Annotated in this window: 96 protein-coding genes, 1 pseudogene and 1 riboswitch (1 of these 98 cut by a window edge); of the genes and pseudogenes, 51 read left to right on the top strand and 46 right to left on the bottom strand. The window is 74.6% G+C overall.

Annotation, left to right across the window (positions count from 1 at the left end; all coding sequences use genetic code 11):
* A protein-coding gene (locus tag SNE206_RS17700; RefSeq protein ID WP_407914405.1) for a glutamine synthetase crosses the window boundary here: on the bottom strand, positions 1-596 show its 5' portion. Its footprint begins 853 nt before the window's first position; only the first 596 of its 1,449 coding nucleotides appear in the window; it begins with the start codon at positions 594-596; the stop codon falls past the left edge of the window.
* A 208-nt stretch (positions 597-804) separates the two neighbouring features.
* On the opposite strand from SNE206_RS17700, the gene SNE206_RS17695 reads away from it, so the two are divergent.
* Both SNE206_RS17695 and SNE206_RS17690 read left to right on the top strand, forming a co-directional pair.
* Positions 805-1,446: a TetR/AcrR family transcriptional regulator gene (locus tag SNE206_RS17695; RefSeq protein WP_407914344.1), complete on the top strand. Its 642-nt coding sequence runs from the start codon at positions 805-807 to the stop codon at positions 1,444-1,446.
* A gap of 41 nt (positions 1,447-1,487) precedes the next feature.
* The gene (locus SNE206_RS17690; RefSeq protein WP_407914343.1) at positions 1,488-2,987 is read left to right on the top strand and encodes an MFS transporter; all 1,500 of its coding nucleotides are present in this window, start codon (positions 1,488-1,490) and stop codon (positions 2,985-2,987) included.
* Between the two features lie 63 nt (positions 2,988-3,050).
* Here the strand turns inward: SNE206_RS17690 and SNE206_RS17685 are convergent, their stop codons facing one another.
* Positions 3,051-3,632, bottom strand: a complete 582-nt coding sequence (locus SNE206_RS17685) for a Uma2 family endonuclease (RefSeq protein WP_407914342.1) — start codon at positions 3,630-3,632, stop codon at positions 3,051-3,053.
* 431 nt (positions 3,633-4,063) lie between these two features.
* Here SNE206_RS17685 and SNE206_RS17680 point away from each other — a divergent pair, with 431 nt between their 5' ends.
* From SNE206_RS17680 to SNE206_RS17640, 9 genes are all read left to right on the top strand, one after another.
* On the top strand, positions 4,064-5,839 hold the full coding sequence (locus SNE206_RS17680) for a 3-hydroxyacyl-CoA dehydrogenase family protein (protein WP_407914341.1): 1,776 nt from the start codon (positions 4,064-4,066) through the stop codon (positions 5,837-5,839).
* Between the two features lie 276 nt (positions 5,840-6,115).
* Entirely contained in the window at positions 6,116-7,024 is a 909-nt protein-coding gene (locus SNE206_RS17675) for a TetR family transcriptional regulator (protein WP_405011105.1), read from the top strand.
* Between the two features lie 370 nt (positions 7,025-7,394).
* Positions 7,395-8,732, top strand: coding sequence for a crotonyl-CoA carboxylase/reductase (gene ccrA, locus SNE206_RS17670; RefSeq protein WP_407914340.1), 1,338 nt, complete (start codon positions 7,395-7,397; stop codon positions 8,730-8,732).
* Positions 8,732-10,750, top strand: a complete 2,019-nt coding sequence (locus tag SNE206_RS17665; protein ID WP_407914339.1) for a protein meaA — start codon at positions 8,732-8,734, stop codon at positions 10,748-10,750. Before ccrA ends, SNE206_RS17665 begins: the two co-directional genes overlap by 1 nt.
* A gap of 22 nt (positions 10,751-10,772) precedes the next feature.
* Positions 10,773-11,735, top strand: a complete 963-nt coding sequence (locus SNE206_RS17660) for an HpcH/HpaI aldolase/citrate lyase family protein (protein WP_407914338.1) — start codon at positions 10,773-10,775, stop codon at positions 11,733-11,735.
* An 89-nt stretch (positions 11,736-11,824) separates the two neighbouring features.
* A complete protein-coding gene (locus SNE206_RS17655) occupies positions 11,825-12,328 on the top strand; it encodes a MaoC family dehydratase (RefSeq protein WP_407914337.1) in 504 nt (167 codons plus the stop codon).
* 138 nt (positions 12,329-12,466) lie between these two features.
* Positions 12,467-13,669 carry an acyl-CoA dehydrogenase family protein gene (locus SNE206_RS17650; RefSeq protein ID WP_407914336.1) on the top strand — a complete coding sequence of 401 codons (1,203 nt, stop codon included), beginning with the start codon at positions 12,467-12,469 and terminating at the stop codon, positions 13,667-13,669.
* Positions 13,670-14,130: 461 nt separating this feature from the next.
* A complete protein-coding gene (locus tag SNE206_RS17645) occupies positions 14,131-14,823 on the top strand; it encodes a phosphatidylserine decarboxylase (protein ID WP_407914335.1) in 693 nt (230 codons plus the stop codon).
* Positions 14,810-15,691, top strand: coding sequence for a CDP-alcohol phosphatidyltransferase family protein (locus SNE206_RS17640; RefSeq protein WP_407914334.1), 882 nt, complete (start codon positions 14,810-14,812; stop codon positions 15,689-15,691). The genes SNE206_RS17645 and SNE206_RS17640 overlap by 14 nt, the downstream gene beginning before the upstream one ends.
* Positions 15,692-15,864: 173 nt before the next feature.
* On the opposite strand, the gene SNE206_RS17635 is transcribed toward SNE206_RS17640, so the two are convergent.
* Both SNE206_RS17635 and SNE206_RS17630 read right to left on the bottom strand, forming a co-directional pair.
* Positions 15,865-17,370: a hypothetical protein gene (locus tag SNE206_RS17635; RefSeq protein ID WP_407914333.1), complete on the bottom strand. Its 1,506-nt coding sequence runs from the start codon at positions 17,368-17,370 to the stop codon at positions 15,865-15,867.
* A 193-nt stretch (positions 17,371-17,563) separates the two neighbouring features.
* Positions 17,564-18,688: an alpha/beta hydrolase gene (locus SNE206_RS17630; protein ID WP_407914332.1), complete on the bottom strand. Its 1,125-nt coding sequence runs from the start codon at positions 18,686-18,688 to the stop codon at positions 17,564-17,566.
* Positions 18,689-19,246: 558 nt separating this feature from the next.
* A riboswitch (cobalamin riboswitch) is annotated at positions 19,247-19,440 on the top strand.
* 83 nt (positions 19,441-19,523) lie between these two features.
* On the opposite strand from SNE206_RS17630, the gene SNE206_RS17625 reads away from it, so the two are divergent.
* From SNE206_RS17625 to SNE206_RS17605, 5 genes are read left to right on the top strand one after another with little or no spacing between them, the layout of a single operon-like run.
* Complete coding sequence (locus SNE206_RS17625) at positions 19,524-20,501, top strand: cobalamin biosynthesis protein (protein ID WP_407914331.1); 978 nt, start codon at positions 19,524-19,526, stop codon at positions 20,499-20,501.
* Entirely contained in the window at positions 20,498-22,018 is a 1,521-nt protein-coding gene (locus SNE206_RS17620) for a cobyric acid synthase (RefSeq protein ID WP_407914330.1), read from the top strand. Before SNE206_RS17625 ends, SNE206_RS17620 begins: the two co-directional genes overlap by 4 nt.
* Before the next feature lie 26 nt (positions 22,019-22,044).
* Positions 22,045-24,135 (top strand): putative cobaltochelatase, encoded by a 2,091-nt coding sequence (locus SNE206_RS17615; RefSeq protein WP_407914329.1) that lies wholly within the window; start codon positions 22,045-22,047, stop codon positions 24,133-24,135.
* Positions 24,135-24,731 carry a cob(I)yrinic acid a,c-diamide adenosyltransferase gene (gene cobO / locus SNE206_RS17610; RefSeq protein ID WP_405011119.1) on the top strand — a complete coding sequence of 199 codons (597 nt, stop codon included), beginning with the start codon at positions 24,135-24,137 and terminating at the stop codon, positions 24,729-24,731. The genes SNE206_RS17615 and cobO overlap by 1 nt, the downstream gene beginning before the upstream one ends.
* A gap of 4 nt (positions 24,732-24,735) precedes the next feature.
* Positions 24,736-26,091, top strand: coding sequence for a cobyrinate a,c-diamide synthase (locus SNE206_RS17605; protein ID WP_407914328.1), 1,356 nt, complete (start codon positions 24,736-24,738; stop codon positions 26,089-26,091).
* Between the two features lie 25 nt (positions 26,092-26,116).
* Here SNE206_RS17605 and SNE206_RS17600 read toward each other — a convergent pair whose 3' ends face one another.
* Complete coding sequence (locus SNE206_RS17600) at positions 26,117-26,581, bottom strand: nitroreductase/quinone reductase family protein (protein WP_407914327.1); 465 nt, start codon at positions 26,579-26,581, stop codon at positions 26,117-26,119.
* A 143-nt stretch (positions 26,582-26,724) separates the two neighbouring features.
* Here SNE206_RS17600 and SNE206_RS17595 point away from each other — a divergent pair, with 143 nt between their 5' ends.
* Complete coding sequence (locus tag SNE206_RS17595; protein ID WP_407914326.1) at positions 26,725-27,426, top strand: TetR/AcrR family transcriptional regulator; 702 nt, start codon at positions 26,725-26,727, stop codon at positions 27,424-27,426.
* 37 nt (positions 27,427-27,463) lie between these two features.
* On the opposite strand, the gene SNE206_RS17590 is transcribed toward SNE206_RS17595, so the two are convergent.
* The 4 genes from SNE206_RS17590 to SNE206_RS17575 all read right to left on the bottom strand — a co-directional run bounded on the left by SNE206_RS17590 (position 27,464) and on the right by SNE206_RS17575 (position 32,314).
* Positions 27,464-28,933, bottom strand: a complete 1,470-nt coding sequence (locus SNE206_RS17590) for a DUF4190 domain-containing protein (RefSeq protein WP_407914325.1) — start codon at positions 28,931-28,933, stop codon at positions 27,464-27,466.
* A 156-nt stretch (positions 28,934-29,089) separates the two neighbouring features.
* On the bottom strand, positions 29,090-30,112 hold the full coding sequence (locus tag SNE206_RS17585; protein ID WP_407914324.1) for a TolB family protein: 1,023 nt from the start codon (positions 30,110-30,112) through the stop codon (positions 29,090-29,092).
* Positions 30,109-31,419, bottom strand: coding sequence for an MFS transporter (locus SNE206_RS17580; RefSeq protein ID WP_407914323.1), 1,311 nt, complete (start codon positions 31,417-31,419; stop codon positions 30,109-30,111). Before SNE206_RS17580 ends, SNE206_RS17585 begins: the two co-directional genes overlap by 4 nt.
* 4 nt (positions 31,420-31,423) lie before the next feature.
* Positions 31,424-32,314, bottom strand: a complete 891-nt coding sequence (locus tag SNE206_RS17575; protein WP_407914322.1) for an alkaline phosphatase family protein — start codon at positions 32,312-32,314, stop codon at positions 31,424-31,426.
* 193 nt (positions 32,315-32,507) lie between these two features.
* On the opposite strand from SNE206_RS17575, the gene cobC reads away from it, so the two are divergent.
* Positions 32,508-33,986, top strand: a complete 1,479-nt coding sequence (gene cobC / locus SNE206_RS17570) for an Rv2231c family pyridoxal phosphate-dependent protein CobC (protein WP_407914321.1) — start codon at positions 32,508-32,510, stop codon at positions 33,984-33,986.
* Positions 33,987-34,024: 38 nt separating this feature from the next.
* Here the strand turns inward: cobC and SNE206_RS17565 are convergent, their stop codons facing one another.
* The 7 genes from SNE206_RS17565 to SNE206_RS17535 form a co-directional block, all read right to left on the bottom strand.
* Complete coding sequence (locus tag SNE206_RS17565) at positions 34,025-34,585, bottom strand: hypothetical protein (protein WP_407914320.1); 561 nt, start codon at positions 34,583-34,585, stop codon at positions 34,025-34,027.
* Between the two features lie 129 nt (positions 34,586-34,714).
* A complete protein-coding gene (locus tag SNE206_RS17560) occupies positions 34,715-35,449 on the bottom strand; it encodes a polyprenol monophosphomannose synthase (protein ID WP_407914319.1) in 735 nt (244 codons plus the stop codon).
* A gap of 128 nt (positions 35,450-35,577) precedes the next feature.
* Positions 35,578-36,729, bottom strand: a complete 1,152-nt coding sequence (locus SNE206_RS17555; RefSeq protein ID WP_407914318.1) for a M48 family metalloprotease — start codon at positions 36,727-36,729, stop codon at positions 35,578-35,580.
* A gap of 93 nt (positions 36,730-36,822) precedes the next feature.
* Entirely contained in the window at positions 36,823-37,845 is a 1,023-nt protein-coding gene (gene glnII / locus SNE206_RS17550; protein ID WP_407914317.1) for a glutamine synthetase, read from the bottom strand.
* A 181-nt stretch (positions 37,846-38,026) separates the two neighbouring features.
* Positions 38,027-38,953, bottom strand: a complete 927-nt coding sequence (locus tag SNE206_RS17545) for an SCO1860 family LAETG-anchored protein (RefSeq protein WP_407914316.1) — start codon at positions 38,951-38,953, stop codon at positions 38,027-38,029.
* 284 nt (positions 38,954-39,237) lie between these two features.
* Complete coding sequence (locus SNE206_RS17540) at positions 39,238-39,915, bottom strand: uracil-DNA glycosylase (protein WP_407914315.1); 678 nt, start codon at positions 39,913-39,915, stop codon at positions 39,238-39,240.
* 35 nt (positions 39,916-39,950) lie between these two features.
* Positions 39,951-41,042: an amidohydrolase family protein gene (locus tag SNE206_RS17535; protein WP_407914314.1), complete on the bottom strand. Its 1,092-nt coding sequence runs from the start codon at positions 41,040-41,042 to the stop codon at positions 39,951-39,953.
* A gap of 106 nt (positions 41,043-41,148) precedes the next feature.
* On the opposite strand from SNE206_RS17535, the gene SNE206_RS17530 reads away from it, so the two are divergent.
* Positions 41,149-42,291 (top strand): pyridoxal-phosphate-dependent aminotransferase family protein, encoded by a 1,143-nt coding sequence (locus SNE206_RS17530; RefSeq protein WP_407914313.1) that lies wholly within the window; start codon positions 41,149-41,151, stop codon positions 42,289-42,291.
* A 132-nt stretch (positions 42,292-42,423) separates the two neighbouring features.
* Here the strand turns inward: SNE206_RS17530 and SNE206_RS17525 are convergent, their stop codons facing one another.
* Positions 42,424-44,001, bottom strand: a complete 1,578-nt coding sequence (locus SNE206_RS17525) for an arabinogalactan endo-beta-1,4-galactanase (RefSeq protein ID WP_407914312.1) — start codon at positions 43,999-44,001, stop codon at positions 42,424-42,426.
* 224 nt (positions 44,002-44,225) lie between these two features.
* Complete coding sequence (locus tag SNE206_RS17520) at positions 44,226-46,280, bottom strand: beta-galactosidase (protein ID WP_407914311.1); 2,055 nt, start codon at positions 46,278-46,280, stop codon at positions 44,226-44,228.
* Between the two features lie 249 nt (positions 46,281-46,529).
* Here SNE206_RS17520 and SNE206_RS17515 point away from each other — a divergent pair, with 249 nt between their 5' ends.
* From SNE206_RS17515 to SNE206_RS17500, 4 genes are all read left to right on the top strand, one after another.
* On the top strand, positions 46,530-47,846 hold the full coding sequence (locus SNE206_RS17515) for an ABC transporter substrate-binding protein (protein WP_407914310.1): 1,317 nt from the start codon (positions 46,530-46,532) through the stop codon (positions 47,844-47,846).
* Between the two features lie 79 nt (positions 47,847-47,925).
* Complete coding sequence (locus SNE206_RS17510; RefSeq protein ID WP_407914309.1) at positions 47,926-48,840, top strand: carbohydrate ABC transporter permease; 915 nt, start codon at positions 47,926-47,928, stop codon at positions 48,838-48,840.
* 1 nt (position 48,841) lies between these two features.
* Complete coding sequence (locus tag SNE206_RS17505) at positions 48,842-49,747, top strand: carbohydrate ABC transporter permease (protein ID WP_405011141.1); 906 nt, start codon at positions 48,842-48,844, stop codon at positions 49,745-49,747.
* Positions 49,748-49,782: 35 nt separating this feature from the next.
* The gene (locus SNE206_RS17500; protein WP_407914308.1) at positions 49,783-50,829 is read left to right on the top strand and encodes a LacI family DNA-binding transcriptional regulator; all 1,047 of its coding nucleotides are present in this window, start codon (positions 49,783-49,785) and stop codon (positions 50,827-50,829) included.
* Between the two features lie 33 nt (positions 50,830-50,862).
* On the opposite strand, the gene SNE206_RS17495 is transcribed toward SNE206_RS17500, so the two are convergent.
* Positions 50,863-52,026, bottom strand: coding sequence for a hypothetical protein (locus SNE206_RS17495; protein ID WP_407914307.1), 1,164 nt, complete (start codon positions 52,024-52,026; stop codon positions 50,863-50,865).
* A gap of 483 nt (positions 52,027-52,509) precedes the next feature.
* Between SNE206_RS17495 and SNE206_RS17490 the strand changes: the two genes are divergently transcribed.
* Positions 52,510-54,102, top strand: a complete 1,593-nt coding sequence (locus SNE206_RS17490; protein ID WP_407914306.1) for a TauD/TfdA family dioxygenase — start codon at positions 52,510-52,512, stop codon at positions 54,100-54,102.
* Between the two features lie 109 nt (positions 54,103-54,211).
* Here the strand turns inward: SNE206_RS17490 and SNE206_RS17485 are convergent, their stop codons facing one another.
* Positions 54,212-54,991 carry a GntR family transcriptional regulator gene (locus SNE206_RS17485; RefSeq protein WP_407914305.1) on the bottom strand — a complete coding sequence of 260 codons (780 nt, stop codon included), beginning with the start codon at positions 54,989-54,991 and terminating at the stop codon, positions 54,212-54,214.
* Between the two features lie 302 nt (positions 54,992-55,293).
* Here SNE206_RS17485 and SNE206_RS17480 point away from each other — a divergent pair, with 302 nt between their 5' ends.
* The 9 genes from SNE206_RS17480 (at position 55,294) to SNE206_RS17440 (ending at position 65,017) form a co-directional block, all read left to right on the top strand.
* A complete protein-coding gene (locus SNE206_RS17480) occupies positions 55,294-56,463 on the top strand; it encodes an ABC transporter substrate-binding protein (RefSeq protein WP_407914304.1) in 1,170 nt (389 codons plus the stop codon).
* A gap of 8 nt (positions 56,464-56,471) precedes the next feature.
* Positions 56,472-57,452, top strand: a complete 981-nt coding sequence (locus tag SNE206_RS17475; protein ID WP_407914303.1) for an ABC transporter permease — start codon at positions 56,472-56,474, stop codon at positions 57,450-57,452.
* Positions 57,440-58,264, top strand: a complete 825-nt coding sequence (locus SNE206_RS17470) for an ABC transporter permease (RefSeq protein WP_407914302.1) — start codon at positions 57,440-57,442, stop codon at positions 58,262-58,264. The genes SNE206_RS17475 and SNE206_RS17470 overlap by 13 nt, the downstream gene beginning before the upstream one ends.
* Before the next feature lie 15 nt (positions 58,265-58,279).
* Positions 58,280-59,341 (top strand): ABC transporter ATP-binding protein, encoded by a 1,062-nt coding sequence (locus SNE206_RS17465; RefSeq protein WP_407914301.1) that lies wholly within the window; start codon positions 58,280-58,282, stop codon positions 59,339-59,341.
* Positions 59,342-59,367: 26 nt separating this feature from the next.
* Complete coding sequence (locus SNE206_RS17460) at positions 59,368-60,093, top strand: HAD family hydrolase (protein ID WP_407914300.1); 726 nt, start codon at positions 59,368-59,370, stop codon at positions 60,091-60,093.
* Entirely contained in the window at positions 60,093-60,413 is a 321-nt protein-coding gene (locus SNE206_RS17455; protein ID WP_407914299.1) for a DMT family transporter, read from the top strand. Before SNE206_RS17460 ends, SNE206_RS17455 begins: the two co-directional genes overlap by 1 nt.
* A gap of 317 nt (positions 60,414-60,730) precedes the next feature.
* A complete protein-coding gene (locus tag SNE206_RS17450) occupies positions 60,731-61,453 on the top strand; it encodes a carbohydrate-binding domain-containing protein (protein ID WP_407914298.1) in 723 nt (240 codons plus the stop codon).
* A 175-nt stretch (positions 61,454-61,628) separates the two neighbouring features.
* Positions 61,629-63,035 carry an endonuclease/exonuclease/phosphatase family protein gene (locus tag SNE206_RS17445; protein WP_407914297.1) on the top strand — a complete coding sequence of 469 codons (1,407 nt, stop codon included), beginning with the start codon at positions 61,629-61,631 and terminating at the stop codon, positions 63,033-63,035.
* 11 nt (positions 63,036-63,046) lie between these two features.
* Entirely contained in the window at positions 63,047-65,017 is a 1,971-nt protein-coding gene (locus SNE206_RS17440; RefSeq protein ID WP_407914296.1) for a phosphocholine-specific phospholipase C, read from the top strand.
* Between the two features lie 34 nt (positions 65,018-65,051).
* On the opposite strand, the gene SNE206_RS17435 is transcribed toward SNE206_RS17440, so the two are convergent.
* Both SNE206_RS17435 and SNE206_RS17430 read right to left on the bottom strand, forming a co-directional pair.
* Complete coding sequence (locus SNE206_RS17435; protein WP_407914295.1) at positions 65,052-66,215, bottom strand: glycoside hydrolase family 3 N-terminal domain-containing protein; 1,164 nt, start codon at positions 66,213-66,215, stop codon at positions 65,052-65,054.
* A gap of 130 nt (positions 66,216-66,345) precedes the next feature.
* Positions 66,346-66,744 (bottom strand): ATP-binding protein, encoded by a 399-nt coding sequence (locus SNE206_RS17430; protein WP_407914294.1) that lies wholly within the window; start codon positions 66,742-66,744, stop codon positions 66,346-66,348.
* Between the two features lie 231 nt (positions 66,745-66,975).
* On the opposite strand from SNE206_RS17430, the gene SNE206_RS17425 reads away from it, so the two are divergent.
* On the top strand, positions 66,976-68,310 hold the full coding sequence (locus SNE206_RS17425; protein WP_407914293.1) for a hypothetical protein: 1,335 nt from the start codon (positions 66,976-66,978) through the stop codon (positions 68,308-68,310).
* Positions 68,311-68,335: 25 nt separating this feature from the next.
* Here SNE206_RS17425 and SNE206_RS17420 read toward each other — a convergent pair whose 3' ends face one another.
* From SNE206_RS17420 to SNE206_RS17405, 4 genes are all read right to left on the bottom strand, one after another.
* On the bottom strand, positions 68,336-69,013 hold the full coding sequence (locus SNE206_RS17420) for a phosphonatase-like hydrolase (protein ID WP_407914292.1): 678 nt from the start codon (positions 69,011-69,013) through the stop codon (positions 68,336-68,338).
* A 33-nt stretch (positions 69,014-69,046) separates the two neighbouring features.
* Complete coding sequence (locus tag SNE206_RS17415; RefSeq protein ID WP_407914291.1) at positions 69,047-70,168, bottom strand: TIGR03364 family FAD-dependent oxidoreductase; 1,122 nt, start codon at positions 70,166-70,168, stop codon at positions 69,047-69,049.
* 96 nt (positions 70,169-70,264) lie between these two features.
* On the bottom strand, positions 70,265-70,945 hold the full coding sequence (locus SNE206_RS17410; protein ID WP_407914290.1) for an ABC transporter ATP-binding protein: 681 nt from the start codon (positions 70,943-70,945) through the stop codon (positions 70,265-70,267).
* Positions 70,942-72,018, bottom strand: coding sequence for an ABC transporter permease (locus SNE206_RS17405; protein WP_407914289.1), 1,077 nt, complete (start codon positions 72,016-72,018; stop codon positions 70,942-70,944). Before SNE206_RS17405 ends, SNE206_RS17410 begins: the two co-directional genes overlap by 4 nt.
* Before the next feature lie 233 nt (positions 72,019-72,251).
* Between SNE206_RS17405 and SNE206_RS17400 the strand changes: the two genes are divergently transcribed.
* Both SNE206_RS17400 and SNE206_RS17395 read left to right on the top strand, forming a co-directional pair.
* Positions 72,252-73,508 (top strand): sensor histidine kinase, encoded by a 1,257-nt coding sequence (locus tag SNE206_RS17400; RefSeq protein WP_407914288.1) that lies wholly within the window; start codon positions 72,252-72,254, stop codon positions 73,506-73,508.
* Positions 73,505-74,137, top strand: a complete 633-nt coding sequence (locus SNE206_RS17395; protein WP_407914287.1) for a response regulator — start codon at positions 73,505-73,507, stop codon at positions 74,135-74,137. The genes SNE206_RS17400 and SNE206_RS17395 overlap by 4 nt, the downstream gene beginning before the upstream one ends.
* Positions 74,138-74,167: 30 nt before the next feature.
* Here the strand turns inward: SNE206_RS17395 and SNE206_RS17390 are convergent, their stop codons facing one another.
* Positions 74,168-74,806, bottom strand: a complete 639-nt coding sequence (locus tag SNE206_RS17390; protein ID WP_407914286.1) for a phosphatase PAP2 family protein — start codon at positions 74,804-74,806, stop codon at positions 74,168-74,170.
* 303 nt (positions 74,807-75,109) lie between these two features.
* On the opposite strand from SNE206_RS17390, the gene SNE206_RS17385 reads away from it, so the two are divergent.
* Positions 75,110-76,480 (top strand): GAF domain-containing protein, encoded by a 1,371-nt coding sequence (locus SNE206_RS17385; RefSeq protein WP_407914285.1) that lies wholly within the window; start codon positions 75,110-75,112, stop codon positions 76,478-76,480.
* Here the strand turns inward: SNE206_RS17385 and SNE206_RS17380 are convergent.
* Entirely contained in the window at positions 76,477-76,971 is a 495-nt protein-coding gene (locus SNE206_RS17380; RefSeq protein ID WP_407914284.1) for an SsgA family sporulation/cell division regulator, read from the bottom strand. The genes SNE206_RS17385 and SNE206_RS17380 overlap by 4 nt on opposite strands.
* A gap of 281 nt (positions 76,972-77,252) precedes the next feature.
* Here SNE206_RS17380 and SNE206_RS17375 point away from each other — a divergent pair, with 281 nt between their 5' ends.
* A complete protein-coding gene (locus tag SNE206_RS17375) occupies positions 77,253-78,230 on the top strand; it encodes a hypothetical protein (RefSeq protein WP_407914283.1) in 978 nt (325 codons plus the stop codon).
* A 36-nt stretch (positions 78,231-78,266) separates the two neighbouring features.
* Here SNE206_RS17375 and pepN read toward each other — a convergent pair whose 3' ends face one another.
* Entirely contained in the window at positions 78,267-80,762 is a 2,496-nt protein-coding gene (gene pepN, locus SNE206_RS17370; protein WP_407914282.1) for an aminopeptidase N, read from the bottom strand.
* Between the two features lie 165 nt (positions 80,763-80,927).
* Here pepN and SNE206_RS17365 point away from each other — a divergent pair, with 165 nt between their 5' ends.
* Complete coding sequence (locus SNE206_RS17365; protein WP_407914404.1) at positions 80,928-82,130, top strand: TerD family protein; 1,203 nt, start codon at positions 80,928-80,930, stop codon at positions 82,128-82,130.
* Positions 82,131-82,252: 122 nt separating this feature from the next.
* Here SNE206_RS17365 and SNE206_RS17360 read toward each other — a convergent pair whose 3' ends face one another.
* Positions 82,253-83,182: a proline dehydrogenase family protein gene (locus SNE206_RS17360; RefSeq protein ID WP_407914281.1), complete on the bottom strand. Its 930-nt coding sequence runs from the start codon at positions 83,180-83,182 to the stop codon at positions 82,253-82,255.
* A 95-nt stretch (positions 83,183-83,277) separates the two neighbouring features.
* Positions 83,278-84,906: an L-glutamate gamma-semialdehyde dehydrogenase gene (pruA, locus tag SNE206_RS17355; RefSeq protein ID WP_407914280.1), complete on the bottom strand. Its 1,629-nt coding sequence runs from the start codon at positions 84,904-84,906 to the stop codon at positions 83,278-83,280.
* Between the two features lie 183 nt (positions 84,907-85,089).
* Here pruA and SNE206_RS17350 point away from each other — a divergent pair, with 183 nt between their 5' ends.
* A complete protein-coding gene (locus tag SNE206_RS17350; protein WP_407914279.1) occupies positions 85,090-86,706 on the top strand; it encodes a PucR family transcriptional regulator in 1,617 nt (538 codons plus the stop codon).
* Positions 86,707-86,740: 34 nt separating this feature from the next.
* On the opposite strand, the gene SNE206_RS17345 is transcribed toward SNE206_RS17350, so the two are convergent.
* Entirely contained in the window at positions 86,741-88,192 is a 1,452-nt protein-coding gene (locus SNE206_RS17345; RefSeq protein WP_407914278.1) for an alkaline phosphatase PhoX, read from the bottom strand.
* 162 nt (positions 88,193-88,354) lie between these two features.
* The gene (locus SNE206_RS17340) at positions 88,355-89,500 is read right to left on the bottom strand and encodes a hypothetical protein (RefSeq protein ID WP_407914277.1); all 1,146 of its coding nucleotides are present in this window, start codon (positions 89,498-89,500) and stop codon (positions 88,355-88,357) included.
* A gap of 242 nt (positions 89,501-89,742) precedes the next feature.
* Here SNE206_RS17340 and SNE206_RS17335 point away from each other — a divergent pair, with 242 nt between their 5' ends.
* Entirely contained in the window at positions 89,743-90,186 is a 444-nt protein-coding gene (locus SNE206_RS17335; RefSeq protein WP_407914276.1) for a VOC family protein, read from the top strand.
* A 22-nt stretch (positions 90,187-90,208) separates the two neighbouring features.
* On the opposite strand, the gene SNE206_RS17330 is transcribed toward SNE206_RS17335, so the two are convergent.
* Positions 90,209-91,858 (bottom strand): hypothetical protein, encoded by a 1,650-nt coding sequence (locus tag SNE206_RS17330; RefSeq protein WP_407914275.1) that lies wholly within the window; start codon positions 91,856-91,858, stop codon positions 90,209-90,211.
* Between the two features lie 365 nt (positions 91,859-92,223).
* Here SNE206_RS17330 and SNE206_RS17325 point away from each other — a divergent pair, with 365 nt between their 5' ends.
* Complete coding sequence (locus tag SNE206_RS17325) at positions 92,224-93,555, top strand: MFS transporter (protein WP_407914274.1); 1,332 nt, start codon at positions 92,224-92,226, stop codon at positions 93,553-93,555.
* Here SNE206_RS17325 and SNE206_RS17320 read toward each other — a convergent pair.
* From SNE206_RS17320 to SNE206_RS17280, 9 genes are all read right to left on the bottom strand, one after another.
* Complete coding sequence (locus tag SNE206_RS17320) at positions 93,456-94,310, bottom strand: DUF4389 domain-containing protein (protein ID WP_407914273.1); 855 nt, start codon at positions 94,308-94,310, stop codon at positions 93,456-93,458. The two genes, SNE206_RS17325 and SNE206_RS17320, sit on opposite strands and share 100 nt — an antisense overlap.
* Before the next feature lie 193 nt (positions 94,311-94,503).
* Entirely contained in the window at positions 94,504-94,905 is a 402-nt protein-coding gene (locus SNE206_RS17315) for a metal-sulfur cluster assembly factor (protein ID WP_407914272.1), read from the bottom strand.
* Between the two features lie 15 nt (positions 94,906-94,920).
* The gene (gene sufU, locus SNE206_RS17310) at positions 94,921-95,373 is read right to left on the bottom strand and encodes a Fe-S cluster assembly sulfur transfer protein SufU (protein ID WP_405011179.1); all 453 of its coding nucleotides are present in this window, start codon (positions 95,371-95,373) and stop codon (positions 94,921-94,923) included.
* 9 nt (positions 95,374-95,382) lie between these two features.
* On the bottom strand, positions 95,383-96,630 hold the full coding sequence (locus SNE206_RS17305) for a cysteine desulfurase (protein ID WP_407914403.1): 1,248 nt from the start codon (positions 96,628-96,630) through the stop codon (positions 95,383-95,385).
* A gap of 20 nt (positions 96,631-96,650) precedes the next feature.
* On the bottom strand, positions 96,651-97,415 hold the full coding sequence (gene sufC / locus SNE206_RS17300) for a Fe-S cluster assembly ATPase SufC (RefSeq protein WP_405011180.1): 765 nt from the start codon (positions 97,413-97,415) through the stop codon (positions 96,651-96,653).
* A gap of 6 nt (positions 97,416-97,421) precedes the next feature.
* A complete protein-coding gene (locus SNE206_RS17295; protein ID WP_407914271.1) occupies positions 97,422-97,739 on the bottom strand; it encodes a bifunctional 3-phenylpropionate/cinnamic acid dioxygenase ferredoxin subunit in 318 nt (105 codons plus the stop codon).
* The gene (gene sufD, locus SNE206_RS17290; RefSeq protein ID WP_407914270.1) at positions 97,736-98,971 is read right to left on the bottom strand and encodes a Fe-S cluster assembly protein SufD; all 1,236 of its coding nucleotides are present in this window, start codon (positions 98,969-98,971) and stop codon (positions 97,736-97,738) included. The genes SNE206_RS17295 and sufD overlap by 4 nt, the downstream gene beginning before the upstream one ends.
* 56 nt (positions 98,972-99,027) lie before the next feature.
* The gene (gene sufB, locus SNE206_RS17285) at positions 99,028-100,440 is read right to left on the bottom strand and encodes a Fe-S cluster assembly protein SufB (RefSeq protein WP_407914269.1); all 1,413 of its coding nucleotides are present in this window, start codon (positions 100,438-100,440) and stop codon (positions 99,028-99,030) included.
* Positions 100,433-101,299 (bottom strand): helix-turn-helix transcriptional regulator, encoded by an 867-nt coding sequence (locus SNE206_RS17280; protein WP_407914268.1) that lies wholly within the window; start codon positions 101,297-101,299, stop codon positions 100,433-100,435. The genes sufB and SNE206_RS17280 overlap by 8 nt, the downstream gene beginning before the upstream one ends.
* Positions 101,300-101,464: 165 nt before the next feature.
* Here SNE206_RS17280 and SNE206_RS17275 point away from each other — a divergent pair, with 165 nt between their 5' ends.
* Positions 101,465-102,385 (top strand): ABC transporter ATP-binding protein, encoded by a 921-nt coding sequence (locus SNE206_RS17275; RefSeq protein WP_407914267.1) that lies wholly within the window; start codon positions 101,465-101,467, stop codon positions 102,383-102,385.
* 41 nt (positions 102,386-102,426) lie between these two features.
* Positions 102,427-103,146, top strand: a complete 720-nt coding sequence (locus SNE206_RS17270) for an ABC transporter permease (protein WP_407914402.1) — start codon at positions 102,427-102,429, stop codon at positions 103,144-103,146.
* 70 nt (positions 103,147-103,216) lie between these two features.
* Here the strand turns inward: SNE206_RS17270 and SNE206_RS17265 are convergent, their stop codons facing one another.
* The gene (locus tag SNE206_RS17265) at positions 103,217-104,497 is read right to left on the bottom strand and encodes a choice-of-anchor A family protein (protein ID WP_407914266.1); all 1,281 of its coding nucleotides are present in this window, start codon (positions 104,495-104,497) and stop codon (positions 103,217-103,219) included.
* Between the two features lie 702 nt (positions 104,498-105,199).
* On the opposite strand from SNE206_RS17265, the gene SNE206_RS17260 reads away from it, so the two are divergent.
* From SNE206_RS17260 to SNE206_RS17245, 4 genes and pseudogenes are all read left to right on the top strand, one after another.
* Entirely contained in the window at positions 105,200-105,673 is a 474-nt protein-coding gene (locus tag SNE206_RS17260) for a hypothetical protein (RefSeq protein WP_407914265.1), read from the top strand.
* A gap of 42 nt (positions 105,674-105,715) precedes the next feature.
* Positions 105,716-106,354, top strand: a pseudogene (locus SNE206_RS17255) (glycosyltransferase); the annotation flags it as partial.
* A gap of 2 nt (positions 106,355-106,356) precedes the next feature.
* Positions 106,357-108,249, top strand: a complete 1,893-nt coding sequence (locus SNE206_RS17250) for an acyltransferase family protein (RefSeq protein WP_407914264.1) — start codon at positions 106,357-106,359, stop codon at positions 108,247-108,249.
* A 64-nt stretch (positions 108,250-108,313) separates the two neighbouring features.
* Positions 108,314-109,291: a COX15/CtaA family protein gene (locus SNE206_RS17245; RefSeq protein WP_407914263.1), complete on the top strand. Its 978-nt coding sequence runs from the start codon at positions 108,314-108,316 to the stop codon at positions 109,289-109,291.
* A gap of 59 nt (positions 109,292-109,350) precedes the next feature.
* On the opposite strand, the gene SNE206_RS17240 is transcribed toward SNE206_RS17245, so the two are convergent.
* Positions 109,351-109,689, bottom strand: a complete 339-nt coding sequence (locus SNE206_RS17240; protein ID WP_407914262.1) for a hypothetical protein — start codon at positions 109,687-109,689, stop codon at positions 109,351-109,353.
* Positions 109,690-109,773: 84 nt separating this feature from the next.
* Between SNE206_RS17240 and SNE206_RS17235 the strand changes: the two genes are divergently transcribed.
* Positions 109,774-110,415: a DUF2461 domain-containing protein gene (locus SNE206_RS17235; RefSeq protein ID WP_407914261.1), complete on the top strand. Its 642-nt coding sequence runs from the start codon at positions 109,774-109,776 to the stop codon at positions 110,413-110,415.
* 46 nt (positions 110,416-110,461) lie between these two features.
* Positions 110,462-112,072, top strand: coding sequence for a phytoene desaturase family protein (locus SNE206_RS17230; protein ID WP_407914260.1), 1,611 nt, complete (start codon positions 110,462-110,464; stop codon positions 112,070-112,072).
* Between the two features lie 96 nt (positions 112,073-112,168).
* On the opposite strand, the gene SNE206_RS17225 is transcribed toward SNE206_RS17230, so the two are convergent.
* Positions 112,169-113,110 (bottom strand): heme o synthase, encoded by a 942-nt coding sequence (locus tag SNE206_RS17225; RefSeq protein WP_407914401.1) that lies wholly within the window; start codon positions 113,108-113,110, stop codon positions 112,169-112,171.
* A 456-nt stretch (positions 113,111-113,566) separates the two neighbouring features.
* Here SNE206_RS17225 and SNE206_RS17220 point away from each other — a divergent pair.
* On the top strand, positions 113,567-113,698 hold a 132-nt coding region (locus SNE206_RS17220; RefSeq protein WP_407914400.1), incomplete at its 3' end, for a hypothetical protein.

The raw sequence follows: 113,698 nt of genomic DNA, 5'->3' as shown, positions 1-113,698 counted from the left end.
GCGCCCGTGTCGTCCGCGGCCTCCCGCGTGGTGTCCTGCTCCTCGACGGTCCATTCGGTCTCGAAGCCGGCCAGGACCTCCAGGCCGCGGGCGGCGAGCGCCTGTTCGGCCCGGCGGGCGAACAGGCGCTGGCAGCCCGGGTGGGGCCCGCCGGCCTGGGTGCGGCGGTCGACGGGGGCCCAGGCCCAGCCCGGCTGGGCGGCGAGCGGCGTCAGCGCGTCCAGGTCGGGGACGAGCCGGAGGTCGCCGACGGGGCCGCCGCCGGGTGCCATCGAGTCGTCGAGGAGGAAGGAGTCGAAGCAGGGGGAGGCGCCGACGCCGTGGCGGACGGCGTGCGGGAGCCGTGCCACCGGCACGGCCTTGGCGCGGGTGATCCCGGCGTTGTCGACCCAGGCGAGGGCGACGGCGTCGATGCCGGCCGCGGTCAGCCCGGCCGCGGCGCGGTGCGCCTGCTCGGCCCGGTCGTCCGCGGCCCGGTCGTCCGCGGTCGGGGCGGCAGTGGTCGGGGCGTCCGCGGCCCGGTCGTCCGCGGTCGGGGCGGCAGTGCTGCGGTCGCCCGGTGCGGTGCTGCCGGCGGTGTCCTGTGCTGGGCCCATGGCGACCATGCTGCCGCCGTCGTGCGCGGCGGGCCGGGGGCGCACCGCGGCGGCCGCCCCCACGGGTGAATTATTCTTTGTCCTTTGCGCCGATTCCCCCTGTGTGACGCAGCTCACGTTCTATCGGGAATCAACGGGGACTCTTTCCCCGTTTAGACCATCGTCCGCACAAACGGGGAGAGACTCCCCGGAATGGGAAGGAGTCCGCATGACCACCGTCAGCAGCCGTCCGGCCGGCCCGCGGCTCCGCGCGGACGCCAGCCGGAACCGTGCGCGCATCATCGGTGCCGCGCGGGAGACGCTCGTCGAGATCGGCGCGGAGGCTCCGCTCGACGAGATCGCCCGCCGGGCCGGCGTCGGCAACGCGACGCTGTACCGTCATTTCGCCGACCGCCGCGACCTGCTGCACCACGTCACGCTGTCCGTCCTGTCACGGGTGCTGGAACACGCCGAGGCCGGGCTCCACGAGCCGGACGCCTTCGAGGCGCTCAGCCGTTTCACGCACACCGCCGCGGACGAGCGGATCGGCGCACTCTGCCCGATGATCGCCGACCACATCGACCATGACGACCCCGAGCTGGAGAGCGCCCGCCTGCGCCTGAAGCAGGCCACCACGGAACTGATCGCGCGCGCCCACGCATCCGGGCAGCTGCGCTCCGACATCGGCGTCGGCGACTACTTCCTCGGTGTCACCCAGCTCACCCGCCCGATCCCGGGCACCGGATGCATCGACCTCGACCAGTTCCTCCACCGGCACCTGCAGGTCTTCCTGGACGGCCTGCGTGCACCGGCACCCTCAGCACTTCCCGGCCGCCCCGTGTCGCTCGACGACCTGAAGCGCGCCGGCTGACCGTCCCCATCGCTCTCCTCGCACCGTTAGTGGGTACCCCCATGTCCGACACCGGCCTCCAGGCCGATCCGCGCCGCTGGAAGGCTCTCGCCTTCATCGGCCTGGCCCAGCTGATGGTCGTGCTCGACGCGACCGTCGTGAACATCGCCCTGCCGTCCGCGCAGCACGACCTCGGGATCTCCGACGGCAACCGCCAGTGGGTGATCACCGCCTACGCACTCGCCTTCGGCGGGCTGCTGCTCTTCGGCGGCCGGATCGCCGACCTGTGGGGCCGCAAGCGCACCTTCACCGTCGGCCTCGTCGGCTTCGCGCTCGCCTCGGCCCTCGGCGGCGCGGCCGTCAACACGCCGATGCTGCTCGGCTCCCGCGCCCTCCAGGGCGTCTTCGGCGCCCTGCTCGCCCCGGCGGCGCTGTCGCTGCTCGCCGTGATGTTCACCGACGCCAAGGAGCGCGCGAAGGCGTTCGGCATCTACGGCGCCATCGCGGGCGGTGGCGGTGCCATCGGCCTGATCCTCGGCGGCCTGCTCACCGAGTACCTGAACTGGCGCTGGACCTTCTACGTCAACATCCCGTTCGCCGCCGTCGCCATCGCCGGCGCGGTCCTGGTGATCACCGAGCCCGCGGGCGGCCGCAACCGCAACCGCCTGGACATCCCGGGCGTGCTGCTCGTCACCTCCGGTCTCGTCTCGCTGGTCTACGCGTTCACCCGCGCCGAGTCGGACGGCTGGGCCTCCGCCACCACGATCGGCTTCTTCGTCGCCGCCGTCGTGCTGCTGAGCGCGTTCGCCGTCGTCGAGAGCAGGGTCGCGGCGCCGCTGCTGCCGCTGCGCGTCATCACCGAGCGCAACCGCGGCGGTGTCTACCTCTCGCTGGGCCTCGCCATCATCGGCATGTTCGGCCTGTTCCTGTTCCTGACCTACTACCTGCAGGTCGTCCTCGGGTACTCCCCGGTGACCAGCGGCCTGGCCTTCCTGCCGATGGTCGCGGGCATGATCACCGGCTCGACCCAGATCGGCGCCCGTCTGATGACCCGGGTCGCCCCGCGGCTGCTCATGGTGCCGGGCTTCCTGACCGCCTCCATCGGCATGCTGATCCTGACCCAGATCGACGTCGGCAGCTCCTACCCGGCGCTGATCCTGCCCGGTCTGATCCTCATGGGCCTCGGCATGGGCACCGCGTTCATGCCCGCCATGAGCCTCTCCACGCACGGCGTCCAGCCGCGCGACGCGGGCGTCGCCTCCGCGATGGTCAACACCTCGCAGCAGGTCGGCGGCGCCATCGGCACCGCGCTGCTCAACACCATCGCGGCCAGCGCCACCACCGCGTACCTCGCCTCGCACGCCAAGGACGGCGCCCCGCAGCAGCTGCTCCAGCTGCAGGGCATGGTGCACGGCTTCTCGACCGCGATCTGGTGGTCGTTCGGCATCCTGGTGCTCGCCGCCGCGGCCGCCGGCATCCTGATCAACACCGGCAGGCCGGACATGTCCGCCTCCGGCGAGGGCGTCGCCAAGGAGGACGCGATCCCGGTCATGGCGCACTGACGCCGCACCGCACGCACGAACGGCCCGCCGGGGATCTCCCGGCGGGCCGTTCCGCGTCCGCGCTCAGCGCACGTACGCCTTGAGGTCCTCGGTGTCGAGGGTGACGCCGACCGGCTCGGGCAGCACCACGGTGTGGCCGTACGACAGGGTGACCGCACTGGTGTACGTACCGTGCTCCGGTTCGCTGAACACCGTCACCGACCGGGCGTCCCGGTCCACCAGCAGGTAGACGGGGATGTACGCGCGGGCGTACGCGGCGGGCTTCTCCACCCGGTCCCGCCGGTCGGCATCCGCGTCGTGGGAGGTCACCTCGACGACCATGAGCACTCCCTGCGGCTCCGCCCACTCGCCCTGGCCGGCGAAGGTGCCCACCGGGGCGAGCGCGCCGTCGGGCCGGGCCCGGCCGCTGCGGCAGCTCTCCACCTTGAGGCCCTGCTCGGGGTAGAGGTTGAGATCCGGTCGCTGCTGCAGGCAGCGCTCCAACAGCCACATGACGATCTCACCGTGGTCGCCGTCGGGCACCGGCTTGACTCCGAGCCTGCCGTTGATCAGTTCGAGCGTGACGTCCTCCCGGGCGGCGGTCATGGCGATGGCCTCGAAGGCGTCACGTTCCATCTGGGGCCGATCCGTCGTCATGACGGTCATGGTCTCCTCCTTCCGGCGGCGCGGCCACGCTACGACGCGCACGACCTTCCCCGGGCCCGAAGCACTCTTCCTACCCGGCAGTAACTCCGCTACAGTGACCGCACGCACCAGCGCCGGGCCTCGGGAGCCGCACCGGCGTGGTCGGCACCGCGGCATGACGCGGTCGCCCGGGTGTGTGGTCACCGGCCCTCCGGGCCGTTCACGGCGCAGCACTCACGCGCCGACCCGCCCTTTCCCTCAGCGCGCCTGAGCACTTCGGCACACCCGCGGCACGACCGGAGCGGACCGGTCCGTGCCGCGCGGAGCCGTACCCGCCCTCCCGCACTCCCGCGCCGCCACACCCTCCTCCAGCGCACCGGCCGACGCTCGCCGCCGAGCGGCACGGCCGCGCCGGAGAGCGGCGCGGGGCCCCATTTCAAGGAGTCTGGACAATGGAGCGTCCCTTCCCCACCGTCGCCGTCGTCGGTCTCGGCACCATGGGTGCCGGCATCGCCGTGGCCATCGCGCAGAGCGGCCGCCGGGTGATCGGCATCGAGGCCGACGCCGACGCCGCCGGCCGGGCCCTCGGCCGGATCGAGGAGGCCACGGCACGTGCGGTGCGGCGCGAGCGGCTGACCGACGCGGAGCGCACCGCCCTGCTCGGCCTGATCTCCGTGGGCGACCGGCTCGACGCCGCCGCCACCGCCGACCTCGTGATCGAGGAGGTGCCCGAACAGCTGGAGCTGAAGCGGGAGATCTTCGCCGAGCTCGACCGGATCTGCCCGCCGGAGACGGTGCTCGCGACCGGTACCACCGCACTGTCGGTGACCCGGATCGCCGCCGCCACCGCCCGCCCGGAGCGCGTGCTGGGCCTGCACTTCTTCAACCCGGTGCACACCATGAAGCTGGTCGAGGTCGTGCGCACCGTGCTGACGTCCCCGCAGGCCGCGGAGGAGGCCGCCGCGTTCGCCCGCGAGCTCGGCAAGGAGCCGGTCGCGGCGGGCGACCGGGCCGGGTTCATCGTCAACGGCCTGCTCTTCGCCTACCTCAACCAGGCCGCCGCGATGCTGGAGTCGCGCTACGCGACCCGCGAGGACATCGACGCGGCGATGCGGCTCGGCTGCGGCCTGCCGATGGGCCCGCTGGCACTGCTCGACCTGATCGGCATCGACACCGCGCGCACCGTGCTGGAGGCGATGTACGAGCAGTCCCGGGACCGCCTGCACGCGCCGGCCCCGATCCTGGGCCAGCTGGTCGCCGCGGGTCTGCTCGGCCGCAAGACCGGCCGCGGCTTCTACGCGTACGACGCGCCCGGCTCGTCGCGGGCCGTCGCGGAGGATTCGGCGGTCGGGGCGGCGCGGGTCGCCGGCCGTCCGGTGGCGAGCGTCGGCGTCTGCGGCTCCGGCACGATGGCGACCGGCATCGTCGAGGTGTTCGCCAAGGCGGGCCTGCCCGTGCTGCTCGCGGCACGCAGCCAGGAGAAGGCCGACCGCGCCAAGGCGCAGCTCGCGAAGTCGCTGGAGCGCTCGGTCTCGCGCGGCCGGCTGGCCGCGGAGCAGCGGGACGCGGCGCTCGCCCTGGTCACGGCGACCGGCAGCTACGCGGACCTCGCCGGGGTCGACCTCGTCGTGGAGGCGGTCGCCGAGGACCTGGCGGTCAAGCGGGAGCTCTTCGCCACCCTCGACAAGATCGTCAAGCCGGGTGCGGTGCTCGCGACCACCACCTCCAGCCTGCCGGTGATCAGCTGCGCGACCGCCACCTCGCGGCCGCACGACGTGATCGGCATGCACTTCTTCAACCCGGCGCCGGCCATGAAGCTCGTCGAGGTCGTCTCGACCGTGCTGACCTCCCCGGACGTCACCTCCACCGTGCTGGACCTGTGCACGAAGGTGAGGAAGCACCCGGTGGAGTGCGGCGACCGGGCCGGCTTCATCGTCAACGCGCTGCTCTTCCCCTACCTGAACGACGCGGTGCGGATGCTGCAGGAGCACTACGCCACCGTCGACGACATCGACACCGCGATGAAGCTCGGCTGCGGCTACCCGATGGGCCCGTTCGAACTGCTGGACGTCGTCGGCCTGGACGTCTCGCTGACCATCGAGAAGGTGCTGCACCAGGAGTTCCGCGAGCCCGGCCTGGCCGCCGCGCCGCTGCTGGAGCACCTGGTCGCGGCCGGCTGCCTGGGCCGCAAGACCGGCCGCGGCTTCCGCGACCACGCCCGGCGCTGACCCCGGGGCCGTCGCCGCGCAGCCCCCGGGCGCGCGGCGGCGGCCGCACCGCACCACACGGACACGACCGGCCGCCGTCGCTGCAAGGAGTCGCAGATGAACACCGAGCCAGGGGGCAGAGCGCCTCGGAGCACCGTCGGACCGGGCGGCGGGCCCGTGTGGAACCCGGCCCGGGCCGCGCCGCGCTGGCCCCGGCCGGCGCCGGTGCCGCCGGTGGCACCGGTCCGGCGGGTGAGGCCGGCCGGGGCGGCGCCGGGGACGTGTAGCGTTCCGGGCATGGATCGGGAAGAGTCGTCCGCGCCGGCCCGGCCGTCGCGCGGACCCGCGGACACCGCGCGCCCCGCCGAGGGCGGGGCAGGCAGCCGGCGCGCAGCGGCCCAGCGCCGGCAGATGCGCCAGGAGCTGGCATCGGCAGCGATGGACCTGTTCGCCAACCAGGGCTACGAAGAGACGACGGTGGATCAGATCGCCGCCGAGGCGGGCGTGGCGCGGCGGACGTTCTTCCGCTACTTCCGCTCCAAGGAAGAGGCGATCTTCCCGGACCACGACGACACCCTGATCCGGGTCGCCGACCTGCTGGCCAGTGCCGAGCAGGACGAGCACCCGCTGGACGTGGTCTGCCGCGGCATCAAGGAGGTGCTGCGGATGTACGCCTCCACGCCGGGCGTCTCGGTGGCGCGCTACCAGCTGATCCGGCAGGTGCCGGCGCTGCGCGAGCGGGAGATCGCGGTCGTGGCGCGGTACGAGCGGCTGTTCACCCGCTACCTGCTGGGCCGGTTCGACGCCTCCGAGCAGATCCCGCCGGGCTGGCAGCACGGCGGGGACGACGACTCGATGCTCGCCGAGGTGTCCGCGGCAGCCGTGGTCGCGGCGCACAACCACGTGCTGCGGCGCTGGCTGCGGGCCGGCGGCCTGGGTGACGTGGAGGCGCAGCTCGACCACTCCTTCGAGGTCATCCGGCGCACCTTCTGGGCGACGCCGCCGAGCGGCGTGCGGCGCCGGGGTGCCGTGGTGGCACCCGGTGCCAGTGGGGAGGGCGGTTCGGCGCTGGAGGCGGCCGCGGTGAGCGCCCTGAGCGCCAGCCCCGGGGGTGAGGTGCTCATCACAGTGGCCCGCACCGACGCCCCGCTCGACCTCGTCCTGGACTCGATCAGGTCCGCCCTCAGCACCCCCCGAACAGCCTGAACCCCACATCACCGCAGGTCACAGCAGTTTCCACGGCCCGTCCCGGATCTCCGGGGCGGGCCGTCGCGCGTGGCGGGCCGGCCGGCGTCGAACAGCGATTTACATCACTCGAACTGGTGACACCCGGTGTCTTTACGCGTGGCACAGGGTGCCATTAACGTGTTACTCACCAGTCGCGGCGCCGCGGCTCCCCACCTCGGCGCGCCGTGTCCGGCGTCCCCAGACCTCGGGGGCCAGCACCATCCGGGCGACACTCCACACCTCGGGCCGTCGCTTCCTTCCACCCACAGACCCTCAGCGAAGCCGGTGTCCGCTCCCGGCTCCCCCAGACGCCCTGTGCCCTCACACAGGTACGCCTTCGGAGGCAGCCATGAACGAAATCCTCGACGCGATCCTCAGCTCCGACAGCACCTCGGCGGACTTCGCCGCGATCCCGCTGCCGGAGTCCTACCGGGCGGTGACGCTCCACAAGGACGAGGAGCAGATGTTCGCGGGCCTCGACAGCCGCGACAAGGACCCCCGCAAGTCGCTCCACCTGGACGAGGTCGCCCTCCCCGAGCTCGGCCCGGGCGAGGCGCTGGTCGCCGTCATGGCGAGCGCCGTGAACTACAACACGGTGTGGAGCTCGATCTACGAGCCGGTCTCCACCTTCGGCTTCCTGGAGCGGTACGGCCGGCTCTCCCCGCTCACCAAGCGCCACGACCTGCCGTACCACGTGCTCGGCTCCGACCTCGCGGGCGTCGTCCTGCGCACCGGCGCCGGCGTCAACGCCTGGAAGCCCGGCGACGAGGTCGTCGCGCACTGCCTCTCGGTCGAGCTGGAGTCCTCGGACGGCCACAACGACACGATGATGGACCCGGAGCAGCGCATCTGGGGCTTCGAGACCAACTTCGGCGGCCTGGCGCAGCTGGCCCTCGTCAAGACCAACCAGCTGATGCCCAAGCCGAAGCACCTCACCTGGGAGGAGGCCGCCTCCCCCGGCCTGGTGAACTCCACCGCCTACCGCCAGCTGGTGTCGCAGAACGGCGCCGGCATGAAGCAGGGCGACAACGTGCTGATCTGGGGCGCCAGCGGCGGCCTCGGCTCGTACGCCACCCAGTACGCGCTGGCCGGCGGCGCCACCCCGATCTGCGTGGTCTCCAACGACCAGAAGGCCGACATCTGCCGGGCGATGGGCGCCGAGGCGATCATCGACCGCAGCGCCGAGGCGTACCGCTTCTGGAAGGACGAGAACACCCAGGACCCGCGCGAGTGGAAGCGCCTGGGCGGCCGGATCCGCGAGCTGACCGGCGGCGAGGACGTCGACATCGTCTTCGAGCACCCGGGCCGCGAGACCTTCGGTGCCTCCGTCTACGTCACCCGCAAGGGCGGCACCATCGTCACCTGCGCCTCCACCTCCGGCTTCATGCACCAGTACGACAACCGCTACCTGTGGATGTCGCTCAAGCGCATCGTCGGTTCGCACTTCGCCAACTACCGCGAGGCGTGGGAGGCCAACCGCCTCGTCGCCAAGGGCAAGATCCACCCCACCCTGTCCAAGGTCTACTCCCTGGAGGAGACCGGCCAGGCCGCCCTCGACGTGCACCACAACAAGCACCAGGGCAAGGTCGGCGTGCTCTGCCTCGCCCCCGAGGAGGGCCTCGGCGTCTCCGACCCCGAGTTCCGCGCCAAGCACCTCGACGCGATCAACCGCTTCCGGAACATCTGATGGCGGACCGCGACCGTCCGTGGCTGATGCGGACCTATGCAGGCCACTCCACCGCGAGCGACTCCAACGCGCTCTACCGGCGGAACCTGGCGAAGGGTCAGACGGGCCTCTCCGTGGCCTTCGACCTGCCCACCCAGACCGGCTACGACTCCGACCACGTCCTCGCCCGCGGCGAGGTCGGCCGGGTCGGCGTGCCGGTGGGCCATGTCGGTGACATGCGCACCCTGTTCGACGGCATCCCGCTCGAACGGACCAACACCTCCATGACGATCAACGCCACCGCGATGTGGCTGCTGGCGCTCTACCAGGTGGTCGCCGAGGAGCAGGGCGCCGACGTCGCCAAGCTCACCGGCACCACCCAGAACGACATCGTCAAGGAGTACCTGTCCCGCGGGACGCACGTCTTCCCGCCGGGACCGTCCGTCCGGCTGATCACCGACATGATCGCCTACACGGTCGCGAACCTCCCCAAGTGGAACCCGATCAACATCTGCAGCTACCACCTGCAGGAGGCGGGGGCCACCCCCGTCCAGGAGATCGCGTACGCGATGTGCACCGCGATCGCCGTCCTCGACGCCGTCCGCGACTCCGGCCAGGTGCCGGCCGAGCGGATGGGCGAGGTCGTCGGCCGCATCTCCTTCTTCGTCAACGCGGGCGTCCGCTTCGTCGAGGAGATGTGCAAGATGCGGGCCTTCTCCCGGCTGTGGGAGAAGGTCACGCGCGAGCGGTACGGCATCGAGGACGCCAAGCAGCGGCGCTTCCGGTACGGCGTGCAGGTCAACTCGCTCGGCCTCACCGAGGCCCAGCCGGAGAACAACGTCCAGCGGATCGTGCTGGAGATGCTCGCCGTCACGCTCTCCAAGGACGCCCGCGCCCGCGCCGTCCAGCTCCCCGCGTGGAACGAGGCCCTCGGCCTGCCCCGCCCGTGGGACCAGCAGTGGTCGCTGCGCATCCAGCAGGTGCTCGCCTACGAGTCGGACCTGCTGGAGTACGGCGACATCTTCAACGGCTCCGAGGTGATCGAGGCCAAGACCGCCGAGCTGCTGGCCGGCGCCGAGGCGGAGATCGCCAAGGTGCTGGGCATGGGCGGGGTCATCCCGGCCGTCGAGTCCGGCTACCTGAAGTCCAACCTGGTCTCCTCGCACGCGGCCCGCCGCGCCCGCATCGAGGCCGGCGAGGACAGGATCGTCGGGGTCAACTGCTTCGACACCACCGAGGAGAGCCCGCTGACGGCCGACCTCGACACGGCCATCATGGTCGTCGACCCGGCCTCCGAGCGGTCCGTGCTCGCCGGCCTGGAGCGCTGGCGCGCCGAACGCGACGAGGCCGCCGCCCAGGCCGCCCTGGAGCGGCTGAAGGCCACCGCGGCCACCACCGACAACCTGGTGCCCGCCACCCTCGCCTGCGCCCGCGCGGGCGTGACCACCGGCGAGTGGTCGTTCGCCCTGCGCGACGTGTTCGGCGAGTACCGCGCACCCACCGGCGTGGGCGGCGCCCCGGTCGCCGTCGCGGCCGAGCCCGGCGGCGAGCTCGCCGCCGTCCGCGAGGCGGTCGCCGCGACGGCCGCGGAGCTCGGCACCGGCAAGCTGCGCCTGCTCGTCGGCAAGCCCGGCCTGGACGGCCACTCCAACGGTGCCGAGCAGATCGCGGTCCGCGCCCGCGACGCCGGCTTCGAGGTGGTCTACCAGGGCATCCGGCTCACCCCGGAGCAGATCGTCTCCGCCGCCGTGGCGGAGGACGTCCACTGCGTGGGGCTGTCGATCCTCTCCGGCGCCCACCCCGAGCTGGTGCCCGACGTGCTGCAGCGCCTGCGGCGTGCAGGGGTGGAGGATGTGCCCGTGATCGTCGGTGGCATCATCCCGGCAGCGGACGCCGAGGTTCTGAAGGCCGCCGGTGTCGCTGCGGTCTTCACACCGAAGGACTTCGGCATCACCACCATCATCGGCCGGATCGTCGACGAGATCCGGCTCGCCAACAGGCTCCAGCCGTGGGCCGCGAGCACCCACGCGAGCAGCTGACCGGGAAGGACGTACCACCCTCATGACCACCACCGACCGCCTCCGGCCCCGCCGTTCCTGCCTGGCCGTACCCGGCAGCAACCCGCGCTTCCTGGAGAAGGCCCAGGGCCTGCCCGCCGACCAGGTCTTCCTCGACCTGGAGGACGCGTGCGCCCCGCTGGTCAAGGAGAGCGCCCGGCACAACATCGTCGACGCGCTGAACAACGGCGACTGGGGCGCCAAGACCAAGGTCGTCCGGGTCAACGACTGGACCACCCACTGGACGTACCGCGACGTCATCACGGTCGTCGAGGGCGCCGGCCCCAACCTCGACTGCATCATGCTGCCGAAGGTGCAGGACGCCGAGCAGGTCAAGGCGCTCGACCTGCTGCTCACCCAGATCGAGAAGACCATGGGCTTCGAGGTCGGCAAGATCGGCATCGAGGCGCAGATCGAGAACGCCAAGGGCCTGATCAACGTCGACGCGATCGCGACCGCCTCGCCCCGGCTGGAGACGATCATCTTCGGCCCGGCCGACTTCATGGCCTCGATCAACATGAAGTCGCTCGTCGTCGGCGAGCAGCCGCCCGGCTACGACGCCGACGCGTACCACTACATCCTGATGCGCATCCTGATGGCCGCCCGCGCCAACGACCTGCAGGCCATCGACGGCCCGTACCTGCAGATCCGCAACGCCGACGGCTACAAGGCCGTGGCCCGCCGCGCCGCCGCGCTGGGCTTCGACGGCAAGTGGGTGCTCCACCCGGACCAGGTCGCCGCCGCGAACGAGATCTTCTCGCCCGCGCAGGAGGACTACGACCACGCCGAGCTGATCCTCGACGCCTACGACTGGTGCACCTCCGAGGCGGGCGGCGCCAAGGGCTCCGCGATGCTCGGCGACGAGATGATCGACGAGGCCAGCCGCAAGATGGCCCTGGTCATCTCGGGCAAGGGCCGCGCGGCGGGCATGGAGCGCACGTCGAAGTTCGAGCCCCCGCAGAGCTGATCCCTCGGGCCCGGCCCGCCCCCGGCGCCCCGACCCGGCGCCGGGGCGACCCGCCGGCCCGCTCGCATCACACACCCGAGGACGACACCATGCAGTTCGGACGCACCTACGAAGAGTTCGAGGTCGGCGCGGTCTACAAGCACTGGCCCGGAAAGACGGTCACCGAGTACGACGACCACCTCTTCTGCCTGCTGACCATGAACCACCACCCGCTCCACATGGACAGCAACTACGCGGAGAGCACGACGGACTTCGGCAAGAACGTCGTCGTCGGCAACTACATCTACTCGCTGCTGCTCGGCATGTCCGTCCCGGACGTGTCCGGGAAGGCGATCGCCAACCTGGAGATCGAGTCGCTGCGCCACGTCGCGCCGACCTTCCACGGCGACACGCTCTACGGCGAGACGACCGTCCTCGACAAGTGGCCGTCGAAGTCCAAGGACGACCGCGGCATCGTGTACGTCGAGACCAAGGGCTACAAGCAGGACGGCACCGTGGTCTGCATCTTCCGCCGCAAGGTGATGGTGCCGACCGTGACGTACACCCAGGCGCGCGGCGGCGAGCAGCCCGGCCGCCCCGAGCCGCGCGCCTGACAGACCCCGGACGGGCAGGCCGCCGTCATCGGCCACCGCCCCACCCGGCCCACGGGGCCCTGCTGCCGCAGCCACGCCGGCAGGGCCCCGTACACCCTCCCCCCACCCTCACGCTCGACCCAGAGACGGAGCCGCACGATGGGACGCCTCGCACAGACCGACGGCCTCACCGAGATCCAGCGGGACATCCTCGCCACCGTGCGGGACTTTGTCGACAAGGAGATCATTCCGGTCGCGACGGAGTTGGAGCACAAGGACGAGTACCCGACCGCCATCGTCGAGGGGATGAAGCAGCTCGGCCTGTTCGGCCTGACCATCCCCGAGGAGTTCGGCGGCCTCGGCGAGTCGCTGCTGACCTACGCCCTGGTGGTCGAGGAGATCGCCCGCGGCTGGATGTCCGTCTCCGGCATCGTCAACACGCACTTCATCGTCGCCCACATGATCAACGCGCACGGCACCCAGGAGCAGAAGGAGTACTTCCTGCCCCGCATGGCCGCCGGCGAGATCCGCGGCGCCTTCTCGATGTCCGAGCCCGGCCTGGGCTCCGACGTCGCGGCCATCTCCACCAAGGGCGTCAAGGACGGCGACTCCTACGTCCTCAACGGCCAGAAGATGTGGCTGACCAACGGCGGCACGTCCACCCTCGTCGCGGTGCTCTGCAAGACCGACGAGGGCGGCAGCACGCCGTACCGCAACATGACCACCTTCCTGATCGAGAAGACGGCCGGCTTCGGTCCGAACCCGACCGTCCCGGGCCTGACCGTGCCCGGCAAGATCGAGAAGATGGGCTACAAGGGCGTCGACACCACCGAGCTGGTGCTGCAGGACGTCCGCGTCCCGGCCGACCGCGTCCTCGGCGGCGTCCCCGGCAAGGGCTTCTACCAGATGATGGACGGCGTCGAGGTGGGCCGCGTCAACGTCGCCGCCCGCGGCTGCGGTGTCGCCCGCCGCGCCTTCGAGCTGGGCATCTCCTACGCCCAGCAGCGCACCACCTTCGGCAAGAAGATCTGCGAGCACCAGGCGATCCAGTTCAAGCTCGCCGAGATGGCCACCAAGGTCGAGGCCGCCCACCAGATGATGGTCATGGCCGCCCGCAAGAAGGACAGCGGCGAGCGCAACGACCTTGAGGCCGGCATGGCGAAGTACCTCGCCTCCGAGTACTGCAAGGAGGTCGTCGAGGACGCGTTCCGCATCCACGGCGGCTACGGCTTCTCCAAGGAGTACGAGATCGAGCGGCTCTACCGCGAGGCCCCGATGCTGCTCATCGGTGAAGGTACTGCGGAGATCCAGAAGATGATCGTCGGACGCCGACTGCTGGAGGAGTACCGGCTGGCCGACTGAGCCCGCCGGTCACCGACTTTCCGCATGGTCGGGCGCGGGCGTGCGGGCCCGCGTACGACCCCCTGCCGTGCCGTCCGGCCTGGTCAGCCGACAGGGGGGCACGGCAGGCCCGGAGGCGGCCGTAGGGCGCGTATCAGCAGGTACGCGCCTTACGGCCGCCTCCGCACACCGGACGCGGGAGCCGCGCACGGGCCGTCCCGCACGGCGCCGGGCGCACCCTCCGCCCACGTGAGACGTGGGTCACCCGCCACGCCGGACCCCTTGGGGAACCACCGGCACTCGGCTACGGTCGTATACACAGCAGGCATGGCTAGGCTCCATGCCCGGCATATCCATGAACAGGCGGCTTGCCCACCTACCGCCTGGTCCCGATAGCATCCACCGGGACAGCGTCCCCTTGTACCCGATCCCCGCGGTGGCCCCCGTCCAGCGGCCATGATCCCCCGCGACTAAGGTCTTCGATGCCCATCAGCCCGTCCCCTCACACCTCCGTCCCGGACGGCGATCCCTTCGCCGCTCCGACGGCCGGTCGGCGTCCGCGCGTGACGATCGCACGCGGCGCGACCCCCTGGTTCGCCCCGACCCTGGCCACCGCCGCCGTGACGACCGCCCTCACCCGGCGTAACGGCAAGTGGGCCCTGGCGGCTGTTCCGGCCTGTGCCCTCGGCGCCGGCATGCTGTGGTTCTTCCGCGACCCGGAGCGTGAGATCGGCACGGGCAGAGTGATCTCCCCGGCGGACGGCGTGGTGCAGTCGATCGACGCCTGGCCGGACGGCCGGACCCGGGTGGCAATCTTCATGAGCCCGCTCAACGTGCACGTCAACCGGGCTCCCCTGCCCGGCACCGTGACGTCCGTGGAGCACGTCGCCGGCGGCTTCGTCCCGGCGTTCAACAAGGACAGCGACCAGAACGAGCGGGTCGTCTGGCACTTCGACACCGAGCTCGGCGACATCGAGATGGTGCAGATCGCGGGTGCCGTCGCACGCCGCATCGTGCCGTACGTCGACGCCGGCACCAAGGTCGAGCAGGGCGAGCGGATCGGTCTGATCCGCTTCGGCTCCCGCGTCGACACCTACCTGCCGGCCGGCGTCGAGGTCGGCGTCGAGGTCGGCCAGAAGACCACAGCCGGGGTGACGCGCCTTGACCGTGACTGATCCTGAGACTCTCGTCGGCCTCGACGACGACGAGGCCGCCGAGTTCCGCCGCCGCCGCTGGGCGCGCGACCGCGAGCTGCGGGCGCCCCGTTCGCCGCAGCACCTGTCGACCGCCGACTTCCTGACCCTGGGGAACGCCGTCTGCGGCTTCCTGGCGATCTACTCGATCACCACCGGGGTCCTGATGCCCCACCTCACCGGTGAGACCACCTCGCCGAACCGCAACAGCGCCGCCACCGCGGTGACGCTGCTGCTGATCGGCGCCATGTGCGACCTCTTCGACGGCCTGGTGGCCCGCAAGCTGCGCTCCTCGGCGCTGGGCGCGGAGCTGGACAACCTGGCCGACCTGATCAGCTTCGGCATCGCCCCGGCGTACTTCGTGGCGGTCTGGGGCATCGTGTCGCCGGACAGCAACCAGCAGCTCTCGGCGTTCATCGCGCTGACCGTCCTGCTGGCGGTGGTCCTGCGGCTCGCCCGGTTCTCGGCCGTCAAGATGCGGCCGGGGATCTTCCAGGGCATGCCCTGCCCGATGGGCGCGATGACGGTGATCGCCATCGTGCTCCTCGACCCGCCGTTCGTGCCGGGCCTGCTGATGATCTTCGGCGTGGCGTACCTGATGGTCAGCCGCATCGAGTACCCGAAGCCGCAGGGCCTGCTGGCCACGGCGACGCTCTGCTGGATCGTCGTCTCCATCGGCTGCCTCGCGGCGTGGGCCACGGGCCTGCCCGGCGGCAACACGCTGATGCACATCGGCGCGGTCGCCCAGATCACGCTCGCCGCGATGGCGCCGCTGCTGGTCATCCGCCGCAAGGTCGGCCAGAAGGTCGGCGACGTCCGCGCCCGCCGCGCGGAGTCGCGCGGCTGCTGACCGGCCCGTAGCACGACGGAAGGGCCCGGATCCGCAAGGATCCGGGCCCTTCCGCGTATCCGCCGCGCTGTGCCCTGCCGGTCTGTGCCGGTCCGGTCTGCGCCGCGCCGGTCCGGTCTGTGCCGTGCCCTGCTGCGCGTGCCCGCCGCCCGGAAGCGCGGCGGGCACGGCGGTCAGCGGCCCGCGCCGCCGTCGTGGACGGCGAACGCGGAGCGGCGCGCGGCCCGGGCCACCGCCGGGTCCGGGTGGACCCCGGAGACCGCGGTGAGCACCGACGCCGCCCGCGGGTGCCCGGACTGCCGGGCCCGGTTGAAGAGCCGTACCGGCTCGCCCGCGGAGGCGCCCTCCACGTGCGGCACGAGCAGTGCGGTGTCGCCGTGGTCGAGCACGGCGGCGGCGGTGTCCACCCACAGCCAGGCGGCGTCCTCCGCGCCCAGCACGTCGGCGGGGGCCACCGGGCCCTCGTCGGAGCGCTCGGCCAGCCAGAGCAGCGCGTAGGGCCGCAGGACGGTCTCCTCGACGGCCGCGCGGACGGCCTGCTCGGCGGTGCCGCCGGCCACCCGGAGGGCTTCGAAGGCGAGACCGCGCACGAGGGCGTCCTCCCCGCGGGCGGCGTCGAGGAGCTCGGCGACCGCGCGGTCCGCGGGGCGGGCGGCGACCCAGGCCCGGTACTCGGCGCGGGCCGGGCCGGGGGTGTAGTCGGCGCAGGCGCTCAGGAGTTCCTGGGCGCTCTGCTCGATGTGGCCGGCGGCGGTCTGCGCGACGGTGCAGATCTCCTCCAGCTTGGCGCGCACCGCCCAGTGGCCGAGCGGGGAGAGCTCGGCGGCCTCGTCACGGCGCTCCAGGGCACCGACGGCGGCCAGACCGTCCAGCATCCAGTCGAGGACCGCGGCGGCGTCGGCGGCGGCCGTGGGGGTGTCGATCTGCGGGTCGCGGCAGGTGCCGCGGACGGCGGACATCGCGGAGGCCGCGTGCGGCACCGGCGAGAGCCCGAGCGCGCCGGGGACGACGCCGTGCCGGCGCTCGTCGAGGCCGCGGCGGAGCAGCTCCAGCAGTTCGCCGTCCGACACCGGGCCGTCGACGAGGTGCAGGAAGGAGAGGAGCTGCGGCGCCTGGTCGACGGCCTGGCCGGCGAGCACGGCGAAGACGCCGCGCATGGCGGCGGGCGGCACGGGCGCGAGGAGGGTCCAGGCGTCGAACAGTGCCGACCAGCCGCGGATCACCGCCTCGTCGTCGTGCTCCCAGGCGTTGAGGCGCCAGCCCGGCCCGGCTCCGGCGTCGCGGAGCTCGACCAGGCCGACGAGCAGGGCTTGCCCCCAGGCCTTGGCGGCGGCGCCGACGGTCATCGCGAGGGCGCGGCCGGCGGCCCTCGCGTCGTCGGGCAGGAGCTCGCCGCGCTTGTCGACCTCGGCGAGCTCGCCGGCCCAGCGGGAGATCCGCACGGCGTCGGCGAGCATGCGGCGGGCCAGCGGGGCCAGCTCTGCGGGTGCGGGGAAGCCCTCGGGCACCGGCACGCGGCCGCGGCCGGGCTTGGGCCCGGGGGTGCGGCGGCGGGCGGGTCCGCCCGGCTGCTCGTTGTCGGCTCGGCGGGCCGCTCCTGGCAGACGGGTCACCGTCGCTCCGGTGCGGATCGCGGGCTGGAGCGGGGCATCACGGTCGCGCGGGTTCCGAGACGTCACGCCGTGCAGTCTTCCCCGCGCAGGGGCCTTCTGTCACATCGAGTTCTACGCGCGCTCGCACGTCCGACCCGCGGACGGGGGATGAGATCGGGCATCCGCCATCAAACCGGGCTCACGATCACGAAATATGACATGAGCACAACCGTCGTGGAGGCCCGGCGGGCGCCTCGGACGGGTGCCTCGGACGGGCGCCTCAGAGCAGCGGCGTCAGCCAGCGCCGCAGCGCCTCCGTGTACGCGTCCGGGTCCGCGTTCCAGAGGGCGGCGTGCGCGCCCTCCGGGACGGGCCGCAGGCTCACCAGGTCGGGCCGCCGGCCGGCGAGCCCGGCGGCGGCCGCCCACGGCGCCACGGCGTCGTCGGGGCTGTGCAGCAGCAGCGCGGGCACGTGGAGGTCGGTGCCGTCCGCGAGCCGGGCGAAGCCCGCCAGATCGACCCGGGTCCGCCCCTCGGCCGCCAGCGCGCCGAGTTCCGCCAGCGGCGCCGGCACGCCCGCCCGGGCGGCCTCGCGGCGCACGGTCGCGTGCCAGTCCAGCACCGGCGAGTCCAGCACCAGGCCCGCCACGGACTCCCGCCAGGCCGACCGGGCCGCCGTGTGCAGCGCCATGGTGGCGCCGAGCGACCAGCCGTACAGCACCACGCGGTCGGCGCCGTGGGCGCGGGCGAAGCGGAGGGCGGCGTCCACGTCCTGCCACTCGGTCTCGCCGAAGTGGCTCAGCCCGTCGGGCGGGGGCGGCGCCCCCTCGTCACCGCGGTGGGTGACGACCAGCGCGGGCAGCCGCAGTGCGTGCAGCAGCGGCAGCACGGGCAGGGCCTGCTGCCGGTCGGCGCCGGGGCCGTGCACCAGCACCACCCACAGCCCCCGCATGCCCGGCAGGTGCCAGGCGGGCAGCGGCCCGAGCTCGCCGTCGACGGCGGTCTCCGTGAAGTCGAGGCCGAGCGCGGACGCCGGATCGCCGGTCACGACGCGGGCGGTCACCCGCACCTCGGCACCGCCGGCGAGCGGGGCCCCGGTCGACAGCAGGCGGCGGGTGACGCTCTGCGGGGCGGTGCCGAGCACCTCGCCGACGACGGCGTGCCCGCCGCCGGGCCACTCCAGGGCGTAGCGGCCGGGCCGCTCCGTCTCGACGCTGCGGGTGAGGGTGACGGAGTCCGGCCCCACGTGGTGGACGCGGACGCCCCCGGCCGACCCGAAGACGCCGCCCGCGGAGCCGGGGCGGACGGACCGTTCGGAGGCGCGACGGCCGGCCAGGAGGACGGCCGCGGCCCCGGCTCCGACGACGGCGGCAGCAACGGCGGTGGCGGTTCCCCAGCTGCGCATGGCATCCCCGGTCTGCTGGCTTCGGACATGGCGCTCCCAGTCCACGCCCGGCAGGCGGCCTCCGGCCACCCGGGCGGGCCGTCCGGGCGGCGGCGCCCCGCGCGGGCCCGGACCGGGATGTCGCCGGGCCGCCCGGCGAGCAGCTCCCGGAAGCGGTCGGCGGGCGCCGGCGGGCGGGCGAGCGGCGGGCGGGCGCCCGCCGCGGGGGCGGCTCCCCGGTCCGCCGCGCCGTCCCGGCCGGGGTGAGCTCGCGGGCCGGCCGGAAGTCGCGCAGCGAGGCGGGGCCCGTGCTCATCAGCCGGACGGGCGGGCACCACAGTGCCCGGGCCGGCGCGACGAACTCCTCCTCGGAGGGCCGCAGCGCGCCGCTCCCCCGGGCGAGGACGTGCGCGGGCAGCAGCCGCACCCCGTGCGCGGCCATGCCGTCGGCGACCTGTTCGGGCGTCAGGCCGCGCCCGGCCCCGTGCGGGGGCCGGAGGATCGTACGGACCGGCGGGGCCCGCGGACGGCGACGGTGTGTGACCAACCCCTCCGCACGCTTGGTTGACTCCCGGTCGGAGCGCGTGGTGATATCGCTGGGCCATACGGAGGCATGCAGAGGAAGCCGGTGCGAATCCGGCGCGGTCCCGCCACTGTCACCGGGGAGCACGCCCGAACACATGGTCACGACGGTCCGCCACAGGGCCGTTGGAAGGCCCGGGGGTGTGTCCGACCCGGAAGCCAGGAGACTCTCGCCGCCGGTTCGTCGATCCAGGGCGCGGACCCTGAGTGAGGACACGCACGCCATGCAGGCTGCCCGGCGGTCTCCGCTGCGCCCCGCCCGGGGAACCGGGCGGTGAGCCGTCCGACCCAGGCGTCCCCCTATCTGCTGGGCGCCGTCGCGGGGTACCTCGCCGACACCGCGTTCGCCGACCCGCGCCGGGGCCACCCGGTGGCCGTGTTCGGCAGCGCCGCCGGACGGCTGGAACGGGCCCTGTGGCGCGACCACCGCGGGGCGGGCGCCGCGTACACCGCGCTGTGCGTGGGCGCCGTGACCGCCGGGGCGGTGCTCGCCGAACGCGCCCTCGGGCGCAGCCGCCCGGCCCGCACGGCGCTCGCCGCGGCCGCCGTCTGGACGGTGCTCGGCGGCACCTCGCTCACCCGGGAGGCCCGCACGATCGGCCGCGCCCTGGAGGCCGGCGACCTCGCCGCCGCCCGTGAGCGGCTCCCGCACCTGTGCGGCCGCGACCCGAGCGCGCTGGACGGGCAGCAGATCGCCCGCGCCGTCGTCGAGTCGGTCGCCGAGAACACCGCCGACGCCGTCGTCAACGCGCTCACCTGGGGAGCCCTGGCCGGCACGCCCGGGCTGCTGGCCTTCCGTGCCGTCAACACCCTGGACGCGATGGTCGGTCACCGCTCGCCGCGGCACACGCGCTTCGGCTGGGCGTCGGCCCGGCTCGACGACGTCGCCGGCTGGCCCGGCGCCCGGCTCACGGCGCTGCTGGCCGTCGCCGCGGCGGAGCACCCGCGGGCCGCCTGGAAGGTCTGGCGGCGCGACGGCTCCGCCCACCCCAGCCCCAACGCGGGCCAGGCCGAGTCGGCGTTCGCCGGGGCCCTCGGCGTCCGTCTCGGGGGCACGCTGCGGTACGGGACACGGACCGAGCACCGGCCCGTCCTGGGCGCGGAACTGCGGCCGGTCGCCGCCGCCGACATCGAACGGGCCTGCGCGCTCTCCCGGCGGGTCGGTGTGCTGGCGCTGGCCGTCACGCTCGCCGGCCGGGCCGTCCGGGCCCGCGGCCGTGCACGCAGGACGACAGGAGGAGTGGGCCGATGAGCCGGGCACTGCTGGTCGCGGGGACGACCTCGGACGCGGGCAAGAGCGTGGTCACGGCGGCGGTCTGCCGCTGGCTGGTCCGCCGGGGCGTGCGGGTCGCGCCGTTCAAGGCGCAGAACATGTCGCTCAACTCCTTCGTCACCGCGGACGGCGCCGAGATCGGCCGGGCGCAGGCGATGCAGGCGCAGGCCGCCCGGGTGGAGCCGGAGGCCGCGATGAACCCGGTGCTGCTCAAGCCCGGTGCGGACGGCCGCAGCCAGGTCGTGCTGCTCGGCCGGCCGGTCGCGGAGGTCGGCGCGCTCGACTACCGCGAGCGCAAGCCCGTCCTGCTGGAACGGGCCCTGGAGTGCCTGGCCGACCTGCGCGGCCGGTACGACGTGGTGGTGTGCGAGGGGGCGGGTTCGCCCGCCGAGATCAACCTGCGCGACCGCGACATCGCCAACATGGGCCTGGCGACCGCCGCGAACCTGCCCGTCGTGGTCGTCGGCGACATCGACCGCGGCGGGGTGTTCGCCGCGATGTACGGCACGCTGGCGCTGCTCTCCGCGCAGGACCAGGCGCTGGTGGCGGGCTGGTTCGTCAACAAGTTCCGCGGCGACGCGCGGCTCCTCGCGCCCGGCCTGGAGATGCTGGAGGGCCTGACGGGCCGTCCGGTGCTGGGCACGCTGCCCATGCTGCCCGGGCTGTGGCTGGACGCCGAGGACTCGCTCGACCTGTCGACCGTCGCCGAACGCGGCCCGGTCGCCGCCCCGCACGGCACGGACGTGCTGCGGGTCGCCGTCGTGCGGTTCCCCCGGCTGTCGAACTTCACCGACGTCGACGCGCTCGCCCAGGAGCCCGGCGTGCTGGTGCGCTGGGCGACCCGGCCCGAGGAGCTCGCCGACGCCGACCTCGTGATCCTGCCCGGCACCCGGGCGACCGTCGCCGACCTCGCCTGGCTGCGCGAACGCGGCCTGGACCGCGCGGTGCACGCCCGGGCGGCGGCGGGCCTGCCGGTGCTCGGTGTGTGCGGCGGCTACCAGATGCTCGCCCGGGAGATCACCGACGAGGTCGAGTCGAAGGCCGGCACGGTCGAGGGCCTCGCCCTGCTGCCGACCCGGGTCGTCTTCGGCCGGGAGAAGGTGCTCGCCCGCCCGGTCGGCGAGGCGTACGGGGAGCGGGTCGAGGGGTACGAGATCCACCACGGCGTGGTCGCCGTCGAGGGTGGCGAGGCGTTCGTCTCGGACGGCCGCGGGCGCGCCCTCGACGGCTGCCGGGCGGGCGCGGTGTGGGGTACGACCTGGCACGGCGTGCTGGAGAACGACGGCTTCCGGCGGGCCCTGCTGCGCGAGGCGGCCGCCCTCGCCGGACGGGCGTTCGTGCCCGCGCCGGACACGTCGTTCGCTGCCGCCCGCGAGGAACGGCTCGACCGGCTCGGCGACCTGATCGAGGAGCACGCCGACACCGAGGCGCTGTGGAAGCTGATCGAGGGCGGGGCGCCGGCCGGCCTCCCGTTCGTCCCGCCGGGTGCGCCGTGAGCGGCGCCGGGAGGCATGGAGTGCAGATGACCGACGTCCGTTACCCCTTCACCGCGATCGTCGGCATGGCCGACCTGCGGCTCGGGCTGCTGCTCAACGCCGTCTCCCCGGCGGTCGGCGGCGTGCTCGTCCGCGGCGAGAAGGGCACCGCCAAGTCGACGATGGTCCGCGCCCTGGCCGGTCTGCTGCCGTCGATCGCCGAGGCCGGCGGCTGCCGGTTCGCCTGCGACCCGGCCGCACCCGACCCGCACTGCCCGGACGGCGCGCACACCGACGGGTCCGCGCACACCCGGCCCGCGCACCTCGTGGAGCTGCCGGTCGGCGTCACCGAGGACCGCATCGTCGGCTCCCTCGACCTGGAACGGGCCCTCGCCGACGGCGTCAAGGCCTACGAACCGGGCCTGCTCGCCCGGGCGCACCGCGGGGTGCTCTACATCGACGAGGTCAACCTCCTCCAGGACCACCTGGTCGACCTGCTGCTCGACGCCGCGGCGATGGGCCGCTCCTACGTGGAGCGCGAGGGCGTGTCGGTGCGGCACGCGGCACGCTTCCTGCTCGTCGGCACCATGAACCCGGAGGAGGGCGAACTGCGGCCGCAGCTGCTCGACCGCTTCGGCCTCACCGTGGAGATCGCCGCCACCCGCGAGCCCGCCGAACGCGCCGAGGTCGTACGCCGCCGCCTCGCCTACGACGCCGACCCGGCGGGCTTCGCCGCCCGGTTCGCCGCGGACGAGGAGGCGCTCGCCGACCGCATCACCGGCGCCCGGGAGCTGCTGCCGCAGGTGGAGCTCACCGACGCGGCCCTGCGGCAGATCACCGCGGTCTGCGCGGCCTTCGAGGTGGACGGGCTGCGCGCCGACATCGTGATGGCGCGCGCCGCCGTCGCCCTCGCCGCCTGGGCCGGCCGCACCCGGGTGGAGGAGGAGGACGTCCGCAAGGCTGCCCAGCTGGCCCTGCCGCACCGCCGCCGCCGCAACCCCTTCGACGCACCCGGCCTCGACGAGGAGCAGCTCGACCGCACCCTGGAGGAGCACGCCGAGCAGCCCGAGCCCCCCGAGGACCCGCAGCGGCCCGACGGCGGCGGCGACGGTGACGGTGACGGTGACGGTGACGGTGACGGCCCGGACGGCGGCGGGCCCGACGGCGGCGGCCCGGACGGCGGTGCCCCGGCCCCCGGCGACGCCCCCGACGGCACGGCAGCGTCCGACCCGGCCGACGGCCCCCCGGACACCGCCCCGCCCGCGCAGCGCCCCGCCCCGGGTGCGGGCCGCGAGAGCGCACCGGTGGCCGCCGCGGAGCCGTACCGGACCCGGCTGTTCAAGGTGCCCGGCACCGGCCGCGGCGCCCAGGGGCGGCGCTCCCCCGCCGAGACCGACGGCGGCACCACCGTGCGCGCCCGCCGCCCCCGCGGGCACCTGAGCCGGCTGCACCTGACCGCCACCCTGCAGGCCGCCGCACCGCACCAGCACGCCCGCGGACGCTCGGGGCGGGCGCTGGTGCTCGCCAAGGACGACTTCCGCGAGCAGGTGCGCCGCGGCCGGGAGTCCAACCTCGTGCTCTTCGTCGTCGACGCCTCCGGCTCGATGGCGGCCCGGCAGCGGATGGGCGCCGTGAAGGGCGCCGTCATGTCGCTGCTCATGGACGCCTACCAGCGGCGCGACAAGATCGGCCTGATCACCTTCCGCGGCGCCGGCGCCGAGCTGGCGCTGCCGCCGACCTCCTCCGTCGAGGTCGGCGCGGCCCGCCTGGAGCAGCTGCCGACCGGCGGCCGCACACCGCTCGCCGCCGGGCTGCTGCGCGCCCACGAGGTGCTGCGCGTCGAGCGGATGCGCGACCCGGACCGGCGTCCGCTGCTCGTCGTCGTCACCGACGGCCGTGCCACCGGCGGCCGCACCGCCCTCGCCGACGCCGACCGCGCCGCCGGGCTGCTCGCCGGCCAGGGCCTGGCGAGCGTGGTGATCGACTGCGAGGCGGGGCACGTGCGGCTCGGCCTCGCGCACACGCTCGCCGCCCGGCTGGGCGGGCCCGCCGTCACCCTGGACGAGCTGCGCGCCGAGGGCGTGGCCGCCCTCGTCCGCGACCACCGTTCCGCCCACCTCCTCCGAAAGGCCGCCTGATGCCGCAGGGAAAGATCGAGACCGTGCCCGACGACGGCCTGACGACCCGCCAGCGCCGCACCCTGCCGATCACCGCCGTGCACACCGGCCCCGGCAAGGGCAAGTCGACCGCGGCGTTCGGCATGGCCCTGCGCGCCTGGAACCAGGGCTGGCCGATCGGGGTGTTCCAGTTCGTGAAGTCCGCCAAGTGGAAGGTCGGCGAGGAGAACGCGCTGCGCGTGCTCGGCGCCTCCGGCGAGGGCGGCACGGTGGCCTGGCACAAGATGGGCGAGGGCTGGTCCTGGGTGCAGCGCGGCATGGAGTCCAGCGAGGAGGCGGCGAAGGAGGGCTGGGAGCAGGTCAAGCGCGACCTCGCCGCCGAGACCTACCGCTTCTACGTGCTCGACGAGTTCACCTACCCCATGCACTGGGGCTGGGTCGACGTCGACGAGGTGGTCTCCGTGCTCCGCGACCGCCCGGGCAGCCAGCACGTGGTGATCACCGGCCGGTACGCCAAGGAACCGCTCACCGGACTCGCGGACCTCGTCACCGAGATGACCAAGGTCAAGCACCCCATGGACGCCGGCCGCAAGGGCCAGCGCGGCATCGAGTGGTAGACCGTTGAACATCCCCCGCCTCGTCGTCGCCGCACCCTCCTCCGGTGCCGGGAAGACCACCGTCGCCACCGGGCTCGTCGCGGCCCTGACCGCGCGCGGCCTCACGGTCTCGCCGCACAAGGTCGGCCCGGACTACATCGACCCGGGCTACCACGCGCTCGCCGCCGGCCGCCCGGGCCGCAACCTCGACGCCTGGATGTGCGGCGAGGAGCGGATCGCCCCGCTCTTCCTGCACGGCGCGGCCGGCGCGGACGTGGCCGTGGTCGAGGGCGTCATGGGGCTCTTCGACGGCGCCGCCGGACGCGGGGAGCTCTCCTCGACCGCGCACGTCGCCAAGCTGCTGCGGGCGCCCGTGGTGCTGGTCGTCGACGCCTCCTCGCAGTCGCGCTCGGTGGCGGCCCTCGTGCACGGCTTCGCCTCCTGGGATCCGGAGGTGCGGCTGGCCGGCGTGATCCTCAACCGGGTCGCCTCCGACCGGCACGAACACCTGCTGCGCGAGGCCCTGGAGGAGGGCTCCGGCGTGCCGGTGCTCGGCTGCGTCCGGCGCGCGGCCGCGGTCGCCACGCCGTCGCGCCACCTCGGGCTGGTCCCGGCGGCGGAGCGGTCCGCGGACGCCCTGCGGGCGGTCCGCGACATGGGGGAGCTCGTCGGCGCCTCGGTCGACCTCGACGCCCTGCTGGCACTGGCCCGCACCGCACCGCCGCTCGCCGCCGCCCCCTGGTCGGCCGCCGGGGAGGTCGCCGTGGTGCCGGGCCGTCCGCGGATCGCCCTCGCGGGCGGCGCCGCCTTCTCGTTCTCGTACGCCGAGAACGCCGAGCTCCTCGCCGCCGCCGGGGCGGAGGTGGTGCCCTTCGACCCGCTGCACGACCCTGCCCTGCCCGACGGCACGGCGGCGCTCGTCGTCGGCGGCGGCTTCCCGGAGGTGTACGTGGGCGAGCTCAGCGCCAACGAGCCGCTGCGCCGTTCGATCGGCGCGCTGGCGGCCGCCGGGCGGCCGATCGCCGCGGAGTGCGCCGGCCTGCTCTACCTGGGACGGGAACTGGACGGCCGGCCGATGTGCGGGGTGCTGCCGGGCTCGGCCCGGATGACCGAGCGCCTCACCCTCGGCTACCGGGAGGCGGTCGCGCTCGGCGACAGCCCGCTCGCCGCGGCCGGCACCCGGGTGCGGGGGCACGAGTTCCACCGCACGGTGTGCGAACCGGGCGCGGGCGGGCAGCCCGCCTGGGTGTGGCGCGGCCCGGCGGGTGCGCAGACCGAGGGTTTCGTGCAGGGCCCGGTGCACGCCTCGTACCTGCACCTGCACTGGGCGGGGGCGCCGCAGCTGGCGGAGCGGTTCGTCCGGGCGGCGGCGGCAGGCTGAGGGCCGGCCGGGCCCCGGCGGGCGGTCACGCGTCGGCGAGCCGGAAGACCGGGTAGCCGGGCGCGATGCGCAGCAGTTCGTCGTCGGAGGCGGTGTCGTCGACGCCGTCGAAGAAGACGCCCACCTCGAACTTCCAGCGCTTCAGGTAGGCGCGGAGGACCGCGGGCTTGTCGGCGTCGGGGAGCTCGACGGCCGCGAAGGGCTCGGCGCGGCGGCCGAGCCGGAGTTCACCGGTGCCCGCGACCCGCAGGTTGCGCACCCACTGGGTGTGGCCGCGGGGGGCGACCAGGTAGCGCCGTCCGTCGAGGGTGAGCAGGTTGACCGGGGTGGTGCGCCACTCGCCGCTCGCGCGGCCGCGCACCGCGAGGACCCGGGAGCCCCAGACGCTCAGCCCGGCCCGGGTGAGGGCGGCGACGGTGCGGTTGGAGAGGGAGAGCAGGGCCGCGGAGAGGCGGCCGGTCGGCATCACGTAGCGGCTGGTGTCGGACATCGGAACCCCCGGAGAGTGAGAGCGGCGGACGTTTTCGAGAGCGGTGCTCTCGTCCTGGTACGACTCTGACACGCCCGGCACTTCCGGTCAAGAGCACTGCTCTCGTTTCGGTGCATCGCTTCCATCTGTGGCAGTCTGTCCGTATGACTGCCATCAGGACCGCCCGCGAACGGGCCCGCGAGGAGCTCACCCGCGAGATCAAGACCGCCGCCCGCCGCCACCTCGCCTCCGAGGGCGCCCAGCGGCTGTCGCTGCGCGCCGTCGCCCGCGAACTCGGCATGGCCTCCTCGGCGCTGTACCGGTACTACCCCAGCCGCGACGACCTGCTCACCGCACTGATCGTCGACGCCTACACCGACCTCGCCGACACCGTCGACGCGGCCCTCGCCGCCCACACCGGCCCGCGCGCCCGCTGGCGGGCCCTGTGCACCGCCGTCCGGACCTGGGCACGGGCCAACCCGCACGAGTACGCCCTGGTCTTCGGCACGCCGGTGCCCGGCTACAGCGCGCCGCAGGAGACCGTCGCCCCGGCCGCCCGGCTGCCGCTCGCGCTCATCGGGGTGGCCCACCAGGCCGCGACGGAGGCCCGCACGGCGGCCGGCGGCGCGGCACCGGGCGCCCTCGCCGGGCCGCTGGGCGAACAGCTCGCCCGGCTCCGGGAGGAGTTCGCCCCCGGACTGCCCGAGCCGGTGCTGGCCCGGGCCGCGATCGCCTGGACCCAGCTCTTCGGCATGATCGGCTTCGAGCTCTTCGGCCACTTCGTCGGCTCCTTCGACCCCGCGGACGCCTTCTTCGCGCACGCCGTCGAGGAGATGGCCGACCTCGTGGGCCTGCCCGCCGGGTGAGCCCCGGCGGGCAGGCAGGACCGCGGACCGGACCGGGTCAGACGGCCGCGACGCCCCCGCGGACCACCGGGCGGCCCACGGTGCGCAGGTCGGCGACGGGGGCCGCGGTGGACAGGCCCGCACCGGAGCCGCTGCGGAGGCCCCCCACCGGGCCACCGGTGTCGGTCAGGTCGAGCGCCGTACGGAGGGCGGCGGCCCGCTCCGGCCCGAGGTGTTCGTCGGCCTTCGCCAGCTCGCGCTCCAGGGTGGCGGCGTCGTCGGCGGCGGCCGCGGCCCGGACGTGCAGGAGCGCCTGCTGCAGCTCCGCCTTCAGCGCGCCGGCCGGCTCGGAGGCGACCCCGCCCCAGCTCCGGTGCTGCAGGACGTCGATCTCCTTGTCGAGCGCCACCGCCAGCCGGACGGCCCAGCTGCGGTAGCCGCCCAGGTCGGCGCCGGGGTCGCTGCCCGGCTGCTGCGCGAGCGCGTAGTCGACGTCGAACTCGGCCTGCAGGTAGGCGGTCTGGATCTCGGTGAGGGATCCGGCCTGCCGGAGCGAGCCGGTCGTGTCGGGGCCCGTCCCGAGGAAGCAGGTGACGTGCCGCTCCCGGCCGCCGACCGCACGGAGCTCGGCGGGCCGGAAGTACGACAGCTCGGCGTCCTCGGGTACGGCCCAGGTGTCCGGGGCGAAGTCGCGCAGACGGAGCAGGCACCTGCTGTCCGCGTCGGCGACCAGGGCGGCCTCGTCCTTGTACGAGGTGGTGCCGAGGTCGGCGATGCCGTACACCTCGCCGTCGTGCGGCTCGCTGCAGGAGACCACCTCGACGTCGCGGACGTCGTCCCCGGTGTCGCCGCCCGGGTCGAGGAAGCAGTCGCCGTTCCTCAGCTCGAAGACCTCGGTGCGGCCGCTCTGCGGGCCGCCGAGTTCGTCCTCGCCGCCCTCGGAGAACGGCGTGCGGGCGCCGAGGACGACGGCCACCACGAGGACGGCCGCCAGCACGAACGCCCACACCGAGCCGAGCACGATGCCGGCGACGGCCATGCCGCGGCCGCGCTCGTTGCGCTGCCGGACGGTGCGCAGCGCGGCGATGCCGAAGGCGATCGCGCCGACCCACATGAAGCAGGCGCCGCCGAGGATGCCCATCACCAAGGAGGCGACGGCGTAGCCGCTGAAGGCGGTCGGCGGCCCGGCGGGCGCCTGGGGCCAGCCGTTCCAGGCCGTACCGGGCACGGTGCCGGGGGCCGCGTAGGGCACGGTGCCGGGGGCCGCGTAGGGCGCGCCCGGGGCCCCGTACGGCGGTGCGCCGTACGGTCCGGCCTGCGGTGCGCCGTACGGTCCGGCCTGCGGTGCGCCGTACGGTCCGGCCTGCGGTGCGGCGTAGGGGTCGGCCTGCGGCGGTGCGGCGTAGGGGTCGGTGCCGTACGGCGGGCCCGCGGGCGGCGGGTCCGCCGGTGCGGCGAAGGCGCGGGCGAAGGCGTCGTCCTGACCCGTCGCGCCGTCAGGCTGCGGGCTGAACGGGTCGGACGGCATGCGGTGCTCCCTGGACGTCGTGCACGCCGGACACGAATCGTTCGACGGCGGCGCGAATATAGCGGATCGCCCGGACACGCGTCCTGCGGTATTCGGGCTGCGGACGGCCGGGCGGCCCGGCGGGATCCGCCGCCGCGAGGACGGCGGCCCGGGGTGTCAGCCGAGGTAGGCGGGCGCCAGTGCGGAACGGGTCAGCACGGCGGGCGTGCCGGAGCCGTCGGCGGGCACCGTCCACAGGTCGGCGCCGTAGTCGCCCGCCATCGCGTAGAGCAGGGTGTGGCCGTCGGCCCACAGCGCCTGGTCGTCGATGCTGCGCTGCTCGGCGGTGGCGGTCTCGGCCATCGTGGCGAGGTCGAGCACGTACAGCCGCCAGGGGGCGTCCGGGGACGCCCCGGCGACGCGCTTCTTGTAGGCGATGCGGGTGCCGTCCGGGGAGAGCGAGGGGCACTCGACGTTCTCGTGCAGGGTGGTCAGCGTGCGGGCGGCGAGGTCGCCGCGCACGAGGTACGTCCGGCCGCCGGTGGCGACGGTGGCGTAGAAGCCCCGGTCGTCGGCGAAGGTGACGCCCCAGACGTTGACGTCCGGGGCGCGGTACGTGCGGCCGTCCTTGACGACGGTGAAGTTCTCCAGGTTGTCGTACAGCGTCCAGTCGCGGGTGTCGACGATCGCGGTGCGGGTGGAGAAGTCGGTGCCCGCGTACGAGTCGCCGCTGACGAAGACCGTCCACGCCGCGAGGTGCCCGGACGGCGACACCCGGGAGCGGGTCGGGATGCCGCCCGCCGGATAGCGCCTCAGCTCGTGCAGCGAGGCGTCCAGGACGACCGCGCGGTACGTCTCGGCCAGCGCGTCACCGTCCTTCTGCAGGCAGATGCCGGTGCCCGCGGCGGCGTGGAAGCGCAGGCAGGCGACGCCGGAGGCGGTCCGCGGGCCGTCCGGCCGGTCGGCGGGCACCGAGGTGATCTCGTCACGGTGCGGCCCCCACGCCGTCGACCGGAACAGCAGCCGGCGGCCGCCGTCCGCGCCGAGCGCGACACGGCCCGGCGTGACCGCCGGGCCGCCCGCCTGCTCCTGGTCCTTGCGGCCGGAACGGTCCGCGGCGTGCAGCACGGCCCCGGTGCCGACCGCCCCCAGCAGGACGACGGCGACCAGCAGGGTCAGCAGGCGGGCGGTCCTGGTCATGCGGCGTGCTCCTCGGCGGTACGGGACTCCCCGGCACGGGGGTCGGGCAGGCGGATCAGCAGTGTGGCGGCGACGGCGGCGACCGCCAGCCCCCCGGCGGCGACGGCGAGCGCGGCGTGCCCGCCCCAGACCGACCACCCGGCGCCGAACGCCAGCGAGCAGCCGAACCGGGCCAGCGCCTGGCCGGTGCCGACCAGGGCCAGCCCGGCGCCCTGCTGCCCGGCCGGCACGGTGCCGGCGGCCGCCGCGGCCAGCACGCCGTCGGTCGACGCGTAGAAGCAGCCGTGCAGCACCAGCACGGCCACCGCCACCCACCCGGCGTGCAGCGGGGCGAGCACCAGCCCGTACCCGGCCAGCAGCACCAGGTGCCCGGCCAGGAAGAGCCGGCGGCGGCCCAGCCGGTCGGCGACCAGGCCCAGCGGCACGGCGAGCAGCAGGAAGGCCGCCGCCGTGCCGAGCGGCAGCAGCGGGAAGAGGTGCGCGGGCAGGTCCAGCCGCCGCTGCAGCAGCAGGTAGAGGAAGGAGTCGCTGACGGTCGTCAGCCCCAGCAGCACCGCGACGACGGTCAGGCGGCGCAGCGCCGGCACCCGCAGCAGGGCCAGCGAGTCGCGCAGCGACGGCCCCGGCCCGGTGTCGGGGACACCGGTGCGGCCCGGCACGAAGAGCAGCAGCACGAGCACGCCGAGCGCGGCGATGCACGCGGAGACGGCGAACACCGCGTCGTAGCCGTCGACCGCGAGCCGCAGCACCCCGAAGGCGACCAGCGGGCCGAGCAGGGCGCCGGTGGTGTCCATGGCCCGGTGCACGCCGAACGCCCGGCCGCGGTGCTCGGGCTCGGTGGCGAGCGAGATCAGGGCGTCGCGCGGGGCCGTCCGCAGGCCCTTGCCGGTGCGGTCGACGGCGAGCACCGCGCCGATCAGCGGCACGGTGTGCGCGAGCAGCAGCAGCGGCTTGCAGAGGGCGGAGAGGCCGTAGCCGATCGCGGCGACCGTCTTGTGCCGGCCGTCGCCGCGGTCGGCGGCGTGCCCGCCGACCAGCCGCACGAGGGCGCCGACACCGTTGTTGATGCCGTCGAGCAGGCCGAAGCCGAGCGGCGAGAGACCGAGGCCGGCCACCACGTACAGCGGCAGCACGGCGCTGACCATCTCCGAGGAGACGTCGGTGATGAGGCTGACCGCGCCGAGGGCCACGACGGTGCCGGGCACGGCGGCGCGCCGCCCCGGGCGGGGGCCCGGGGCGACGGCGGCCTTGGTGCTGCGGCTCCTGTCGGTGCTGCTCGCGGCGGTGCGGGAGTCCGCGACGTACACGGTGTCAGTTCCAGATGCCGGTGATGTCGGAGGCGGAGGCGGCGTTGCCCGCGTGCGCGGACAGCCCGGCGAGGTCCTCCAGGGTGCGGAGCACGTTGTAGTGGTTGTAGGTGGTGGCGGTGGAGGCGGCGGGGGTGACGTGCTCGCCGTAGAAGACGGTCGGGATGCGGTTGCCGGAGAGGCGGTTGTCCTCGTCGAAGGTGACGACGAGCATGCTGTTGTGGGTCTTGGCCCAGGTCGCGTACGCGCCGAGCTTGTTCTTGATCCAGGTGTCGCCCGTGCCGACCGAGCAGTCGTGCATGTCGTTGCACAGGTCCGGGACGACGAACGACACCTTCGGCAGCGTGGTGTAGTCGGTCGGGAACTGCGTCATGGTCTTCGCCGTGCTGGTCGGCACGTTGCTGAAGCCGAACCACGGGTTGTGCTTCTGCGCGTAGTTGCCGCTGCTGCACACGGTCGAACCCTGGCTGGGCAGGCCCTCGTTGTAGCTCGCCCAGGTCTTGCCCGCGGCGATCAGCTCGGAGGCGAGGTTCGCCGCCGACATCGAGCCGACGGGCACACAGCTGTCGTCGGTGCGGCCCTGGTTGGAGCCCGAGAACAGCTGGTAGTAGTTCGGCTCGCTGGGGTGCGTCAGACCGTACGACTGGGTCAGGTTCGCCCCGCCGGCCTTGAGGGTGTTGTTGATGTACGGCGCGCTGGAGCTGCCGATGACCTGCGAGTAGGCGTGGTTCTCCATCACCACGACCACGATGTGGTCGGGGGCCGGGAGGGTGGCGGCCTGGGCGGTGGCGCCGGTGGCGGCCCAGATGCCGAGCGAACCGGCGGCGAGGGCGGCAGCGCCCGCAAGGGCGGTGAGGGTGCGGCGGGTGCGCTTCGGACTCCGAGCGGCGATCATGCTTCCTCCGTACGAGGGGCTGCAGTTGGGGACGGTGCGCCCGGCCGGCCGCGGCCGGGCGGGCGGTCCGAACCCTAGGGCGGCGGCCGTGACCGGGACGTTGCCGCGAACATGAAGAACGGGAGAACAACTCGGCACAGGTTGTACGTCCAACTTCACACCGGTCGCGATTGACCCGCGCGCCGCACCCGTGATGGGATTTCCGGCAGGTCGGACGGGGTGCGGAGGACGCGTGGAGAAGCTGGTCGGCCCGCTCGTGGCCGGGGTCGGCGCCCGCCCGGGCACCACCGCGGACGAGATCCTGCACCTGCTCGACGCGGCCCTGGACACCGCCGGACTGCACCGCGCGGACATCGCCGCGCTCGCCACCCTCGACATCCGCACGGCCGAACCCGGCCTGCGGGAGGCCGCCCGCGCACTCGGCGTCCCCCTCACCGGCCATCCGGCCCCGGCCCTCGCGGCCGTCGGCGTGCCGCACCCCTCCACGGCCGTCCGCGACGCCGTCGGCACGCCGAGCGTCGCCGAGGCCGCCGCCCTCGCCGGGGCCCCCGGCGGCAGCCTGCTCGTGCCCAAGCAGGCGTCCGCCCGCGCCACTGTGGCGATCGCCCGCCGCCCGCCCGCCGCCGCCCCCGGGCCGCAGGACGGCCACGACCTGCGGCACCACGGGGACGCCGAGGTGCGCGCCGCCGGACTCGTCGACCTCGCCGTCAACGTCCGCACCGGCACCCCGCCCGCATGGCTGCGCGACCGCCTCGCCGCGACCCTCGCCGACCTCGCCGCCTACCCGGACGGCACCGCCGCCCGGGCCGCGGTGGCCACCCGGCACGGCCGCCCGGTCGAGGAGGTGCTGCTCACCTCCGGCGCCGCCGAGGCGTTCGTCCTCCTCGCACGCGTCCTGACGCCACGTCACGTGTGCGTGGTGCACCCGCAGTTCACCGAACCCGAGGCCGCACTGCGGGAGGCCGGGCACACCGTGCACCGCGTGCTGCTGCGGCCCGCCGACGGCTTCCGGCTCACCCCCGGCGCCGTCCCCGGGCAGGCCGACCTGGTGGTGATCGGCAACCCCACCAACCCGACCTCCGTCCTGCACCCCGCCGAGGACGTCGCCGCGCTCGCCCGGCCCGGGCGCACCCTCGTCGTCGACGAGGCGTTCATGGACACCGTGCCCGGCGAGAGCGCCGCCCTCGCCGGGCTCCGCGACCTGCCCGGCCGGGTGATCGTGCTGCGCAGCCTCACCAAGACCTGGGGCCTCGCCGGGCTGCGGATCGGCTACGTGCTCGGCCCGGCCGGCCTCCTCACCGCGCTCTCCGCCGCACAGCCGCTGTGGCCGGTCTCCACCCCGGCGCTGGCCGCCGCAGAGGCCTGCTCGACGCCCGCCGCCCTCGCCGAGGCCGAGGACGCCGCCCGCACCCTCACCGGGCACCGCGCCCACCTGCTGCACGGGCTCGCGGGCATCCCGGGCCTGCGGGTGCACGGCGAGCCGCGGTCGTCGTTCCTGCTGGTCGAGCTCCCCGGCGCCGACGGCGTCCGCACCCGGCTGCGGGCCGCCGGTTTCGCGGTGCGGCGCGGCGACACCTTCCCGGGGCTGGGCCCGGACTGGCTGCGGATCGCCGTCCGCGACCCCGCCACCAGCGACCGCTTCCTCACCGCGCTGGCCGCGGCGACCCGCTGACACCGGGACACCCGGGCGGGTCGGCTCGGCGGCCGCGGTCAGCGCACCGACGGCGTCCGGGCGGCCCAGTCGGCGAGGACGGCGACGTGCTCCGGCTGCAGTCCGTGCCGGTGGTCGACCGCGAGGGTGAGCGCCGGGGCGGGGTGGTGCGCGGCGATCCAGGCGGTGTCGGCCGGCTCGATCTCGTCGTCCACCCAGGCGAACGGCCGGCCCGCGGCGTACGCGGTCAGGTGACGGGTCTTCCAGTGCAGGCCGTCCGGGTCGCCGTGGTGCCTCCGCGGCCAGGCGACGAACGGCAGGCGCGGCAGCCCGATCGCCGGCCCGATCCAGGTGTTGGCCTCGTCCGCCCAGGCGGTGCACCACACGAGCCGGAACGGCAGGGCGAGCAGCGCGGGCCCGTGCGCGGGATTCAGCCACAGCCGCAGCGGCTCCACGTCCGCCGGGGGCGTCCCCGGGCGGCGGGCGGTCAGGAACTCCGGCTCCGCCCGGTGCGGGACACAGCCCTCGGGGCGGCTCCGCGGATCCGCCCGGTACGGGGCGAGCGGGCCGTCCACGTCGAGCAGCAGGAGCGGCCGGGCGTCCTCGTCCGCCTGCTCCACCGGTTCCCCCTCCCCGTGCCCGGCCGGGCCTCGGCAGCGCGGCCGGGCAGGGCCGCAGGTCGGCACCCGGCAGGACAGCCGGGCGGATCAGCAGTGCAGAGCGGGGCGGGTCGGCTCGGCGGCGGGTGGTCAGGCCTTGCGGCCGAGGAGGAGCTTCCACGGGGCGAGCGCCGACTCGACCTGCACGCCGAGGCTCATCTTGGACGCGCCGACGACCCGTTCCTCGAACCGAATCGGCACCTCCACGATCCGCAGACCGCGCCGGACCGTGCGGTGGTTCATCTCCACCTGGAACGAGTAGCCGTTGCTGTGCACCGACGGCAGGTCGATCGCGCGCAGGGTCTCGGCCCGCCAGGCCTTGAAGCCCGCGGTGGCGTCCTTCACGTGCAGTCGCAGGATGGTGTTGACGTAGAAGTTCGCCCAGGCCGAGAGGGCCTTGCGGTGCCACGGCCACTCGGCCGCGGTCGAACCGCCCGGCACGTAGCGGGAGCCCAGCACCACCGCGGCGTCGCCGGTGAGCAGGGTGTCGATCATCGCCGGGAGGACCGCGGCCGGGTGCGAGAGGTCGGCGTCCATCTGGACGACCACGTCGGCCCCCTCGTCGAGGGCGCGCGTCATGCCGGCGATGTAGGCCCGGCCGAGGCCGTCCTTCTCGGTGCGGTGCAGCACGCCGACGCGGTCGGGCGACTGCTCGGCGAGCTTGTCGGCGATCTCACCGGTGCCGTCGGGCGAGTTGTCGTCGACGACCAGCACGTGCAGGTTCGGCAGGCCCAGGTCGGCGAGCAGGCCGGTGAGGACGGGCAGGTTCTCCCGCTCGTTGTACGTGGGCACGACGACAACGACCTTGGGGGAAACCTCTACCATGGATCAGATCCCTCGTTAGCTCCGAAGCCGGTGACCCGGGCCGGGAAGTCCGGGCGGCGCCGTCCGGCGGCTGTCCGCGGCGGCTGTCGTGAGTCTACGTCCGACGGGCGGCGCGGCGGGCCGGGGCCTCAGGGGGCGGGCCGCCAGGCGCGGGCCGCGGCGATGCGGCGGGTCGCGCTGGGGTGCGTGCCGAAGAGCAGCACCAGCAGCCGGGGCGGGTCGACGTCCGAGACGTTGGCGACCGCCAGGCGGCGCTGCATGGCGATGAACTGCTGTGGTTCGCCGGTGAGTTCGAGGGCGTGCCGGTCGGCCCTGGCCTCGATGCGGCGGCTCGTGGCGGCCTGCAGCGGGCCGGTCGCGGCACCGATCAGGCCGGCGAGGGCGGCCAGCAGCGGCAGCGAGCGCGGGTCGGCGGCGCCGTCCGCACCGGCGGCGTCGAGCAGCGGACCCCAGCTGCTCAGCAGGCCGACCAGAACGACGGCGACGGCCGCACCGACGGCCCCCAGCACGGTGCCTGTCAGCACGTCGCGGTGCTTCACGTGGCCGAGTTCGTGGGCGACCACCAGCTCCACCTCGCGCGGCGCGGCGGTCTCCAGCAGGGTGTCGTAGGCGACGATCCGGCGGGTCGAACCGAGGCCGGAGACATAGGCGTTGAGGGCGGTGGTGCGGCGTGAGGCGTCCGCCACGAGCACGTCGCGCACCGCCACCCCGTCGCGCCGGGCGAGGGCGAGCAGGGAGTCGCGCAGCGGGCTCGCCGCCATCGGCGTGAAGCGGTTGAAGACCGGCTCGATCAGCAGCGGGTGGAGGAACGAGAGGGCCACCACGAGGACCGCGGCAAGGCCCGCGCCGGGCAGCCACCAGTCGTCGGGCCGGTGCCCGGTGAGGGTGTACAGGCCGAGGGCCGCCGGCAGGAGCAGGCCGAGGGTCAGGGCGAGCCCGCGCAGCACGTCGACCGCCCAGCCGCCCCAGCCCTGGGTGACCAGGCCGTAGCGGGACCGGACGGCGCGCACCCGGGCGCCGAACGGCAGCGCGACGGCCCTGCCGAGCAGGACCAGTGCGGCCGTCCCGGCCAGCACCTCGGCCGCCCACGAGCCGCCGAACGGCCGGCCGGCCGCCGAGACCAGCCCCGCACCGGCCGGGGTCAGGCCGAGCACGAGGGTGAGGGCGCCGGTGGCGAGCGCACCGCCGAGCGCCCAGGGCGTCTGCGCCCGGCGCAGGGCCTTGCCGCGGGCCACCTCGGCCGGGGTGAAGTCGCTGTCGTCGTCCGCCGTGTCCGCCATGGCATCAGGGTAGGGGGAGGGAAACACGCCCGCCGCCCTCCTCCGCACGGATGCGGAGGGGAGCGGCGGGCGGGAGCTCTGCGGGAGCGGGGATCAGACCTGGCCGGCCTTCTCCAGGGCCTCGCAGCAGGTGTTGATCAGGAGGCGGGTGACGACGTAGGGGTCGACGTTCGCGTTCGGGCGGCGGTCCTCGATGTAGCCCTTCTGGTCCACCTCGACCTGCCACGGGATGCGGACGGAGGCGCCGCGGTTGGACACGCCGTAGGAGTAGACGTTCCACGGGGCGGTCTCGTGCTTGCCGGTGAGGCGGGACTGGATGTCGTCACCGTACTGGGAGACGTGCTCCAGGACCTTCTCCTCGGAGGTGCCGAGCGACTCGCAGGCGGTGATGATGGCGTCGTAGCCCTCACGCATCGCCTTGGTGGAGAAGTTGGTGTGCGCACCCGCGCCGTTCCAGTCGCCACGGGCCGGCTTGGCGTCCAGGGTGGCGTCGATGCCGAACTCCTCGGCGGTGCGGTAGAGCAGGTAGCGCGAGAGCCACATGTCGTCGGACACGGTCAGCGCGTCGACGGGGCCGATCTGGAACTCCCACTGGCCGGGCATGACCTCGGCGTTGATGCCGCAGATCGCCAGGCCGGCGTCGAGGCAGCGGTCGAGGTGCAGCTCGACGATCTCGCGACCGAAGACCTCCTCGGCGCCGACGCCGCAGTAGTAACCGCCCTGCGGGGCCGGGAAGCCGCCCTCGGGGAAGCCGAGCGGGCGCGAGCCCTTGAAGAAGGTGTACTCCTGCTCGATGCCGAAGATCGACTCCTGAGCGGCGTACTGCTCGGCCACCGGGCGCAGCTTGGCACGGGTGTTGGACACGTGCGGGGTGCCGTCGATCTCGAAGACCTCGCACAGCACCATGATGTTGTCGCCGCCGCGGATCGGGTCCTTGACGACCTTCACGGGCTCCAGCACGCGGTCGGAGGCGTGGCCCTCGGCCTGGTTGGTCGACGAACCGTCGAAGCCCCACGTGGGGATCTTGTCCGCGTTAGGCAGCACCCGGGTCTTGGAACGGAGCTTGGCGGTCGGCTCGGTGCCGTCGATCCAGATGTACTCGGCCTTGATTGCCATTGCGGGGAACCTCACTGCTTCGGTGGTGGGTGCCCGCGTAGCGTCGCAAGTTACCGTTTCCCCGTTGTTCCTCCCATGTAACGCCCATGTGAACCAACCGTCCGCGGCGGCACGCTCACGGTCGGGCAGTGCACGTCTCACCATACGGGCGATCCGTGGGACGGCCGGTCCATCAGGGGTATCAGCGGTGGCGTGCGCGGGCCCGGCGGCGGCGGGTCGTCCAGGTCACCGCACCCCCTGCGACCAGCAGCGCAGCCGCCCCGGCGAGCAGGGTGCCGGTGCCGGTGCTGCCGGTGGCGGCGAGCACCGGCGCCTCCTTCGGCGGCGCCGGACGGTTGGCCGCGGTGGTCGACGGAGCCGCCGAAGTGGTCTGGACCACACGCGAGGGGGCGGGCTTCTCGCACGAGACGGAGGCGACCGTGACGCGGCCGGTCACCCGGGCGACGTTCAGATTCAGCGGATTGACGTCGACCGACAGCTCCAGGGCGGACGCCGCCGCCGTGGCCGAGGTGACGTTCCTGCGCGAGAACTCGACCTCCACCGTGCCGACCGCCGGCACCACCACCCGGGTCGGGCTGTTCAGTCCGACCGTGACCGGACGGCCCAGGACGGTCAGCCGGACCGGCGAGGACACCTTCGCCGTGGGCTGCCCGTCGACCGGGCACGTCACCTCGGCGGTGAGCGCCTCCAGGCCGAGCAGCGTGAGGCCGGACAGGCCCGGGACGTGCAGATCGGCCCCGGCCAGCGTCACGGAGGCGGAGGTGCCCCGCGCGTCCACGTGCGTGACCGACTTCCCGGCCTCGGCCTTCACCAGCGTGACCGGCCGGCCGCGGTCGACGCCGTCGACCTTCGCGGTGAGCACGGAGCCGTCGCGCTCGGCGGGCGTCTGCACCTTGTTGAGCGTGATGTTCACCGGCACGTCGACCGCCTTGTCGAGCAGCGAGACGTGGAGGTCGAGCTCCGCCGTCACGGCGCGGGCGCTGCCCGCGGACGGCCCGGGGGTGTCCGCGTGCGCGGCGGCGGGGAGGGCGAGCGCCGAGGCGGCGAGGCCGGCGGCGGTGACGGCGCGCACCGCGGCGGCGGCACGGGCGGAGGCAAGGGACGGCATGACGGGAGGACCCCCAACACATGGTGTTCCGGGAGAGCGCGCCACCGGCGTCACCCCGCACGGGCGCAGCAGTGCGCACACCGGGCGGAGGATGGGGCTCGTGCTCTGGACTGACATCCAGTCTCACTCGAACGATCCGTCACATCAGCATCACGGAGCGTCAGTCCACTCCTTCGAGTGAAGTTGACGCCATGGGCTGACGCCCGTCCTTCGGCCCCGAACCGCCCGCCGGCCCCCGGCCCGGCCTGCGGAACCCCCGCCCCGCCGCCGGATCCCGGCCCGGCCTACGGCAGGCGCCAGTCCACCGGCTGCGCGCCCTGCCGGACCAGCAGCTCGTTCGCGCGGCTGAACGGCCGCGAGCCGAAGAAGCCGCGGTCGGCGGACATCGGACTCGGGTGGGCCGACTCGATGGCCGGCACCTCGCCGAGCAGCGGACGCAGGTTGCGGGCGTCCCGGCCCCAGAGGATCGCCACCAGCGGACCGCCGCGGGCCACCAGGGCGCGGATCGCCTGCTCGGTGACCTCCTCCCAGCCCTTGCCGCGGTGCGCGTTGGGCGTGCGGGGGGCGACGGTGAGCGAGCGGTTGAGCAGCAGGACGCCCTGCTGTGTCCACGGAGTGAGATCCCCGTTGGACGGCGGCGGGAAGCCGAGGTCCTGCCCGTACTCCTGGAAGATGTTGACCAGGCTCGGCGGGATCGGCCGCACCTCGGGCGCGACCGAGAACGACAGCCCCACCGCGTGGCCGGGCGTCGGGTAGGGGTCCTGACCGACGATCAGGACCCGCACCGACTCCAGGGGCTGCTGGAACGCGCGCAGCACGTTCGGGCCGGCGGGCAGGTACGTGCGGCCTGCGGCGATCTCGGCGCGCAGGAAGTCGCCCATGGCCGCGACCCGGCCCGCTACGGGCTCCAGGGCGCGGGCCCAGCCGGGCTCGACAATCTCGTTGAGTGGACGCGGTGCCATGGGCGTCACCCTATCGGCCCCCACGGACACGCCCGTCAGGCGACCACGCGCCCCCGCAGCACCACGGCCTGCGGATCCGCCAGCACCCGGACGTCCGCGCGCGGATCCTCGGCGTACACGACCAGGTCGGCGGAGGCCCCCTCGGTCAGGCCGTCCCGGCCGAGCCACGCCCGCGCGCCCCAACTCGCCGCCGAAAGCGCCTCGGTGGGGGTCAGGCCGGCCTTCACCAGCTCGGCCGCCTCCTCCGCGACCAGGCCGTGGGCGAGCGAGCCGCCCGCGTCGGTGCCGACGTACAGCGGGACGCCCGCGTCGTGCGCGGCGCCGACGGTGGCGTACCGGCGCTCGTGCAACTGCCGCATGTGCGCCGACCAGGCAGGGAACTTCTGCTCGCCGCCCGCCGCGAGCCGCGGGAAGGTCGCGATGTTGACCAGGGTCGGCACCACCGCCACGCCGCGCTCGGCGAACAGCGGGATCAGCTCCTCGGTCAGCCCGGTGCCGTGCTCGATGCAGTCGATGCCCGCGGCGAGGAGGTCGGGCAGCGACTCGGCGGCGAAGCAGTGCGCGGTGACCCGGGCCCCCTCCTCGTGCGCCGCGGCGATCGCCTCGCGCAGCGCGTCGCCCGGCCAGCAGGCGGCGAGGTCGCCGGTGCCGCGGTCGATCCAGTCGCCGACCAGCTTCACCCAGCCGTCGCCGCGCCGGGCCTCGTGGCGGACGAACGCCGCCAGGTCGCCCGGCTCGATCTCGTGCGCGTAGTTGCGGATGTAGCGGCGGGTCCGGGCGATGTGCCGCCCCGCCCGGATGATCCTCGGCAGGTCGTCGCGGTCGTCGATCCACCGGGTGTCGGCGGCCGACCCGGCGTCGCGGATGAGCAGCGTGCCGGCGTCACGGTCGGTGAGCGCCTGCTTCTCGCTGGTCTCGGCGTCGACGGCGCCGTGCGCGTCCAGGCCGACATGGCAGTGCGCGTCGACCAGGCCCGGCAGGGCCCACCCGGCGACCGACTGCACGTCGGCGGCGCGCGCGGGGCGGTCGAAGGTGATCCGGCCGTCCACGACCCACAGCTCGTCCCGGACGTCCTCGGGCCCGACCAGCACCCGGCCCCTGATGTGCAGCACCGCACCGTCGCTCATGCCCGGCACTCTACCGACGGCGGCCGGGCGGCCCGGCGCCTGCCGCGGGCGAGCGGTGCGGCAGACTGGACCGCACGAGCCGTCCGTACCCGAAAGGTCGTCGCGCATGTCCCCGTTCCTGGACCTCCCGCCGCTGACCGCCGCCCGGTTCGCCGCCATCGAGGACCGGGTGGCCGCCCTGCTGCACACCACCGCCGACGTGATCGTCACCCAGGGCGAGGCGCTGCTGCCGCTGGAGGCCGCGATCCGCAGCGCGGTGCGCCCGGGCACCACGGCGCTCAACATCGTCACCGGCCCGTACGGGCAGACCTTCGGCGGCTGGCTGCGCGACTGCGGCGCCGAGGTCGTCGACCTGGCCGTGCCCTACGACACCGCGGTCGGCGCCGACCGGGTCGCGGCGGCGCTGCGGGCGCACCCGGAGACCTCGTTCGTGTCGCTGGTGCACGCCGAGGCGGCGACCGGCAACACCAACCCGGTGGCGGAGATCGGCGCCGCCGTCCGCGCGCACGGCGCGCTGCTGATGCTGGACGCCGTCGCGTCGGTCGCCGCCGAACCGCTGCACACCGACGCCTGGGGGGTCGACCTGTGCGTCATCGGCGGGCAGAAGGCCATGGGCGGCCCGGCCGGCGTCTCCGCCGTCTCCGTCTCCGCCCGCGCCTGGCAGGCGATCACGGCCAACCCGCGGGCCCCGCGCCGCTCCTACCTCTCGCTGCTCGACTGGAAGGAGCGCTGGACGGACGCCGGACGCACCGCGCTCCCCCACGCACCGGCCCAGCTGGAGATGCTCGCACTCGACGCCTGCCTCGACCGGATCGCCGCCGAGACGCTGCCCGCGACCATCGCCCGGCACCGCGCCGCCGCCGCGGCGACCCGGGCCGGCCTCCGCAGCCTCGGCCCGCTCGCGCCGTACGTGACGAGCGACGGGCACGCCGCGCCCGTCGCCACCACCGTCCGCACCCCGGCCGGGCTGGACGCCCGCGAGCTCGCCGCCGCCGCCCTGCGCAGCGACCCCGCCGTGCCGGTGCAGGCCGGCGGCGGGGCCCTCGCCGCGGAAATGCTGCGGATCAACCATTACGGCCCGGCCGCCGCGCTCGGCACCGTGCAGGCCTCCCTCACCGCGCTGGCCGCCGCCCTGGACACCGTGCGCGCGGACGGCGTGCACACGGACACCCTGCATTCGGACGGCGCCGACGCGGAGGCCGCCCGCGGTGCGGCCGCCACGGCCTGGACGGCGGCCCTCGCCGGCTGACCGACTGACCGGCTGCCGCTACGCGCGGCTACGGCGTACGGGTCGACGACGGTGTGCGGCCACCACCGGGCCACCAGGCAACCAGGCAACCGCGCCCGGCCGGAGGTCCGGCCGGGCGCGGCGACGGGCGGGTCAGCGGTGGGCCAGCCAGCTCATGGCGGCGGTCGGCTTGTGGCTGTAGTCGAACAGCGCCTGGTTCTCCCAGGCGTTGCCGGAGGAGGCGTCGGCCGGATCCCAGCCGTTGCCGGTGACGGCCGTCCAGGCGGGCTCCCAGTAGAAGGCGCCGAGGCCCTTGCCGTTGGGCACGGCCTCCACGACGTTGAGCACGTCGCGCAGCGCGGCGGCCTGGCCGGCCTGGGTGGCCGGGTAGCCGGTGGTCAGCTGGGAGCTGGTGGCGAGGTTGTTCTCCAGGGAGTCGTTGTTGTCGAGGGTGAACGCGTACGCGGTCTCGGCGACGACGACCTTCTTGTTGTAGCGGGACGCCATGTCGTCGAGGGTGGTCTGCAGGTCGTTCAGCGGGCCGTGCCAGTAGCTGTAGTAGGACAGCCCGATGATGTCGAACGGCACGCTGCGGGAGACCGCGTTGTCGAAGAAGGTGCGGGCACCGGCGTCGTCACCGCCCTTGGCGAGGTGCAGCACGACCTGGGTGGAGGAGCTGACCGCCTTGGCCGCGTTGGCGCCCTGGGTGAGGAACGAGGCGAGGTTCGTCCAGTTGGAGGTGGAGCCCTCCGGCCAGAGCATGCCGCCGTTGATCTCGTTGCCGATCTGCACCATGTCGGCGGTGGTGCCCTGCGCCTTCAGGGCGTTGAGCACGTCGTAGGTGTGGTTGTAGACGGCGGTGGCGAGCTGGGCCGCGGTGTAGGACGACCAGGCCGCGGGCTTGGTCTGGGTGCCCGGGTCGGCCCAGATGTCGGAGTAGTGGAAGTCGATGAGGATCTTCATGCCCTGGGCCTTGGCGCGGGTGGCCATCGCCAGCACCTTGGCCTTGGTGTTGTAGCCGTCGGCGGGGTTCACCCAGACCTTCAGCCGCACGTAGTTGGCGCCCGCCGAGTGGAGGACGGTCAGGGCGTCGGCGGAGGTGCCGTTGGCGTACGCGTAGGTGCCGCCCTTGTCCTCGCTCTTCTTCAGGGTGGAGACGTCGACGCCGCGGGCGGCGACGGTGGTGGTGCCGGAGGTGAACGTGAGGTCGTCGACGTTGAGCCAGTTTCCGGCGTTCGCGTCGGAGGTGATGCTGATGGTGCACTGGCCGCCGGTCACGGAGACCGGGGTGACGATCCTGATCCAGCCGCCGTTCGGGGTGACGGGGAGGTCGGTGCGCTGCTCGGTGCCGCCGCAGTTCTTCAGCGCGAGGTAGGCGGCGTTCTGCCCGCCGCCGGAGCGGACCCACGCGGTCAGCGTGTAGTTCCCGTTGGTGAGCCCGGAGAGGTACTGGTAGGTCTCGACCTTGTAGGCGGAGGCGGACCAGTGGGTGAGCCGGTACGAGCCGGTGTGGCCGCCGGCCTCGGTGTAGGAGGCGGCGGTCTGGCCGGCGGCGGAGTAGGTGGACCAGCCGGTGGGGGTGGCGGTCGCCGCGCTGCCGGTCTCGAAGCCGGGGTTGGTGATCGTGGCGGCAGCCTGTGCGGAGGCCGCGGGGAGCGCCACCGTGGCAGCGGTGGAGATCATGAGCGAAGCTGCGCCGCTGACCAGCAGGCGCTTGATTCCCTGATGCATCGTCATCCTTGGCGATGAGGTGGGGTGGGGGAGGTACTGCCGTGGGGGTGACGGCGGGTGCGGCGGCGTGTTGGGGAACACCGCCGCACCCGCCGGGCAGGGCACCTGCCCGGACCGACCCTCGGCGGGCCGGGCAGGGGATCGGGGTGGAGGGGTGGGGGCCCGGCGGCGGTCTCGCCGGGTCTGCCGGCCCGGACCGCCCCTCGACGGTCCGGGCGGGGGGATCAGCGGCGGACGACCCGCGTGGCGCCGGCGGGGACGTCCAGGTGGCCGTCGACCGGGGTGCCGGTGAGCAGTTCGGTGCCGCCGCCGGGCAGCGGGATGCGGGCGTCGGCGCCGGTGTGGTTGACGGCGAAGAGGTAGCGGCCGGTCGCGCCGACCCGCTCCACGACCTCGACGTCGCGCGGCAGGTCGCGGGCGGGCAGCCCGGCGTCGGCGCAGGCCAGGGCGAGCACCGCGTCGAGGCCGGAGGCGTCGAGCCGGGTGGAGACGTACCAGGCGGTGCCGTCGCCGAGGGAGTTCCGGGTGACGGCGGGGCGTCCGGCGGCCGGGCCGTCGGTGTACGTCCAGCGCGTCTCGGCGCCGCGGGGCACGACGAACTCCGCCCAGGCGTCGCCGGTCGGCTCGCCGGCCGGGCCGGAGAGCCGCACCGTCTGGTGCTGCCGCAGCGGGGCGAACTCCTCGACGGTGAGGCCGAGGACCTCGCGCAGCGCCCCGGGGTGGGCGCCGGGGTGCACGGTGTCGTACTGGTCGACGATGCCGGAGAAGTACGAGACGGCGAGGGTGCCGCCGCCCTCGACGTACCGGCGGAGGTTGCGGGAGGCCGCCTCGGTCATCAGGTAGAGCGCGGGGACGAGCACCAGCGGGTGGCCGGAGAGGTCGTCCTCGGGGTGGGCGAAGTCGAGCGTGAGGTGGCGGTCGTAGGCCGCGGCGTACCAGCGGTCGGCCTGGTCGCGGGCGTCGAGCTCGACGCTGGGCCGCCACTCCAGCTTCTGCGCCCACCACGACTGCCAGTCCCACAGGAGGGCGGCGTCGGCCACGACGCGGCTGCCGCGGACGTCGCCGAGGGAGCCGAGCGACCCGCCGAGCTCGACGACCTCGCGCCAGATCCGGCTGTCGGTGCCGGCGTGCGGCAGCATCGCGGAGTGGAACTTCTCGGCGCCGTAGCGCGAGGCGCGCCACTGGAAGAACATCGCGCCGTCGGAGCCGCGGGCGACGTGGGCGAGGCTGTTGCGGGCCATCTCGCCGGGCTGCTTGACGAGGTTGCGGGGCTGCCAGTTGACGGCGCCGGTGGAGTGCTCCAGCAGCAGCCACGGGCGGCCGCCGGCGACGGAGCGGGTGATGTCGGCCGACATCGCGAGGTTGATGTGGTTCCGCTCGCCCTCGGCGACGAGGTAGTGGTCGTTGGAGACGAGGTCGACCTCGCGGCCCCACGCCCAGTAGTCGATGGACTCGCACTGCGAGAGTGCGGTCATGAAGTTGGTGGTCACCGGGATGCCCGGTGACAGCCGGTGCAGGATGTCGCGCTCGCGGACGAAGTTGGCCAGCAGGGCGTCGCTGGTGAAGCGCGCCCAGTCGAGCTGCTGGCCGGGGTTGCCCGCGGTGGGGGTGGTCCGCGGCGGGCGGACGTCCTCCCAGCGGCTGTAGCTCTGCCCCCAGAAGGTGGTGCCCCAGGCCTCGTTGAGCTCCTTGAGGGTGGTGTACCGGTCGCCGAGCCAGCGGCGGAAGTGCGCGGCGGAGGTGTCGCAGTAGCAGGCGCTGACCGGCACGCCGTACTCGTTGTGGACGTGCCAGAGGGCGACCGCGGGGTGGCTGCCGTAGCGCAGGCCGAGCTGCTCGGTGATCGCGGCGGAGGCCTCGTGGTAGGCGGGCGAGCTGTGGCAGATCGCCCCGCGCGAGCCGAACTCGTAGCGGACGCCCTCGCGGGTGACCGGGAGCGCGTCGGGGTGCTCGCGGTAGAACCACGCCGGGGGCACGACGGTGGGGGTGCCGAGGTCGGCGCGGATGCCGTGCTCGTGCAGCAGGTCGAGGAGGCGGTCGAGCCAGGCGAAGTCGTACACGCCGCGCTCGGTCTCCAGGAGGGCCCAGGAGAAGATCCCGACGCTGACCATGGTGACGCCGGCCTCGCGCATGAGGCGGACGTCCTCGTGCCAGACCTCTTCCGGCCACTGCTCGGGGTTGTAGTCGCCGCCGTAGGCGAGGGCGTCGAGACCGACCGGCCATAGCGTGCGACCGGCGTCCCCGGTGGGGGCCTTGTCGTGAGTCAGCGGGTGATCCATGGCGGCTCCATCTGGCAAGACTGTGAACGTACACAGCCTTGGGCTTGCTGTGTTTCGGCAAGATAACCGTATGAGGCAGGGGATTGACAAGTGTCCGCCGCGTTTCCGTACTGTGAACGTGCACAAGGGACGGCCGCGGTTCCGGGTGCCACCGGAAACCAGCGCCGGTCATCGCACAGCCCTCACCGCACAACCCTCACCGCACACCCCCCACCTCGCTCCCCCACGCAGTGATCCACGGGAGGATCCATGCACCGTCGCCTCGCCCTCGCCTCGGCCGCCGCGCTCTGCGGCACGCTCGCCCTGACCGCCTGCGGCAGCAGCGGCACCGACTCCGATGCGGCCAAGCCGGCCGCGGGCCCGGTCAAGCTCACCTTCTGGTCCTGGACCCCCAACATGGACAAGGTCGCCGCGCTCTGGAACGCCTCGCACCCCGACATCCAGGTGTCCGTGCAGAAGCAGGCCTCCGGCGACGACCTGGTCACCAAGACCATCACCGCCGCCAAGGCCGGCAACGCCCCCGACCTCGTGCAGGCCGAGTTCCAGGCGCTGCCCACCCTGGTCAGCAACGACGTCCTCGCCGACATCTCCAAGCAGGCCGGCGACGCGAAGGGCAAGTTCGCCGAAGGCGTGTGGCAGCAGGTGACGCTCGGCTCCGACGCCGTCTACGCGATCCCCGAGGACACCGCGCCGCTCGCCTTCTACTACCGCCAGGACCTCTTCCAGCAGTACGGCCTCAAGGTGCCCACCACCTGGGCGGAGTTCGCCGACGCGGCCCGGCAGCTGAAGCAGAAGGACGCCTCGAAGGCGCTCACCACCTTCTCCGCGAACGACTCCGGCCTCTTCGCCGGCCTCGCCCAGCAGGCCGGCGCCAAGTGGTGGACGACCTCCGGCGAGACCTGGAAGGTCGCCGTCGACGACGCCGCCACCAAGAAGGTCGCCGACTTCTGGGGCGGCCTCGTCAAGGAGGGCGCCATCGACAACCAGCCGATGTACACGCCCGCCTGGAGCAAGGCCCTCAACGACGGCACCCAGATCGCCTGGGTCTCGGCCGTGTGGGCGCCGGGCGTCTTCACCTCCTCCGCGCCCGACACCAAGGGCAAGTGGGCGATCGCCCCGCTCCCGCAGTGGAACGCCGGCGAGTCCGTCACCGGCAGCTGGGGCGGCTCGACGACCGGGGTCACCACCGGTGCCGCCAAGGCCGGGCACACCGACGCCGCCGCGCAGTTCGCCACCTGGCTGAACACCGACCCGGCGGCCGTCGCCGCCCTGGTCAAGGAGGCCGGCATCTACCCGGCGGCCACCGCCGCCCAGACCGGCGGCGCCCTCGCCACCGCGCCTGACTTCTTCTCCAACCAGGCCGACTTCTACACGACGGCCGCGGAGATCGCGAAGAACACCGCTCCCGCCGCCTGGGGCCCGAACGTCAACGTCGCGTACTCCACCTTCAAGGACGCCTTCGGCAAGGCCGCGCAGGACAAGAGCGACTTCTCCGCCGCGCTGACCGCCATGCAGCAGGCCACCGTCGCGGACCTCAAGAAGAACGGCTTCAAGACCGAGGGCTGACCCTCCCGCACCGTCCGGCCCGGGGCCGCCGCCACCCGCGCGGCCCCGGGCACCGCCCCCGAGCACCCCAAGGACTGCCATGGCCTCCCCGAACACCAGGCCTGCCAGGCGCCTCGCCCCGTACGGCTTCCTCTCCCCGGCCGTCGTCCTCTTCGCCCTGTTCTTCGCCCTGCCGATCGGCTACGCGCTCTACCTGAGCTTCCGCGCCGTCCGGGTGAAGGGCCTCGGCCTGGGCGCGCACGCCCGCCAGGAGATCTGGGCCGGCCTCTCCAACTACACCTCCGCGATCTCCGATCCCGAGCTGCTGGCCGGCTCCGGCCGCACCCTGCTCTACGGCGCCCTGCTGGTGCCCACGATGCTCGGGGCGGCCCTGTTCTTCGCCCTGCTGCTGGACGTGCCGCGGGTACGTCTGCGCGCCTTCTCCCGGCTGGCGATCTTCCTGCCGTACGCGGTGCCCGGCATCGTCGCGTCCCTGCTCTGGGGCTTCCTCTACCTGCCGACCGTCAGCCCCGGCTACTTCATCCTCGACAAGGCCGGCATCGGCGGGCCCGACCTGCTGCACGGCAACGGACTCTTCGTCGCCCTCGCCAACATCGCGGTCTGGGGCGGCACCGGCTTCAACATGATCGTCATCTACACCTCGCTGCGGGCCATCCCGGCCGAGCTGTACGAGGCCGCCCGCCTCGACGGCGCCTCCGAGCTGCAGATCGCCCTGCGGATCAAGATCCCCATGGTGGCGCCCTCCCTGGTGCTCACCTTCTTCTTCTCGATGATCGCCACCCTGCAGGTGTTCAGCGAGCCGATGACCCTCAAACCGCTGACCAACTCGATGAGCTCCACCTGGAGCCCGCTGATGAAGGTCTACCGCGACGCGTTCGTCCAAGGCGACATCTACTCCGCCGCCGCCACCTCGGTGGTCGTCGCCGGCTCGACCCTCCTCCTGTCCTTCGGCTTCCTCAAGCTGGTCAACAAGCGCTCCGACGGAGGCAGCTGAGATGAGTACCGCCCTGGCCACCGGCCGCCGCACCGCCCCCGCCGCCGGCACCACCCCCGGCAACGCCGCCGCCCCGCCGCGCCGCTCGGCGTGGATCCCCTCGCTGCTCCTGCTGCTCGGCGCGGTCTACTGCCTGATCCCGATCCTCTGGGTCGTGATGGCCTCCACCAAGAGCAGCGGCGAACTCTTCACCACGTTCACCTTCTCCCCCGGCAGCGGCCTGCTCGACAACCTCTCCGAGCTCTCCGCCTACCGCGACGGCGTCTACTGGCAGTGGATGGCCAACTCCGCCCTCTACGCCGGCGTCGGCGCCCTGCTCTCCGCGGCGCTCTCCGGCGTCACCGGCTACGCCCTCGCCAAGTACCGCTTCCGCGGACGCAACGCCCTCTTCAACATCCTGCTCGCGGGCGTCCTCATGCCCCCGATCACGCTCGCCGTCCCGCAGTACCTGCTGATGGCGAAGGCCGGCCTCGCCGACAGCTACTGGTCGGTGCTGCTGCCGAGCATCGTCAGCCCGTACGGCATCTACCTGGCCCGCATCTACGCCGCCGCCGCGATCCCCGACGAGGTCGTGGAGGCCGCCCGGGTCGACGGCGCCAAGGAGTGGCGGCTCTTCCGCAGCGTCGCGCTGCCGATGATGGTGCCGGGCCTCGTCACCGTCTTCCTCTTCCAGTTCGTGGCGATCTGGAACAACTTCCTGCTGCCGTACATCATGCTCGGCGACGACCACAAGTTCCCCGTGACGGTCGGCCTGTACTCGCTGCTGCAGCAGGGGGCGAACGCGCCCGCGCTCTACACCCTCGTGATCACCGGAGCCCTGCTGTCGATCCTTCCGCTGATCGCGCTGTTCCTCGGACTCCAGCGGTATTGGCGCATCGATCTGCTCTCCGGAGCCGTAAAGTCCTGACTGTTCATCGGCACCATTCGACGAGGACCCACCCCATGACGGAACCCGCGCCCCGCGGACGGGCAGCCGGCCGGACCCGCCGCGCGCCCACCATCCACGACGTGGCCGCCGAGGCCGGCGTCTCGCGCGGCACCGTCTCCCGCGTCCTCCAGGGCGGCCACAACGTGAGCCCGGCCGCCCTGGAGGCCGTCAACGCCGCGATCAACAAGCTCGGGTACGTCGTCAACCGCGCCGCCCGCAGCCTCGTCATGCAGCGCTCCGGCTCGGTGGCCTTCCTGCTCACCGAACCGCAGGAGCGCTTCTTCGAGGACCCCAACTTCACCACCCTGCTGCGCGGTTGCACCGCCGCACTGGCCGAGCACGACATACCGCTCATCCTCATGACGGCGGGCAGCGAGGCCGAGCAGCGACGGGTCACCCGCTACCTCGCAGGCGGCCACGTCGACGGCGTGCTGCTCGTCTCCTCGCACAGCGGCAGCCCCATGCTCGACCAGCTCCGCCAGGCCGAGCTGCCCGTCGTCTCCTGCGGCAAGCCGCTCGGCCAGCGCGGCCGGGTCTCCTACGTCGCGGCCGACGACCGCGAGGGCGCCAAGGACATGGTCCGGCACCTGATCGAGGCCGGACGCCGCCGGATCGCCACCATCGCCGGCCCGCAGGACACCCCCGGCGGCGTCGAGCGGCTCTACGGCTACCGCGAGGTGCTCGGCGAGTACGGCATGGCGCACGACGACGCCCTGGTCACCGTCGGCGACTACAGCCGCGCCGCCGGCGAGGACGGCATCACCCGCCTGCTGGCCGCCGCCCCCGACCTGGACGCCGTCTTCGTCGCCTCCGACCTGATGGCCGACGGCGCCCTCGACGCCCTGCAGCGCAGCGGCCGGCGGGTGCCGGAGGACGTCGCCGTCGGCGGCTTCGACGACTCGGCGGTGGCCCTCGGCGCCCGCCCGCCGCTGACGACCATCCGGCAGCCGTGGGACCGGATCAGCGACTCGATGGTCCGCCTGCTGCTGGCACAGATCGCCGGCGAGGAACCGGCCAGCGTCATCCTGCCGACGGAGCTGGTGGTGCGGGAGTCCGCGTGACCCGCGCCGCCTCCGGCCGTCCGGCAGGTCGGCTCAGCGCGGCGGCCGGTGCCATTCGGTGACCGCCTGCCAGGCGTCCCCGAGCTGCGGAGGTGTCGCGCCGACCGCCCAGGCGCCGTCCGTGCCCGGCACGGCCGCCACCGACAGCAGGGACGCGGCGCTCTCCCCCGACGCCTCCCGCCCGGCGGGCGGGTACGACCACCGGCCGCCCCGGCCGCGCCGCGCGACACCGGGCCCGCCGGACGGACGCTCCCCCGCGGCCCACAGGGTTCCGTCCGCGGCGGCGTCCAGCGCGTGCAGGGCGCCGTCCACGGCGCCGGGTGCCGGGGCGGGCCGCCAGCGGACACCGTCCCAGTGCAGGAGGACGGGTTCGGTCGGGCCGTCGGCCGGGCCGGTGCCGCCGGCCGCCCACACGTCGTCGGGGGCGAAGGCCGCCACCGCCTCCAGCGTGGTGCTCGCCCCGTCCGTGGACGGCACCTCGACGAGCCGCCAGGCGGTGCCGTCCCAGTGCGCGGCGAGCGGCCGGCCGGTGCCGTCCGGGTCGTAGGCCGCGCCGACCGCCCAGACCCCGCCCGCGCCGTCGGAGGCGGCGGCGAGCAGCACGGCGTCGCCGCCGGGCGCCGGGACGTCGGTGCGGTGCCACGCGGCGCCGTCCCACCGGTAGGCGAGCGGGCGCGGGTCCGCGGTGCGCTCGCCGGTGCCGGCCCCGACCGCCCAGACGCCGTCGGCGTCACCGGTCAGCGCGAAGGGGTGTGCGGAGCGCCCGGTGGGCTCGTCCGGCAGCGGCACCTCGCGCCACGCGCGGCCGTCGAAGTGCAGGGCGAGGCCGCGGTCGCCCGCAGGGCCGGTGGCGCTGCCGACCGCCCACACGTCCCGCCGGCCGAGCGGCAGCACCGCGTCCAGCCCTCCGGGGCCGCCCGGCACCGTGACCCGCCGCCAGGCCCGGCCGTCGAACTGCTCGACGAGCGGGGCACGGCCCTGCGCGTCCTCCTCGTGCCCGACCGCCCAGGCCGTGTGCGGGCCCGTCGCCCGCACCCCACGGAGCTCCCGGCTGAGGCCGGCCGGCCCGGATGCGGCACCGGACGGGACACCGTGCGGGACGGTGGCGGCCGGCGGGGCCGCAGCCGTGGCGGCGGCGAGCGCGGCCAGGGTGACGGCGGCCCGGCGGACGAGCCGGCCCACCCGGCGGCCAGGCACCGGCCGGACCCCGCGCCCGGGCACTCCTCGCCCTGATGCCCGTCGCGCGATCCTCCCCCGCGCGGCTGTCGGTCGCCCGGCTGTCGGTCGCGCGGTCACCGTCCACGCCGTTGCCACCCACGCGGTCACCGTCCGCGCCCGTGCTGCCCGCGCCGTCACCGTCCGCGCCGTCACCGTCCGCGCCGTTGCTGCCCGCTCCATGCGGCGGCCTCCCCGTCCTTCGCGACCCGCCGCGGCCCCTGCCGGGCCGCTCGGAACGAGTGCATCAACAGGGAGGCGGCCGAGCGAGCGACCGTGCCACGAACCGGGTGCAGTCAACCCGATCGGGTGACACGGCGGCCCCGGCACGTCCGGCGGCACGTCCGGCGGTGCGCCCGGCGGTGCGCCCGGAGTTCGCCTGCCCGCCATCCGGCGGACGGCCCCCGTCGACCGGGCCGGTCCAGCCTGATGAACCACAGAGTTGGCTGTACAACCGGAGGACCGATGGACCCGACGCCCCTCTCCCCCCACTGGCTCCGCGACAACTGCCCCTGCCCCGGCTGCCGCGACCCGCGCAGCGGTCAGAAGCTCTTCCAGATCCACGAGCTGCCGGACGACCTGGCGATCACCGCCCGGTCGGGCACCGCGGACGCCCCGGAGATCCGGTGGTCCGACGGGCACCTCTCGCGGTACCCCGCGGGGTTCCTCGACGCGCCCGCGGAGACGGACGGCCGGGGCGAGGACGCCAAACGCCTCTGGCAGGCGGCCGACTTCGCCCGCGGCGTCCCCGGGGCCTCCTGGGCCGCCCACCGCGACGACCCCGAGGAGCGCGCGGCCGTGCTCACCGCCGTGCTCCGCTCCGGCTTCGCCCTGCTGCACGGCGTACCGGCGGAGGAGGGGCAGGTCGTCGCGGTGGCGCGCAGCTTCGGGTTCGTCCGGGAGACCAACTACGGCGAGCTGTTCGACGTCCGCGTCGAACCCGACCCGAACAACCTGGCCTTCACCACCGCCGCCGTCGCCCCGCACACCGACAACCCCTACCGCGACCCGGTGCCCACCCTGCAGCTCCTGCACTGCCTGCACAACGCGGCCACCGGGGGCGACTCCGGACTCGTCGACGGGTTCGCCGCGGCGGCCGCGCTGCGCGCCGAGGCGCCGGACGACTTCGCCGTGCTGACCCGGACCCCCGTTCCGTTCGTCTTCCGCGACCGGCGTACCGAACTGCGCGCCGAGCGGCCGCTGATCGAGACCGACGGCCTCGGCCGGATCCGCGGCGTACGGTTCAACAACCGTTCCACCGGCACCCTGCGGCTGCCCGCCGCCGAGACCGACGCCTTCTACGCGGCCTACCGGCGGTTCGCCCGCGTGCTCCTGCGGCCGGAGCTGCGGCTCGGCCTGCGGCTGACGGCCGGCGACTGCCTGATCTTCGACAACACCCGTGTGCTGCACGCCCGGACGGCCTTCGCGCCGGACGGCCGACGACACCTGCAGGGCTGCTACGCCGACCTCGACTCCCTCGTCTCCGCGCTGGCGGTGCTGCGCCGCCGGGCCGCCGCGCTGGACGAGCTGGAGGAGGCGTTCGAGGGCGAGGGGGCGGCCGAGTACCTCGGCGAGGACGTCACCCTGGCGCAGCACATGCGGCAGACCGGTGCGCTGGCCGAGGCCGCCGGTGCGCCGGACCACCTGGTGGCCGCCGCACTCCTGCACGACCTCGGCCACTTCGGCGGCACGGGACAGGAGTTGATGGGAGGACGGGACAACCGGCACGGCTCGGCGGGCGCCGACCGGCTGGCCCGGTGGTTCGGCCCGGACGTCACGGGGCCCGTCCGGCTGCACGTCGCCGCGAAGCGGTACCTGTGCACGGTGGAACCGGACTACGCGGCGGGGCTGTCCCCGGCGTCCGTGTACACGCTGGGGGTGCAGGGCGGCCCGATGGACGCGGCGGAGGCGGCGGCGTTCGCGGCCCTGCCGGGGGCGGCGGACGCCGTCGCGGTGCGGCGCTGGGACGACGCGGCCAAGGACGCAGCCGCGGAGGCCCCGCCGTTCGCCCACTTCCGGCCGCTGCTGGCCCGGTTGATGGAGCACGCCCCGGCCTGACCGGCGGACCGGGCCCCTGCGGTGACGCAGGGGCCGCAGGCCCGGGCGCGGAAGACGCGGCGCAGAAGACGCGGCGCAGGGGCCGCGGTGCAGGGGCCGCGTCCGCCGGTCAGTCGCCGTCCCGTGCGTGGCGTGAAAGCGCCGACGAGGCGAGCGAGTTGTGGATGCTGAAGGCCACCGTTCCCGGCAGGTAGCGGTCCTGGGACCACTCCACGGGGGTGCCGGTCGGGTCGGTGGTGCGGCGCTTCTCGCGCAGCAGCGGGCTGCCGCGGCGGCAGCCGAGCAGCCGGGCGTCGTCGGTGTTCGCGGAGACGACGTCGATGGTGTGGTCGGCGTCGGTGAAGAGGATGCCGTGCTCGCGCAGCGGTTCGGTGTGCGAGACGGCGTCCGGCGGCAGGTCGGCGACGATCTCGCCGACCCGCGGGGGGTAGACGGTGCGCTCGACCATGACCGGGGTGCCGGAGAGGGTGCGCAGTCGGAGCGTCACGTACACCTCGGTACCGGGTTCGAGGCGCAGTTGCTCGCACTCGGTGGCGTCGGCGCGGCGGCGGACGAGCGAGTCGAGGCTGCCGCCGGGCTCCTCGCCCATGGAGCGGGCCCAGTGGGTGAAGCTCAGGAGCTCGGAGAAGCTCTGCACGCGGGCGGCGCCGAGCACGACGCGGCGGGTGCCGCGGCGCGAGGTGACGAGGCCGTCCGCGCGCAGCAGGGCCAGGGCCTGCCGGACGGTGCCGCGGGAGACGCCGTACTGCTCGGCGAGGGCACCCTCGGCGGGCAGGCGGCCCGCCTCGCCGAAGCGGCCGGCGGCGATGCCCTCGCGCAGGTCGGCGGCCACCGTGCGGTAGAGGGAGCCGGTCGCGCGGCCGGGCCCGGGCTCGGGGTCGGATGCCATGTCGCTCGGGTGTCCTTTCCACCGGTGGTGTCCTGCGCGGTGGTTCGGCGCGGACGGCACCGACTGTAACCGTTGTCGATCACGGCATTCCGACCGGTCCCCACCGTTCCCGCAGCCGCCCCCTGGCCCGCGGCGTCCGTTCACCCTGCCGTCACCGGGCTCCGGCGTACTTACGACGTCGGTGAAGTTGGCTGGCCAACTTGGCGTCCCACGGCACCGGCGACCTCTCATCGCGAATCCCGCGCCCGTCCGGCGCACAGCCTCGGCGACCTTCGCCGCAGCCCTCACCAGGAGAACCACTCGTGACCGTGCACCGCGCCCGTGCCGCCGCCCTCGCGGCCGTGCTGACCGCCGCCGCGCTCTCCCTGTCCGCCTGCGGCTCCGCGGGCTCGACCACCGCCGCCTCCGGCGATGCCAAGTCCGGCGCCAAGTCCGCCAAGGACGCCACCTCCGCCGCCGACCTCGGGGGCATGGACGCCCTCGTCGCCGCCGCCAAGAAGGAGGGCAAGCTGCACGTCATCACGCTGCCGCACGACTGGGCGAACTACGGCAAGATCCTGGAGGGCTTCAAGGCCAAGTACGGGATCGAGATCGAGGAGGAGAACCCGGACGGCTCCAGCCAGGACGAGATCAACGCCATCACCTCCCGCAAGGGCCAGGACCGCGCCCCCGACGTCGTCGACCTCGGCAGCGCCTTCGCTCTGCAGGCCGCCAAGGACGGGCTGCTCGCCCCGTACAAGGTCGCCTCGTTCGACCAGGTCGCCGACACCATGAAGGACCCGGCGGGCCTGCGGGTCAACGACTACGGCGGCTACATCTCGATCGGCTGCGACGCGAAGAAGATCGGCACCTGCCCGAAGACCTTCGCCGACCTGCTCAAGCCCGAGTACAAGGGCAAGGTCGCGCTCAACGGCAACCCCACCAAGTCGGGTTCGGCGTTCGGCGGGGTGTACGCCGCGGCGCTGGCCAACGGCGGTTCGCTGGACGACATCAAGCCCGGCATCGACTTCTTCGGCAAGCTGAAGCAGTCCGGCAACTTCAACCCGGTCGAGTCGACGCCGGCGACCATCGAGAAGGGCGAGACCCCGATCTCGATCGACTGGTCGTACCTGAACGCCGGCTACACCGACGAGTTCAAGGCCAAGGGCATCGACTGGCAGGTCGCCGTGCCCGCCGACGGCAGCTACGCGCAGTACTACAACCAGGGCATCAACACCTGGGCGCCGCACCCCGCCGCCGCCCGCCTGTGGCAGGAGTACCTCTTCAGCGCCGAGGGCCAGAACCTCTTCCTCGGCGGCTACGCCACCCCCGCCCTCTTCGACGCCCTGAAGAAGGACGGCACCCTCGACGCCGCCGCGGCCGCCAAGCTGCCGGCCGTCGAGAAGCCCTTCACCGTCTTCCCCTCCCAGGACCAGATCACGGCCGCCAAGAAGGCCGTGACCGAGGGCTGGGCCAAGGCGATCGCGGGCTGACGGGCACCATGACCACGGCTCCCACCCCGGTGCCGACGCCGGCCGCCACCCTCCCCGGTGGCGGCCCGGCGGCCCCGGCCCCCGGCTCCCCCGCACCCACGCCCGCATCCACGCCCGCACCCACAGCAGGACGTCGCCGCCGCCGCACACCGGCCGGCCCCTGGACGGCCGCCCTGCCGCTGCTCGCGTTCTTCGCGATCGGCTTCGGCCTGCCGGCCGTCGCCATCGTCACCGGCGCGTTCACGCTCTCCTCCGACGCGGAGAGCGGCGCGGGCTCCCTCACCACCGCCAACCTCACCGACTCGGTGCAGGGCGCCTACCGGACGGCACTGCTGAGCAGCGTCGAACTCTCCGCGGTGACCGCGCTGATCGGCACCGCGATCGGCCTGCCGCTCGCCCAGGCGGTCGTCACCTCGCGCTTCCGGGTCGTCCGCGAGGCCGTGCTGACCGCCTCCGGCGTGCTCGCCAACTTCGGCGGCCTGCCGCTCGCGTTCGCCTTCGTCGCCACCCTCGGCAACGCGGGCGAGGTGACGAAGATCTTCCACCTCACCGACCACGGCTGGTCGTTGTACAGCTTCACCGGCCTGACCGTCGCCTACCTGTACTTCCTCGTCCCGCTCATGGTGCTCACCATCACCCCCGCCCTGGACGGCCTGCGCCGGCAGTGGCGCGAGGCCGCCGCCAACAACCGGGCGACCACCGTGCAGTACTGGCGGCACGTGGCCCTGCCGATCCTGCTGCCCTCGCTGCTCGGCGGCTTCGTGCTGCTCTTCGGCAGCGCGTTCGCCGCGTACGCCACCGCCTCCGCGATGGTCGGCGCGACCGTGCCGCTGATCAGCCGCCAGATCGCCGACGCCCTGTCGGGCAACGTGCTCGTCGGCCAGGGCAACCTGGCGCTCGCGCTCAGCCTCGACATGATCGTCGTCGCCGTGCTGGTGATGGCCGTGTACCTGCCCCTCCAGCGCCGGAGTGCCCGATGGCTGAGCTGATCTCCCGGCTGCGCCTGTGGCGCGGCGCCGTCCTGCTGGTGGCGGGCGTGTACTTCCTCGTCCCGATGGCAGCCTCGGTGTGGTTCTCGATCGACAGCCCGGGCGGCATCGACTTCGCCGCCTACACCGGGCTGCTGTCCGCACCCGGCTTCACCGACTCCCTGGTGCTCACGCTGGAACTCGCCGCGGTCACCGTGGTCGTCCTGCTCGCGCTGCTGGTGCCCGCGCTGATCGCCGCCCGGCTCGGCCCGGCCCGGCTGCGCACGGTGCTCGAAGTGGTCTGCACGCTACCGCTGGTGGTGCCGCCGGTGGCGCTCACCGCGGGGCTGATCGGCGTGCTGCGCTGGGGCCCGGACCACCTGATGGACACGCCGTTCTTCCAGACGGTCGTGTTCGTGCAGCAGCCGGAGTTCCCCCTCGTGCTGGTCGTCGCGTACGTGCTGATGTCGCTGCCGCTCGCGTACCGCGCCCTCGACTCCGGCCTGCGCGCGGTCGACGTGCGCACCCTCGTCGAGGCCGCCCGCAACTGCGGGGCGGGCTGGCCGCGCGCGGTCGTCACGGTGGTGCTGCCCAACCTGCGCGGCGCGCTGCTGAACGCGGCGTTCCTCACCCTGGCGCTGGTCCTCGGCGAGTTCACCGCGGCCTCGATCCTCGGGTACCAGCCGTTCGCCGTCTGGGTGTACTCGGTCGGCAACTCCAAGGGACAGATGTCCGTCGCGGTGTCCGTCCTCAGCCTGCTGATCACCTGGGTGCTGCTGCTGATGCTCGCCGCCGCGGGCCGCGAGCGCCGCACCGCACCCTCCACCTCCTGACCCGGAGTCCCTGCCATGAGCACCGTCACCCGTACCGCCGGCGCCACCGTCGAGTTCCGCGGCCTGCGCCGCGCCTTCGGCGCCACCACCGCCCTCGACGGCCTCGACCTGACCGTCGAACCGGGCGAACTCCTCGCCCTGCTCGGCCCGTCCGGCTGCGGCAAGACCACCGCGCTGCGCATCCTCGCCGGCTTCGAGACCCACGACGGCGGGGACGTCCTGGTCGACGGCGCGGCGATCACCTCGATCCCCGCGCACCGCCGCGACGCCGGCATGGTCTTCCAGTCGTACAGCCTCTTCCCGCACCTGACCGCGGTCGACAACGTCGCCTTCGGGCTGCGGATGCGCGGCACCGGCAAGGCCGAACGCCGCGCCCGGGCCGAGGAGTTGCTGGAGCTCGTCGGGCTCCCGCAGCACGCCGCCCGCTACCCGCACCAGCTCTCCGGCGGCCAGCAGCAGCGCATCGCGCTCGCCCGCGCCCTCGCCCTGGAACCCCGCGTGCTGCTCCTCGACGAACCGCTCTCCGCGCTCGACGCCAAGGTGCGGCTCAGCCTGCGCGAGGAGATCCGCCGCCTCCAGCAGGAGCTCGGCATCACCACGCTGTTCGTCACGCACGACCAGGAGGAGGCGCTGTCGATGGCCGACCGGGTCGCCGTGCTGCGGGCCGGCCGGCTGGAACAGTGCGCGGCGCCCGCCGAGTTGTACGCCCGCCCGGCGACCGCGTTCGTCGCGGAGTTCGTCGGCACCATGAGCCGCATCCCGGCCGAGCGCTCCGGCGACGGCGTCGAGGTGCTCGGCCGCCGCCACGCCGTGGACGGCACGCTGCCCGCCGACGGCCGGGTCGACGTGCTCGTCCGCCCGGAGAACGTCCGGCTCACCCCCGCCGAGGACGGACCGGCACAGGTCGTCGCCGCGTCGTTCCTCGGCGCGGTCACCCGGCTCACCGTACGGCTGGCCGACGGCACCACGGTCAAGGCCGACCTGCCCACCGCGGAGGCCGCCGCGCTGCCGATCGGCGGACGGGCCGAACTCGCCCTGCCCGAGCGGCCGGTGCTCGTCGACCACCGCGCCTCCTGAACATCCCGGAACACCGAGGTACCGCCATGCCCGCCGCACCCGACGCCACACCACCCGCCGCACCCGACGCCGCACCATCCGCCACGGCGAACGCCGCGCCGCCCGCCGTCCTCCTCGACATGGACGGCACCCTCGTCGACACCGAGCCGCTCTGGTGGCAGGCCGCCGCCGAACTCGCCGCCGAACTCGGCCTCACCCTCGGCGAGGACGACCTGCCCGACGTGCTCGGCCGCGCCGCCGAACACACCGCGGCCCATCTGCGGCGTTCCGGGTCGTCCGACCGCAGCGTGGACGATCTCACCGGCGCGCTGAACTCCGGCTTCGCCCGCAGGGTCGCCGCCGAGGTGGTGCCGAGGCCCGGCGCGCTCGCCCTGCTGGCCGGCCTGCGGGCGGCGGGCGTGCCCACCGCCCTCGTCTCCGCCTCGCCCCGGCGCGTCGTCGACCTGGTGCTGGGCGCCATCGGCCCGCAGTGGTTCACCGTCACCCTGGCTGCCGAGGACACCCCCCGCACCAAGCCCGACCCGGCGCCGTACCTCGCCGCCGCCGGGCGGCTCGGCCTCGACCCGGCGGACTGCGTGGCCGTCGAGGACAGCCCGGCCGGGGTGGCCTCCGCCACCGCGGCGGGCTGCGCGGTGCTCGCCGTGCCGTCCGCGGTGCCGATCGAGGCCGCCGGGCGGGTCACCCTGCTCGACAGCCTGGAGCAGGCCGATCTGGCCCTGCTCGGCCGGCTCGCCGCGGACCGTCCCGCCTGATGCCCTGGCTGCTGCTCGCCCTCGCCATCGCGGCGGAGGTCTGCGCGACGAGCCTGCTCAAACTCACCGACGGCTTCTCCCGGTTGTGGCCGAGCCTCGGGGTGGCAGCGGGTTACGTGCTGTCGTTCCTGCTGCTGGGCCGGGCCCTGCGGCAGATCCCGGTGTCGGTGGCGTACGCCGTGTGGTCGGGGGCGGGCACCGTCGCGGTGGCGGCGATCGGCGCGGTCTTCTTCGCCGAACCGCTGGGCCGAGCCCAGTGGTTCGGCATCGCGTTGGTGGTCCTGGGCGTGGCCGTGATCAATCTCCGCGGCAGCCGGTGACCCCGCACCCGGACGAAGGCCGAGCGGACCGGTGAACGGGCGGACGAGCGACGGACGACGGACGAGCGGACGGAACCGACGGACCCTCGGCCGCACTTAACCGATTACGGCACCCGCGCCTCCGCCCTCGCAGCAGACCGTACCTCCACGGGTATTGACCGGTTCATGTCGAGACTGGTTCCATCGAAGCGCGCCACTCCCCCGGCACGGCCCCGCACGCCGACGGCCCGCGCCCCCGGGCCCCGTCGGCCCGTGGTGCGGCACGCCTCCCGCCGGGGCCGGCCCTGTCGCGTCCCGACTCCCCGGAAGGCCCCCGCATGACGAATCGTGCCGTCACGGTTACCGTGCCCGCCGCGCTCGCCCTCCTCCTGGCGCTGTTCACCGGCGCCCCGGCCGCCACCGCGGCGAACGCCCCCAACGGCTACCCGTACTGCGTCAACGGCAGCGCCACCGACCCGGACGGCGACGGCTGGGGCTGGGAGAACAACCGCTCCTGCGTCGTCCCCGGCGGCCGGGCCGACACCGGCGGCAGCGCGGCCTGCCCGTCGGGTCTGAAGTGCGGTTCGTACAGCGTCGGCGGGCTCGGCTCCCGCAAGCAGCAGCTGCGCAACGCGGGGGCGGACGCCCTCGACCTCGCCACCGCGATGCTGGAGACCGACACCATGACCACCGGCTATCCCTACGGCGACAACAAGAGCGGTGACGCCGCCAACTTCGGCGTGTTCAAGCAGAACTGGATGATGCTGCGGGCCTCCTGCAACCAGTTCAGGGGCCAGAGCGCCGGGCAGTGGAACAACGGATCCGCGCTCAACTCCGGCCTGGGCGCCGACGTCTCCTGCCTGCACCAGAGCCGCAGCCACTACGGCGAGAGCACGTGGTTCGCCGGGCACCGCAACGGCGCCTCCGGCCTCTCGAACCCGAACACCCAGGACATCCGCAACTACCGTGCCGCGGTGTACTGGATCCGCGACCGGATCAACAGCAACACGGCCAACCTGGGCAACGACACCCGCTTCTGGGTCGAGGTCCCGGCGATCTGACCCCGCCCACCGGGCCGTCGGCACCGGACCCGGCCTCTCCGGGAGAAGTTGGACGGCCCTCCGGCGATGCGTCACCCGTCGTTCACGCCCGGTCCGCCGGGCTCCGGGTCAATGGTCGAGTTGTTCGGACAACTCGACCAGCCGCCCGGAGCCCGCGGCGGCGGACAGGACCCCTGTGGCGACCGGATCGACCCTCGCACCCACCACGACCACCGGCCCGGTCGAAGGCGACCGCCTCACCTTCCACTGGACGACCGGCGCACCCGACCCGAAGAACTGGGTCGGCACCTACGACGGCACCCGGCAGCCCGGCACCGGCTCCTCGCTGCTGTGGAAGTACACCCCGGGCGCCTCCGGCGACGTGCAGCTCGACACCTCGGCCCTGACCGGCGGCCCGTACACCGCCTACCTGCTGGCGAAGGACGGGTACGGGATCCTCGCGCAGAGCGCGCCGTTCACCTTCCGTGCGAAGCCCGCCGCCCCGCGGCCGCACGCCGTCGTGGACGCCCTGACGGCCACCCAGGTCGCCCCCGGGGCCGCCGTGTCGGTGAAGCTCGGCGGGCTCTGGACGAAGGCCGCGGGCACGCCGGTGTTCCGCAGGACGGGCGGCGACGCCTGGCTGTCCGTCGCCGCCGACGGCACGGTGAGCGGCACGGCCCCGGCGACCGCGCCCGCCGACCCGGCGGTGGTGACCGTCGGGGTGAAGGACGGCGCCGCCACCGACACCGTCACCGTGCAGGTGCCGGTACGGGCCCCGGCCGCACCGCTCCGCCTCAAAACCGCCACGTGGAACCTCGCCGCCGCGGGCGCCGCGTTCACCGACGCCCTGGAGAAGCAGCTGCGGGTGGTGCTCACCCAGGACCTCGACGTGCTGGCCCTGCAGGAGACCGCGGGCACCGCCGCGCAGGCCCTTGCGGCCGCGCTGGGCTGGTACGCCTACCAGAGCAGCGGCAGCGTCGGCATCCTCAGCCGCTACCCGCTGGCCGCGGTCACCGCGCCGACCGCCGCCCTGCCCGCCGCCGCGGCCACCGTGCAGCTGCCGGGCGGGCGCAGCGTCCGGTTCTGGGCGGCGCACCTCGACGAGGCCGGCTACGGCCCGTACGCCGTCCAGGACGGGCAGGGTGCCGCCCAGGTGGCGGCCGCGGAGGCGGCGTCCACGCGCGGGCAGCAGGCGAAGGCGCTCGCGGCGGCGGTCGGCGCCGACGTCGCGGCGGGCCGGCCGGTCGTGCTCGGTGCCGACCTCGCCTCCCCCTCGCACCTCGACTGGACGGGCACGCCCGGCCGGCCGGTCCTCGCGTGGCCGGTGACGGTGGCGCTGCAGGGCGCCGGGCTCACCGACGCCTTCCGCGCGGCGCACCCGGACCCGGTGGCGGTGCCGGGCGACACCTGGTCGCCGACGCGCAAGCTCCGCGGCAGCCGTCCGGAGCCCCAGGACCGCACCGCGCAGGTGCAGTTCGCCGGTGCGCCGGTGCTCGTCGAGGCGCACACCCTGGTCACCGGCTGGCCGCAGGCCGAGCCGGGCGCCGCCGCCAACGGCTGGCCGAGCGACACTGCCGCCGCCGTCGCCACCTTCACCCTCTGAGAGGCCCCGCCATGACCCCCCAGCTCAGCCGCCGCGGCTTCGTCGGCGCGACCGCCGCCGCCGGCGCCACCGCCGCCGCCGGTGCTGCCGCCGCCGTCGGCCTGCCCGCCGCCGGGCCCGCCGCCGCGGTGACCGCGGGCTCGATCGCGGACGTCCGGCACGTGGTGATCCTCATGCAGGAGAACCGCTCCTTCGACCACTACTTCGGCACGCTGAACGGTGTCCGCGGGTTCGGCGACCGGCAGGCGCTGCAGTTCCCCGACGGCACCGACGTCTTCCGCCAGCCCGACGCCGGCCGCAGCGACGGCGGTGCGATGCTGCCCTACCGGATGGACACCACGAAGTACAACGCGCAGAACGCGGGCGGCCTCGCGCACGACTGGGCCACCGGCCACCAGGCCATCAACGGCGGCGCGATGAACAAGTGGATCGCCGCCAAGGGCGAGCGTGCCATGGGCTACTTCACCCGCGCCGACATCCCCTACCAGTACGCGCTGGCCGACGCGTTCACCCTCTGCGACGCGTACTTCTGCTCGATGGCCGGCCCGACCGACCCCAACCGGCTCTACCTGTGGACGGGCACCGCCGGACCGGGCCGCGACGGCACCACCGGCCCGTGGATCGACAACACCCCCGTCACCGACAACCCGGTGGCCGACTGGACGACCTACGCCGAGCGGCTGCAGAGCGCCGGGGTGAGCTGGCGCGTCTACCACACCCCGGGCAAGGACGACCGCACCGGCGACTACGACGACAACGCCCTGTCGTACTTCGAGCAGTTCCACGGCTTCGCCGCGACCGACCCGCGGTACGTCAACGCGATGACGAAGTGGGACCTCACCGCCTTCGACCAGCACTGCCGGGCCGGCACCCTGCCCACCGTCTCGTGGCTGGTCGCGCCGTACCTCTTCTGCGAACACCCCAGTGCCAGCCCCGACTACGGCGCGCACTGGGTGAACACGGCGCTGCAGTCGCTGATGGCGAACCCGGAGGTCTGGCAGCACACCGTCTTCCTGGTGATGTACGACGAGAACGACGGCTACTTCGACCACGTGGTGCCGCCCACCCCCGAACCGGGCACGCCGGAGGAGTACACCCAGGGCCGGGCGATCGGCCTCGGCAACCGGGTGCCGCTGTGGGTGGCCTCGCCGTGGTCGCGCGGCGGGTGGGTGAACTCCCAGGTCTTCGACCACACGTCGGTGCTGCGGTTCCTGGAGCTGGTGACCGGCGTGCAGGAGCCGAACATCTCGGCCTGGCGCCGCGCCGTGTGCGGCGACCTCACCAGCTGCCTGGACTTCACCGCGCCGGACTTCACCATCCCGCAACTCCCGGACACCGTGGCCCTGATGGCGAAGGCCGACGCCGGGGCCAAGCTGCCCGGCGTGCAACTCCCGGCGGCCGGAGCGCAGTCGATGCCCGTCCAGGAGCCGGGCGGCCGCCCGCACCGGAAACTGCCCTACCGGCCCTGGGCCGACGCCGCGGTGGACCGCACCACCGGCCGGATCACCTGCACCCTCACCAACACCGGCCAGGTGGCGTTCCCGTTCACCGTGTACCCCAACCTCGTGCACGCCTTCACCGGCACGCCCGTCACCGTCGCGCCGGGCGCCTCGGGCACGTACGTCTGGGAGGCCTCGGCGACCGACGGGCGCTACGACTTCACGGTGCACGGCCCGGACGGCTTCGTCCGCCGCTTCGCCGGCACGGTGGTGCGCGCCCCGCAGGACGACGTCGCCGTGCCGTCCGTCACGGCCGTCCTCACCGGGCAGGGCGTGGAGCTCCGGCTGGCCAACGAGGGCGGCACGGCGGTGTCGTTCGGCATCGTCCCCGCCGACTTCGCCGGCACCGCCCGCACCGTCCGGGTCGCCCCCGGCGGCCGGGCCACCGTGCCGTGGCCGCTCGACCAGGGCCGGTACGACGTGGTGGTGACCGCCGGCACCGGCACCCGCTTCCTCCAGCGGTACGCGGGCACCGTGCACTGACCCCGCCGGACGCCGCCCCGCGCCGCCCGCCTGCTCAGCGCAGGCCGGCGCGGAGCGCGGCGACCCGGGCCGACGCCGCGGCGGACTCCGCGCGGTCGAGGCTGCCGTCGGCGAGGGCGCGGGCCAGCGCGGCGGCGGCCTCGTCGCCCTGCGCGGTGTCCCGGGCCGAGCAGAGCAGGAGGTCCATGCCGGCCGCCGCGGCGGCGACCGCCCGCTCGCCGGTGCCGCCGAAGGCCGTCAGCGCACCGGCCTCCAGGGCGTCGGTCAGGGTGACCCCGCGGAAGCCCAGCCGGCTCCGCAGCTCCCCGCCGACCACCGTCGGCGACAGGCCGGCAGGCCGGGCCGCGTCGAGCGCCGGGTAGACCGCCCACGACAGCATGACCAGCGGCACGCCCGCGGCGATCGCCGCGGGGTACGGCGCCTCGTCGACGGCCCGCAGCGTCTCCAGCGGCAGGGTCAGCGTCACCGGCCCGGTGTCGGTGTTGCTCCCGGCCGGGGCGGACCCGAGCCCCGGGAAGTGCTTGGCCGTCGCGGCGACGCCGGCCGTCCGCTGTGCGGTGGCGAACGCGGAGGCGAGTGTCGCGACCGCCGACGGGTCGCGGCCGTAGGAGCGCTGCTTGGTGTCGATGAAGTCGCCGGGCGTGCGGTAGACGTCGAGCACGGGCGCGAGGTTGGTGTTCAGTCCGGCGGCGGCGAGGTTGCCGCCCGCCTCGGCGCCGGTGCGGGCCGCCGTGCCGACCGGGTCGGCCGACTCGCCCACCTGGCGGGCCGACAGCTCGGGTGCGCCGGGCAGCCGGCGCACCGCGCCGCCCTCCTGGTCGGTCATCAGCAGCAGCGGTGCGTCGACCGGGCTCTGCCGCTGCGCCTCGGTCAGGCGGTCGACGGCCGTCCGGAAGGCGGCCGGGTCGGCGGTGTTCTCCGCGAAGAAGATCACCCCGGCGGCCCGGCCCTCGCGGACCGTCGCCAGCAGCGAGTCCGGCGGCACCGCGCCGGGGTACGAGTAGACCACCCGCTGTCCGGCGGCCTGTTCGGGCGAGACCGGGGCCGGCTCGGGCGAGGCGGGCGAGGCGCTCGGCCGGGGCGAGGGCGGTGGGGTGGCCGGGCCGCCGGGCGGGCGCCCGGCGGGGCTCGGGGCGGTCGTGCAGGCGGTGAGCAGCAGCACGAAACAGGCAATCGTCCAACGCGTGTGCGACGACACGGGTGCTCTCCTCTGCCGTGACCTGGCCCGACCGACCCCAGCAGGCTAAGTCGCCCGGGGCCGAACCGCGTCCGCGGCGCGCTCGGACGGCCGGTGCGCGGCGGCCCCGTACGGCCGGGCGGGCGGGCGGTCAGCGCGGCAGTTCGGCCCAGGTCGCCTTGCCGTACGGGGTGGGGGTGGCGCCCCAGGCGGTGGCGATCGCGTCGACGAGGGCGAGGCCGCGGTGGTCCTCGTCCTCGTCGCCGGCGGTGAGGAGGAGGGGCAGGGTGCGGCAGGCGTCCTCCACGGTGATGCGGACGGTGCCGCCGGGCCGGCGGCGGACGGCGACCCGGATGGGGCCCCCGGCGCCGTGGCGGACGCTGTTGCCGACGAGTTCGGAGACGACGAGCGCGGCGTCCTCGACGAGGCCGGCGAGGCCGAGGAAGGCGAGGCGTTCGGTGACGAGCCGGCGGGCGAGGGCGGCGGACCGCTCCTGGCAGGGCAGCTCGGCGGTGGCGGGCGGCGCCGCGCCGGTGACGGCGGTCGTCATGGGCTCGCTCCTGGTCTCCTGGGCTTCTCCCCCGGCCTGCGCTCCCGGCCGTCCCCGGCCTCGGGGCAGGGTGCGGCCCGCCGCCGACGGGGGGAACGACGGCGGGCCGCGTCGAGCCGTCGGGGCCTTCGCTCCATCGGCTCACGTTCAGTCAACTCGTTTACGGAGCGCCCGGGAACGGTCCATGCTGGGGTCAGGGTTGAACCGGTTGAACACGATGCGGGGGCCGACATGGGTCGACGGACGCGCACACCGAACACCGCGCTCGCCGCGCTGATGCGCGAGGCGGACTGGGGCAACGACCAGGTGGCGCGGGCGGTCCGCCGCACCGGGGCCGAGGCCGGGCTCGCCCTGACGTACGACAAGACGAGCGTCTCGCACTGGCTGGCCGGGTCGCGGCCGCGCGCCGAGGTGGCCGGGGTGGTGCGCGAGGCGTTCACCCGGCGGCTGGGCCGCCCGGTCGCCGCGGAGGAGACCGGGCTGGGCGGCGGCCCGGGCGCGGCGGCCGACCCGGTGTCGGGCCTGGTGGCGCTGGGCCGCTCCGACATGGACCCGTCCCGCCGCAGCGTGCTGGCCGCGGGCCTGTACTCGGCGGCGCTGGCGGTGCCCGGCTTCGGGGAGGCGGCGGACCGGATCGAGCGCACCGCGGCCGGCCGCACGGTGCGGATCGGCGACGGCGAGGTCTCGACGGTGCGCACGATGACCGACCGGCTGGCCGGCATCCTGGACGAGCTGGGTGCGGCGCACGCCCGCCCGATGATGGCGAGTTTCCTGGTCAACAGCGTCGGCCCGTGGCTGCAGGCCTCGGGCACCGCGCGGGCCCGCAGCGGGATGCTCGCCGCGGCCGCCGACCTGACGTACCTGGCGGGCTGGTCCGCGGTCTACGAACTCGCGCAGGGCCTCGGCCAGTCGTACTACGTGCAGGCGCTGCGGCTGGCGGACCAGGCGGGCGACCACGCCACGTACTGCCGCACGCTGCGCGGCATGTCGCTGCAGGCGTCGAGCCTGGGGCACGGGCCGCGGGCGCTGGAGTACGCGGACTCCGCGGCGCAGGCGGCGCCGTCGGCCGGGCCGCGGCTCACGGCGTTCCTGCGGGGTCAGCAGGCGCACGGCGCGGCGATGGTGAAGGACCGGCGGCAGGCGTTCGCACGGCTGTCGGAGACGGAGAGCGCGCTGTCGCGGGCGGACGGGCGCAACGACGCCGTGGGCGGGTACGACCAGGCGGCGTACCAGTTCCACGTGTCGCACGTGCTGTACGAGCTGGGCGACCTGCCGGGGTCGATCCGGGCGCTGGAGTCCTCGAACCGGGTGCGGCCCCCGGCGGAGCGGCAGGGGCGGGTGCACGGCCTGGGCCTGCTGGCGCGGCGCCAGATGGAGCACGGCCACGTGGAGGCGGCCGCGGCGACCTGGTCGTCGTTCCTCGACGACTACGCGGGGATCAGCAGCGTGCGGGGCGACGAGCACTTCACGGCGCTGCGGGCCGGGGTGCGCCCGCACCTGGGCAACCGCGCGGTGGCCCGGCTCGACCAGCGGGCCCGCGACGTCGGCCGGCTCAAGGCCGCCTGACCGCCGCGGGCCCGCCCCCCGGGGCTCAGCGGGCGAGGAGTCCGGGCAGGCCGGCGACGGACGCGAGGACGTGGGTGGCGCCGTCGGCGCGCAGCCGTGCCTCGTCGTGGGCGCCGGTGAGGACGCCGGCGACGACGGACGCCCCGGCGCGTACGCCGGTGAGCATGTCGTAGCCGGTGTCCCCGGCGACGGCGACCTGCTGCACGGAGCCGGTGCCGGTGCGCAGCAGTGCGGTGAGCACCAGGTCCGGGTGGGGGCGGCCGCGGCCGGCGTCGGCGGGGCAGAGGGTGAGGTCGGCGAGGTCCTGCCAGCCGAGGGCCGTGAGGATGCGGTCCTGGGTGGCGCGGGAGAAGCCGGTGGTCAGGGCGACCTTCAGGCCCGCGGTGCGCAGGGCCTCGACGGCGTCGGCGGCGCCGGGCAGCGGTGCGCAGTGCCCGGCGTCGACGAGGTCGTGGTAGGCGGCCTCGAAGGCGCGGTTGGCCTGCTGGGCGCGGTCCTCGTCGCCGAGGAGGTGGCGGAAGACGGAGATCTTGGACTCGCCCATGGTGGCGCGGACGTGCGCGAGCATGCGGGCGCGCTCGGGGGTGCCGTCGGCGACGCCGAGGCCGTCCGCGGCGGCGGAGAAGGCCTGTTCGACGAGGCCGCCGTCGGCGACGGTGGTGCCGGCCATGTCGAGGACGACGAGGCTGATGTCGTGGGTCATGGTGCGGGGGCCCTTACAGGTCGGTGGGGTCGGCTACAGGTCGGTGAGGTCGGCGGTGGTCTCGGCGACGGCGGGCGAGCAGGTCATGCCGCGTCCGCCGGGTCCGGTGACGATCCAGAGGCCGTCGTCGAGTCGTTCGCGGTGGACGACGCGGGTGGTGTCGGTGCACTGGGCGTAGACGCCGGCCCACCGGCGGCGGATGCGGGGCAGCGGGCGGCCGAGCAGGTCCCCGGCGACGGCGGCGAGGTGTTCGTAGGGCTCCTCGACGGTGTCGAAGCCGAAGGGCTGGTCGTACTCGTGGGTGTCGCCGACGGTGAGGCTGCCGTCGAGGCGCTGCACCATGAGGAGTTGCATGCGGTGCTCGGCGGCGACGGGCGGCTGCGGCTGGTGGGCGGCGAGGGCGTCGAGGGCGGGGCCGCGGTAGGCGGGGTAGTAGCGGAAGCTGTCGGCGTCGGCGACGGAGGTGGTGAGCGGCTCGTCCAGCGGGTCGGTCTGCATCATCTGCAACCGGACGCGGCGGACGGGGAGTCCGGGTGCGAGTTCGCGGACGAGGCCGCCCGTCCAGGCGCCGGTGCAGAGGAGCACGAGGTCGCCGCGGTGGACGTCGCCGTGGTCGTCGCGGACGGCGGCGGTGCCGACGACGTCGCGCACCTCGCGGCCGGGCAGGTAGGTGTAGCGGCCGCTCGCCTCCAGGGCGGCGCGGAGGGCGGGTTGGGCGGTGCGGGGTTCGACGGCGGCGTCGCGGGTGCAGTGCAGGGCGCCGAGGTGGCGGCCGCGCAGTGCGGGGTTGACGGCCCGTGCCCCGGCGGCGTCGAGCAGGCGGTAGCCGCGTCCGTCGGCGTCGTCACGCTTCAGGACCTCTTCGGCGACGGCGAGTTCGGCCTCGGTGCGGAGCACGGTGAGCGAGCCGTTGGGACGGAACCCGATGCCGGGGACGCGTTCGCCGATGCGCTGCCACAGTTCGCGGGCGCGCCCGGCGGTGGCGAGTTCCTCGCCGGATGCGCGGCCGCCGACCCAGACCAGGCCGAAGTTGCGGACGGAGGCGCCGCGGGCCTCGGCCTCGCGCTCCAGGTGGACGACCTCGTGGCCGCGTTCGACGGCCTGCCAGGCGTGCATGGTGCCGAGCACCCCGGCTCCTACGACGATGACTCTCATGCGTCCAGGCTGGGGCGCCGAGGTGTCCGCGGGCCGTCGGGGCGGCGGCCCGCGGGTGAACCGGGCCGTAAAGTTGTACAGACAACACGGCCGGTGTCAGCCGCGGGCCACCACCTCCAGCCGCCCGTCGCGCACCTCGGCGACCTGGTCGGCGAGCGCCAGGTGGCTGCGGTCGTGGGTGACGAGCACCGTGGCGGTGCCCTGCCGGCGGGTCAGCTCGGCGAGCAACTCGACGACGGCACGGCCGCGTTCGCTGTCCAGCGCACTGGTCGGCTCGTCGACGAGCAGCACGGTCGGCTCGTTCACGAGGGCCCGGGCGATGGCCACGCGCTGCCGCTGCCCGCCGGAGAGCCGCCCCGGCCGGCGCCCGGACTCCGCGGCCAGGCCGACCGTGTCGAGCAGGTCGAGCGCACGGGCCCGGGCCGTCCGGGCCGGGCGGCCCGCCAGGTGCGCCATCAGCTGGAGCTGCTCGACGGCGGTGAGCGAGGGCAGCAGGCCGGGCTGCTGGAAGACCAGGCCGATGCGTCGGCGGCGCAGCGCGGTGAGCGCGGCCCGGCCGAGCCCGGCGGTGTCGGTGCCGTCGACGACGACCCGGCCCGCGTCCGGGGTGACGAGGGTGGCGGCGACGGCGAGCAGGCTCGACTTGCCGGAGCCGGACGGCCCGACCACGACGGTCAGGCTGCCGCGGGGCACGTCCAGGCTCACCCGGTCGAGGGCGGTGAGGCGGGCCCCGCCGTCCGGGTAGGTGAGGGTGACGTCGGCGAGGTGCAGGCTCATCGGATGCCCCCCAGGGCGGTCAGCGGGTCGACGGAGGTGATGCGGCGGACGGAGAGCGCGGCACCGGCCGTGCCGAGCACGACCATGACCGCGGCGGGCCCGAGCAGTGTGGCGGCGTCGAGGACGAACGGCACGGCGCCGCCGACCGCCGCGCCCACCGCGGCGGCGAGAGCGCTGCCCAGTGCGGTGCCCGCGGTCAGCAGGACGAGGGCCTGGCCGAGCGCGTCCCGCAGGAGGAGGCCGGTGGAGGCGCCGAGCGCCTTCAGGACGGCGATGTCGGCGCTGCGCTGCACCGTCCAGATGCCGAAGAACGCGCCCACGACCAGCGCCGAGATCGCGAACAGGAACGCCCGCACCATCTGCAGCGAGCCGTTCTCCGCGGTGAACCCGCCGATCGCGGCGAGCGCCGCGGCGCGCGTCACGGTGCGGGTGCCGAGCCGGGCGTCGGCGGCGGCCGGGTCGGCGCCGGGACGGGTGGTGAGCGCGACGACGGTCGCCCGGGTGCCGGGCTCCGCCGGACCGGGGGCGACCGCCTGCCAGTCCGCGAGGCTCGTCCACACCACCGGGGTGTGGCTGTACGCGGCGTCGCCGGCGACCGCCTCGACGGTGAACGGGCGGCCGGCGAGGGTGATCCGGCCGCCGGGGCGCACCGCGAGGCCGTCCGCGGCGGCGGCGGAGAGCACGGCCGTGCCCTCGCGCACGGCGGCGGGTGCCAGCGGCGATCCCGGCCGGACGCCGAAGGCGGAGACCGCGGCGGTCCGGGGTCCGGACCGCGCCCGGGTGGTGGTGATGCCGAGCGGTTCGGCGGCGGCGACGCCCGGTTCGGCCGCCCACGCCTGCCAGGCCGACTCCGGCAGGACGGAGTCCGTGAACGACGGTCCGAGGCCGTCGGCGGGGGCGGCGAAGGCGATCCGGTCGGCGGGCAGGCCGGTGATCGCGGAGGTGCTGCCCCGGGCCAGCCCCTCGGTGAGACCGGAGACCAGCCCGACCAGCACGGTGATCAGCACGACCACCGTGCCCATCAGGGCGAACCGGCCCCGGGCGAACCCGAGGTCCCTCCAGGCGACGAACATGCGGCGTGCTCCCTCTCTACGGTGCCGGACCTCCCCGGCGGCGTACCGGACCTCCCGGCGGTGTGCCGGGCGGCTCCGGCCGCCCGGGCCGGGCCGGTACCCCCACGGTGGCCGCCGGCGCGCCGGCGCCGCATCGCGCGGCGGTTCGGTCTCCCGGGATCGAAGGGCGGGGCGGGGAATCAACCTTTCGATCGATCGGCAGGGCCGGCCCGCCCGGGTACGGTGAAGGGACCATGACCCCCCGCACCCCGACCCCCGCACCGCGCGCCGTCACCGGGTGCCTGCACCTGCTGACGGCCGGCCTGCTGGGGCTCGCCGCCGCCCGGGCCCTGGCCGGCGGCGGCGGGGACGCGCTGCCGGCGGCCCTCGCCGCGGCCGCGACCGGCGCCGTGTACGCCGCCGGTCCGCTGCTGCCGTCCGTGGGCCGGAGCCGGCCCGCGACGGCCCTGTGGCTCGCCGTGCTCGCCGCCGCCTGGCTCACGCTGACCGTGCTCACCCGGGACGGCGTGTGGCTGGCCTTCCCGCTGTACTTCGTCGAGCTGCACCTGCTGTCGCGGCGGGCCGGCCCGGCCGCCGTGCTGGTCACCGCCCTCGCCGCCGCGGCCGGTTTCGCCCGGCACCAGGACGCGCCGGGCGTCGCGGCGGTGATCGGCCCGCTGATCGGTGCGGGCGTCGCGGTCGCCACCGTGCTCGGCTACCGGGCGCTGCACCAGGAGAGCGAGCAGCGGCGGCGCCTCCTCGACGAGCTGGTCGCGGCCCGCGCCGACCTGGCCGCCGCCGACCACGCCGCCGGGGTGCTCGCCGAGCGCGAGCGGCTGGCGCGGGAGATCCACGACACGCTGGCGCAGGGCCTGTCCTCGATCCAGCTGCTGCTGCGGGCGGCCGAGCGGGCGCTGCCCGGTGATCCCGCGGCGGCGCAGGGGCACGTCCGCGTCGCCCGTGAGGCCGCCCGGGACAACCTGACGGAGGCCCGCCGGTTCGTCCGGGCGCTCGCCCCGCCCGTCCTCGACGACCTGCCGCTGCCCGGCGCGCTGGAGCGCCTGTGCGCGACCTCCGCGGAGCGGTACGGCCTGCCGGTGCGCTTCACCCTCTCCGGGGACGCCGTCCCGCTGCCCGCCGCGTACCCGCCCGCCCTGGTGCGGGTGGCGCAGTCCGCACTGGCCAACGCGGCGCAGCACGCCCGTGCCCGGAGCGTCGAGGTGACGCTCAGCTACATGGACACCGAGGTCGCGCTGGACGTCGTCGACGACGGCACCGGCTTCACGCCCGCGTCCGTCCCGGCGGCCGGGTCTCCGGACGGCTTCGGCCTGACCGCGATGCGCGCCCGGACGGCCGCCCTGGGCGGCACGCTGACCGTGGAGTCGGCGCCCGGCCGCGGCACCGCGGTGGCCGTGCAGCTCGCCGTCCCGCGCTGCACCGTGCCCGGCCCGGCGGGTGCCCGCGGGGCCGTCCCCGCTGCGGCGGCCACGGGCGGGGCGGGGCGGCCGTGACCGGCCCGATCCGGCTGCTGATCGCCGACGACCACCCGGTGGTCCGGGCCGGGCTGCGGGCCGTGCTGGAGACCGAGCCGGGGCTGGAGATCGTCGCGGAGGCCGCCACCGCCGAGCAGGCCGTCCGGCTCGCGGCGGAGCGGCCGGTCGACGTGGTGCTGATGGACCTGCAGTTCGGCGGCGGCATGACGGGCTGCGAGGCGACCGCGGCGATCACCGCCCGGCCGGGCGCGCCCCGCGTGCTGGTGGTCACCACCTACGACAGCGAGGCCGACACCCTCGGCGCGATCGGGGCCGGCGCGACGGGCTACCTGCTGAAGGACGCCCCGCCGGCCGAGCTTGCCGACGCGGTGCGGGACGCCGCGGCGGGGCGCACCGCGCTCGCCCCGGCCGTCGCCGACCGGCTGATGGACCGCATGCGCACCCCCGCGGTCGCGCTCAGCCTGCGCGAGGTGCAGGTGCTGGAGCTGGTCGCCCGCGGCCTGCCCAACCTGGAGGTCGCCCGGCAGCTGCACATCAGCCAGGCCACCGTGAAGTCGCACCTGGTGCACATCTACGCCAAGCTCGGCGTCGACTCGCGCACCGCGGCCGTCGCCGCGGCCACCGACCGCGGCCTGATCCGCCGCTGAGCCCCCGCGGGCGGCGGCCCGGCGGCGGTGTCAGACGCGGGCGCCCGCCCCGAGCAGGCCGCCGAACGGGCCGCCGCGGGCCCGCCCCACCAGGGGCTCCGCCCGTCCGGCGAGCAGGGTGAGCGGGAAGGCGACGAGCACCCCGACGAGGGCCCCCGCCGCGACGTCGTGCGGGTAGTGCACCCCCACCCAGACCCGGGACGCCGCCATCGCCACCGCCGCGGCCAGAGCGGCCGCACCCAGCCGGCGGTGCACCAGCCACAGCGACGCCGCCGCCGCGAAGGCGATCACCGCGTGGTTGCTGGGGAACGACCAGTCGCCCGCCACCGGGCAGCCCTCCAGGGTGGCCCGCACGGGCAGCTGCCGGCACGGCCGCACCTCCTCGACGACCCGCTTGAGCCCGGAGTTCACCGCGTACGCGGCGACCACGGCGAACGGCGCGGCCAGGGCCCTCGCCATCGGCACCGGGCCGGCCCCGCGCGCACGCACCCAGCCGCACACCATCAGCACCGCGAACAGCACGAGCCCGTACGCGGACCAGTCGGCGGCGAGCCGGTCGAGCCAGGGCGGCGCGGCGTCGGCCCAGCCGACGACCCGGGTGTAGAGGCCGCCGTCGATGCCGCTGCCGTCGAACGCGAGGGCGCCGGTGCCGGGCGGGGCGGCCGTCACCGGGCACCGCCGGGGAGCGGCGCACGGAACGGCCCGGTGAACGGAACATGGAGGAGGGGAATCACAGGGACAACCAATACCAGACCGTCGGTGCACGACGGATCAGCCCGCAGGGCGCACGCCGCCCCGTGCGGCCCCCGGCGCGCACCTCCGTGCACCGGCGCCCGGCCCGCCGGGGCCATGGCGGATCCTCGCCGCCGCGGATGAGAATTCCGTCACTCTGGGCATGTCCAGATCGAGCGGCCGTACCCTGTCCCGGGGGCCGGGGACCGGGGAGAGTCGACACCAGGGGCAGGGACGGGAATGCGCAGCACACGCCGGGCCGTCCAGAGCCGCCCCGCGCCGCTCACCGCCGCCGCCCTCGCCCGCACCCACGAACGCACCCTCGGCGCCCCGCCGTCCGACGGCAGCGGCAACGACCCCGGCGCCGGGGCGCTGCCGCCCCGGCCCGAGATCAACGACTCCTGGGAACGGCTGCGCCGCCTCGGCCTCGACCCGGACGCCGGCCGCAGCGTCCGGCGGATCGACACCGCCGAGATCCAGCACCGGCGCCACGAGTCGCAGCTCGACACCGTGCTGCCGGTGCTGCGCACCACCCTCCTCGCCTCCGACGACGCCCCCGTGCTGCTCGCCATCGCCGACCCCGAGGGCCACCTGCTGTGGCTCGACGGCGCCCGGCACCTGCGCCGCAGCGCGGGCGGCATCGGCTTCGAGAACGGCGCCCGCTGGACGGAGGACGAGGTCGGCACGAACGGCATCGGCATGGCCCTGCGCATCGAACGCCCCACCGCCGTGCACTCCGCCGAGCACTACCTGCGCAGCCACCACACCTGGACGTGCGTCGCCGCCCCCGTGCACGATCCGCGCACCGGCCGCCTCCTCGGCATCCTCGACCTCAGCGGCCCCGCCCACCAGGTGCAGCCCCACCTGCTACGGCTCACCGCGACCGCCGCCCGCCTCGCCGAGGCCGAACTCCGGGCCGCCCAGCTGGAATCCCTGCACCGGCTGCGCACCCTCGCCACCGGGCTGCTCGCCCGGGTCACCGACCCCGCGCTCGTCGTCGACGGCGCCGGCTGGACGGCCGCCGCCGCCGGCCTGCCGCCCGTACGGCGGCTGCGCCCGCCCTCCGACGGCTGGCACAGCGGGACGCAGTGGCTGCCGACGCTCGGCCGGTGCGCGGTCGAACCCCTCGGCGGCGGCTGGCTGGTGCGCCCGCTCGACGGGTCCGCCGGGGCGGTCGCGGAGCAGAGCACGGGCGCCCGGGTGCACCTCGACCTGAGCCGCCCCGGGCGGCCCGAGCTCCGGGTCTCCGGCGCGGCCGGCGCCTGGTCGCACACGCCGAGCCCGCGCCACGCCGAGATGCTCCTGCTGCTGGCCGTCCGCCGCACCGGGCTGAGCGCCGCCCAGCTCGCCGAGGCGCTCTTCGGCGACGCCGCCCGCACCGTCACGGTGCGGGCCGAACTCTCCCGGCTGCGACGGCACCTGGGCGCGCTGCTCGACCACCGCCCGTACCGGCTGACGGACTCCGCGGAGGTGTCGGTGAGCGGGCCGGTCGACGTGGGGGACCTGCTGCCGACCTCGTCGGCGCCGGCCGTGCGCGAGCTGCGGGCCGGGCTGCAGGCCGGCACCGTGCGGCTGCCGTGCGCGGCGGACGGGCTCCGGGGCGAGCCCTAGCCCGCCAGCAGGGCGGCGAGTTCGGCGTCGGTCGGGCCGCTGCCCAGTTCCTCCTCGGCGGAGATCAGCGCGTAGGTGCGGTCCAGCCATGCCCGCACCTCGGTGCGGGGGGCCTCCAGCATGGCGCTGCCGTGCGGGGAGTCGAGCGCGACGTGCAGCGTCGCACCGTGGCACGGGCAGTACGCGGGCCAGAGCTTGATGTCGCCCTGGCCGCTCAGCGTGTCCAGCCCGGTCAGGAGGAGTTCGCGCGAGAACACCCAGTCCGCCTCGTCGGGACGTCCCAGGTGGAAGGTGAGCAGCACCTCGCAGGGCCGCTCCGTGTCGTACCTGAACCGGGTACGCACCTCTCCCACCTGGTCGTCGTCCAGCGCGATCCGCAGCGTCATCACCTCGTCCAGCACCGCGCGGGCGGTGCGGAAACGCCCCAGGTCGTCGCCCGTGGGGGTGGCGGCGATCGGGTCGGAGGGTACGGACAGCGGGTCGCGCGGCATGACGGTCTCTCCGAGGCGGCTGGGGTTCGGTCAAGCCTGCGGCACACCGGGGCCGGAGGGCAACGGTTGCAAGGGGTTGCAGCACGGGGCCGGTACCGATTGGACGGTCCGTCAGATATCCGCCACAGTAGGTCATTACGCTTGACGCATTCCGTTGCGTCGCGGGTCTGGCGCCCCCTGCGGTAGCCGCTGGTACATTCGTCCCCCTGTCACGTCACGGCGGTCGAAGACCCACGGCGGACCCGGGCGCACCGGGCACCGTGTGGGGAGGAGGGGAGCCGGTGACGCTCCGCGAGGACATCGGTCCGGTCCGTGCGGCCGTGCGGTACGGGCGGCACAGCCGGCCCCGGCCGGTCGGCGGCAGGTTCCGACTGCCCACCATCCGCTTCTCCGGCGCCGCGGTGGCGATGTCGACCGTGGTCGGGATCAGCATCGCGACGACCTGGCTGCTGAGCGAGCAGCAGGGCGTCGGCCGACGCCCCGGCATGTCGAACGTCGGGGCGAGCCCGCCGCTGCCCAGCCCGGACACCGCGCAGCCCGCCCCCGCCGCGGCGACCGCGAGCAGCCGGCACACCACCGCCGAGAGCCGTCCCCGTGCCTCCGCCGTGCCCGCCGCCGACCGGGGCGCCCGGCCCTCGGCCGGCCCGTCGGGCGCCTCCGGATCGCCCTCGGGTTCGCCGTCCCCGGGCACGCCCGGGCCGTCCGGGTCGCCGGGCGGGGCCCCCGCCGCCACCCCGGTGGCGGCGGATCCGGTCGGGCCGGCGCCGATCGCGCCGAAGCCGCCGACCGCGGATCCCGTCGCGAAGCAGCCCGCCGTCACCGACCCGCTCTCCGGCCGCGCCGTGCTGGAGCTGATCGGGCCGACCGGCACCCGGCACACCGTCGACCTGACGGTGCGCGAGGAGCTGACCGCGCTCCAGGTGGAGCTGCGGCTGGCCCGCCCGGACGTCCTGCCCGGCACCACCCCCGCCAGCACCCTGCCGGGGGTGGTCACCACCGTCTCGCAGGAGCACGGCACGCTCGTCTACCGCTTCACGCTGCCGGCGGGGCTCGGCCTCGCCCCCGGCCGGTACACCTTCGAGGTGTACGGCAGCCGCCCGCCCGCACCGCCCGCGCCGTCCGCGCCGTCCGCGTCGGCCACCCCGTCCGCGGGGGCCGGCAAGGCGCCCGCCGCCGTGCACGAGACGTGGAGCGCCGCGGCGTTCGTGCCGCACGGCAGCGAGCCGCACGCGGTCGCCGTCCGCGGTTCCTTCGGCTGAGCCCGGGCACCCTGCGGCGCCCGGGCCCCGGCCGGTTCAGGCGCGGTGCGCCAGTGCGCGCCGCAGGTCGTCCAGCTCGTCGGAGAGCAGTCGGCGCAGGGTCGGCGTGAGGTCCGTCCGGGCGAGGCACTCCTCGGCCGCGCGCACCGTGCCGGGGCGGGCCGAACCGGACGGGAAGAGCACCTGGCCGAGCGCCCGGGCGACCGCGCCGCCGCGCTCTCCGGCCGACGGCACCTGCGCGAAGTACCGGTCCACGTAGCCCTGCCGGAGCTCCTCGGAGCCGGAGCGCCAGAAGCCGTCGGCGGTGGCCGCGAGCAGGTGGTTGGAGAGCAGGTCGGGGGTGAACAGCTCCCGCCAGGCCCGCTCCTTCGCGTCGGGGGACGGCAGCGCGGCCCGGGCCCGGGCCGCCCCCTGCTCGCCGGTGTCGCTCGGGTCGGCGGCGAGCTCCGCGGCGATCCGCTCCTCGCCCGCCGCGCCGCCCGCGGCCAGCTGCAGCAGGGCCGACCAGCGCAGGTCGTTGTCGAGCGGCACCCCGCCGGGCAGGTCGCGGCCGTCCAGCCAGCCGTCCAGCACGGCCAGCTGCGCCGGGTCGCAGGCGGTGGTGACGACGCCGCGCAGCGCGGCGATCCGCAGGCTCTCGTCCGCCCCGGGGCGGTCGAGCAGGGTGCGGGCGGTGGTGCCGAGCCGCCGGAGGGCGTCCGGGCGGGCGGCCGGGTCGAGGTAGCGGGCGACGACGTGGTCGGCGGCGAAGCGCAGCACCGCCTCGACGATGGTCACCGCGGTCTCGGCCGGCAGGTGCGCGGCCACCAGGTCGAGGTAGCGGGCCGCGGGCAGTTCGCCGGCGCGGGCGAGGTCGCGGGCGTGCTCCCAGAGCACGGCGCGGGTGAGCTCGTCCTCGATGCGGGAGAGCGAGGCGGCGGCGGTCGCCGCGGAGTGCGCGTCCAGCCGGACCAGCGCCCAGGTGAGGTCGCCGTCGTTCGGCAGCAGCAGGGCCGGGCGGGCCGCGCCGGCCAGTTCGGGCAGGGGGGTGCGGCCGCCGGCGGCGACGTCCGCGTCGAGCCGCTCGCGCAGCACGACGGCGCCGCCGGGCGCGGTGTCGTACACGCCGACCCGGACCCGGTGCGGGCGGGTGCCGTCGTTGACCAGCACCGCCGAGGTGAGGGTGGTGCCGTCGGCCCCGGTCCCGGTCTCGATGCGCAGCGTGTCGACGCCGCTGGTGCGCAGCCAGGCGTCGGCCCAGGCGGAGACGTCCCGGCCGCCGGCCTCGCCGAGCGCGGCGAGGAAGTCGGCGAGTTCGGCGTTGCCCCAGCGGTGCCGGGCGAAGTACGCGTCGAGGCCGGCGAAGAAGGCCTTGTCGCCGAGCCAGTGCACGAGCTGGCGGAGCACCGAGGCGCCCTTGGCGTAGGAGATGCCGTCGAAGTTGACGAGCGCCTCCGCGACGGAGCCCATGGCGGTCGCCGCCACCGGGTGCGTGGAGCCGCGCTGGTCGGCGTCGTAGCCCCAGCCCTTGCGCTTGACGGAGAACGAGGTCCAGGCTCCGGTGAAGCGCGTGGAGTCGGCGGCGATGCGGTAGCCGAGCATCTCGGCGAACGACTCGTTCAGCCACAGGTCGTCCCACCAGGTCATGGTGACCAGGTCGCCGAACCACATGTGGGCCATCTCGTGGCACACCACCATGGCCCGCATCTCGCGCTGCGGCTCGGTCGGCGCGGAGCGGAAGAGCAGCTCGTCGCGGAAGACCACGCAGCCGGGGTTCTCCATCGCGCCCCAGTTGAACTCGGGCACGAACGCCTGGTCGTACGAGCCGAAGGGGTAGCGCTCCTCGAAGAGGCCGTGCAGCCGGTCGAAGGAGGCCCGGGTGACGGCGAAGAGCTCCCCGGCCTCGCGGTCGAGCTCGGCGGCGAGCGAGCGCCGCGCGTACAGGCCCAGCGGGATGCCGTCGTGCTCGGCGTGGACGGCGTGCAGCGGGCCGCCGACCACGGTCACCAGGTAGGTGGAGACCGGTCCGACCGGGGAGATCTCCCAGCGGCCCGCGCCGAGCCGGGCGGAGGTGCCGTTGCCGATCACCGTCCAGTCGGCGGGGGCGGTCACGGTGAAGGTGAACGGCGCCTTCAGGTCGGGCTGGTCGAAGCAGGCGAACATCTTCGGCGCCAGGTCGGGCCCGCAGCTGGCGTAGACGTACGCCGCGCCGTCCGCCGGGTCGGTGAAGCGGTGCAGGCCCTCGCTGGTGCGCGAGTACGCCATGTCGGCCTCGACGAGGAGCTCGTTCTCCGCGGCGAGGCCGGGCAGGGCCAGGCGGTTGCCGTCCAGGGCGGCGGGGTCGAGCGGGCGGCCGTTCAGCTCGGCGCGCAGCAGCGCGGACGGGTCGACGTCCACGAAGGAGTCCCGGCCGGGCTCCGTGCAGCCGAACCGGATCACGGTCGTGCTGCGGTAGAGGGTTCCGCCCCGGGTGAGGTCGAGATCGACGGAGTACGACCGCACGTCGAGCAGACGGGCACGGACGGCGGCCTCGGTACGTTGCAGAGCTGGCATCCCAGCACTCTCGCCGCTCCGGCGGGCCCGGGCAAGCGTGTTCTCCGAGAGCAGGAGGCGGCTGACAGCGGGTCACCCGCCGACGGGCGGCCGGGGTGCCCTAGGGTGGCCCCGGGAGCGCCGGGGCGCCCCCGAGGAGCGAGGAGGAGCACCGTGACCACGGTCCTGACCCAGGGCGGCAACGCCCCACTGAACGCGGCCACCGTGACCGTCGAGGTCACGGCGCCCAAGGCGCTGGACGTCTCCGGCCTGCTGCTCACCGAGGCCGGCAAGGTGCGGTCGGACGACGACTTCGTGTTCTTCAACGCCCCGCACGGCCCCGGGGTCACGCACCGGCCCGCCTCCGGCGGCACCCCCGACGCCATCACCGTCGACACCGCGGCGGTGCCCGCCGGCATCGACAAGGTCGTCATCACCGCCAGCCTCGACGCCGGCGCCACCTTCGCCGGCACCGAGCCCACCGCGACGGTCCGCGACGCGGCCACCGGCGCGGTGCTGATGACCTTCACCCCGCCGCGGCTCGGGCGGGAGACCGCCCTCGTCGTCGTCGAGGTCTACCGGCGGGCCGGCAGCTGGAAGGTCCGCGCCGTCGGCCAGGGCTACGACAACGGGCTGGCCGGCATCGCCACGGACTTCGGGGTGAGCGTCGAGGAGCAGGCCCCCGCCGCCCCGGCCGCGCCGCCGATGCCCGCCGCCCCGCCGTCGCCGATGCAGAAGCCCGCGGCGCCGCCGATGCCCCCCGCTCCGCCGGCACCGCCCGCCGCACCGCCCGCCGCACCGCCGTCCCTCACCAAGGTGACCCTCGACAAGGGCCGGGTGAGCCTGACCAAGGGCGGCTCCGTCTCCCTGGAGAAGGGCGGCAAGCCGTTCCTCTCCGCGGTCCGGATGGGCCTGGGCTGGGAGCCCGCCGGGCGCGGGCGCAACGTCGACCTCGACGCCTCCTGCATCGCCTTCGACGCGCAGCGCAAGCGCATCGAGACCGCGTGGTTCATGAAGCTGTCGATCTTCAACGGCGCCGTCGCCCACTCCGGCGACAACCTCACCGGCGCCGGCGCGGGCGACGACGAGTCGATCACCGTGCACCTCGACGGCCTGCCCGCCGAGGTGTGCGGGCTCGTCTTCGTCGTCAACTCCTTCTCCGGCCAGAAGTTCACCGACGTCAAGAACGCGTACTGCCGTCTCCTCGACGCGGGCACCGGCGAGGAGCTCGTGCGCTTCGACCTCACCCACGCCGAGTCGCGCACCGGCGTCGCCATGTGCAAGCTCGTCCGCCAGTACTCCGGCGAGTGGGTGATGACCGCCCTGGAGCACTACGTCGACTCCAAGACCGCCCGCGGCATGGTCGAGCCGGCGTCGTCGATGCTGTAGCCCCCGGGGCCCCCGCTGCCCCCGGCCGGGGGAGCGGGCGCGAAGCGCAGCGGAGGGGACGGGCACCCACAGGCCCGTCCCCTCCGTGTCGCTCCCCCGTGTCCTGCGGCAGGCCGCCCGCGTCAGCCTCGGGTGGCCATGGCGCGCAGGAAGAACGTGAGGTTGGCGGGGCGCTCGGCGAGGCGGCGCATGAAGTAGCCGTACCACTCCTGGCCGTACGGGAGGTAGACGCGCATGGCGTTCCCGGCCTCGGCGAGGCGCAGCTGCTCCTCGGGGCGGATGCCGTAGAGCATCTGGTACTCGAAGCTGTCGGTGCCGCGCTTGTTCCACTCGGCGAGCTGGCCGGCGATCCGCACCATGTGCGGGTCGTGGGAGGCGACCATCGGGTAGCCGTCGCCGCCCATGAGCACCTTGAGGGCGCGCACGTAGGCGAGGTCGACGGCCTTCCGGCCCTGGAAGGCGACGGACTCGGGCTCCTTGTAGGCGCCCTTGCACAGGCGCACCCGGGAGCCCGCGTGGGCGAGGTCGCGGCAGTCGGCCTCGGTGCGGCGCAGGTAGGCCTGGAGGACGACGCCGAGCCACGGGAAGTCGGCGCGCAGGTCGCGGGCGATCCCCAGGGTGGAGTCGGTGGTGGTGTGGTCCTCCATGTCGAGGGTGACCGTGGTGCCGGCGCGGGCGGCGGCCTCGCAGATGCGGCGGGCGTTCTCCAGGGCGATCTTCTCGCCGTCGTCCGGGAGGAACTGGCCGACGGCGGAGAGCTTGACGGAGACCTCGGCGTCGGCGGCGAGGCCGGTGTCGGCGAGGGCTGCCAGGAGGTGCTCGTACGCCTCCGCGGTGCCGGCCGCCTGCTCGGCGTCGAGGGTGTCCTCGCCGAGGTGGTCCAGGGTCACCTTGCGGCCGGTGGCGACGAGTTCGGCGGTGGCCGCGATGCCCTGGTCGAGGACGTCGCCGGCGACGAAGCGCTGCACGATGGCCTGGGTCGGCGGGAACTTCTCGACGACGGTGCGCACCTGCGGGGAGCGGGACGCGGCGAGGAGGGCGGAACGGAGCATCGGTGACTCCTGGGCTTTCTTCCAAAGGGGTGGTGAAGAGGGGGTGGGGGCGGCGGCCCGGGGGTGGGGGCCGCCGCCCCGGTGGCACGGGGTGGTCAGCCCATGTGCGGGTAGCGGTAGTCCGTCGGCGGGACGAGCGTCTCCTTGACGGAGCGGGTGGACGTCCAGCGCATCAGGTTCTGCTTGGCGCCGGCCTTGTCGTTGGTGCCGGAGGCGCGGCCGCCGCCGAAGGGCTGCTGGCCGACGACGGCGCCGGTCGGCTTGTCGTTGATGTAGAAGTTGCCGGCGGCGTGCCGCAGCACGTGCATGGCGTGCTCGACGGCGGCGCGGTCCTGGGCGATGATCGAGCCGGTCAGGGCGTACGCGGAGACGGCCTCCATCTGGGCGAGCATGGCGTCGTAGTCGTCGTCCGCGTAGACGTGCACGGCGAGGACGGGGCCGAAGTACTCGTCGCGGAAGTACTCGGAGGCCGGGTCCTCGCAGACGAGGACGGTCGGGCGGACGAACCAGCCGACCGAGTCGTCGTAGCCGCCGCCGGCCAGGACCTCGACCTGCGGGTCGGCCTTGGCGCGGTCGATGACGGCCTTGTTCTTGGCGAAGGAGCGGTCGTCGATGACGGCGCCCATGAAGTTCGACAGGTCGGAGACGTCGCCCATGGTGAGCCACTCGACCTCGTCGCGGAAGTCGTCCCTGATCTCGGCCCAGAGCGAGGCGGGCACGTACGCGCGGGAGAGCGCGGAGCACTTCTGGCCCTGGAACTCGAAGGCGCCGCGGGTCATGGCGGTCTTGAGGACGGCCTTGTCGGCGGTCGGGTGGGCGACGAGGAAGTCCTTGCCGCCGGTCTCGCCGACGATCCGCGGGTAGGTGCGGTAGTTCGCGATGTTCGCGCCGACCTCGCGCCACAGGTGCTGGAAGGTGGCGGTGGAGCCGGTGAAGTGGATGCCGGCGAGCGCGGGGTGCCTGAGCGCGACCTCGGAGACGGCGAGGCCGTCGCCGGTGACCATGTTGATGACGCCCTTGGGCAGGCCGGCGGCCTCCAGCAGCTGCATCAGGTAGTGCGCGGCGAACTGCTGCGTGGGGGACGGCTTCCAGATGACGACGTTGCCCATCAGCGCGGGCGCGGTCGGCAGGTTGCCGGCGATCGCGGTGAAGTTGAACGGCGTGATCGCGTAGACGAAGCCCTCCAGCGGGCGGTGGTCGCTGCGGTTCCACACGCCCTCGGAGGAGACGGGCTGCTCGGCGATGATCTGCCGGGCGAAGTGCACGTTGAACCGCAGGAAGTCGACCAGCTCGCAGGGGGTGTCGATCTCCGCCTGCTGGACGGTCTTCGACTGGCCGAGCATGGTGGCGGCGGCGAGGGTCTCGCGCCAGGGGCCGGCCAGCAGGTCGGCGGCGCGCAGGAAGATCGCGGCGCGGGAGTCGAAGGAGAGCGCCTGCCAGGCCGGGGCCGCGGCGAGGGCGGTGTCGACGGCGTCGCGCGCGTCGTCCTGGGTGGCGTTGCGCAGCGTGCCGAGGCGGGCCGCGTGGTGGTGCGGCTGCACGACGTGGATCTCGGAGCCGCCGCCCATGCGGCGCTCCCCGTCGATGGTCATGGTGAGCTGGAGCGGCTCCTGGCCACCCAGCTCCTTCAGCCTGGCCTCCAGGCGGGCCCGTTCGGGGCTGCCCGGGGCGTAGCTGCGGACCGGCTCGTTCACCGGCGCGGGGACCTGGGTCACAGCATCCATGGCGCGCACGCTCTCCTTCTCGTCATGGGGCCGACGAGGGTCGCAGGTCGGCCATGGGCCCACGCTATTCCCGGCGGCGGGCCCACTTGATTGGCCGGGCCGCCAAAGTGCGGCCGATACCCTTGTACGTGTGAACAGAACCGCCGACCGGCCGACAGCACGCCGCCCGCGGGGCGCCGTCCGGTGACGGTGCCCGCCGCCGGGCTGCCGCTGCGGCAGCTGCTGATGTCCCTGGGCGAGCCGCTCGTCGAGCTGCAGGCCGCTCCGGCGGGCCTGGACGTCCCCGTGCGGGACGTCGCGATCCTCGACCCGGAGGACGAACCGACCGCGGGCCCCGGCGAGCTGGTGCTGGCGATCGGCGCCCGCGGCCGGGCCGCGCTGCCCGCGCTGCGGGCCGCCGGACGGGCGGGGGCGGCGGCCGTCGCCGTGAAGCTGGACGCCCCCGGCCAGGCGGCCGCGCTGCGCGAGGCCGCGACGGAGGCCGGGGTGGCGCTGCTGTCGGTGCGCCGGGAGACCCGCTGGGAGCACCTGGACACGCTGGCGCGGATGCTGATCGCCGGCCCGGACGCCCCCGAGGCGGCCGAGCCGAACGCGGGCGACCTCTTCTCGCTCGCGCAGACCGTCGCCGTGCTCACGCACGGCGTGGTGTCCGTCGAGGACACCTCCAGCCGGGTACTGGCCTACTCGCGGTCCTCCGACTCCGACGAGCTGGACGACCTGCGGCGGCTGTCCATCCTCGGCTGGCAGGGCCCGGAGCCGTACCTGTCGAAGCTCCGCGAGTGGGGCGTCTTCCAGCACCTGCGCGGCTCCGACACGGTGATCGAGATCGACGCGCACCCGGAGCTGGGCATCCGCCGGCGGCTGGCGATCGGCATCCGGGCGGGTGCGCAGCCGCTGGGCACGATCTGGGTGCAGGAGGGCGGGCAGCCGCTCGCCGCGCAGGCGGAGCAGGCGCTGGTGGGTGCGGCCCGGGTGGCGGCCGGCCAGCTGGTGCGGCGGCGGCGCGAGCTGTCGGCGGACGTCCGCCTGTCGCAGACCCTGCTGACCGGTCTGCTGGAGGGCTCGACCGGCCCGCAGTCGCTGGCCACCCACCTCGGGCTGGGGCTGCGCCGCCCGGCGGCGGTGCTGGCGTACGCGGCGGACGCGCCGTCGGAGGGCTCCGACCTGGAGCTGACCCGGGCCGAGGTGACCGGCCTCATCCAGGTGCACGCGGCGGCGCGGCACCGCGGCGCCCTGCTCGCGCCGGTGGAGTCGCGGGTGTACGTGCTGCTGCCGGAGGTGCCGTCCGAGCTGCCGGCGGCGACGCTGCGCGGCTGGGCGCAGGAGGTCGTCGACGCGGCGCGCGAGCACCTGGGGGTGCGGCTGCGGGCGGCGATCGGGCCGACCGTGGACGGGCTGGCGCAGGTGCCCGACTCGCGGGCGCAGGCCGACCGGATCCTCGACGCGATGGGCCGCGGCGGGGTGGCGCCGGAGGTCGCGGCGCTGAGCGACGTGCAGGCGGAGGTGCTGGTCAGCGAGGTGCTGGCGCTCCTGCAGGACCATCCCGGCCTGCGTGACCCGCGGCTCGCCGCGCTGGCCGGCTACGACCGGCGGCACGGCACCCGGCTCGCCGAGTCGGTGCTGGCGTGGCTGGACGCGCTGGGCGAGGTGCGGGTCGCCGCGGACGCCCTGCACATCCACCCCAACACGCTGCGCTACCGGGTGCGCCGGGCCGAGCAGCTGACCGGTCTCGACCTGGCGCAGCCGCAGCAGCGGCTGCTCGCGATGCTGCAGCTGCGGCTGCCCGCCGACGACACCTGAGGGGCGTCGGCGGCGGGCAGCGGCACCCGTGCGGTCAGTGGCGGCGCAGGCGGTGCCACGGGCCGGTGATGGCGAGCATGACGCCCGGCTCCTGGATGTTGGCGAAGAGGGTGTCGCCGTCCTCCGAGAAGGTGACGCCGGTGAACTCGCTGTACTCCGGCTCCTCCTCGGTGCCGAGGTTGAGCTCGTTGCGGGCGATCGGGAAGGTGCGGCCGTCGTCGGTGGTGCCGAAGAGGTGCTGCTGGCCGGCGCCGTCCTCGGCGATGACGAGGCCGCCGTGGGGCGAGACGGTGATGTTGTCGGGGCCGTCGTAGTTGCCGTTGTCGGCCCAGACGTCGGCGTTGACGCCGAGCAGCACCTTCAGGGTGACGGTGCGGCGGGCCGGGTTGTAGAACCACACCTGGCCGTCGTGCTGGACGGGGCTCTCCTCGCGGGCGTAGCTGGCGACGAAGTACGTGCCGCCGTCACCCCACCACATGCCCTCCAGCTTGCGGGAGCGGGTGATCTCGCCGTCCTTGAACTGCTTGCGGACGGAGACGGTCTTCGCGTCGCGGTCCGGCACCCTGACCCAGTCGACGCCGTAGGTCGTGCCGATCGCGGTGGCGCGGGAGAGGTCGTCGACGAGCTTGCCGTGCGAGTCGAAGCACTTGAAGGCCTCCAGCACGCCCGCGTCGTCGGCGAGGGTGCGGAGCTTGCCCTTGCCGTGGCGGAAGCCGGCCGGCGGGGTCCAGCGGTAGAGCAGGCCGTTGGGGCCGGAGGCGTCCTCGGTGAGGTACGCGTGGCCGCGGCGGGGGTCGACGACGACGGCCTCGTGCGGGTAGCGGCCGAACGCCTTGACCGGCTTCGGGTCGCGGTTGGCGGCCTGGTCGTGCGGGTCGACCTCGAAGATGTAGCCGTGGTCCTTGGTCATGCCGTTCTGGCCGGCCCTGTCCTCGGTCTCCTCGCCGGACAGCCAGGTGCCCCACGGGGTGGTGCCGCCCGCGCAGTTGGTGGAGGTGCCGGCGATGCCGACCCACTCGGTGACCTTGCGGCCGTGCTCGGGCACCTCGACGACGGTGCAGCCGCCGGCCGCGGCCGGGTCGTAGACGTGGCCCTCCAGCAGCGGCACCGGGTGCGGCCAGTTCTCCCGCTTGCCCTTGAGCTCGTGGTTGTTGACGAGCAGGGTGGCGCCGTGGCGGCCCTCGAAGGCGGCGGTGCCGTCGTGGTTGCTGGGCGTGGACTCGCCGGTGACGAGGGTGGTCCTCCCGGTGTACGTGATGATGCGGTACTCGAAGCCCTTGGGCAGGGCGAGCACGCCCTCCGGGTCGGAGACCAGCGGGCCGTAGCCGAGCGCGCCGTGCGCGCCCTTCGCCGCGGGGGCGTCGCCCCCGGCCGGGGCCGCGATCGCGCCCGGGGCGGTGGCCAGCACCTCGGCGCTGCCGGCGACGAGCACGCCGGCGCCGAGCATGGTCGAGCGGTTCACGAAGTCCCGGCGGGACAGCGACATGTGGTCTCTCCAGTGGTGTCGAGGGAGGTGCGGCGCGAGCAGACTCGACGCCGGGGATGAACCGGGCGTGAATCCCGGGCTGCGGACGGGTGGTGTTTTGCCGTCCTCATGCGATCCCTCGACCTGCCCGTCACCCGGGCCGACACCCCGGCAAGCACCGGATCAGCGCAGGGAGCGCTCCCTGCGCCACTGCTCCCAGGCGGAGAGCCACGCCTCCTCGGCACCGGACGCTCCCGACCGGTCGCCGCCCGCCCGGTCGCCGCCCGCCCGCAGCCGCGCCCAGGCGTGCTGCGCGGGCAGGCTGGCCACCTCGCTGGCGAAGGCCGTCCAGCGCACGACCTCGGCGACCGCGGCCTCGCCCTCGGCGGTGCCGACCAGCCAGTCCGTCGTCCGGGCGAGCCGCGCCAGGTGGTCGGTCATCACGGAGACCGCGGCCTCGGCCTCCTCCCGGCTCTCCGTGGCGAGCCGCATCTGCTGCCGCACGGCGGCCTCCCGGAGTTCCGCGCCGGCCTCGCCGCGCAGCCGCCGGGGCAGCCGGGCCGGCCGCCGGGCACGCAGCTGGGCCTCCAGGGCGAGGGCTTCGGCGATGCGGTGGTCGACGACCGCGCGGTGCGCCTCCAGGCCGACGGGCGACGGCAGTTCGCGCTCCTCGACGGGCACCCGGCCGGCCGCCAGCCGGTCGGCGACCCGGCGCAGCTGCGCGGTGCGGCCCCGGACGTACGGGTCGAGGTCGCCGACGCGGTGGAGCTCGACCGCGCCGGGGGCCACGCCGCGGCCGGTGACGGTGAGCACGAGGCCGTCGACGCGCAGGCGCCCGCACCAGACGGGGCACTCCCAGCCGTCCTCGGTGCCGTCGTCGACCCGGTCGCCGGGCGGCCTGCGGTCCTCGTGGAGCTGCACCGCGCACGGCTCGCCCTCGACGCTGATCCACTCGCGCAGGGCGCGGACCCGGCCCGGCCCGTCGCCCTCGTCGATGCCGGCCTGCTCGTACACCCGGTCGCGCTCGTCCTCGACGACGTCCTCCAGGTCGGGCAGGGCCAGGGCGAGTTCGGTGCCCGGGCGGTGCGTGCGCACCGAGACGTACGGACCGTGCGGCGAGGCCCAGTCGCCGCAGCTGAGCTCGACCCAGTCGGGGCAGCCGTCGGCGGCCTCCCACGCGGCGAGCGTGCACCGGTCCCCGGCGTCCCCGGCGGGGGCGGCGCCGAAGAGCGGGAAGTCCGCGTCGGCGAGAGCCCGCCGGGCCCGCTGTTCGTGCTCGGCGTAGCAGGCCTCGGGGTCCTGCGGCCTGCTCCTGCCGTGCCTGTTCATGCTGCGCCGTACCCCCGCGTCCTCGCACCCGCCGTCCGGCCGCCGCCCGCCGGGCCCCGCCCGGCCGCCGCGCCGCGATGGCCCCACGATACGGGCCCCGGCGCCTGCCGGGCCATCAACCCGCCCCGATCGCAGGGGGATCCGCCGCGGCGCGGCGGCCGGGCGGGGGTGCGGGCCCGGCGACCCGCCGACCCGGCGGCGTACCCCGGGCGATGTCGGCGGGCCTGCCTACCCTGGGCGGCATGACATCGACCACGGCCTTCCCGGCCCGCATCTCCATCGTCACCCTCGGCGTGGCGGACCTCGCCCGGTCCGTCGCCTTCTACGAGGCGCTCGGCTGGCGCCGGTCGTCGGCCTCCAGTCCGGAGATCGTCTGGTTCCGCACCGCGGACTCGGTCCTCGGCCTGTTCCCCGTCGACGAGCTGGCCGCGGACGCGGGCGTGCCGTCCGGCGGGGAGCCGTCCTTCCGCGGCGTCACCCTGGCGGTCAACCTGGAGTCGCCCGAGACGGTGGACGCCGCCCTCGCCGCGGCCGTCGAGGCGGGCGCCACCGTGGTCAAGCCCCCGGCGGCGACCTCCTGGGGCGGCTACTCCGGGTACTTCGAGGACCCGGACGGCCACCTGTGGGAGCTGGCCCACAACCCGTTCTTCCCCTTCACCGCGGACGGCAGCCTCGACCTGCCGTGACGCACCCGGGCGGCCCGGCCGGCTAGCCCTGCCCCTGCTGCGACCTGGCCTTGAACGCCGCCTTCCGGGCCTCCTTGGCGACCTGCCGGTCGAGGTGGAGCTCGCCGACGGTCTCCAGCACCTGCACGGTGAAGGGGTGCGGCACCCGCCAGAGCTCGCCGAAGTAGCTCGCCGGGTTGTCGGTGACGGGCAGGTCGGCGACGAGCGGCCGCAGCTGCGCGGCGTCGCCGCGGGTGGCGAGGAGCACCGCGGCGATGCCGTCGACGGTGCGCCACAGGGCGACGGGCCGCTCGGGGGCGGCGACGTCGGCGCCGTGCCCGCGGAGCGTCTCGCGGGCGAGGCCGCCGAGTTCGGGGTCGTCCACGACCTCGATGAGGGCCGGGTCGGCGGCGGCACCCAGCAGGGAGAGCCCGAGCTCGCAGTGCATCCGGCGGACGGGCCCGTACGCGTCGCGTCCGCGGGCGGCGTCGAGGAGGTCACGGGCGGCGTCGGCGGGCTCCCGCAGGGCGAGCCAGACGGTGATCTCCCGGTCGGGGATCACGTTGGCCGACTCGGCGAGGCCGCGCAGCAGGGCGGCCGCGTCACCGCGGGCGAGGTCGCCGATCAGGGGGGCGTCGTAGCCGTCGGCGAGGAGCCACTCGCGCACGCCGTACTGGCCGAGCGGGGTGAGGCGGACGAGGCCGAAGCGGCCGGTGTCCTCCTCGGTGCCCGTGTCCGGGACGGCCGCGGGCGCGGCGGCGTCCCCGGTGTCCTCGGCGTCCTCCTCCTCGAAGAGGTCCGGGTCGATCGGCCGGTGCTCGACGACGCCGAGCTCGGCGAGGTCGGCGAGCATCGGGTCGAGCATGACCATGAGGTCGGTGATCTCGCCGAGCATCGCCTCGTCCGGCTCCTCGCCGTCGGGCACGACGAGCAGGGCGGCGAGCACCCCGAGGGGCACCGTCTCCTCGCCCGGTTCGGCGAACGCCGTGAGCTCGTAGAGCACCTGCAGGGCCTCGTCGAGGATCTCGGCCGCGGCCTCACCGGCCTCCTCGACCTCGGCGAGGCCGCGCTCCCCGTCGTCGTCCTCCTCCCCGGCCCCCTCGGCGCTCTCGCCGTCGAGGTCCAGCGAGTCGGCCTCGACGGCGAGCTCCCGGACGATGCCCGCGGCGGTCAGCCACAGGTCGAGGACGACGGCGGGGTCGCCGCCCTCCGCGTCGGCGGCCTCCTCCATGGGCACGGCCACGTGCTCGCCGGCCCGGGTGGTGCCGAGCTCGACGAGGTCGAGGTCGCACGCCAGGGACCAGGCCCGCAAGGCCTCGACGACGGCCTCCTCGGGCACGTCGCCCTCCTCGGGGGCGAGGCCGACGAGCCGGGCGGCGGGCCCGCGGTCGGCCTCCACGAGGTCGCCGAACTCGTCGACGACCCGGTGCGGCGCCGACCAGCGGGCCAGCTTCAGGGCGTGCGCGAGGAGCGGCACGGCGAGCGCGGCGGCGGTGAGCTCCTGCTCGGAGGGCAGCTCGATCGGGGGGACGAGCACCGCGGTGTCGTCGAGGTCCTCGTCGTCCTCGTCCCGGCCGCCGGCGCCGTAGAGCTCGGCCAGGTCGTAGTCGGCGGGCAGCAGGCTTCCCGCCGGTGCCGCCTGCGGCCCGGACTGGGCCGAGTGGTCGGGGGTGGTGCGGCGTCGTCCGGCCATGGTTGGCGATCTCCCGTGGTGGCTGTGGTGCGGCCCGGGCCGTCGCGTGTCGGCCCATCCACTCAGCGTATCGGGCGGGGCGGCCCGCCGCCCGGCCCGGCGGGCGCGTGCCGCTCCCCGGGGCCCCGTGCGGGTGGTGCGCGGCCGTCCGGTCCGTGGGACAGGGCTTGTGCGGGAGCGCGTATCCTGCTTCGGGCGCCGTGCACACCCCGCGCGGGCCTCCCGGGCAACGACGCCCGCTCCCCTCCGCGCCCGGTCCCCGACCGGAGGGCACCCCGCACACCGCCCCATCCGGGCTGCGGACCGCGGCCACCACCCCCGGCCACGGCCTTCCCGGTGGTGCCCGGCCACAGGAGATCCCTGCCATGGCGGACCTCTCCCCCGCCGGCCCCGGCCTGCGCTCCGCGCAGTACCCCGGGCGCCGACTGTCGGAGGCCCTGCTCCCCCCCGAGCTCGCCCCGCGCACCCAGCTGCAGCTGGCGGCGATCAGCCGCTGGAACGCGGTGCGCGGCATCCGGGTCGGCCTGGTGGCCGCCGCGCTGCTCCTCATGCTGGTCGGCGCCAACCTGGCCACGCCGGTCTATCCCGTCCTGCAGCAGCGGCTGGGTCTGACGCCGCTGCACACCACCGTGCTGTTCACCGTGTACGTCTTCGCGCTGGTGCCGGTGCTGGCGGCGGTCGGCCACTGGTCGGACCACCTGGGGCGGCGGGCCCTGATCCTCCCCGCGGTGGCCCTGGCGGCCGCGGGCGACGTGGTCTTCGCGCAGGCGGACACCTTCGCGGCGCTGGTGGCGGGCCGCGCGGTGCAGGGCGTGGCGGTGGGCCTGGCGACCGGTGCGGCGGGCGCCGCCCTGGGCGACCTGCTGCCCGACCGGCCGACGCTGGCGGCCAAACTGACGCTGGCCTGTTCGGCGGGCGGGGTGGCGCTGGGCCCGGTGGTCGGCGCGAGCCTGGCGACCGGCGCGGACCCGCTGCTGACGCCGTTCCTGCTGCACGCGATCGCCCTGCTGGTGCTGTGCGTGCCGCTGGCCCTGGTGCACCCGCGGATGCCGGGCCGGGAGCGTCCGCCGGCCTCGCCGCCGCGGGTGACGACGCCGGCGCACCTGCGCCCGCGCAGGCTGCGGCTGCCGCGCCGGGGGCGGCGGGAGTTCCTGCTGGCGGCCGGTGCGGGCTTCGTCTCGTACGCGGTGTTCGGGGTGTACCTGAGCCTGGCGCCGGCGTTCGCCGCGGACCTGCTGCACTCCCGGTCGCTGCTGACCGGTGCGGTGGTGGCGGCGCTGCTGCTGGGTTCGTCGGCGGCCGCGCAGCTGCTGGTGCCGCCGACGGCGGACCGGCAGGTGGTGGCGCTCGGCCTGGCCGGGCTGGCGGCCGGGCTGGCGCTGGTGGTGGCGGCGGGCTGGTCGGGCACGCCGGCCCTGCTGTTCGTCGGCAGCGTGCTGGGCGGGGCGTGCCAGGGGGTGGCGTTCCGGTCGCTCTTCACGACGGCGGTCGGGGCGATGGACCCGGAGCGCCGGGGCAGCGAGATGTCGGCGCTCTGGGTGATCGTCTACCTGGGGAGTTCGCTGCCGATCGTGGTGGTCGGTGCGCTGACCCGCCGCTACGGCCTGCTGCCGGCGGTGAGCGGGTTCGTCTCGGTGGCCGCGGTGGTGTGCGCGGGGCTGGCGGTGGCCGTGGTGCTGCGGCCGCGCGCGTCGTAGTCGTAGCCGTCCCCGTCGGAGCGGAACGCGTTGGAGATCCCGCTCGCCAGGCCGAGCACGAGGAAGAGCACCACGAGGGCCTTGGCGCCGGTGCTCAGCATCAGCGGCCGGGTCGCGGAGCGCGCGGCCGCGATCGGCGGCAGGCCCTCGTCGCCGAACAGCCGCTTCGGGTAGGCGGAGGTCAGCATCAGGACGTACGCGCCGAACCGCATGCCGTAGCGCAGGACGGCGGCGGTCGCACCGTACAGCGGCTCGGGCATCCGGCCGAGGATCAGGACGATCAGCCAGATCACGAAGGCTGCGACGTACCAGCCGCCGGTGAGCAGGCTCTGCACGATCGCCGCGGGGATCATGAGGATCAGGCGGAAGAACACCGCGAGCCGGTTGAGCTCGCCGGGCCGCAGCTCCACCCGGACGGGGTGGTCGCCGCCGTCCCAGGCGAACGGCGGGTAGTCGTCGACCAGCAGCATCGCGGAGGCGCGCACCCGGGTGTCGTACGCGACGAAGCCGGCGAGGTAGCGCTCGATCGGGTCGGGCAGCCGGCCGAGCACGAGCGCGCCGAACCAGCCGACGATCGCCGCGGGCACGGCCAGCACCGAGAGCACCCAGACGACGACGAACTGCGGGATCAGCAGGAGCCAGCGCAGCAGGACGGTCCACCGGCGCTGGCGGTCCGGGGCCGGGACGTCGAGCTCGGGGAGGAACTCCGGCGGCCCGACGGCGCCTTCGGGGGCCTGCCAGGTACCTGTCGCCACGATGTGCTCCTGTTCGTCGACCGTGCGGACAGGGAGCATTCCCAGCCGGGCGGGCGGGCGATACCCGGCGCTCCCCGGACGGAGCAAGGGCCGGGCGGAGCGGGAACGGGCGGGAACGGGCAGGCAGGCAGGCGGAGACGCCGCTGCCCCCGCCCGGTGGGGGCGGGGGCAGCGGCGGCCCGTGCGGGACGGGTCAGACGTTGAAGCCGAGCGCGCGGAGCTGGTCGCGGCCCTCGTCGGTGATCTTGTCCGGGCCCCACGGCGGCATCCAGACCCAGTTGATCCGGAGGTCCTTGACGAGGCCGTCGGTGGCCGTCTTCGCCTGGTCCTCGATGACGTCGGTCAGCGGGCAGGCCGCCGAGGTGAGCGTCATGTCGATGGTGGCGATGTCGCCCTCGTCGATGTGGATGCCGTAGATCAGGCCGAGGTTGACGACGTCGATGCCGAGCTCGGGGTCGACGACGTCCATGAGGGCCTCGTGCAGGTCCTCGACGGACACGGTGCCCGCGCTGGTGAAGGCCACCTGGCCCTCGGCGGCGGCGGGGGCGCCGCCGTCCGTGACGGCCGTGTCGGCCGGGGTCTCGCTGTCACTCATGGGAGTCCGTCCGTTTCAGTCGTTGATGGCGGGCTGGGCGCCGAGGGCCTGGGCGGTGGCGTCCTTCCAGGCCATCCAGCTCAGCAGCGCACACTTCACCCGGGCGGGGTACTTGGAGACGCCGGCGAACGCGACCGCGTCCTCCAGCACCTCCTCGTCGCCCTCGCCCTGACCCCTGCTCTGCATCAGCGCCAGGAACGCCTCCTGGACGGCCTGGGCGTCGCCGACGCTCTTGCCGACCACCAGGTCGTTGAGCACCGACGCACTGGCCTGGCTGATCGAGCAGCCCTGCGACTCGTAGCTGACGTCCGCGACGGTGGAGCCGTCGAGCCGCACGCGCAGGGTGATCTCGTCGCCGCAGGTGGGGTTGACGTGGTGCACCTCGGCGTCGCCCTCCCGCAGCCCCTTGCCGTGGGGGTTGCGGTAGTGGTCCAGGATGATCTCCTGGTACATCGAGTCGAGCTTCATTCCGTCACCTCAGCCGAAGAAGTTGCGGACGTGGTGCAGGCCGTCGATCAGCGCGTCGACCTCCGCCGGCGTCGAGTACAGGTAGAACGACGCCCGGGTGGTCGCCGGAATTCCGTACCGCAGGCAGACGGGGCGCGCGCAGTGGTGGCCGACGCGCACGGCGATGCCCTGCTCGTCGAGCACCTGGCCCACGTCGTGCGGGTGGATGTCGCCGAGCGTGAAGGAGATCGCGGCACCGCGGTCGACGGCCGTGCGCGGGCCGATGATGCGCAGGTCCGGCACCTCCAGCAGGCGCTCGACCGCGTACGCGGTGATCGCGTGCTCGTGCGCGGCGATGTTCGCCATGCCGATGTCGGTGAGGTAGTCCACCGCCGCGCCGAGGCCCACGGCCTGGGCGATCGGCGGGGTGCCGGCCTCGAACTTGTGCGGCGCCGGGGCGTAGGTGGACGAGCCCATGGTGACGGTCTCGATCATCTCGCCGCCGCCGAGGAACGGCGGGAGGTCCTCCAGCAGCTCCTGACGGCCCCACAGGACGCCGATGCCCGTCGGGGCGAGCATCTTGTGGCCGGTGAAGGCGACGAAGTCGGCCTCCAGCGCCTGCACGTCCATCACCATGTGCGGGGCGGCCTGCGAGGCGTCGATGAGCACCAGGGCGCCGACCGACTGGGCCTTGCGGACGATGGCCTCGACCGGGTTGACCGTGCCGAGCAGGTTGGAGACCAGCGTGAAGGAGACGATCTTCGTCTTCTCCGTGATGAGCTCGTCGATGTTCGACAGGTCGAGCCGGCCCTCGTCGGTCAGCCCGAACCACCGCAGCTTCGCGCCGGTGCGCTGCGAGAGCAGCTGCCACGGCACGATGTTGGAGTGGTGCTCCATCTCGGTGATGACGATCTCGGCGTCCGCGTCGACCCGGTAGGGCTCGTCGGCCCAGCCGAGCATGTTGGCGACCAGGTTGAGTGACTCCGAGGCGTTCTTGGTGAAGATCACCTCGTCCCGGCTCGGCGCGTTGATGAACGCCGCGACCTTGTCGCGGGCGCCCTCGTACAGCGCCGTGGCCTCCTCCGCCAGCACGTGCACACCGCGGTGCACGTTGGCGTTGTGGCGCTCGTAGTACGCCGTCAGCGCTTCCAGCACCTGACGCGGCTTCTGCGAGGTGGCCGCGTTGTCGAGGTACACCAGCGGCTTGCCGTCGTGCAGGGCGCGCTGCAGGATCGGGAAGTCCTTGCGGATCGCGTCGGTGTCCAGGAGCCCGGTCAGCGCCGAGCCGGGGAGTGTCGTCACTCGGAAGCGCCGCCCTTCACGTAGCTCTCGTAGCCCTCTTCCTCCAGCTTGTCGGCCAGTTCGGCGCCGCCGGACTCGACGATGCGACCGGCCGAGAAGACGTGGACGTAGTCAGGCTTGATGTACCGCAGGATGCGGGTGTAGTGCGTGACCAGCAGGGTGCCGACCTCGCCGGTGGAGCGCACCCGGTTGATGCCCTCGGAGACGACGCGCAGCGCGTCGACGTCCAGGCCGGAGTCGGTCTCGTCGAGGATCGCGATCTTCGGCTTGAGGAGCTCCAGCTGGAGGATCTCGTGGCGCTTCTTCTCGCCGCCGGAGAAGCCCTCGTTGACGTTGCGCTCGGCGAAGGCCGGGTCCATCTGGAGCGCGGCCATGGCCTCCTTGACCTCCTTCACCCAGGTGCGCAGCTTGGGGGCCTCGCCGCGGACCGCGGTGGCGGCGGTGCGCAGGAAGTTGGAGACGGAGATGCCGGGCACCTCGACCGGGTACTGCATGGCGAGGAAGACGCCCGCGCGGGCCCGCTCGTCGACCGCCATGGCCAGCACGTCCTCGCCGTCGAGGAGCACCTCGCCGCCGGTGACGGTGTACTTCGGGTGGCCCGCCAGCGAGTAGGCGAGGGTCGACTTGCCGGAGCCGTTGGGGCCCATGATGGCGTGCGTCTCGCCCTGCTTCACGGTCAGGTCGACGCCGCGGAGGATCTCTCGCGGGCCGGACTCGGCCTCGACGGAGACGTGCAGGTCGCGGATTTCAAGCGTTGCCATGGGTACTCAGGACTCCTGGTTGACGGAGACGAGCACATCGTCCCCTTCGATCTTGACGGGGTAGACGGCGACCGGCTTGGTGGCGGGCAGCCCGGACGGCTTGCCGGTGCGCAGGTCGAAGCTCGATCCGTGCAGCCAGCACTCGATCATGCAGTCCTCGACCTCGCCCTCCGAGAGCGACACGTTCGCGTGCGAGCAGGTGTCGTTGACCGCGAACACCCCCTCGTCGGTGCGGACGACGGAGACCGGCACACCGTTGAGCTCGACCCGCCGGGGCACGTCCTCGGCGAGCTCGCTCAGCGCACAGGCGCGGAGGAAGCTCATGCCACGTTCGCTTCCAGCTCGGCCTCGATCTTCTCCATGAGGTGCGCCTGGATCTCGGTGACGCCGATCTGCTGGACCAGCTCGGCGAAGAAGCCGCGGACCACCAGGCGGCGGGCCTCCTCGGCCGGGATGCCGCGGGCCTGCAGGTAGAACAGCTGCTCGTCGTCGAAGCGGCCGGTCGCGGAGGCGTGGCCGGCTCCGACGATCTCGCCGGTCTCGATCTCCAGGTTGGGGATCGAGTCGACGCGGGCACCGTCGGTGAGCACCAGGTTGCGGTTGAGCTCGTAGGTGTCGGTGCCGAGCGCGGCGGCGCGGATCAGCACGTCGCCGACCCAGACCGCGTGGGCGTCCTGGCCCTGCAGCGCGCCCTTGTAGACCACGTTGGACCGGCAGTGCGGCGTGTCGTGGTCGATGACCAGGCGGTGCTCCAGGTGCTGGCCGGCGTCGGCGAAGTACAGGCCGAACAGCTCGGCCTCGCCGCCGGGGGCCGCGTAGGTCACCCGGGGGTGCAGGCGCACGACGTCGCCGCCGAAGGTGACGACCACGGACTTGAAGGTGGCGTCGCGGCCGACGAGCGCGGTGTGCTGCGCCACGTGCACCGCGTCGCGCTCCCAGTCCTGCACGGAGACGAAGGTGAGCTTCGCGCCCTCGCCGACGAGCAGCTCGACGTTGGCGGCGCGGGTGCCGGTGCCGGTGTGGTTGATCACCACGACGGCCTCGGCGAACGCCTTGACGTCGACGACCACGTGGGCGAAGCGGACGCCGCCCTCGCCGTGCACGTCGATGCGGACCGGCTCGGTGAGCACCGACTCCTTGGGCACGGTGACGACCAGGGCCTGCTCGAAGGCGCTGAACGCCTGCGCGGCCACCCGGTCGACCGGCTTGCCGGCGGTGCCGACGCGGGCGTCGTCCCGGCCGACGGTCTCCGCCGTGACGCCGTCGGGCAGGCCGAGCTCGACCTTGTCCTGGCCGGTGGCGCGCTCCGCGGCGGTGCCGTCGTGCAGACCGCCGAGGCGGTGCAGCGGGGTGAACCGCCAGTCCTCCTCGCGGCCGTGCGGCACCGGGAAGTCGTTCACGTCGTAGGACGGCTTGACCGCGACGCGGGCGTCGATCGGCTGCTGCACGGAGGCCCGGCCGGTGCCGGGGCCGGCCAGCTGCGCACCGGCGCCGGCGGTGCCGACCTCGATCGAACCGGCGGTGGTGGCGCCGCTGGGGGTGTTGACGTCAGCCATGGCTGTCGTGGTGCTCTCTTCCTCGGATGGTGGATGGAACGCGGGTCGGAGCGGCGTCAGCCGACCGATCCCTCCATCTGCAGCTCGATCAGCCGGTTGAGCTCCAGCGCGTACTCCATGGGCAGCTCGCGGGCGATCGGCTCGACGAAGCCACGGACGATCATCGCCATCGCCTCGGTCTCGGCCATGCCGCGGCTCATCAGGTAGAAGAGCTGGTCCTCGCTGACCTTGGAGACGGTCGCCTCGTGGCCCATCGACACGTCGTCCTCGCGGACGTCGACGTACGGGTACGTGTCGGAGCGGGAGATGGTGTCGACCAGGAGCGCGTCGCACAGCACGTTGGACTTGGCGCCGTGCGAGCCCTCGCCGATCTCGATCAGACCGCGGTACGAGGTGCGGCCGCCGCCGCGGGCCACCGACTTGGAGACGATCGACGACGAGGTGTTCGGCGCCATGTGGACCATCTTCGCGCCGGCGTCCTGGTGCTGGCCCTCGCCCGCGAAGGCGATGGAGAGCGTCTCGCCCTTGGCGTGCTCGCCCATCAGGTAGACGGCCGGGTACTTCATGGTGACCTTGGAGCCGATGTTGCCGTCGACCCACTCCATGGTCGCGCCCTCGTACGCCACGGCACGCTTGGTGACCAGGTTGTAGACGTTGTTCGACCAGTTCTGGATGGTCGTGTAGCGGCAGCGGCCGCCCTTCTTCACGATGATCTCGACGACCGCGGAGTGCAGGGAGTCCGAGGAGTAGATCGGGGCGGTGCAGCCCTCGACGTAGTGGACGTAGGCGTCCTCGTCGACGATGATCAGCGTCCGCTCGAACTGGCCCATGTTCTCGGTGTTGATCCGGAAGTAGGCCTGCAGCGGGATCTCGACGTGCACGCCCTTCGGCACGTAGATGAACGAGCCGCCGGACCACACGGCCGTGTTCAGCGCGGCGAACTTGTTGTCGCCGGCCGGGATCACGGTGCCGAAGTACTCCTGGAAGAGCTCCGGGTGCTCCTTCAGCGCGGTGTCGGTGTCCATGAAGATGACACCCTGCGCCTCCAGCTCCTCGTTGATCTGGTGGTAGACGACCTCGGACTCGTACTGCGCGGCGACACCGGCGACGAGGCGCTGCTTCTCCGCCTCCGGGATGCCGAGCTTGTCGTACGTCGCCTTGATGTCGGCGGGCAGGTCCTCCCAGGACTCGGCCTGCTTCTCGGTGGAGCGCACGAAGTACTTGATGTTGTCGAAGTCGATGCCGGTCAGGTCGGAGCCCCAGGTCGGCATGGGCTTCTTGCCGAAGAGCTTCAGGCCCTTGAGACGCAGGTTGAGCATCCAGTCGGACTCGCTCTTCTTCGACGAGATGTCGCGCACGACATCCTCGCTGAGACCGCGCTTGGCGACCGCGCCGGCCTCGTCGGAGTCGGCCCAGCCGTACTCGTAGGTGCCCAGGCCCTCGAGGTCCGGGTGTGCGATGTCAGTCATGCGAGGTTCCTCCGCGCGGACGAGCCGATTCGTTGGGGGACTTGGGGGACGTACCGGCAGCCGGCACGGCACCGGGCGCCCGCTCGGCGGCGGGCGACGGTGCGGCACCGGATGCCGGCACATACGTGGTGCAGACCCCGTCGCCGTGGGCGATGGTGGCCAGCCGTTGGACGTGGGTGCCCAGGAGCTGCGAGAAGACCTCGGTCTCGGCCTCGCACAGCTGCGGGAACTGCTCGGCGATGTGCGCCACCGGGCAGTGGTGCTGGCAGAGCTGGGCACCGGGCGGCGTCTTCGCCGTGGTCGCCGACGGCACGCGCCGCACCGTGGCAGCGTACCCGTCGGCGCTGAGGGCCTCGGCGAGCGCCTCGGCGCGACGGCCGGACCCGGCCTGCTCCAGGCTGCTGCGGTACTTCTGGCCCTGCTTGGCGAAGCGGGCCCGGGCGAAGGCGGCGACCGCCTCCTCGCCCGCGGTGCCGCCGCCCACCGACTCGGAGATCCAGCGCAGCGCGTCGGCGGCGAGCTGGTCGTACGCCTGGTAGAAGGCGTCCCGGCCGGATTCGGTGAGGCCGAAGACCTTGGCCGGACGGCCCCGGCCGCGGCTGCCGTAGACCCGCTGCTCGCGGGACTCGACGAGGCCGGTGGCGGCCAGCGAGTCCAGGTGGCGGCGGACGGCGGCGGCGGTCAGGCCCAGGCGGCCGGACAGGTCGGCGGCGGAGGAGGGGCCGTGGTCGAGGATCGAACGGGCGACCCGGTCACGGGTGGCCCGGTGGCCCTCCAGCAGCACCTCCGCCGCGGTCGCGGGCACGGCACAGCCGGGGGCCGGCTCGGCCACCCTGTTCTGTGCGGGATGCTCGCGCATGTTTTTCACAACACCATTGTTGCGTAATTCGTTCCGGAGGAACAAGCCGTGATCCACACCTCACCGGTGGCGTCAGTCACGCAGGTAAGCCTTACCTGACCTGCAAAGACGATCACTGCGGGCCGGTGTGCAGGGCGCCCGCACACGCCTCCTACACTCGCCGGTATGCGACTCGAACCCGCCGTAGAGGTGGCCGGGCTGGTCAAACGGTACGGCGAGAAGACGGCCGTCGACGGCCTCGACCTCACCATCGCCCGTGGCACCGTCACCGCCGTGCTCGGCCCCAACGGCGCCGGCAAGACCACCACGATCGAGACCTGCGAGGGCTACCGCCGCCCCGACGCCGGGCGCGTCCGGGTGCTCGGCCTCGACCCGGTGGCCGACGCCGCCGCCCTGCGGCCGCGGATCGGCGTGATGCTGCAGGCCGGCGGCGTCTACCCCGGCGCCCGCGCCGTCGAGATGCTCCGGCACACCGCCGGCCTGTACGCCGACCCGCTCGACGTGCCCGCCCTCGTCGAACGCCTCGGCCTCGGCAGCTGCGGACGCACCCCCTACCGCCGGCTCTCCGGCGGCCAGCAGCAGCGGCTCGCCCTCGCCATGGCCGTCGTCGGCCGCCCCGAGCTCGTCTTCCTCGACGAGCCCACCGCCGGCCTCGACCCGCAGGCCCGCCGCGCCACCTGGGAGCTCGTCCGCGAGCTCCGGACGGCCGGCGTCACCGTCGTCCTCACCACCCACCACATGGACGAGGCCGAGCAGCTCGCCGACGAGGTCGCCATCGTCGACCACGGCCGCGTCATCGCCACCGGCACCCCCGCCGAGCTGTGCCGGGCCGAGGCCGGCGTGCGCTTCGACGCCCCGGCCGGACTCGACCTCGACACGCTGCGCGCCGCCCTCCCGGCCGGCGCCGCCGCCACCGAGCCCGCCCCCGGCACCTACCGGGTCGAGGCCCCCGTCGACCCGCAGCTGCTCGCCACCGTCACCGCGTGGTGCGCCGGCGCCGGCGTCATGCCGGAACGGCTGGCCGTCGAACGGCGCGGCCTGGAGGACGTCTTTCTGGAACTCACCGGACGGGATCTGCGCTCGTGACCGACCACACGCCCCGCCCGGGCGCCGCCCCCGTCGGCCGGATGCTGCTCGCGCAGACCTCGCTGGAGACGCGGATGCTCCTGCGCAACGGCGAGCAGCTGCTGCTCACCGTGATCATCCCGACCGTGCTGCTCGTGCTGTTCAGCGCCGTCGACGTCGTCGCCGCGGAGGGCCCCGGCAAGCGCGTCGACTTCCTGGCACCCGGCCTGCTGGCCCTCGCCGTGATGTCCACCGCCTTCACCGGCCAGGCCATCGCCACCGGCTTCGAACGCCGCTACGGCGTCCTGAAGCGGCTCGGCGCCACCCCTCTCCCCCGCTGGGCGCTGCTCACCGCCAAGACCGGCTGCGTGCTCGTCACCGAGGTGCTGCAGGTGGCCCTGCTGTCGGCCGTCGCGCTGGCGCTCGGCTGGTCGCCGCACGGCAACCCGCTCGCCGTCGCCGGGCTGCTGGTGCTGGGCACCGCGGCGTTCTCCGGACTCGGCCTGCTGATGGCCGGCACCCTGCGGGCGGAGGCCACGCTCGCCGCCGCCAACCTCGTCTTCGTCCTGCTGCTGCTCGCGGGCGGTGTCGTCGTGCCGCTGTCGAAGTTCCCCGGCGCGGTGCGCCCGGTGCTGGAACTGCTGCCGATCTCCGCACTCTCGGACGGGCTGCGCTCGGTGCTCCAGCAGGGCGCCGGGGTGCCCTGGCCCGACCTCGGCATCCTCGCGGTCTGGGCGGTGCTGGGCCTGGCCGCCGCGGCCCGCTGGTTCCGCTGGGAGTGAGCCGGCGCCCCCTGACGTGCCGGTGCCCCCGGACCCGCGGAGTCTCCGCGGGTCCGGGGGCACCGTCGTGTCAGGCCCGGCGCCGGCGTGCGGCGACGGCGATCCCGGCACCGGCGGCGAGCACCACCGCACCGCCGATCGCGATCGGGACGACGCCCGCGGCGCCGGTGAAGGCGAGCCCGCCGCCGGTGGTGCCGCCCGTGCCCGTGGCGGGCGGGGAGGCCGGGGCGGAGCCGCTGCCGGACGGGGTCGGCGACGGCGCGCCGCCACCGGTCGTGGTGCCGCCCGTCGTGCCGCCGGTGGTGGTCGTGCCGCCGGTCGTCGTGGTGCCGCCGGTCGTGGTGGTGCCGCCGGTGGTGGTGCCCGGGGCGGAGCCGGACGGCACCGGGGCCGGCGTGTCCGTGCCCGGCAGGCAGCCGGTGAACGGGTAGTGGTGCGTCTCGGCGCCGCCGCTGCCCTTGAGCGACTTGGCGATGACCGAGCCGTTGACCGGACCGCCGGTGCCCAGGTCGAAGGCGGCGTTCGGGGCGAGCACACTGCCCGGCCAGGCGTTGCCGCTGTTCTTGACGACCTTGGTGGCGGTCGGCAGGTTCCACAGCAGCCCGGCTCGGACGGCGCCGCCGGACGCGCTCTGCGTCTTGTCGTCGAGGACGTACTTCTTCTTCGCCGCGTCCCACAGGAAGAACCCGGTGGTGCGGGCCGCCGCCTGGTCGTACGAGGCGCCGGTGACGCTGACGACGGTGGCCGCGCCGGCCGGCACGTGGAGGTAGACCTCCTTGGCGCCCTGGAGCTGGGCGGCCGTCAGCACGAAGGAGTTGAAGGACGCGTCCGTGCCGGTGAGGGTCAGCGTGTCGCCGGAGGCCTTGACGGTGACGCCCGCCGAGGGGTTCAGGGCGAGCTGCGCGGAGACCTTCCGCAGGTGGGTGAACTCGGCCTCGAAGTCGATCGGCGAGGCGCCGTGCACGATCTTGCCGTGGTGGGCCTCGGCCACACCGGCAAGGGTGCCGGCGTACACGCCGTTGCCCTTCATCACGTACACGGGGCCCTTGAGGTTGCCGCCGACGACGAGCGTGTTGCCGCCCGGCAGGGCCTTGACCTGGCCGGCCGTCAGTTCGTTGGCGACCGAGAAGCCGCCGCGGAAGTCGGCGTCGCCACCGACGGCCACCGCGCCCTCGGCGTCGGGGCTGTGCGTGTCGTCGCCCTCCACGAACTCGCCGTACAGGCCGGCCGTGCCGAGGCCCTGGCACTGGCCCGCCCCGGGTGAGGCCTGTGCGGCGGGGGCGGCGGCGAGGACCGCGAGGGCGAGGGAGCCGCCGAGGGCGAGGGCGGCGGCAGGTCGGGATATGCGCATGGAACAGGACTCCGCGGTGCGAAAGGGGTGGATCACCCCGCACTCTCCCGGGCAGCCCGACGAATGGTCAAGACCACTGGACACTCTGCCCCGTACGCCCCTTTTGCGGCCCCCGCGCCGCGCCCGGGCCGCCCTCCGAGGCGACGCCGATCATCCGGCCCTGCGGGGTGCGCAGCAGGGCCGCGTCGCAGGAGGCGGGCCCTTCCGGAGCGCCCGGCTCCGGCTCCCCGGCGCCCGGCTCCCCGGACTCCGCCGGCCCGTCGCCCCGCCCGCCGGGGTGCGCCCCGTCCGGCACCGCGTCCGGCACCGGGCGGTCGCTCGAACAGGCGGCGACGAGCAGCGGCGGCGAGGATCCGGGCCGCCGCCGCACCCGCCCCGCCGGTGGCCGAAAACCGTCCGATCACGGGCCTGTCCGATCCTGTGCCGATACCGACCCCGCAACGCGCGCGAAGCGTTCGGGCATCCTACGAGGTTGACCGGGCCCGGCCGAAAACGAGCCACCGACGTCTCAATCCGGTCACAAGGGCTCCACATATATCCACACATCGGACATTGACACCGATTCAGGTCCAGCAGGTCCACTACGGTCTCGATGGCGGTGCCTGTGCCCGCCCAGCGCCTGACCTGGAAGGGCCCGGAGCCACCTTGTCCACCTCCTCACCACGGACCGCCGACCCGGCCGAGACCCGGGTGTCCCCACCGGTGACCGCCGGACCCGAGGCCGCGCCGGTCTTCGTCGACCAGTCCGGCGTCCGCGGGCGATGGCTCCGGCACCTGGGCTGGTTCGTCGGTGCGGGCGGCCTGCTGTTCACCGTCGGGCTCGTGGTCAGCGTCTTCGGCGCGGTCTCCCAGGCACCCCCGCTGGAACTCCCGGACTCCCTCCGCTCGCCGGCCGCGGCCGGCCCCGTGCCACCGGCCCCCGCGGTGTCCCCGTCCGCACTGCCGTCCACGTCGGGCAGCGCCTCGGGCAGGTCCTCCGCGAAGCCCGGTGCCGGGCACTCGGGAAGCCCCTCCGCCCGGCCCGGCGGGTCGGCGTCGCGCGGCGCCACCGCCACGACCGCGAAGAGCACCGCCACGACCGCGAAGACCGGCGCCACGCGCTCCCCCGGTACCGCGCGGACCTCCGCCGCCGCGAAGCCGAGCACCGCCGCCGCCACTGCCGCCACCGAGCACTGACCCGGCACCCCGCCCGTTCACATCACCGCCCACCAGGAACCCCGCCGCATGTACGACGTCCTCACCATCATGCCCACCGTCCCCGGCGCGGTCGGCGCCTTCCGGCGCTCCGCCCCGGAGCGCGTCGGCGGCATGAGCGAGGACACCCTCGCCGAGGACACCGACGTCACCACGGCCCTGCTGCGGGACGGCTGGCGCACCGTCCACGCCGAGAAGGCGCGCGACCGGACCGAGGCCCCTGCGAGCACGAGCCGGCTGTGGTCCCGGCGCTACCGCTGGAGCTACGGCACCATGCAGGCGACGTGGAAGCACCGCCACGCCCTGGTCGGGCGCGGCCCCGGCGGCCGGATCGGCCTGCCGCTCGTCGACCTCTTCGGCGTGCTCGCCCCGCTGATCGACCTCTTCCTGCTCTACGGCATCCTGTTCGTCGACGCGCCGCGCACCCTGACCGCGTGGGGCGGCGTGCTGGTCGTCCAGGGCCTGCTCGCCCACTACTCCTTCCGGCTCGACCGGGAGAAGCCGTGGCACCTCATCACCCTGCCGGTCCAACAGCTGGTGTACCGGCAGCTCATGTACCTCGTGCTGCTCCAGTCCTCGATCACCGCGCTCACCGGCGGGCGGCTGCGCCGGCAGAAACTGCGGCGCACCGGCGAGGTCTCCGCACCGATCGTGGAGGTCTGACCGTGTCTGCACCCACCGACGACAACGCACCGGCGGACGGCTTCTTCACGCCCCGCAAGCGGCCCCCCGTCCCCTCGGCCGAGGAGCCCCCGCGGGCGCCCGACGAGACCACCGCCCTGCGTGTCCCGCCGCCCCCGCCCGTGCCCGGCCCCCGTGCCGAACGGCCCGGCACCGAGCGGCCCGGCACCGAGCGGCCGCACGCCGAACGGCCCGGCCCCGGGCAGCCCCGCGCCGAGCGGCCGCGGCCCGAGCAGCGACCGCAGGAGCGCGGCGCCCCGGAGCCGCGCGTCACGGCGACGCGTCCGCAGGGGCCGCGTGCCGACGGGCAGGGGCAGCAGCGCCCGCCGGAGCGCCGGTCGCCCGAGGAGACGATGGCCCTGCGCGTGCCCCCGCCGCCTCCGCGGTCGCAGGACGCTTCCCGGTCGCAGGACGCCCCGCGGCCGGGGCGCGCGCAGGCGGCGCCGCAGCAGGAGCAGCGGGCGGGGGCCCGGCAGCCGGGCCCGCCGCGGTCCGACCGCGGCCAGCCGGACTTCCGGAGCCAGGAGCCGCCGCGCCGGCACACCGCGCCGTCGCCCGAGGAGACGATGGCCCTGCGGGTGCCCAGCGGTCTGCGGCTCGCCGGCACCACGGCGCCGGACAACTGGATCAAGCCCCCGAACTGGCAGAGCGATCCCGGGCCCGACCCGGACGAGGAGGCGGGCAGCGGCGACACCGCTGTCGCGGCGGAGGGGCCGGAGGCTCCTGCGGCGCCGAGGCGCAAGGGCGGCCGTGACCGCTACCTCGACATGCTCCGCGCCCTGGCGCTCGTCCGCGTGGTGCTCTACCACAACTTCAGCTGGACGTGGCTGCCGCTGCTGTTCCCGTCCATGGGCGTGATGTTCGCGCTGGCCGGGTCGCTGATGGTGCGTTCGCTGAGCCGGCCGGCGCTGACGGTCATCCGTGACCGTCTGCGCCGCCTGCTGCCGCCGATGTGGCTGTTCGGCGCGGTGGCGTTCACGCTGTGGACGATCGACGGCTGGGGCCCGGACTCCGAGGGCCATCCGGCGTGGTGGTGGGGCAAGCTCGCGTTCTGGGTCCTGCCGATCAGCACCCCGCCGTTCCCGGAGACGGAGCTGCCCGGCCTGCACGGGCTGCTGGAGGGCAGCTGGGGCGAGCAGATCGGCGTGCCGCTCTGGTACCTGCGGGCCTACCTCTGGTACGTCCTGCTCTCGCCGCTGCTGCTGAAGGCGCTGCGGCGGTTCCCGCTGGTGACGGTGCTGACCCCGCTGGCGCTGGCCATGTGCTCGGGGCTGCTGCCGGAGGACGGCCGGATCTGGGAGACGTTCTCGGACTTCACGACGTTCGGCTCGTGCTGGATCCTCGGCATGGCCCACCAGGAGGGCCTGCTCAAGAAGCTGCCGCAGTACGTCGCCCCGTCGGTGGCGCCGCTGGTGATGGTGGCGGGGTACTGGTACTACGTCAGCCGCCCGGTGCTGGATCCGACCGAGATCGGCGACCTGGAGAACTTCCCGATCGCGCAGGCGGTGTGGTCGTTCGGCTTCGTCCTGCTGCTGCTGCACCTCAGCCCGTCGTGGGAGCAGTGGCCGCGCCGCCTGGAGCCGCTCAACGGTCTGATCAGCCTGCTCAACGCGCGCGCGGTGAGCGTCTACCTGTGGCACACGCTGGCACTGGAGCTGTCGGTGCCGGTGATCGACCAGCTCTACCGGGTGGAGTACCTGTCGGACCACTGGGGCGGGGTGCTGGGCAGCGACTATCCGCAGCTGTTCGTCGCGATCCCGCTGATCGGCCTGCTCGTGCTGACGTTCGGGTGGATGGAGGACCTCGCGGCCAAGCGCTCGCTGCGGCTTTTCCCCTACCCGCGCAAGCCGCGCGGCAAGCGGCGCGCGGCGCTCTGAGGGCGCGCCGCCGGCGGTGGCACCCGGCCCGAAGATCGGGATCGGGACAACCTAGGATGAAGCGGTGCTGAACCCCTCCGCTCTCCTTGCCACCCGCTGGCGGCCGTCGGCCGTGACCGTGCGCCGGGCGGCGCTGGCCGCTCTCGTGATGAGCGTGGTCATCGTGGTCACCGGCGGCGCCGTGCGGCTGACCGCCTCCGGCCTCGGCTGCACCACGTGGCCCCGCTGCACCGGCGAGAGCCTGACGCCGACGCCCGAGATGGGTGTGCACGGTGTCATCGAGTTCACCAACCGGATGCTCACCTACGTGCTGTGCGCGGCGATCGCCTGGGCGACGCTGGCGGCGCGCTGCTCGCCGCCGTGGCGGCGGAGCCTGACGCGGCTCGGCTGGGCGCAGTTCTGGCTGGTGATGAGCAACGCCGTGATCGGCGGCATCACCGTGCTGACCGGCCTGAACCCGTACGTGGTGGCGGTGCACATGGTCGCCGCGATGGGCCTGGTCTGGGTCGCGGTGCTGATGTGGGAGCGGTCGAAGGAGGGTGACGGCCCGCCGGAGCCGTCCGTGACGCGGCCGCTGACGCAGCTGTCGTACGTGCTGGTGGCGGTGGTCGGCCTGCTGGTGCTGGCCGGCACGCTGGTGACCGGCGCGGGCCACCACCCGGGGGCGTCGAGCAGCGGCGGCGAACCGGTGTGGCGCATCCCGGTCGACTACGACCGGCTGGCGCAGGCGCACGCCGACCTGGCGTTCCTGTCGGTGGGCCTGACGCTGGCGGCCGTGTTCGTGCTGGCCGCGGTGAAGGCGCCGCCGGCGGCCCGCGCCCGGGTGCGGGACCTGCTGGTCCTGCTGCTCCTGCAGGGCGTGCTGGGCTTCGTGCAGTACTTCACGGACGCCCCGGAGGTCATGGTGGGCCTGCACATGCTGGGTGCCGCGCTGGTCTGGGCGGCCGCCCTGCGGGTGCCGCTGGCGCTGCGCACCCGCCCGGCGGTGACCGCGGACGTGCCGCACGCCGCCGTCCCGGCCGCGGAGACCGCGGCGGTCTGAGACACGGAACATCCCCCCGGCCCGCGGGCCGGGGGGATGTCCGCGGAGGGGCGGGCGGGTCAGCCGCCGATCTGGATGCCGGCCATCCGCTTCCACTCGTAGGCGCCGGTCCGCACCTTGAGGCCGAGCTCGCCCTCGAAGCTGTCGTGCAGGGTGATGCCGGAGAGCTCGGCCGCCCGCAGGCCGACGGCGTGGGTGGGGGCGACCTGGTCGCCCCAGGCGCCGTCCGCGCCGACCAGCACGATGCGGGTGGCGGTCCGGCCGACGTACTCGACGACGCCGTCCGCACTGCCGCCGTGCCGGGCGGCGAAGGCGGTGATGTGCTTGGCGATGCGCTTGGCGCGGCGCTCGGCGCGGGCGTCCTGCGCGGCGGGGGTGGCGGTCTCTGCGCTGGTCATGCCCGCATGCTACCGAGCGGTAGCCGCGCTGGCGACGGGAACGGTCTGTGCGGCGGACCACACCGCCGCCCCTACCCTGGCCCCATGACCTTCGATGGCTGGCCCGCCGAGGCGCTCGAATTCTACGAGCAGCTGGAGGCCGACAACTCCAAGACCTTCTGGACGGCCCACAAGGACCGCTACGACCGGATGGTCCGCACCCCGACGGCCGACCTGCTGGACGCGCTGGAGGACGAGTTCGGGCCCGGCAGGATCTTCCGGCCGAACCGCGACGTCCGGTTCGGCGCCGACAAGTCCCCGTACAAGACGCACGTCGGCGCGTACCTGGAGGCCGGCGGCTACATCCAGCTCTCCGCGGACGGCCTCGCCTGCGGCAACGGCATGTACCGGCTCGCCCCCGACCAGCTCGCCCGCTACCGCGAGGCCGTCGCCGGGGACGTCACCGGCGCCGAGCTGGAACGCGTGATCGCCGCCGTCGGGAAGGCGGGCCCCGCCGTGGTCGGCCGCGACCCGCTGAAGACGGCGCCGCGCGGCTACCCCAAGGACCACCCGCGGATCGTCCTGCTCCGCAACAGGGGCCTGATCGCCTGGCAGGAGTGGCAGCCCGCCGCCTGGCTCGGCACCGCCGAGGCGTACGGGCGGATCGCCGGATTCCTGCGGGCCTCCCGGCCGCTCAGGGACTGGCTGGACGGCCATGTCGGGCCCAGCGAGCTGCCGCCGCGCTGAGGCGCGCACCCTGGCCGCGCCCGGCACGCTCTGGTAGGACTGCCCCATGCAGGACCGCAACCGGCCGGCCGGGCCGGCCCGCCGCACCCCGTCCCGCGGCCGGTACGACGTCGTCGTGGTCGGCGGCGGCCACAACGGCCTGGTCGCCGCCGCCTACCTGGCGCGCGCCGGACGCAGCGTCCTCGTCCTGGAGCGGCTCGGCCGCACCGGCGGCGCGGCCGTCTCCGCACAGGCCTTCCCCGGCGTCGAGGCCCGGCTCTCCCGGTACTCGTACCTGGTGAGCCTGCTGCCGCGGAAGATCGTCGACGAGCTGGGCCTGCGGTTCGCCGTCCGGCGCCGCCGCTTCTCCTCCTACACGCCCACCGCCCGCGACGGACGGCCGACCGGCCTGCTGGTCGACCGCGGCGACCCCGCCCGCACCGCCGCCTCGTTCCGCGCGCTCACCGGCTCCGACCGGGAGTACGCGGCCTGGCAGGACTTCTACGACCTCACCGGGCGGGTCGCCGAACGCGTCTTCCCCACCCTCACCGAGCCCCTGCCCACCCGGGACGGGCTCCGCCGCCGGGTCGGCGACCCCGCCGCCTGGACCGCGCTCTTCGAGCAGCCGCTCGGCGAGAGCGTCGAGCGGCGCTTCGCCGACGACCTGGTCCGCGGCGTGGTGCTGACCGACGCCCTGATCGGCACCTTCACCCACGCCCACGACCCCTCCCTGCGGCAGAACCGCTGCTTCCTCTACCACGTCATCGGCGGCGGCACCGGCGACTGGGACGTGCCCGTCGGCGGCATGGGCGCGCTCACCGACGCCCTCGCCGACACGGCCCGCGCCGCCGGGGCGGAGATCCTCACCGACTGCGAGGTCACCGCGCTCGCCCCCGGGCCCGGCGGCGTGGAGACCGCCTACCGCACCGGCGACGCGGAGCACCGGGTCGGCGCGGACACCGTGCTGTGCAACGCCGCCCCGCACACCCTCGCGCGGCTGCTCGGCGAGGACCCCGGGGGGGAGATGCCGGTGGGCTCGCAGCTCAAGGTCAACATGCTGCTCCGCCGGCTCCCGCGGCTCCGCGACCCCGCCGCCGACCCGCGGGAGGCCTTCGCCGGCACGCTCCACCTCGCCGAGTCCTACCGCGAGCTGGAGGCCGCCTACCGGCAGGCCGCCGCGGGACGGCTGCCCGCACCGGCGCCGTCGGAGATCTACTGCCACTCGCTGACCGACCCGTCGATCCTCGGGCCGGGGCCGGCCGCGCAGGGCTTCCACACCCTGACGCTCTTCGGCGTGCACCAGCCCGCCCACCTCTTCGCCGGCGACCACGACGCCGCCCGGTCCGCGGCACTGGCCGCCGTCCTCGCGCCCCTGCAGGACAGCCTCGCCGAGCCGCTCGCCGACTGCCTCGCCGTGGACGGGGAGGGCCGCCCCTGCATCGAGGTGCGGAGCCCGCTCGACCTGGAGGCCGACCTCGGCCTGCCCGGCGGCAACATCTTCCACCGCGACCTGGCCTTCCCGTACCGCGACGGCCTGCCCGACGGCACGGCCGCCGACCGCTGGGGCGTCGCCACCGGCCACCCCCGGGTCCTGCTCTGCGGCGCGGGCGCGCCGCGCGGCGGCGGGGTCAGCGGCATCCCCGGCCACAACGCGGCGATGGCCGTCCTGGGCCGGTAGCCGGATCGGCCCGCCGACACCGGGCCCGACGCAGCCTGGGGACACGACGGAGCCCCGGGGCACACGCCCCGGGGCTCCGTCCTGCAGCGGTGACGACTACTTCACGAACGGGTCGACCGCGATGACCACGAACAGCAGCGTCAGGTAGGTGATCGACCAGTGGAAGAGCCGCATCTCCTTCAGCTTGGCGCCGACCACCCCGGCCTTGGCGCGGGCGTGCAGCCCGTGCGCCTCCTTCAGCCAGAACGCGCCGAGCACCACCGCGGAGACCGGGTACAGCCAGCTGGTGTCGGCCAGCGGCCACAGCGCCAGCGAGACGGCGACCATCACCCACGAGTAGGCGACGATCTGCCGTGCCACGGCGAGGTTGCCCTTGACGACCGGCAGCATCGGGACGCCCGCCTTGACGTAGTCGTCGCGCACCTTCATCGACAGCGGCCAGTAGTGCGGCGGCGTCCAGAAGAAGATGACGAGGAAGAGCACCAGCGCCGACCAGGACAGCTCGTTCGTGACGGCGGCCCAGCCCACGAACACCGGCATGCACCCGGCGATGCCGCCCCACACGATGTTCTGCGTCGTACGCCGCTTCAGGCCGAGCGTGTACACGAACACGTAGAAGAGGAGTGCCCCGAGGGCGAGCGCCGAGGCGAGCGCGTTGACGAGCAGGCCCAGCCAGACCGTGGAGGCGACGGCGAGCGCGATGCCGAAGACGAGGGCCTCGCGCGGCGACACCATGCCGGTGACGATCGGACGGCGCTCGGTGCGGGTCATCACCGCGTCGATGTCGCGGTCGATGTACATGTTGAGCGCGTTGGCGCCGCCGGCCGAGAGGTAGCCGCCGACGACCACCCACAGCACGAGGAGGGGATCCGGCACCCCCCGCTGCGCCAGGAACATCACCGGCACGGTGGTGATCAGCAGCAGCTCGATGATCCGAGGCTTGGTCAGTGCGACGAATGCCCCGACACGGGCCCCGAACGGCCGGTGCGCAGGCGTCGCCCCGACCGCCCCGGCGGGGCGGGATTCGACGGCGGTCACGAACACCCCAACTCACGATGAACTTCCACAGGCGTTCCCCTGGGCCCGCTGGGCTCCGGTGCGTCCGCTCTGCGCGTACCACGCCACCTTAGACGCTCCATATGTCCCGTCCGGCCTCGGGGTGCCCCGGCGAGCCGAGCCGCACACCCCCGGGTGAATCGCCGCAGATCGGGCACGCAGGACGCGGCATCCCCGTCTTGCCCTTCGGACGGGCGGACGGACCGCCTCCGGGTGAGGGTAGGACAGGGACCGTGCGGCCTTCAGGAATGCCGATACCGCCACCCCGGTTGTTCTGGCACGAGGGTGAGGGCCCTTTCGGGCGGTAGGCTCGCACAGAGAAGCGGGATCAACCCTCCGTGACCGGCACCAGTGCAAGTCAGGCCCACAGCGACGTGGCCGACCCGGTCCCCTTCACGGGGTCACTCTTCACCACCATGGAAGGAGCCCTGAGACAGGGTGAGCACCACGCCGACGAACGCTTTCGAATGGACCGACCTGGACCAGCGGACCGTCGACACGGCCCGGGTCCTGGCGATGGACGCTGTGCAGAAGGTGGGTAACGGGCATCCGGGTACGGCGATGTCGCTG

Source organism: Kitasatospora sp. NE20-6, assembly GCF_045862635.1.
The sequence above is the reverse complement of the archived record's forward strand: the minus strand, read 5'-3'. Positions and strand labels throughout refer to the sequence as shown.

What these genes read in the sequence shown, in the direction of transcription:
- SNE206_RS17695 (WP_407914344.1), top strand. Translation starts at nt 805, where the DNA reads ATGACCACCGTCAGCAGCCGTCCGGCCGGCCCGCGGCTCCGCGCGGAC.
- SNE206_RS17690 (WP_407914343.1), top strand. Translation starts at nt 1,488, where the DNA reads ATGTCCGACACCGGCCTCCAGGCCGATCCGCGCCGCTGGAAGGCTCTC.
- SNE206_RS17685 (WP_407914342.1), bottom strand. Translation starts at nt 3,632, where the DNA reads ATGACCGTCATGACGACGGATCGGCCCCAGATGGAACGTGACGCCTTC.
- SNE206_RS17680 (WP_407914341.1), top strand. Translation starts at nt 4,064, where the DNA reads ATGGAGCGTCCCTTCCCCACCGTCGCCGTCGTCGGTCTCGGCACCATG.
- SNE206_RS17675 (WP_405011105.1), top strand. Translation starts at nt 6,116, where the DNA reads ATGGATCGGGAAGAGTCGTCCGCGCCGGCCCGGCCGTCGCGCGGACCC.
- ccrA (WP_407914340.1), top strand. Translation starts at nt 7,395, where the DNA reads ATGAACGAAATCCTCGACGCGATCCTCAGCTCCGACAGCACCTCGGCG.
- SNE206_RS17665 (WP_407914339.1), top strand. Translation starts at nt 8,732, where the DNA reads ATGGCGGACCGCGACCGTCCGTGGCTGATGCGGACCTATGCAGGCCAC.
- SNE206_RS17660 (WP_407914338.1), top strand. Translation starts at nt 10,773, where the DNA reads ATGACCACCACCGACCGCCTCCGGCCCCGCCGTTCCTGCCTGGCCGTA.
- SNE206_RS17655 (WP_407914337.1), top strand. Translation starts at nt 11,825, where the DNA reads ATGCAGTTCGGACGCACCTACGAAGAGTTCGAGGTCGGCGCGGTCTAC.
- SNE206_RS17650 (WP_407914336.1), top strand. Translation starts at nt 12,467, where the DNA reads ATGGGACGCCTCGCACAGACCGACGGCCTCACCGAGATCCAGCGGGAC.
- SNE206_RS17645 (WP_407914335.1), top strand. Translation starts at nt 14,131, where the DNA reads ATGCCCATCAGCCCGTCCCCTCACACCTCCGTCCCGGACGGCGATCCC.
- SNE206_RS17630 (WP_407914332.1), bottom strand. Translation starts at nt 18,688, where the DNA reads ATGCGCAGCTGGGGAACCGCCACCGCCGTTGCTGCCGCCGTCGTCGGA.
- SNE206_RS17620 (WP_407914330.1), top strand. Translation starts at nt 20,498, where the DNA reads ATGAGCCGGGCACTGCTGGTCGCGGGGACGACCTCGGACGCGGGCAAG.
- SNE206_RS17615 (WP_407914329.1), top strand. Translation starts at nt 22,045, where the DNA reads ATGACCGACGTCCGTTACCCCTTCACCGCGATCGTCGGCATGGCCGAC.
- cobO (WP_405011119.1), top strand. Translation starts at nt 24,135, where the DNA reads ATGCCGCAGGGAAAGATCGAGACCGTGCCCGACGACGGCCTGACGACC.
- SNE206_RS17600 (WP_407914327.1), bottom strand. Translation starts at nt 26,581, where the DNA reads ATGTCCGACACCAGCCGCTACGTGATGCCGACCGGCCGCCTCTCCGCG.
- SNE206_RS17595 (WP_407914326.1), top strand. Translation starts at nt 26,725, where the DNA reads ATGACTGCCATCAGGACCGCCCGCGAACGGGCCCGCGAGGAGCTCACC.
- SNE206_RS17590 (WP_407914325.1), bottom strand. Translation starts at nt 28,933, where the DNA reads ATGCCGTCCGACCCGTTCAGCCCGCAGCCTGACGGCGCGACGGGTCAG.
- SNE206_RS17585 (WP_407914324.1), bottom strand. Translation starts at nt 30,112, where the DNA reads ATGACCAGGACCGCCCGCCTGCTGACCCTGCTGGTCGCCGTCGTCCTG.
- SNE206_RS17575 (WP_407914322.1), bottom strand. Translation starts at nt 32,314, where the DNA reads ATGATCGCCGCTCGGAGTCCGAAGCGCACCCGCCGCACCCTCACCGCC.
- cobC (WP_407914321.1), top strand. Translation starts at nt 32,508, where the DNA reads ATGGGATTTCCGGCAGGTCGGACGGGGTGCGGAGGACGCGTGGAGAAG.
- SNE206_RS17560 (WP_407914319.1), bottom strand. Translation starts at nt 35,449, where the DNA reads ATGGTAGAGGTTTCCCCCAAGGTCGTTGTCGTCGTGCCCACGTACAAC.
- SNE206_RS17555 (WP_407914318.1), bottom strand. Translation starts at nt 36,729, where the DNA reads ATGGCGGACACGGCGGACGACGACAGCGACTTCACCCCGGCCGAGGTG.
- glnII (WP_407914317.1), bottom strand. Translation starts at nt 37,845, where the DNA reads ATGGCAATCAAGGCCGAGTACATCTGGATCGACGGCACCGAGCCGACC.
- SNE206_RS17545 (WP_407914316.1), bottom strand. Translation starts at nt 38,953, where the DNA reads ATGCCGTCCCTTGCCTCCGCCCGTGCCGCCGCCGCGGTGCGCGCCGTC.
- SNE206_RS17540 (WP_407914315.1), bottom strand. Translation starts at nt 39,915, where the DNA reads ATGGCACCGCGTCCACTCAACGAGATTGTCGAGCCCGGCTGGGCCCGC.
- SNE206_RS17535 (WP_407914314.1), bottom strand. Translation starts at nt 41,042, where the DNA reads ATGAGCGACGGTGCGGTGCTGCACATCAGGGGCCGGGTGCTGGTCGGG.
- SNE206_RS17530 (WP_407914313.1), top strand. Translation starts at nt 41,149, where the DNA reads ATGTCCCCGTTCCTGGACCTCCCGCCGCTGACCGCCGCCCGGTTCGCC.
- SNE206_RS17525 (WP_407914312.1), bottom strand. Translation starts at nt 44,001, where the DNA reads ATGCATCAGGGAATCAAGCGCCTGCTGGTCAGCGGCGCAGCTTCGCTC.
- SNE206_RS17520 (WP_407914311.1), bottom strand. Translation starts at nt 46,280, where the DNA reads ATGGATCACCCGCTGACTCACGACAAGGCCCCCACCGGGGACGCCGGT.
- SNE206_RS17515 (WP_407914310.1), top strand. Translation starts at nt 46,530, where the DNA reads ATGCACCGTCGCCTCGCCCTCGCCTCGGCCGCCGCGCTCTGCGGCACG.
- SNE206_RS17510 (WP_407914309.1), top strand. Translation starts at nt 47,926, where the DNA reads ATGGCCTCCCCGAACACCAGGCCTGCCAGGCGCCTCGCCCCGTACGGC.
- SNE206_RS17505 (WP_405011141.1), top strand. Translation starts at nt 48,842, where the DNA reads ATGAGTACCGCCCTGGCCACCGGCCGCCGCACCGCCCCCGCCGCCGGC.
- SNE206_RS17500 (WP_407914308.1), top strand. Translation starts at nt 49,783, where the DNA reads ATGACGGAACCCGCGCCCCGCGGACGGGCAGCCGGCCGGACCCGCCGC.
- SNE206_RS17490 (WP_407914306.1), top strand. Translation starts at nt 52,510, where the DNA reads ATGGACCCGACGCCCCTCTCCCCCCACTGGCTCCGCGACAACTGCCCC.
- SNE206_RS17485 (WP_407914305.1), bottom strand. Translation starts at nt 54,991, where the DNA reads ATGGCATCCGACCCCGAGCCCGGGCCCGGCCGCGCGACCGGCTCCCTC.
- SNE206_RS17475 (WP_407914303.1), top strand. Translation starts at nt 56,472, where the DNA reads ATGACCACGGCTCCCACCCCGGTGCCGACGCCGGCCGCCACCCTCCCC.
- SNE206_RS17470 (WP_407914302.1), top strand. Translation starts at nt 57,440, where the DNA reads ATGGCTGAGCTGATCTCCCGGCTGCGCCTGTGGCGCGGCGCCGTCCTG.
- SNE206_RS17465 (WP_407914301.1), top strand. Translation starts at nt 58,280, where the DNA reads ATGAGCACCGTCACCCGTACCGCCGGCGCCACCGTCGAGTTCCGCGGC.
- SNE206_RS17460 (WP_407914300.1), top strand. Translation starts at nt 59,368, where the DNA reads ATGCCCGCCGCACCCGACGCCACACCACCCGCCGCACCCGACGCCGCA.
- SNE206_RS17455 (WP_407914299.1), top strand. Translation starts at nt 60,093, where the DNA reads ATGCCCTGGCTGCTGCTCGCCCTCGCCATCGCGGCGGAGGTCTGCGCG.
- SNE206_RS17450 (WP_407914298.1), top strand. Translation starts at nt 60,731, where the DNA reads ATGACGAATCGTGCCGTCACGGTTACCGTGCCCGCCGCGCTCGCCCTC.
- SNE206_RS17440 (WP_407914296.1), top strand. Translation starts at nt 63,047, where the DNA reads ATGACCCCCCAGCTCAGCCGCCGCGGCTTCGTCGGCGCGACCGCCGCC.
- SNE206_RS17430 (WP_407914294.1), bottom strand. Translation starts at nt 66,744, where the DNA reads ATGACGACCGCCGTCACCGGCGCGGCGCCGCCCGCCACCGCCGAGCTG.
- SNE206_RS17425 (WP_407914293.1), top strand. Translation starts at nt 66,976, where the DNA reads ATGGGTCGACGGACGCGCACACCGAACACCGCGCTCGCCGCGCTGATG.
- SNE206_RS17420 (WP_407914292.1), bottom strand. Translation starts at nt 69,013, where the DNA reads ATGACCCACGACATCAGCCTCGTCGTCCTCGACATGGCCGGCACCACC.
- SNE206_RS17415 (WP_407914291.1), bottom strand. Translation starts at nt 70,168, where the DNA reads ATGAGAGTCATCGTCGTAGGAGCCGGGGTGCTCGGCACCATGCACGCC.
- SNE206_RS17410 (WP_407914290.1), bottom strand. Translation starts at nt 70,945, where the DNA reads ATGAGCCTGCACCTCGCCGACGTCACCCTCACCTACCCGGACGGCGGG.
- SNE206_RS17405 (WP_407914289.1), bottom strand. Translation starts at nt 72,018, where the DNA reads ATGTTCGTCGCCTGGAGGGACCTCGGGTTCGCCCGGGGCCGGTTCGCC.
- SNE206_RS17400 (WP_407914288.1), top strand. Translation starts at nt 72,252, where the DNA reads ATGACCCCCCGCACCCCGACCCCCGCACCGCGCGCCGTCACCGGGTGC.
- SNE206_RS17385 (WP_407914285.1), top strand. Translation starts at nt 75,110, where the DNA reads ATGCGCAGCACACGCCGGGCCGTCCAGAGCCGCCCCGCGCCGCTCACC.
- SNE206_RS17380 (WP_407914284.1), bottom strand. Translation starts at nt 76,971, where the DNA reads ATGCCGCGCGACCCGCTGTCCGTACCCTCCGACCCGATCGCCGCCACC.
- pepN (WP_407914282.1), bottom strand. Translation starts at nt 80,762, where the DNA reads ATGCCAGCTCTGCAACGTACCGAGGCCGCCGTCCGTGCCCGTCTGCTC.
- SNE206_RS17360 (WP_407914281.1), bottom strand. Translation starts at nt 83,182, where the DNA reads ATGCTCCGTTCCGCCCTCCTCGCCGCGTCCCGCTCCCCGCAGGTGCGC.
- pruA (WP_407914280.1), bottom strand. Translation starts at nt 84,906, where the DNA reads ATGGATGCTGTGACCCAGGTCCCCGCGCCGGTGAACGAGCCGGTCCGC.
- SNE206_RS17345 (WP_407914278.1), bottom strand. Translation starts at nt 88,192, where the DNA reads ATGTCGCTGTCCCGCCGGGACTTCGTGAACCGCTCGACCATGCTCGGC.
- SNE206_RS17340 (WP_407914277.1), bottom strand. Translation starts at nt 89,500, where the DNA reads ATGAACAGGCACGGCAGGAGCAGGCCGCAGGACCCCGAGGCCTGCTAC.
- SNE206_RS17335 (WP_407914276.1), top strand. Translation starts at nt 89,743, where the DNA reads ATGACATCGACCACGGCCTTCCCGGCCCGCATCTCCATCGTCACCCTC.
- SNE206_RS17330 (WP_407914275.1), bottom strand. Translation starts at nt 91,858, where the DNA reads ATGGCCGGACGACGCCGCACCACCCCCGACCACTCGGCCCAGTCCGGG.
- SNE206_RS17325 (WP_407914274.1), top strand. Translation starts at nt 92,224, where the DNA reads ATGGCGGACCTCTCCCCCGCCGGCCCCGGCCTGCGCTCCGCGCAGTAC.
- SNE206_RS17315 (WP_407914272.1), bottom strand. Translation starts at nt 94,905, where the DNA reads ATGAGTGACAGCGAGACCCCGGCCGACACGGCCGTCACGGACGGCGGC.
- sufU (WP_405011179.1), bottom strand. Translation starts at nt 95,373, where the DNA reads ATGAAGCTCGACTCGATGTACCAGGAGATCATCCTGGACCACTACCGC.
- sufC (WP_405011180.1), bottom strand. Translation starts at nt 97,415, where the DNA reads ATGGCAACGCTTGAAATCCGCGACCTGCACGTCTCCGTCGAGGCCGAG.
- SNE206_RS17295 (WP_407914271.1), bottom strand. Translation starts at nt 97,739, where the DNA reads ATGAGCTTCCTCCGCGCCTGTGCGCTGAGCGAGCTCGCCGAGGACGTG.
- sufD (WP_407914270.1), bottom strand. Translation starts at nt 98,971, where the DNA reads ATGGCTGACGTCAACACCCCCAGCGGCGCCACCACCGCCGGTTCGATC.
- sufB (WP_407914269.1), bottom strand. Translation starts at nt 100,440, where the DNA reads ATGACTGACATCGCACACCCGGACCTCGAGGGCCTGGGCACCTACGAG.
- SNE206_RS17280 (WP_407914268.1), bottom strand. Translation starts at nt 101,299, where the DNA reads ATGCGCGAGCATCCCGCACAGAACAGGGTGGCCGAGCCGGCCCCCGGC.
- SNE206_RS17275 (WP_407914267.1), top strand. Translation starts at nt 101,465, where the DNA reads ATGCGACTCGAACCCGCCGTAGAGGTGGCCGGGCTGGTCAAACGGTAC.
- SNE206_RS17270 (WP_407914402.1), top strand. Translation starts at nt 102,427, where the DNA reads ATGCTGCTCGCGCAGACCTCGCTGGAGACGCGGATGCTCCTGCGCAAC.
- SNE206_RS17265 (WP_407914266.1), bottom strand. Translation starts at nt 104,497, where the DNA reads ATGCGCATATCCCGACCTGCCGCCGCCCTCGCCCTCGGCGGCTCCCTC.
- SNE206_RS17240 (WP_407914262.1), bottom strand. Translation starts at nt 109,689, where the DNA reads ATGACCAGCGCAGAGACCGCCACCCCCGCCGCGCAGGACGCCCGCGCC.
- SNE206_RS17235 (WP_407914261.1), top strand. Translation starts at nt 109,774, where the DNA reads ATGACCTTCGATGGCTGGCCCGCCGAGGCGCTCGAATTCTACGAGCAG.
- SNE206_RS17230 (WP_407914260.1), top strand. Translation starts at nt 110,462, where the DNA reads ATGCAGGACCGCAACCGGCCGGCCGGGCCGGCCCGCCGCACCCCGTCC.